Source organism: Peribacillus sp. NPDC096622 (assembly GCF_044762665.1).
GTDB classification, from domain to species: domain Bacteria; phylum Bacillota; class Bacilli; order Bacillales; family DSM-1321; genus Peribacillus; species Peribacillus frigoritolerans_B.
Genome location: NZ_JBIWES010000004.1, coordinates 346,030 through 444,600 on the forward strand (window position 1 = coordinate 346,030; position 98,571 = coordinate 444,600).

Below are 98,571 nucleotides of genomic sequence, written 5' to 3' on the forward strand. Positions count from 1 at the left end.
TAAAATTTTAAAGGATAAAACGTTTTCAGATGTTATATTAACATGTTTTTGTCGAAATATCCAAAGGTTAAACCACTTTATACAACCTTTTTTCAACTATATTTCTGCTTAATTCGTCAAAAATCGCTTTTAATTGTCTTTTTTGCTCATTTAAGTCTTTTTTTCGCTAAAAAAAGATTTTTGTATTTTTGTATAATGATTATTTTTCAGGTAAATTTAACTAGTTTGAAAACCCTTTCATCTTACTCAAACTTCCAAGCTGTTAAACTCAGATTGCCATATTGATAGCTCCTATGCAAAAGAGTCGCTTTTTTGTTGTCATCCCCTGACCCCATTGCGATGACCAATGGAATGAAATGCTCTTTGGAAGGCACAGCCTCTGTACTGTAAGGGGCAATATTTTCATAATTGAACAAAGGTTGCAAATCCCATTTCATGATTTTCTCTTCGACCCAATTCTCAAACTCGATTGCCCATCCTTCTGCAACATGCATGTCTTTCTGAATATGGGTGAAATTATGGACAATTCCACCGCTTCCTATGATCAGGACATTACTTTCCTTTAATTCCCTCAACGCTTTCCCAATTTCATACTGCTTGTACAATGGCAGCGCAAGACTTATGGACATGGATACGGTCGGGATATCTGCTTCGGGATACATGATATGCAAAAGCCCCCATGCTCCATGATCCAGGGGGCGCCTTTCATCAAGTTCCCCCAATACATCTATCCTGGACAATAAGGTTAAAATTCGATCTGACAGCTCAAGGCATCCCCTGGCAGGATAGGTTACCTGAAATATTTCTTCAGGAAATCCTGCAAAATCATAAATGACTTCATGCTTCCCCACTGCAGAAATCATTTGATCTTCATTTTCCCAATGCGCTGACAAAATAACGATGGCAGCAGGTTTCTTCATAGTTTGCATATAATCCTTCAAAAAAGAGGTATAGCTATTCTTTTCCAAAGCTAATAGCGGTGTTCCGTGTGATAAAAACAATGATGGCATCATAGAGACGATAAATCCTTTCGCATTGTAATCTCAATATCCTATACCTTAATTTACTATAGTTAAACTATGTGTTCATCAATTAAATTGCATTTTTGGCGTTGTCTCATCAATAGTATCAAAGGTATATCCTTCTTTTTTAAGGAATTCAATTATATCAGGCAATGCTTTCACTGTATTTTTCATACTATTGATATCATGCAATAAGATATTAACATGCTTTTGATTTTTCGTCCCTTTTTGTACAGCAGTAATGATTTGTTGTTCACTTATTGACGGACTGAAACCATCTGTCGAGTCAATGGACCAATCAATGTAAATATACCCCTTTTCCTTTAGTTGTTGAAGGATTCCATTGATGATTGGTTTCGTTGACGCCTGATGCCGCAGACGATTATTCGAGCCTCCGGGAAGGCGCACAATACGGCTTTTTATCCCATACTCCTCTTGCAGCATGGTTTCAAGCCTATTCAAATCTTGAAAGAAACTCTCAGTTGACCGATAAACGATGGAATAATCATGTGTATATGAATGAAGGGCAATCGAATGACCGCGGGATATCATTTCCTGATAACATTCCTTTGCGTATGGTTCCTCGTTACCTTTAACGAAAAATGTGGCCTTAACATGATAGCGGTCCAAAATATCCAATATCTCCATGGTATTCAAAGATGGTCCGTCATCGAAAGTCAAATAAGCGATTTTCTGATTCGCCTTACTTTTTAGGAGCGGTGTCATCTCTTCAGGAACCACTGCATGTACATGAATGTTCTGCACATCCACATCAAACAAAATAATAATGAAAGAACTCGCCATGAAAAGAATTAATTTTAGCATCTTCTTCATAGGTGTTGCATCCCCTTCCTTTTGACCATTAAGGTGTACCAGTTAAGGGGTTTCATGCGCAATAAGGCAGCGGTAAAAAATACCGCTGCCTTTATTAAATGAAGTTATCGATCGACATTAAAGTAACGTGCTTCAGGATGTGCAAAAACAATGGCTGAAACGGAAGCCTCAGGTTCCATCATGTATCCTTCAGTCAATTCCACACCAATATCTTGAGGTTGCAACAGGCGGAATAGCTTCTCCTGGTCTTCCAGATTAGGGCAAGCAGGATAACCAAATGAAAACCTTTGCCCGGTGTACTTAGCGGCAAACCGCTCTTTCATGGACATATCAATCGGATCGCTTATACCTAAATCATCCCGCATCAATTGATGAATTCTTTCCGCGAACCCTTCGGCTGTTTCGAGAGCAAGTGATTGAAGGGCGTGATTTTTTAAGAAATCACCTTCAAGCTTCAGTTTTTCTGCCCATTTCCTGATGCCTTTTCCGGCAGTGACCAGGAAGAAACCAACATAATCCATTTGCCCGGATGAGATCGGTTTAGCGAAGTCCGCTAAACAAAGATGCGGATTCGTATCTTGCCGGGGAAAGTCGAAAGTTTCCAAAACCTCATGATGATTGTCCGGGTTATATATAAATAGCTTATCTCCTTCGCTTTGAGCAGGGAAAAATTGATAAACCGCATTCAAACCATAATCCGGTTCCATCTTTAGGAATTCGATCAATTCATCAACGAGATCATTGAGCTGCACTGCTTTTTCATTCCCTTGCTTTAGCAACTCGGAAACTTTGCCTTTTAACCCCAAATGATGACCAATCAGCATTTGCCTATTTATATATGGCTGGACGACATCCAATGGATAGTTTTTCAGGACGTGACGTTTGATGTCACGCGGTTTTTGAACAGGAGCATCGCTTAAAGGAGCCGCTGTGGACTGCTTACGAACAGGTTTTTCCATCGTGGCAGCAATGGCGGCATTCGCTTTCGATCTTTCTCGTTTCTCGACCAACTCTTCCAAGTAGAGCCCTTTTTTGTCAGCGTCATGTAAAATATTCGTTACAGCCAAACCATCCATCGCATCTTTGGAATATAAAACCGGCCCTTCATATTCAGGTGATATTTTAAAATCGGTGAATTTACGGGATAATGCTGCCCCTCCAACTAAAATTGGGGTATCTATTCCCGCTTGCCTTAAATCCTGAGCGGTTAAAACCATTTGCTGTGCAGATTTGACAAGTAACCCAGATAGGCCAATGATGGTTGGCTCATGTTTTCGAACCTCTTCAATGATTTGTTGCGGTGCGACCTTTATTCCCAAATCAATGACTTCATAGCCATTATTGGATAGGATGATATCCACTAGGTTTTTCCCGATATCATGCACATCTCCCTTGACAGTCGCCAACAGGATTTTCCCTTTCTTAGCACTATCTTCAGAGTTTTCCATAAGTGGCTCAAGGTGAGCTACAGCCGCCTTCATCGCTTCAGCACTCTGAAGCACCTCCGCGACAATAAGTTGGTTGTCATTGAACAGCCGACCCACTTCACTCATCCCATCCATCAATGGTCCATTGATGATTTCCAGTGGTGTATCACCTCGCTCAATCGCTTCATTTAAATCATCAACCAATCCTTCTTTCGTTCCTTCGATAATATAGTTACCTAGACGTTCGTCCAATGGCAGGATTACACCATTATCCTTCTTCTCCGCTTTCTTTCCACGATAAAATTCGGTAAAAATCGCTAAAGTTTCAGTTGAAGTCTCAAACAGGAGTGCCTCAGCCAATTTCACTTCCTCTTCCGGTATCAAAGCGAAACGTTCAAGTTTTTCTGTATTAACGATAGCATAATCAAGACCCGCTTTTGTGCAATGGTAAAGGAAAACGGCATTTAATATTTCCCTTCCCCTCGCCGGCAGACCGAAAGAAACGTTAGAAATCCCAAGTATCGTTAGGCATTCCGGAAACTTTTCTTTAATCGCCTTTATTCCATTCACCGTCTCCAATGCAGATCCAATATATTGTTCATCCCCTGTGCCTACAGGAAATACCAGCGGATCAAAAATGATGTCACTTTTGTTTAGACCGTACTTATTAACGAGCAAATCCACAGACCGTGTAGCCACTTCCAATTTCCGTTCAGCATCGACGGCCATCCCAATTTCATCAATGGTTCCGACGACAACGGCAGCACCATATTGATGGACTAAGGGGACTATTTTTTCAAAGCGCTCTTCACCATCTTCAAGGTTTATGGAATTAATGATCGATTTTCCTTGTGAACGTTTTAATGCTTGTTCAAGTACCGCTTCATCCGTAGTATCGATGACCAATGGGACTTTCACTTTTTTGACGACCTCTTCTACAAATTCCTTCATGTCGCCAAGTTCATCCCCATCAGGATCAGCAAGACAGATATCAATGACATGGGCGCCTTTTTTTACTTGGTTACGTGCAATTTCGGCAGCTGGCTCATAATGCTTTCCACGTATCAGCTCCTTGAATTTTCGGGAACCGATAACATTCGTTCTCTCCCCTACGAATAAAGGACGCATTGAATCATCATAAATTAGCGGCTCTATGCCTGATACGGCATGGCCATGGGCCGTTTCCGTAATTGTACGGGGCTTCATGCCTTCGAGTACCCTGGAAAGTTCTTTAATATGTTCTGGTGTCGTACCACAACATCCGCCAATGATATTGACCCATCCCTTATCGGCAAATTGCTTCATTTTCTCTGCCAGGGAAGTAGGTGATTCGTGATAGTGACCTTCTTCATCAGGGAGCCCTGCATTCGGATAACAGCTGATGGCGCTATTTGATATATCTGCAAGTGTCCTGATATGGTCTATCATGAATTCCGGCCCTGTTGCACAATTTAGGCCGACAGCAACGGGATTCATATGTTCAACCGATAAATAAAAAGCTTCTATGGACTGGCCAGCAAGTGTCGTTCCCATCGGTTCGATCGTTCCTGATATGATGACAGGCACATCTCTTCCCGTTTTAGCGAATGCTGCCTTGATTCCAGAAAAGGCAGCCTTGACATTAAGCATATCCTGACAGGTTTCCACCAATAGCAAGTCTACACCGCCATCCAAGAGACCCAGTGCCTGTTCTTCATAAGAATCGGTTAAAATATCAAAAGTCGTTCCCCCCGTTACGGAAAGCGTTTTTGTAGTGGGGCCCATCGAGCCAGCCACATACCTTGGCCATTCATCATTTGAATACTTCTCACAAGCTTTAACGGCAAGCTCAGCTGAAATTTTATTTAGCTTGTAGGCGATCGTGCTTATTTGGTATTCCTCAAGAACGATGCTGGTCGCTCCGAAGGTGTTTGTTTCAATGATGTCTGCACCCGCTGCTAAATATTTTTCATGAATGGATTGGATGATTTCCGGTTGCGTCAGTGATAAATACTCATTGCAGCCCTCGAATTGTTCCCCGCCAAAATCCCCAGCCGTTAAATTCTCCGCTTGAAGCATCGTTCCCATCGCTCCGTCAAGAAGGAGAATCTTAGAATTTAACTGATCTTGAATCGCTTTTTTATTCATGTACTGCCACCTCTGATGTCTGTTTACTATCGACTTTTCTAATATATTTCGTTAGTTCCGCCGTCATTTCATAGCGAAGGAACGGAGTGATTAAATAAATCCCCTTGAATTTTTCCCTTGCCGCGTCCACAAGTTCCCGCGCAATATTCACCCCTTCAATCCTTGACTTTACAGGATCATCCCCCGCTAAAGCCATGGCCCTTCTAACATTATCAGGCAATTTGATGCCTGGGATCTCATTATGGATGAATTCGGCGTTCCGAGTGCTTGTCAAGGGCATGATACCGATGAAAATTGGGGTTTCTAAATGCTTTGTAGCTTCATATACTTCTTCGATCTGCTCCACGGAATAAATTGGCTGTGTCAAAAAGGATTGAGCACCGCAGGCAATCTTCTTTTCCATTCTCAGTACGGCTTTATCCAGATATTTCACATTGGGATTAAAAGCTGCCGCAATTTTAAAATTTGCCCGCTGGCCCAAACTTTGACCGGAATAGGAAAGGCCTTCATTAAATTGTTTGACCATACTTATCAGGTCAAAGGAAGATAAATCATAAACCGAAGTGGCACCCGGGAAGTCCCCAATTTTTGAAGGGTCTCCGGTGATGATCAATATTTCGTTCAGCCCCACTGTCTGCAGACCCATTAAATGTGACTGCAGGCCAATCAAATTTCGATCACGGCATGTTATATGCACCATCGGCTTTATATTCAATTGGTTCTTCAGTAAATTAGCCAGTGCATCATTCGATATCCTCGGGGAGGCTAGTGAATTATCCGCTAATGTAATGGAATCGACCCCTGCTTTTTTCAAAACCTCAGCACCAGTCATGAAGCTCTCTATTCCTAGCTTTTTCGGTGGATCAAGCTCAACAAGAATCGTCCTTTCTGTTTTGGCTTTTTCGTAAAGGGGAAGTTCCAATTCCCTATCGTTCACTTCAATTATTTCTATTTCGCGGGATTTCGTAAATTTCTCTTTCACGGGAGCCAAACTTCCAATTGCATTCTTTACAGCTTGAATATGCAGTGGAGTCGTTCCGCAGCACCCTCCTATGATCACGGCACCTTGCTCACGAAGTTCCAGGGCACTAGAACCGAAATATTCCGGCACAGCTTTATAAACGAGCCTTCCATCGACATAATCCGGCAGGCTTGCGTTAGGGTAAATGGCAATCGCTGCTTGCTTTGGCAAACTCACTTCTTCCAAGGCCCGAATCATATGATGTGGACCGAGACGGCAATTCACACCAACCACATCGGCACCTAATTGCTCGAGTTTTTGAAAGGCTTCATTTAAATGGATTCCATTTTGAAGATTACCCAGTTCATGCATCGAGACATTTGCGATGATCGGCAGTCCAGTTTCATTTTTAACGATTTGCAGGACGGTTTCCAGTTCTTCCAGGTCATAAAATGTTTCCAAGAGAATCCCATCAGGGTTTTCCATCAACAGACTGTATAGCTGTTCACGAAAACCGCGTTTTATCTCTTCCATGCTTAAATCCGATTTCCTGATACTCCGCTGTGCCCCTATGGTACCGAAGACGTATGCCTTTCCTTTTGCCGCTTTTTTAGCGAGAATGACTCCCTGGCGATTGATTCTGCTCACTTCGTCTTCAAGTCCATACCGTTTCAATTTATTGAAATTGGCTCCGTATGTATTCGATTGAAGGATATCTGCACCAGCTTCCAGATAGGCACGGTGGATGGACTCTATTTGATCTGGGTTCGTGCAGTTTAATTCCTCATAACATTGATCGATGCCATTAGAATAAAGCAAGGTCCCCATTGCCCCTTCCCCAACCAGCATTCTTTCTTTCAATTCTTTACGAAAATTCATCATTACACCCTCTCTCAAAAACATTCCTGTTTTTGTCGTAGTCTATGAGTATGAGAGAAAAAGAAAAAAAACCTTCTCAAAGAAGAAGGTTTTTTGAAACATTCTCCTCATCTATCAAGCTCTGCTTGCTGGATTTAGCACCTTTGCCTAAGCTGGTTGCTGAGGTTTCTTCGGGCCAGTCCCTCCACCTCTCTCGATAAGATCCATTTATATAATTTTCAAAAGATTTCAAAATTTGATTATACTTAATTTACATTAATAATCTGTCAATTTCAATACCTGATCGACATTTTTTTCACTTTTGCAAAAATCATTCAATCTTTTGCAGCTTGAACCCTCTTCAAGATCCTTTGTTTCCAGTCTTCCGCTAACGAGTCTAGTGTAAGTAAAGCCTTAGCGCCTTCCAGCCCATCTCGTTTATGAAGGATGACCTCTGATGCATAATGAACTGAAATTTTTTCTTGCAAACGGTCTATTAGCACAATCTCGTTTTGTTTATTTATCGTTCCTTCTTTAAGTACTCTTGCAAAATAACCAGTGAAACTCGTTTTCAGCACGAGTTCCAAAAACTTAGGTTCTTGATTGAAGTGGGAAATGGTCGAACAAGGTATCCTCCCCTGGTTAATTTGAACAATCACATCGCCTATTTGGTAAATATCGCCGATATACGTTGTTTCTTCCCTCATCCCCGCTATGGTTAAATTTTCACCGAATGCAGGGATATCCAGCTTTTTAGAGAATTTTTCATTCCATAATGAATAATGCTCAAATGGGTAAAAGCACAAAGCCCGATCAGGACCTCCATGGAACTTTACATTACCCACACCATCACCCATTATGCCTGCTTTAGTCACTGTCAGATTATCCTGTGCTTGTTTATCCATGGCTGAAAAGATATCGATATTCGAAAAAGTTTCATGTTTCGGCTTCCCCGCATGAAGTGATTTGATTTTTCCATTTTCCATTTTGCATCTTCCATTCATAATTAATTTATATCATCTTATATGTATAAATTATACTAAAAATCCATTTTATTCAGTAGCTTTTTTATGTATATGAAATGAAAAAGCCACATGGGCCGTTAAATGGGCGAAATATCATTGATTTCCAGAAAAATTCATAGGTTAGTTTCAGTAATTTTGTTGCTATTTCAGAATTAAATATGGTAGAATATGAACACAATATATAGTCGAAAACTACAACCGTTCGCCTATATGTTGATTTTCACGATTGAATTCCTCATTGTCGCTCTTTAGGGAGCGAATTTTTTTGCTTTCATTTACTTCCACTTTTTTCTTTTAATCCCATTCAATTTCTTGCGTCGTGATTGACTTAACAATTCGTACCTTCCTTCCTCCCTGTCAGGTCCCTATCATTTCCTTATTAGAAGCCTGATTCCTTGCTAAAACATGCAGAAAGCCGAGCGACATCATGCGTCTTCCGCTCAGCTTCCTGTTTAAGCTTGTTTCTTTTTTTTCGGTGCCGCTTTCTTTCGCGTCGTCTTTTTCTTTTCCGGTTCATCATGTTTCGTACGGTCTATGGATGCCTGTAATGCCTCCATTAAATCGGTTACATTGTTGGAAACTGGTTCTTTAGTTTTGGCTGTAATCGTCGTCTGTCCCGTTTTCTTTGATTCAATCAATTCTAGTAACGCGGTTCGATAGTCATCGGTGTATTTTGTCGGATCGAAAGTAGTCGTTAATTGATCTATCAATAATACGGCAGTATCGATTTCTTTTTTTACAATGGTATCATTGGCAGGGATATTCGGAACATCCGCTGTGGAGCGGACTTCATCCGGATAATGAATCGTTTCCATAACCAAGGTATTATCAACGACTCGGATTACCGCCATTTGCTCTTTAGAGCGAATGATGATTTTCGCCAAACCTACCTTATTCGATTCCTTGAGGGCCTGCCTCAAAAGGGAATAAGCTTTTATCCCCCCGTCATTTGGGGACATGTAATAACTTCGGTTAAAATAAATGGGATCTATTTCTTCAATTTTAACGAAATCCACGATTTCCACGGCTTTTTCTTCGTTTTGTTTTTTCAGTTGTTCTAGTTCATTGTCTTCCAATACAACAAACTTTCCCTTTGTATACTCAAAAGCGCGGACTATATCATCCTTCCCCACTTCTTTCTCGCATACCGGACAAACCTTTTCGTATTTAATCGGTGAATGGCATTCCTTATGCAACGTCCTCAAAGATATATCCTTATCCTCCGTTGCAGCATGAAGTTTGATCGGAATGTTCACCAAACCGAATGATATGCTCCCCTTCCACATCGTATGCATATTCGTCACCTCATAACTTATTTTTAATGAGAAGAACAATTTTATTATTCCCCTTTGCTCAAAAAAAACCGAAAAAACAATTGCCAACTCTAACACTACGTTTTTTTGGCAAAATAATGTTATCAATTATTTGCGGAGGTAAATACAAAAATGAAACCGATGCTGCCTACCTATTACCCTGAAGCCCCCAAATCCAACGATTGGCGTTATGAAGTCAAATATGACGGCTTTAGGGCTATTTTAACGATAGACACCGATACCATAAGCATTTCGAGTCGGAATGAAAAGGAGTTATCAACTCAATTCCCAGAAATCATTGCTTACATCAAAGATCTGGACCTGGAAGATTATCTCCCGCTCCAGTTAGATGGAGAATTGGTCTGGCTTACCAATCAGGCGAAAGCGGACTTTTTTCAAATACAGTGGAGAGGACGCCTAGGGAAACAATCCTTAATTTCAGAAAATGCCCGTTTTTCCCCATGTCGGTTTATAGCGTTTGACCTGCTTCGCATCAGCGGAAAAGACGTAGCGGCTAAACCAATGGTGGAACGAAGGGAATTGATGTTGAATATGGGGGAAAAACTCGGTCTTCCTATGCCTCCTGATCCCAACGATAAGGCATTGATACAATTAATTGAGAGTTTTGACGTTTTGGATAATGCTTTGAAGAAGGTCACCCTGTTAGATGGCGAAGGTGTTGTCGCCAAGGAAATTCGGGGTGTTTGGCAAGAAGGAAGACGTACAACATCTTGGATTAAGGTGAAAAATTGGAAGACCGTTTCTTGTTTCATTACAGCATTGCACAAAGAAAATGGTTATGTTTCCCTCGCAGTTTTCAAAGAAGGTGCCGTAACGAAAATCGGGAGTGTCAAAAATGGACTGAGTGCTCGAGATAAAAGTATATTGCATCAACTGATCAAGCAAAATGCATCAGACGAAGACGCACAATTTTTTTATATCCATCCATCCATTTGCATTGAAGTTCAATTCTTACACGTATATGAGGAAAATGAATTACGTGAACCCCAGTTTTCGCAATGGCTTTTACAAACGTCTCCCGACGAATGTACCTGGGAGAATTTCGTGCTAGGGCAATATACATTTCCAGATACTGTACAAATAACTTCCAGGGATAAACCGCTTTGGATAACAGGAGGTAAACAGGTGGTAAAAGTTGAATACCTTCATTATTTACGGGAGGTTTCAGCTTTCTTCTTACCCTTCTTGAAGGATAAGCTGCTTACCACGATCCGCTATCCTCATGGCACTTTGGATAAAGAAAGGTTTTTCCAAAAAAACAAACCTGATTATGCGCCGGACTTTATTAAAACGTTCATGGATGAGGATATCGAGTATATGCTGTGTAACGACATTGAAACCCTTCTTTGGTTTGGTAATCAACTTGCATTGGAATTTCATGCCCCATTTCAGAAAGCCGGTAAAACAAGACCCGACGAAATCGTCCTGGACTTGGATCCTCCTTCCATCGAATATTTCTCCTTTGCGGTAAAGGCTGCACAGGAAATAAAAAAGGTGATGGAATCATTAAGGATTAAAGCTTTTGTAAAAACTTCAGGTAACAAAGGACTGCAAATTCACATCCCTCTGCCTGAAGACAGATTTACTTATCAGGAGACACGCATATTCACTGACTTTCTGGGGGACTACTTGACAAGTTCCAATCCGAATGATTTTACAACAGAAAGAATGAAAATAAATCGGCATAATCGACTTTACTTGGACTTTGTGCAGCATAGTGAAGGAAAAACCATCATTTTGCCTTATTCCCCACGGGGAAATTCTTTCGCTGGTGTAGCTACACCTTTGTTTTGGGAGGAAGTGAACGAAAGTCTCCAGTTAAAGGATTTTACGATTGAAACCATACCAAACAGAATAAAAAGGAGCGGGTGTGCATTTATGGATTACCGACTGGTGGATAATGGACCAGCCTTTTTGGAAGTATTGTCGTTCCTTAAACAAAAAAAGACCCATAACTAATTGGTAAAATGGAAAGGTGCCTCCGGGGACTCTCTTTCCACTGGCAGGCTTTGATTTGATGCGGCTTGGCAGACAGTAGGGCGGTTAGGGAGCGGATTTCTGAAATAACCCGAACGTTTTTTTTTGAAGGTTAGTAATTCTGATCGTTGATTTCCACTCCAGGCACTCGCTTTCCGCGGGCGGTCCGGGAGCCTCCTCGGCGCTCGCTCGCCTGCGGGGTCTCCCTTGGCCACGCTTTTCCCGCAGGAGTCTCGTACCTTACGTTCCAATCAACTGGGACGTTTCTTTTTTTAAAAAAAATGTAGGCTAGTCTCATCCCGAATAATGTTTAAGACTAGGTTACCCTTCATATTTTTTTACTATAATCTTTAATGGACTGAAGAAATTTGCGACACTCCTGCCGAATAATTGGCTAGCCGGGACCCCACAGGCTCTTGATCCGAGGAGGCTTGGCAGACAGTCGGCGGAAAGGGAGCGGATTTCTGAAATCCACTGCAATTTATAAAAAACTGCAGGCAAACTCGCTTTTTTTCGAGTTCGCCTGCAGTTTAAAAATTTCTTTATAATTTTGTTTTCAAATAACCTTGCACTTCATCCTGCAGCTTGGCATATAAGCTTGTTTCCAACTCAAAATCTTCTTTTTCAAGCATTTCAAATTTTTCAGGCTGATCTAAGTCAATTTCAATCGATACCTTGAATTCATAGGTTGCATTCCCGATTAAATCAATTGAATACGTTTGGCTTTCTTCATCATGGTGGACCACGCATTTAACTTTTCCGCCGTTATTGTAGACAGATATTTCACTTTCCAACGCGTTTAACCCAACAGAGCATGTTACTAGGCTAGAAGCCGACATCGCCGTTCCACATGCATTCGTGAAGCCTACTCCACGTTCGAATGTCCGCACATAAATGCTCCCTGGTTCCAACTCTTTCACAAAGCTGACATTGACACCATCAGGGAAAAGCTCATTCGGTTGATTGACCTTTGTTGAAAGTTTTTCCTGCAAATCACTTTGTAAAACATCACTATCGACAAGTGAGATCAAATGTGGATTAGGAACCGCCAATGCCGAAAATAAAAGGGTATCATGCAGTTCCGGCAATGTTTCGTTTTGCAGCTGTTCTTTAGCCAATACAAGAGGTAGATCCCTCACATTAAAACTTACCGGGGAAATTTCCACCTTGAAAGTCGGAATCCCCTCATAAATATCTTCCGTTTTTTCCACGAGCAGATTTGCCTTCATGGTTTCCACGATCATTTTATCGAGCCCAAGAACGTCATTCGCGTAACGTGCCACACAGCGAAGTCCATTGCCGCACATCGAGGCTTCCGATCCATCCGCATTAAAGACACGCATCCGGCAATCAGCATGTTCACTTTTCATTACGAACAAAATACCATCCGCTCCAAGCCTTTCCCTATTGCATAGGGCCTTCGCGAAATTTTTCCGCTCTTCTTCAGTAAACGTCAGGGTCGTAGTCAATTCATCAATGATCAAGAAATCATTTCCTGAACCATGGCTTTTTAAACCTTCAATAATCATCCTGTCACATCCTCTAATATGCTGCTTGTCATTTATCATTTTTTTAATATTCTATATCATAGCATTTTCAAGATGGATGTGTCATCGCGTAAATCACAATTAATCCATTTTTTCGACGAAAAACCCAATAAGAAAAGCGGTTGGAATAAGAATTAACTCATACCAACCGCTCTTTTGAATTATTAACCGATCATACCGATGATGAAATAGACGATAAACATTCCGGCACTTACATACATCGGTGCTGACACTTCTCTCGCTTTTCCGGTTACAAGTTTCAAGAACGGGTACAGGATGAAACCGAATGCCATTCCATCGGCAATACTGTAAGTGAAAGGAATGATCGTAATGATCATGATTGCAGGTATGCTCTCGGTTAAATCGCTGAAATCCAGCTTTTTTATATTTCCGAGCATTAAAATGCCAATGATAATTAAGATGGGGGCAATGGCGCTATCAGGGATTACTTTAATCACCGGTATAAATAGCAGTGATAGAATGAATAGCACGCCCGTCACCACCGAAGTAAAACCTGTCCTGCCTCCTGATGCGATTCCTGCTGCCGTTTCAACTGTAGCGACGGTAGGACTCGAACCGAATATACCTGAAAACAGAACGGACACACTTGTCGCCTGCAGCGACTTTTTATAGGCATCCTGGCGGTTTATGCTGCCTACATGCCCGTGCACAAGACCAATGTTTTCAAAAACAAGAACCATCGTCATCGCAAATACACTTATCCAGAATTCAATCCGGTTCGCTTCCAAGAACGATAATGAAAAGAAGAGATCGCCGTAGGAAGCTGTGTTTACGCCTGAAAAATGGATTTCCGATAGTTGAACCGTACCGAACCAATAGGCAATGAGGCTGCCTGCCAGGATGGTAATCATGAAATTACCGGGGACATTCTTGATGAACAGCGTGATTGCCAGTAAAAAGGTCAACACCGTTGCACACACCGCTGGATCGCTTAAATCTCCCAGTGCGACGATTGATGATGAACCTCTTGTGATTATCCCGCCCTTTTCAAGTCCGATCAGCATCAAGAATAAGCCAAGACCAACAGATATGGCTTCTTTTATCGAACCTGGAATCGAATCACTGATTAACTTAGAGTATTTTGTAAAAGCGATGATTACAAAAATTACCCCCGAGATAAAAACAGCACCAAGAGCCGATTGCCAAGATAGACCCATTCCTTGAACCATGGTATAAGCAAATAAGGCATTAACGCCCATTCCTGGAACGAGAAGGATTGGGACATTCGCCCAAAGCCCTATCATGATACAGCTTAAAGCTGATAAAAGAATCGTGGCAATCACTGCACCATTAATCGGTATGCCCGCTTCCGATAAAATCAGGGAATTCACGATGAGGATATAGACTATCGTAAAATAGCCGACCACTCCAGCAAGGATTTCACGTTTTCCATTCGTTCCATAGTCGGAAAAATGAAAAAACGTTTCCAAGTTTAATTTCTTCATGTTGTATCCTTATTAAATTTATCCCTCGCCCACCCGTTTGTATTAGTGACAAACTACACTTGGCGATTTTAACAAAAAAAAGGATAAAAATAAATAGTAATGATAAAAATTTGAAAAAAACTGCCGGAAATGATCCCGACAGCCTCGATGAATATATTATTTTTGTACTTCCGAATACCCATCGACTACCAATTCCAGCTTCCCTGTATCAGGCGAAATGATTAGACCATGTACAGGAATGTTTTTAGGGATCAAAGGATGTCCTTTAATCACTTCCACGCTGTTCTTACAACTTTCATAAACATCATCAAATCCGCGAAGCCAACTGCGGATATCGATTCCTGCAGCCCCCAGTGTATCGATGGTGCTCTTTGGTATATCACGTTCTATCATCTTGTCCATTACAGAATCGGCATCGACTGATGCCATCCCGCAGTCATGGTGAGGTATGACCAATACTTCATCTGCCTTTAGCTCATAAATAGCAACAAGGATACTCCGCATGACACTTCCGAATGGGTGGGAGACGATTGCCCCGGCAGTCTTCAGGATTTTGACATCGCCATTTTTGACATTCAAGGATTTTGGCAATAGTTCAACGAGCCGAGTGTCCATACAGCTTATGATTACCATACGTTTCTCAGGAAACTTATCCGTTCTATACTTTACATATTCACCTTTTTCAACAAACTGTTCATTATAATCAAGAATCTCATTAAGTAAACTCATAATTACCACCTTTTTAATATGTATTATTAATCTATGTATCTCTCTAATATTATATCAAATATTTAAAAGATTTGCTAAAGGGTAATCATAGTCAATTTGAACGATGATTCAGTGTGGCTGCACAGAACCCAAATACGATGATTTTAGGAATTTCAGCAACATTTGATGAAAAAGATAGTATGGGTGTATTTGTCTTGAATCGTGTCCCCCACTCCAAAGGCATCCAGCCTTCTTGGTATGAAACGATCTTTTCCCCGTCTTTTGTGACAATCTCGAAAGAATTCACACTTCCCGGCGTTTCAATCGGCATCCATTCCGTACCGTCTTCCTTATAGATCATTCCATTGATCTTCACGAATGAGGGATTTTCTTGATACGATCCAATAATGCCGCCCCGATCATCCATGATCGTCATTTTATTGAAAAGCCCCCTTTTGATATGGTACTTAGCCAGCAAACGCCCCTCATGGTCCACCAGTTCATACCTCTTCACCAATAGCATCGACAAGAAATTGGGAATCATCCACATGAACCACTTCATATTCAAATCCCGTACCTCGCCCATTAGTGACCCATCCGGCGCAAAGAGAAGCAGTCGCAATGTCGGTGCCGGCATAAAAGTCAATAAAACATGTTCATTTTTTAATAACCCGGTATTCGTCCCGATGTGTTGATCAGGCAATTCCTTCATTCTATTTTCATATATACGATGGCTGACAAATTGGGCAATGCTAAAGAAAATAAAAGGAAACGTTATCAATAATATATTGCCCGGTATCATCGCAAAAATATGGCAAATGAAAAATACAACTGCCAAAAGAAGAGATATCCAAGAAGCATGAAAATTTGAATTGCTCGTTTTCTGATAATATTCACGTATATTCATATCCCGCTCTGCTGCTCACTCCTTACAAAAAAGATTACCGCCTTTAGGGCTGCCATTGATTAGCAGTACCAAAACCCGCCCGGCATCTGCTTCCTGAAAGTGCATGGAAGCAGTTATCATAATACTTTATTCGCTTTAATGTGATCTATTCCCTTTTTAATGAAAGGTAATTCCTAACACGGTTCATATAAAAAAGGACTCCGAATTGATCGGAATCCTAATGTAGACAAAATGGGGTTCTACCTAATTTTAGAACAAGACCAGATTATCCTTAATGTTTTTTACTGCATTCCTTATTGGATTAAGAAAAATTTGCGACACTCCTGCCGAATACTGGCTAGGCGAGGAGGATTGCAGGCTGTCGGCGGATAGGGAGCGGAATTCTGACATCCACTGGAACGTTTTCTAAATAAAAAAACTGCAGTCAAACTCGCTTCTCCTTGAGTTTGTCTACAGTCTGAAAGGATTTCGAATGGAACGGAATCCTATTGTGGACAAAATGGGGTTCTACTTAATTTTAAAACAAGACTAAATTATCCTTAATGTTTTTTTACTGCATTCCTTATTTGATTGAAGAAATTTGCGACACTCCTGCCGAATTACTGGCTAGCCGAGACACCGCAGCCGCTAGGCGAGGAGGCTTGGCAGGCTGTCGGCGGATAGGGAGCGGATTTCTGACATCCACTGGAACGTTTTCTAAATAAAAAAACTGCAGTCAAACTCGCTTCTCCTTGAGTTTGTCTACAGTCTGAAAGGATTTCGAATGGAACGGAATCCTATTGTGGACAAAATGGGGTTCTACTTAATTTTAAAACAAGACTAAATTATCCTTAATGTTTTTTTACTGCATTCCTTATTTGATTGAAGAAATTTGCGACACTCCTGCCGAATTACTGGCTAGCCGAGACACCGCAGCCGCTAGGCGAGGAGGCTTGGCAGGCTGTCGGCGGATAGGGAGCGGATTTCTGAAATCCACTGGAACGTTTTCTAAATAAAAAAACTGCAGTCAAACTCGCTTTTCCTCGAGTTTGTCTACAGTCTGAAAGGACTCCGAATTGATCGGAATCCTAATGTAGACAAAATGGGGTTCTACCTAATTTTAGAACAAGACTAGATTATCCTTAATGTTTTTTACTGCATTCCTTATTGGATTAAGAAAAATTTGCGACACTCCTGCCGAATACTGGCTAGGCGAGGAGGATTGCAGGCTGTCGGCGGATAGGGAGCGGAATTCTGACATCCACTGGAACGTTTTCTAAATAAAAAAACTGCAGTCAAACTCGCTTTTCCTCGAGTTTGTCTACAGTCTGAAAGGATTCCGAATGGAACGGAATCCTTTTACCTCATTCTATAATACCCTGAAGATCAATGGGAACCTATAATCCGTTCCTTCATAAGCCCTAACAGCAGCAATGATGGTGAATACGACTAAAGCTATCCCGATAACCGGCAATAGCAAGAAACCAACCAATACTATAGTGAGTATCCCTGCGATTATTGAATATACAGTGTAGGAAATGAAAAAATTCAAGTATTCCCTTCCGTGATAATCCACAAATTGTGACGAGTCCTTCTTCAATAACCAAATCACCAAAGGACCGATAAATGCTGTAAAAAAGCTGATCACATAAATAAGGGCAGCAAACACTCTTTCATCTTTAGTAGGCATAGTGTCTTCCCCTCCTTTCTCATATGAATAATTACGAATCAAATCAAAAATAGTTTCATTTTTCCTCTCATTATATTCGAAAGAAGGTAAATCTGGACTGCCTTATCTTGATATACCAATAAAATCCGGACATGTTCATCCGTCTTGTGCATACATTTTAAATAATGGATTGTCCTATACCTTCTAGAATGGAGTGATGTTTTTTTGCTGAATGAATTTCAAGCCTTCATCCTTGGGATCATTCAAGGCTTGACTGAGTTTTTACCTATTTCAAGCACTGGACATTTATATTTAGGACGGCATATTTTCCACCTTGACGAGGCCGGCATTTTTCTGGATACCATGCTCCACATCGGAACCTTGCTGGCGTTATTGGTCGTCTATAAGAATGACATAATGGCCATTTTGAAAAACCCTTTTTCCAAAATGACCCTGCTTCTCATTGCTGGGACGATACCTGCAGTTATTGCCGGCATTTTACTCGGTGATTGGTTTGATGGCCTTTCAAAAACAGGTGTGACCATAGGCTGGGAATTTTTAGCGACCGGACTGATCTTATGGGTAGCCGACGGAGTAAGAAAAGGCGGCAAATCCCTTAATGAAATTTCGATTAAAGATGCGCTGATCATCGGTACCTTCCAAGCTGCTGCCATCATGCCTGCTCTTTCGCGCTCCGGCTTAACGATAGCCGCAGGCCTCTTCTGCAGACTGGATAGGGCCACCGCAGCCTATTTTTCCTTTTTGCTTTCCATTCCTGCCATTACGGGTGGCATCGTTTTTCAGATGAAACCGATCTTTACAGGAGAAGTAGAACGGCTTCCACTCACTGCACTATTCGTCGGGACCCTATCAGCAGCAATCTTTGGTTATATAGCCGTAGTATGGATGATCGATTTCTTAAAAAAGCGTTCACTCAAAATATTCTCCATTTATGTATGGGCCCTCGGAGCAATCATTTTATTCATGCAATTTACAGGTGAATTTTAAAGAAAAAAGGGGGAGAAAAATCAGTTTTTCATGGAAGGATGCAGGCGTTTGCCTAAAGATTTCACCCTTCAAAAAAAAGTTGAAATTTGACGAAAAAAAAAGGCAAAAAACCTATTCCCAAACCGTTTTTTTTTTAGTATTATACCTTCGTAAGGTTCTTTAGATTTGCATATTTTCTGACAATAAAAATAGGGAAGGCAAATGGTGCGCCACCGGTTTCCGGTTCTAGTGGGTTCGATTCCCACCCCGAAATTTTTTGATGAACGACTTAAAAAATTTCGAGGGTGGGCAGCGACTACGCATAAGAACTGCCCTCAAACGGAGGGACGGAAATGTTAAAAAAGAGAGATTTCACAGATTGTTTTTCTCTTTATGAACAAATGACGCATCCAGATGTCTTCCCTTTCGTGCGCCATAAGGTAGATTCATATGAAGAATATGTTTTCATTACTAAGCAAACGATCGAAGCCGAAGATGCTGGGCAACTCATTTCACGAACAATCTTGGATGAATGGGAAAATCCCATCGGTTGTATTTCTTTATACGATATTGAAAATGGTGCAGGTTTCTTAGGCACATGGCTTGGCAAGCCTTATCATGGAAAAGGGTATAATGCCATCGCAAAAGACGCTTTCTTCAAAGAGCTTTTTTTCGAGCTCGGTTTGGAAACGGTCTTCATGCGTATTCGCAAAAAAAATATCCGCTCCATAAAAGCTGCTGAAAAGCTTCCCTATGCCGTCAATGCCAACGAAACAAGAAAATCCCTTTATGATCAGATCAATCATGAAGGAGATATCTACGATTTGTATGAAATCCCTAAAGATTTATACACCTTTCATATCCTTAGACAGCATGATGATGACGAACAGCAGTTACTTGAAGCATAGAGCGAAGAACATTTCAGCATGGCTTTGTTCATCTTTTCATATAATGGCCGGAGCTTCCAAACCTGGAAAGCTCTTTTTTCCAGTTTCACAGGATGTTTAACATAGATTGCTGCAAATCCCTATTCTTTTTAGGGATATTTTTTTATAATGAATACAATTGACCAATTCAATAATATATTCAAAGCGTCATTGAAAGGACTTAATCATGAAAAAAACATTTGCTTTTATCGTGCAGCTAATCTTCCTGCTCATCATTTGCAAGCTTGGCTATTATTTAGCCAATTTACTTCATTTACCTATACCAGGCAACGTCATCGGCATGATTCTGTTATTCGGTTTATTACAGACGAAGGTCATAAAAGTCGAATGGATTGAACTTACATCAGGATTTTTGGTAAAGCACCTAGCCTTTTTCTTCATTCCCATTTCAATCAGTTTAATGACCATGGGATGGCTTTTCATTGAATTCGGTTTGCCATTGGCACTTACATTGGGAATCAGCCTGATATTCGGATTCATCGTTTCAGCTTGGACTGTTCAGAAGCTATCCCATAGAGGAGAGGTTAAGCAGCATGACAGCGCTCATCACAACATATAGCATCTTGATAACCATCCTTGCCTATATCATTGGAAGGAAAATATATGCTAAACATCCATCACCTTTTACGACGCCCGTATTTTTCAGTACGGTTACAATTATTCTCGTACTGCTGATCAGCGGGTTGGACTTCGAGGATTATTCACCAGGAAAAGACATCATCACCTATTTCCTGGGACCAGCTACCGTTGCTTTGGCCGTACCACTTTATAAAAATAGAAAAATAATCGTTAAATATGCAATGCCGGCTATTAGCGGCATGATTTTTGGTCTTTTTGTCACTTTGATCCTTGCCTTCGCCATCGCTAAAGCATTTTCACTTCCGCAATTCATATTCCAAGGATTGGCGGTTAAATCCATTACAGTGCCCATCGCGGTTGAAATCACGGAACTTTATGGTGGAAATTCCAATATATCAGCTGCCTTCGTCATTTTAACAGGGGTGCTGGGTACGATGATCGCTCCAAAAATGATGGATAAACTAAACATTACGATGCCCTTCGCACGCGGTATCGCTTATGGTACGATCGCTCATGGTCTCGGAACGGCTCAAGCTGCCCAGGAAAGTGAGTTTACCGGGGCTGTCGCAGGTGCGGCAATGGCTATCGCAGGTATCCTTATTTCCTGTTTCTTTCCTTTTATAAGTAATTTCCTTTAAAAAGAACCGCAACGTTAACGACGTTGCGGTTCTTTTTATGATTTACCTTTTTTGCAGATCCTCGTATAAACGCCTTAGAATATAAGTTTTATACAGCTCCAGCTTTCTTTTTTCAATTGGATGATAGCTAATCCCTGCGGCTTTTAGCTGCTGAATGAACCATCCTTTGGAATATTCATAAGCCATACTACCCCCTCCTCTGTTCGAAAAGATATGCTGCATAGAGGGGAATGATACTTATTTTTTTGCTGCCATTACTTGAAGCAGTAATTCATACATTTCAGCTGCCGTTTTGAATGGGCGTTTTTGACGCATTTTCTCTTGATATTCATCCGATTGTTTCAATAAATCCGCTAATGTAGCATTAAAAATCCGATCATTCAGCTCTTCTTCTTGGATGACTTTACAAAAACCCTGTTTTTCAAAGCTTGATGCATTCAGGATTTGATCTCCTCGGGATGCATTGGCACTTAGAGGGATAAGCAACATCGGCTTTTGCAAACCAAGGAATTCAAAGATAGAATTTGAACCAGCCCTTGACACAACGACATCAGCAGCCGCCAAAAGATCGAATAATTCTTCGTGCACGAATTCAAAAGGAGCATATCCCCTTTGTTTCAATTCGGTTTTCACATTTCCCTTCCCGCAAATGTGAATAATCTGATAATCCTTTAATAAGGCATCAAGGTTATCTGTAATTAAATTATTGATTTTAACGGCCCCAAGGCTTCCGCCCATAACGAGTAATACCGGTTTATTATTCGTGAATCCACAAAATGCCTTTCCAGCAGAAGCGTTTCCAGTAAAAATCCCATCGCGCAATACAGCGCCAAGATACATGGCCTTCTCTTTCGGAAGATTTTTTTCCGTTTCCTGGAAGGTAGTGAAAATTTTCGATGCAAGTGGCATCGCGATCTTATTAGCCAGACCAGGCGTATAATCCGATTCATGTATCGCAATCGGAATCCTCAGCATCCTGCCTGCCAAAACGACTGGAACCGAAACGAAACCACCTTTAGAAAAAATGAAATCGGGCTTGGTCTTTTTTAATATTTTTCGTGCATCAAAAATCCCTTTTATGACACGGAAAGGGTCTTTCATATTTTCAACAGATAGATAACGTCGGAATTTCCCAACGGAAATCGTTTCATAACGGACCTCGGGAAATTCCGTTTCGATGATACTTTTTTCAATGCCTTTTTTTGAACCAATATAAGTAACATCCCAATCATGCTTTAAAAATTCCGGGATGATTGCTGCATTAACAGATACATGACCGGCAGAACCGCCTCCGGTAAATACTATTTTCTTAGTCAATATTTCCACCTTCCAAACTTAAAAAATCACTTTGCATCCATATTACCATATATCCTTGCCATTATAACTTGAAAAAGTATTCAGTGACCCGTAAAACCCCCATGATGTATGTAATCATCGATTATTTTTCCTTTTTCAGCATGAATATATTATAATCTTAGTATTCTACAATACTACAAGATACAATGGAGGAGTAATACATTGCAAGAAGTTTCTGAATCACTTAATCAATTTGATGGAATCGAAGCCTGGACCAAATTAGGAATTTCCATAGGCATTTTTCTAATCTTCCTTTTGCTTCGGAAAGTATTTACTACATATATATTCAAGTTCTTTCTACGGATTGCAGAAAAACGTAAAGTTGAATTTGCCGCCAACTTAATGCTCGCTTTAGAACAGCCGGTAAGATGGCTTATCGTTTTGATTGGTGTTATCATTTCACTGCACTACTTTCCGATCGACTCACCTTCGGTTGAACTCAGATCGAAAATATACAGATCGTTTTTTGTCTTCTTATTCTTTTGGACGATTTTTAATATCAGTTCGATCTTAACTATATTATTTCCGAAATTAGTAAGTAAATTCGGACTTGAAGTCGATCAAATCGTCATGCCGTTCTTTACGAAAATCATAAAATTGATCATCATTGCTTTTGGTGCCTCCATCATCGCGGAAGAATGGGGATTTAATGTCGATGGATTTGTTGCAGGGCTTGGTTTGGGTGGATTGGCTTTCGCACTTGCCGCTAAAGATACCGTCAGCAATTTCTTTGGGGGTATCGTCATCGTTACCGAAAAACCTTTTACCATAGGAGATTGGGTCAAAACTCCAAGTGTGGAGGGAACCATTGAAGACATCACATTCCGAAGCACCAAAGTCCGGACTTTTGCCCAAGCTTTAGTTACAGTCCCAAATGCGACCCTTTCGAATGAACCGATCATCAACTGGTCCAAGATGGGTAAAAGACAGATTGCCTTCCATTTGGGTGTTAATGTCACGACACCAAAAGAAAAATTGGAAAATGTCATTAAAGAAATTGAAAGAATGCTCATTGATCATCCTGAAGTACATCCGGAAACGATTTTGGTTAAGTTTGATGAGTTCAGTCATTCCGGTTTCAACCTTTACCTATATTTCTTCACGAAAGCAACGGACTTTGGAGGATATTTATCAATCAAAGAAGATGTAAACTTTAAAATAATGGAGATATTGGAACAGGAAGGTGTACAAATTGCCATTCCTTCACAGGCATTCATTCTTCAAAAAGACTCAGGTATGGAAGCCATGAATGATTTTGAATCCATGCGCGACTGACGACTCCTTCTGGAAGAGCGCGTCCAAGGGAGACCCCCACAGGCGGCAAAAGCGCCGAGGAGGCTCCCGGGACCGCCCGCGGAAAGCGAGTGCCTGCAGTGGAAAGCAACGTTCATATTTTACACTGCCTAAAAAAATGTAGGCAATCTTAATTACATATCGAGTTTGTCTATAATCTGAGACTTGCCCTAAACGGCAAGTCTTTTTTTAGCTTCAAATAAAAACTCTTAAAACATCACATGCATATGTGATATAATTCTTTCATTGTGTTGAAAATTCCAAATATTGATATTGAGGTACTTTGATGAATCAGACTTATACTAAATCACAAAAGATCCGCCTGTTATTTTATATATTGATACCTATCCTGATCACCCAAATCAGCATGTATGCCATGACTTTTTTTGATGTGATGATGTCGGGGCAATACAGCACTCAGGACGTTGCTGGCGTTTCCATCGGCAGTTCGCTATGGACACCCGTGTACACGGGGCTGAGCGGGATATTGATTGCCTTAACACCGGTAGTTTCACAGCTGGTGGGTTCCAGGCAGTCTAAATCCGTTTCCTATTCCGTGATGCAGGCCATTTATTTAGCTATAGCCTTAGCCTTGTTCATTTTAATCATTGGAGCGTTTTCTTTGAACCCCGTATTGAATGCCATGGACCTTGAAGATAGTGTCCACATGGTGGCCCATGATTATTTGATCGCCCTTTCACTCGGTATCATTCCTTTATTCATTTATAATGCGTTGAGGGCTTTCATCGATGCCTTGGGGCAAACTAGGATTTCCATGATCATCACCTTATGTGCGCTCCCGGTAAACGTCCTTTTTAATTACCTGTTAATATACGGGAAGTTTGGATTCCCTGAACTTGGCGGTGTCGGTTCCGGGTACGCCACTGCCATTACGTATTGGTTAATAGCCCTGGTGGCCATCCTGGTTGTAATAAAAATAAACCCATTTTCGACATATCAGGTTTTCACTGAATTTTTCCGGGTTTCCTGGAAAGAATGGAGGGCCTTATTATTGATTGGGGTACCCATCGGGCTGGCTATTTTCTTTGAAACAAGCATTTTTTCGGCAGTCACACTTTTGATGAGTAAGTATGATACCGTGACGATTGCATCGCATCAGATTGCCATGAATTTTGCGTCACTGCTTTATATGATACCGCTAAGTATCTCCATGGCATTGACGATCGTCATTGGATTTGAAATTGGGGCAGCCCGTTATAAAGATGCCAAAGAGTATAGCTGGATTGGCATTTCGATGGCCTTGACGATGTCACTCGTTTTGTCGACCATCCTCTTCCTCTTCCGTGAACCTGTGGCCTCTTTATACACTAAAGATCACGAAGTAATGATGCTGACATCACATTTTTTAATATATGCCATCTTCTTTCAGATATCGGACGCCCTCCAGGCACCTATTCAGGGTATTTTACGTGGATATAAAGATGTAAATGTCACATTTGCAATGTCACTGGTCTCCTACTGGATTCTCGGGCTTCCGATTGGCTATTTCTTTGCACAATATACGGATATGGGAGCCTTTGGGTATTGGATCGGCTTAATTTCCGGCTTGGCTCTCGGAGCTATAGGCTTGGCTGCTCGCTTACGGTTCATTCAGCAAGTAAAATATAAAAAAAAGGCGTAAAAAAAGTGGGGCTGGATTACACCGGCCTCACTTTTTTTCATTCTGAATTCAAATTCTAAACCACTAGGCTTTATATATTTTCCCAAGAACATCCTTACCGCCTGTTACCGGTATGATACTCCCGGTAATGAAATCTGATTTTTCATCACATAGGAACGTGATGACCCTCGCTATATCTTCCCCCGTACCCGGTCTTCCGACTGGAACCGTTTCATCCTTTGCTGCTCTCGCGACCCTAATTTCCTCCTCTTTCCAATCACCAATGATATCACCAGGACAAACCATATTCACGGTGATCCCATGTGTAGCTTCTTCGGCAGCTAAAGTTCTTGTCAAGGAAGTCAAGCCACTCTTTGCAGCAGCAAAAGCAGAACGATAGATCCAACCTGGTGCAGTTTCACACCGTTCAAATCCCAATGTAATGACCCTACCCCAGTTTCTGCTGCGCATTTGTGGAATAAGTTCCTTCGCAAAATAGAAAAAACCATTTAAATTTCCGTCCATGATGTACTTCCATTCATCGCTGCCATATTCAGTCATCGGTTTACGATCATGCATATATGGCCCTGCGTTATGAATGAAGACATCAACACGGCCAAATTCCTCCGAAATCTTTTGCAAATTATTCCGGCAATCTTCCTCACTTGACGAGTCACCTTGAATCGCAATTGCCTTAACATGGTACATTTCCTGTAATTCATCCACTAATGCTAAAGCTGCCTTTTTACTTTTTCGATAAGTAATGATAATGGACATTCCATTATCGGCGAGTGAAGACGCCATCCTTTTGCCGATACCCGTTGCTCCACCAGTAATAAAAGCTACTTTTTCATCCACAGGCTTACCCTCTTTATCTAATGGATTTTACTTAATTATACATAAGTTTATTCCATTTTCTATAATTTAGTAATTATAAAAAAGAACCTCTGGGCTTTAGCTGCATAAAATATAACAAATAAACCTGTCAGACCATAAGCAGGAGAGAGGAATTCAATATGTTTCCCTGGAATTCACTTTTTTCTTTTAAGAATAACCCGAACCAAAAGGAATTCATGAAAAATATGCAGCAAAGTGATGTTCAATCGTTCATTGAAAAGGTATTTTCACAAGTGATCCCTGACAATATGCAAGGTATGATGAACCAAAATGATGGCGGCTCACAAAAAGTAAATGCCAGATCTGAACATCCTTTACATGCCGAAGTATTTGAAACCCACTTATATGTCTTCGTAAGAATTCCAATAGAAGATGAATCCTGGCTAAAGAAAATGAAACTTTATCATACATCTAACCAATCCATCATCGAGGGAATTCCTGAAGAGTCAGATCGGCATGTCATAACACTCCCTGCACCTGTCAAGAAAAAGGGGGCATCAGCCCAATATAAAGAATCAACATTGGAAATACGTCTTCAAAAAAGTTTCAATACACAATATTCAGAAATCGATGTATCCGAAATTTAAGTGGCTTCACCGGGACCTCACTGATGTTATGGTGCGGTTCCAGTTATTTCTTGGTTCAATTCTTTTTAGATTTGGGTACATTATAGAGAACCAATCGATGTCACAATTGATTTTTTTTCATGGAATGGAATGATCCATTCTCGCAAAAAAAAGCGCACCCCATGTTAATGGGATGCACTTTTCTATTAATCTATTATTTTCCGATGAATTGTTGAGTCCAGTAGTTACCAGATTCTACGTAACCTACTCCGATATGAGTAAAGCTAGAATTCATGATGTTTTCACGGTGTCCTTGGCTATTCATCCAAGCTTGTACCACTTCTTCAGGTGTTTGTTGACCTTGTGCGATGTTTTCGCCAGCTGTTTTATAGCTGATTCCGAATTGTTTCATCATATCGAAAGGTGAACCGTAAGTTGGGCTATTGTGATCAAAGTAGTTTTTATCTTTCATGTCTTGAGACTTGATACGTGCAACTTTGCTCAACTCAGTGTCGATTTTAAGAGCTGCCAAACCTTGTTTTTCACGTTCTGCATTCGTTAATTTAACAACTTCTTGTTCAAACGCACTTAATTCAGAGCTTGTCTCTTGTTTTTCATCAGTTGATTTATTAGGTGTCACTTCTGGTGCTGCAGGTTTTGCTGCAGGTTTTGATTGGTTCGTTGTTCCAGCTTCTTGTTGAACTGGTTTTTGAACTGGTTTTTGAACTGGTTTTTGAACTGGTTTTTGAACTGGTTTTTGAACTGGTTTTTGAACTGGTTTTTGAACTGGTTTTTGTTGTGCCTGCGCTGCAGGTATAGTGATATTGTATTTAGCTAGGTATTGGTTAAGGACTTTTTGCATATCCTCTTTATTCGTAGTTTTATAAGTTACTTGTTTCACTGTATCACAGTTGGCTGCTTCAGCTTGGTTAGCTCCTACTCCTGTGAATATAATAGCTGCAGCCGCTGCTGCTGACATAATCATTTTCTTTTTCATTCGTATTTCCTCCTGTGATGTTCATTTTTTGTTGTGCTTTGCTTCTGGAATTATCATAACATGCATTTTTTGTAATAAAGGCACCATCAATTTCCATCAAATTCACAGGATGCGAATGAAAATATATTTATGATCCAAGTTTCAGAGAAAACAAGCAGAAATGCTTTAACTATCTATGTTTCTGCCAATAGTATAAATACTCATATTTTTCCAGTAATTATTTGTCAATGGTAGTTACATAGAACCATTTCCATGGAATACTAATAACTTTTAGTTGACATATCGCTTCCAACCGAAATATTATGACTTTCTTTACTTTTATGTTACAAATTTTTCGGTTTCACTTCGACATTTCGTCATTTTCCCCCTATCATCTTGAATATTTTTCCAAATAAAAAAACAATCCGGATTTAAGCCCGAATTGTTTTGATTTTGATGGTACATTCATCATTTCATTTCTTCATCATTCATCTCGTCCATTTCTTTTTTTCCGCCATTTTGTTCGGGAGTGCTTGGTTTACCTATGACGAATTCTTTCTTTGGCATGTTGTGCATGTCCCTTGCCGTGACGTGGGCATATACATAATAGGTTCCTTCTTCATCAAAAGCCTTTTCCAGTTCATATATACCGTTCCCTTTATGTTTTACTGCTATCTTGTCATGGTCATCGCTATTCGCAAGCCAAATTTCAAAACTGACATCATCCGCATCTGTCACGACTTCGTCCCCATATGTTACTTTTGCCTGAAATTTCACAGGCTCATTCACTTTACCCTGAGTTGGATCGACAGCTAAATCGACATTTAACATTTTCGGAATTTCCTCTTTCTTGCCGCATCCAGCCAAAAAAATTAACGCCATGCAAAATAACATAATTTTTTTCATTTGAACGTTTCCCCTTTTTATGAATTCCATTCTTCTTTTATATTCGGCAGGATGACCCTGACTGTTGTTCCCCTTTTTTCCTTGCTTTCTATTTCGATTTTACCATTTTGTAATTCCACCAATTTTTTGACAATGGATAGTCCAAGCCCTGAACCGCCATCAAAACGGCTGCGTGCCTTGTTCACACGGTAAAAACGATTCATGATATACGGCAGATCCGCTTCCGGAATCCCGTTGCCCGTGTCAGTTACCAGCAGTTCGCAATCATCTTTATGCTGAATTAGGGTAATATGGATTGCCCCTCCAGGATCCGTATACTGAATGGCATTATCAAAAATGTTATGTAGGATCTGTTCCATCCTTCCTTCATCCCCAAAAATAATCGGGTCTGGATCCAGGTCTAGCTTTAAGCCCAATTGTTTTTCCTTTATTATCGGTTCATATTTCACAAGTACGTCTTCAATGAATTGCGCATAGGCAATCGGGGTTTTATTTAACAAGAATGGAGCACTTTCCATTTTTGATAAGTCCATAAGATCTCCCACAAGCCGCTGCAGCCTAAGAGCCTCCCTTGAAATGAGTTGAAGGTATTTCCGTTGCTCTTCATCATTTTTCACGACACCATCCAATATGGCCTGCGTATAGCCCTTTACGTAACTAAGCGGGGTTCTGAGCTCATGTGCAACATTTTCTAGAAATTCTTTTTTTCTTTCTTCTTCCAAATGGATGGAATTGGCCATATCATTAAAGGCTATTGCCAGTTTACCTATCTCATCATGACTCCTTACCTCGACCTGTATGTCATAATCCCCCTCTGAGACACGATGGGCCGCAGTCTCTATTTCCTTAATCGGACTGACTAGCTTTTTCAACCATTTAGTAGTAAACAAAATCGCGACAATCAAAAATAATAGAACCGCTGCCAACCATCTTGCAGCAAATTCCTTAAATAAGACCGTAATGGAATCTACAGGAATATATGTATAGATGATGCCTTCGAGACGATTTTCGTCAATCAGGGGTATGATCGCCGCTACGATGTTCTTTTCAAACCTTTTCTCATATCCCTCTTTTTCAACGGCTTTCCCATCTAAAAGCATTTGCCGTTCTTCTTCAGAAATAAGGGTATCATAATTGATTTCAAAAGGCAGACATGCACTCAATTCCCTGGGATTATTGACGACAAAGACTTCGCTGTCGTTCTTACTGTTAAACCATTCAACTTTTTGCTTAAAGTCTTCGCTGATTTCACCGCCGGAATAATCCGCCCCTAGCAATGATGCTTCATTGACTAAATCCGTTTTAAGCTTCTCCACATATAGATTTTTATAATAATATTGGGAAAGGGAGTAAGCGAACAGCACGGAAAGGATGATGGCGGTGATAATGGTGAGCCATAATTTAAAAGAAAGGGTTCGCCATTTATAGATCATTTCTTTTCCTCTATCTTATAACCGATTCCCCAGACGGTTTGAATGTAATCGGCCGCTCTTAATTTCATTCGTAACGTTTTAATATGGGTATCCACAGTACGTAAAGATCCTCCATACTCACCGCTCCATACATTTTCAAGCAGTTGTTCACGGCTGAGTGCCTGGCTTTTATGACGCATGAGGAATAAAAGCAATTCGAATTCTTTCAAGGTTAAATTGATTGGCTTCCCTTCCACTAAAACCGTTCTGGATTGTAAGTTCAAGCTAATTTTACCGAATCGGACATGGTTTTGATTCTCTTCATTCAATGATAATTTCCCTGTCCTTCGCAATACCGCTTCGACCCTTGCGACCAATTCTCCTGGATTGAACGGTTTGACGATATAATCGTCGCCGCCAAGCTTCAGCCCTTTCACCTTATCCCATTCTTCACCTTTCGCACTGACAAATATCACAGGGATCTCCCCAATTTCACGAATTTCTTCACAAACGGAGAAACCGTCCATACCTGGCATCATGATATCCAATAGGATTAAATCCACTTCCTCTGTTTCAACCATGCTTATAGCTTCTTTTCCATTCGCAGCTTGAAGGCATCGATAACCTGAGTTCAGCAAATACATTTCAACTAGATTTCGCATATCTTCTTCATCATCCACGACTAAAATGGTGTAAACATGCATGTCATCTACTCCCTCAACATCAATTGGAATGGACCTTCGCCGACTTTGATCGTTTTTTTAACCTCGACTGTTTCAGCATCCATTACATACACTTCATCACTATCATACCCCGCCACGACCACATCTTCGTTAAAGTTCGCCATTTCAAAGGGGTTGACGCCGACCACTTTGCTTTTGACTTCCTCATATTGATCATTCAATTTATATAAGGAGCTAGTCCCATGACTAAGGACAAATATTCCTTCATCATTTTCCAGGAACTTTATCGGCATGGTTGGGGCCTTAAGCTTTTTCTTCAACTCTCCCGTTTTTGCCGAATAAATATATAGATCTTCTTCCACTTGATCCCCATCACCGTGTCCTCCAATCCATATTTCATCCTTTTCTTCCCTTAATAATGTGCCTGTGCTGGAACTATGTACGGGAAATTCGAAATCGACCTTTTTCGTTTCAAGATTTATCACCGAACATTTGGTATCACCAAAATTAATAACATACAATCGATTCGCTTGCTCTCCTTGAAGAACGGTCAAGGGGCTTTTACCAACCTTGACAATATCCTGTTCCTCCCCATCAGCATTCAAAAAATAAATGGAGTGATTCGATTGATTGACCGCCACGATGCTTTTTCCATCACGTAACAACTGCATATTGACGATCCCTTTCCCAATTTCCCAACTGTTTATCAGTTTTCCTGCGGATAAAGAATACACTTGGACTTTCTCCATCTCTTTTCCATAAAGCAGGATAGTATCATTGTCTGCCAGGAGCAGGGCCCCGGTAAATGGTTCTGAAATATCCCACTTTGCAAAAGGATGATAGTTTTCATCTATGAAAGTCAGTGAGGTATCCTTGATATTGACAGTCGCCAGGAAAGATTGACTTTTGTTGATTTTAGTAAATGCATTACCGCTATTACACCCCGTAAGCAGTACGATGGCAAGAAGAAGCCCAATGCCCCACTTCATATTTTTTAAGCTCCTTATTCATTAAATATCTATTTTTTAAAGATTTTAACAATGATTTGTGAAAAAAGTATGAAGCATAAAAGAATATTTGTTAACAAGCATCCATATCACACTCGGAAATCATAATCTTTCCAATTCAGTGATATAGGCCATGACAATCGCATTTTTCATTTCTTCCGAAAGCGAAGATTCCATCACGCGTTTAATAGACAGGTAAAATTTCTCCAATACTGGTTTTCGGGCACGTGGATGGGAATTTTCATCCAAAAGCTCTCTGCGGATGAGTTCCGACAACACTTCCCTTCCACCTCCATCGGCCACCTTACGATTGTTCCATATGCTTAAATAAGCCACCAGTAATTCTTCTTGCCTGACATTTTCTTTCATAGTATCCCTTCCATCCGTTACTAATTTATACATATTAATGTTCAAGTTTGTAAAGACTATCTTAATAATAAGATATCACGCTTTTTATAATCCAAAAAAGGAGTGAGTATAATGTCTCAAGTATACCGCTGTCCGAATTGCCGGACAAATAAATCTCGCTTCAATCTCATTCAGCAAGTGGCAACCCCCATTAAAAAGGATCCCCAATCCGGTGAGATTGTTGAACAATATTCGAACGATTCCCTTCAGCCATTCCATCTAGCATATAATGGTCCTGAAGTTCGGGTTCAATGTGCCGCTTGCGGATTGATAGAAGACGAAAAGACATTTGCCGCCTTTGGAATGCAACAATAAAAATGGTCAGACCCATTTAGGGGTCTGACCATTTTCTCAATCTTTTCCTACTGACATCTTAGCCCGGTCTATGGCAATTGGAATGGCTTTTCCATCCTCATATCCTTCATCCAATAGTGCATTCGCGATTTCTATAGCCTTTTCCCTTACATCTTTATCTAGATTCTTCATCGAGTTTGGGTAATCGTTCTTATTCCATGGCACTAATACCGCCTCCTTGATAAGAAAGTCTTCTTTTAATGTTTCCCTTCTTTAATGGGCGGTAAACGTTTATCGGGCCGCTTTCGCTTCCAAAGCTTTCAACTGAGCGATCAACATTTCCTTATCCAACTTTTCCCCGATGATGACGATATTCAATGGCATTTTCATCATTTCATTCATATACATCGGCATTCCGTAGGAGTATTGGAATAAATGGGGGTATTGTGAATGTGTAAAGGAAATATATCCTTTCATTCGATAGACCGTTTCCGGTAGGGCCCTAAGCCACTGTTCAAAGTCGGTTTGTGCCACAGCACCTTCAAATGTATGAACGATTGCAGTTAAATGCAAATGGTCATGTACATCAAGCTTTTGATGGCCATTATGCCTTTTTCTTTGCATTTGCTGCAATGATGCCAAGGAAACGGCTGCATACTCCGTCAATAAGCATACCGCATCCGTATTCAGCGCCTGTATCGTATATATCAGCTGTGCGGCCTCCATCTCACTTACTAAATCCGCTTTATTCAATAGTATGAAATCAGCATGGTGGATTTGCTCTGCAAGCAACTGTCGAAGCTGAGGAGACAGTTCCTCCCGATCGCGCCACCTTAATAAATCGACGACCGTGATGATCCCTTTATACTCCAGCCTTTTGGCGAAAATCGGCGACATGATGCCATCCAATACTTCAACTGGATGAGCTGCGCCCGTCGTTTCAATATAAACCGCATCCAGTTCATTTTCGGTTAGCAACTCATGAAGCTGAACCTCCAGTTTATCTTGAATTGTGCAGCAGATGCACCCGTCAAACAACTCCTTCAGAGGCACTCCATCACCAATGAGTCCGCTGTCTACCGATACACTGCCGAGCTCATTTAAAAGCACTGCCACTTTTCTGCCCGCTTCACTTTCCTGTTTTAAAATATTTCGAAGAAGCGTCGTTTTCCCGCTGCCGAGAAAGCCGCCCAATATGTACACTTCGGTCGTTTTCATTCTTATCTGCTCCTATAATCCGGTTAAATTCGATTCCGTTAAATTTTATCATACTTACCTTACTAAATCACTTGCCGTATCCACATAAAAAAACCAGCCCTTAAGCTGGTTTTTCGAAATTGATTCATGCTTGAACTTCGTCTTTTTCGTAAATCGGCACCCATCCTGCAGCTGTTACGAAAATCCGGACAGCAACAGTTTTCCTATCTTCCGCGAGCGTGAAATAATGTCTTGTTGATTCTGGTACACTAATAAGATCTCCTGGATTAAGACGTACATCAAACCACTGTTTATCATTGCCTTCAATGGCAAAGATACTCGTTCCGCCTGCTATGAAACGCACTTCATCATCTTCGTGGTGGTGTTCCTGCTTAAAGTTTTCAAGCATTTGGTCCAAGTTCGGATTTGCATCGGATAATGTTATGATATCATGGGCTTTATAGCCTCTTCTTTCAGAGATTTCCGCTATCTCCGATTGGAATGTTACAAGGATTTCCTCCTTGTCAGCATCTGTTAGATCGTATTTTTCCACAAGGTGGTCAGGTAATTTAGAAATGTCCCATTGCTCATAAATAACCCCTTGAGTTTCTAAAAACCCTTTTACCTGTTCACCGTTTTCAATAACCTCGTTTGTTTCATGGAATCTAATCGTCGCCATCATTCATTCCTCCTCTATGAGTGTTTATCTTAAAGAACCTGCAAACGCCTTTTGTTGATTAAGTAACAGTTGATATTGAAATAAAAATTCGCAAGCTTCAAGTATTCTTTTTGCTTCGAGTCCGCTTTTGCCCCAAACCGTAATACCATGATTGCGTATCAGCACAGCGCCAGAGTCTTCTTCGACATGTGGCTTGAACTTATCGGATAACAGCGGAATGTCAGCGTGATTATATATGATTGGAATCCGAAGCTCCGAATCTTCATCCCACCGCCCGGTCGCTTTAATGATTTCATGATTACGAAAGGAAACTTGGCCTTCATCTCCGTATAATTCCGATATCACATTATTTTCAACTGTATGGACATGAAGTACACAGTTCGCATTTGTTTTCCGGTAAATGACTGTATGAAGTAAAGTTTCGGCCGATGGTCTTAGATTCGTTTCTTCAACTGGTTTTCCTTTTAAATCCACCAGTAAAAAGTCCGAATCCGATTGCTTCCTTTTATCCTTACCGCTTGCGGTAATATAAAAGAAAGAGCTTTTGGGCTCGCGGATTGACAAATTCCCGCTAGTTCCCATAAACCAATCCCTTGCGGCCAGTTCAGCTTTAATATCCGCCAACTCCTGCCATTCTTTAGAATGAGTGTTCACGCTTTAACCGCCTCCTGCTGCTTTAAAATGTCAATTACATCAAAAAATGTTTCAAATCCTTGATGTGGAATTCCTTCCCTATCACATTTTTCAAGCAGAATGTCACGGGCTATGACAAAATCAGCCTGTTTTGCCGCCTCAAAATCCGTTACTGAATCTCCAATAACGAGTTTAAAATCTTCCGCACCCGCAATTTCCCTCATAATGGATGGCTTGCAGCAACCGCAATCATTATTACATTGATCATCACAAGTATGCGGCCACTCAATATAAATCTTATCCTTATCAAAAAATGCATGGTTGCAATAAACGGACTCTGTTGGCAAGATATCATTTAATAGGGGGGCAATGAAAAAATCCATGCCCCCGCTTACAATATATAAAGGGATATTGACTTGTTTCGTATACTCAACGAATTCATAAAACCCTGGGCGAATGCCGGCCGTTCTTCTTACATATTGGATGATGTCATCCTTCAAGCCGCTATCAAGCAGGGAGAACATATCCCCAACTCCTGAAGATATACTGATTTTTTGCTGAAGGACACCGTCTTTCAACGCTTCCCATTCCGGAGGCGCAAATTTCTTCATGATGGAAATGATATTATCTGTGTTGGTGATCGTTCCGTCAAAATCACAAAAGATGATCGGTCTCATTATTTCTTATAGGCCTCCCCATAACACAAGAGCTTTTTTTAGTGTTTCTTCCTCAGCCGCCGCTTCAGAAAGTTCCTTTCCTGCTAGAACGGCTTCCACAGCAGAACGGAAAGCCTTGGCACCGCCCTCTGCTCCGTCAGGGTGCCCGTGAATTCCGCCTCCGGCATTAATCACACTATCGAGCCCAAAATCCTTGATGAGGTCCGGAACCATGCCCGGATGAATGCCTGCAGAAGGAACAGGAAAGGCTTTTTTCCATGAAAGTTCATTTTTTGTCAGAGCTTCAGCAATCGCCAAGGTCTCCGTTTTTTCAAGTGCGACATTTCCATAAGGAGAAGGGAACAAGGATAAATCCGCACCTGATAACCTTACTAATTTACCAAGCAATAATGGATAGCCGATACCATAAAATGATGAAGATGCCAATGCCCCGCTATATGCGGGGTGCGCCATGATCGGCAGCTTGATACGATCATGTTCACTCAAGGCCTGCATTACATCCAAACCATATGTATGAACGTTGAACAATAAAGCATCTGCCCCCGCTTCAGCCGCTTGCTCTGCCTTATCCAATAATTCAAATGTTTTCCCTGATAGATTGACAGCATATAATGTTCGGTGGCCAGTGGTTTCATAGACTTCATTCAATATTCTTTTTCCCGTTTTTATTCTATCGAAAAATGGAGTCAGTTCCTGGTCGAAGAGGATCTCATCATCTTTAACTAGGTCGACACCTCCCAATGCTTGTTGCCTCAGTTGCTCATTATGAAATGTTAGGTCTCTTCCTAATACACCTTTAAAGATGCTCATCACCAAGGGCCGGTTAAAAACGCCAACCTTTTCCCTTATGCCCTCAATGCCAAATTGCGGCCCTGGAAAAGCTTTTTGAATATCACCGACAAAATCCAAGTCGATCAGTTTTATTTCACCATCCAATGAAAGTTTGCCGAAGACCGTCGTGAGGATTGCAGGTAAATCATTGGAGAAATTCCCTGCCGGATAGGCAATTTTGATCAGCGAACGGTATACTTTCCGATTAAAGTAGCTGTTTGCCCTCTCTTCTTCAGATAGTGGTGTCACCGATACGACGCGTCCCTTATGTTTTTCCAGTTGTTTCTGAACCAAATGCGGCAGGTCCGTCCATGTCCCGACAGTCAAACCCAAGGCAATGCTTTCTGCTTTTTTCTCATGATTTCCATTAAAGTCATGAATTAAATAAGTAGCGACTATCTCGCTCATCTGATCACTCCTATAACACGTTAGTAAACCCTCGATGTCATTAACCTGAAATGGTCTCAAAATGGCAAAAGCCCCTTCATAAAGAAGAGGCTTTAAAAAGCCATCTTCTTATCTCCCAGCCCATTGGCTGCAAGAATTAGCACCGTGCCTTGTGGATTTCAAGAAAATCCGGCGGAAGGATTCCGCCCCATTTTACAATGGAATTACGGTCGGTTGCTGGGCTTCATAGGGCTAGTCCCTCCACCTGCTCAAAATAAGAAAACGCTGATATATAAGTTGCATTCAAGTATCGAAAGATTAAGAATTTATTTTGTATTCTGACAGGTAATCCCTACTTTGTCAATAAGTTTAACTATTTAAATGTGTATAAATCGGATATCTTATTGCATTAAAATAAGTTTAATGTTCGTATCCGTTCCACAGCCTCTTGCAGCCGTTCTTCCGAAGTCAGTAGCCCTACCCTGACGTAACCTTCGCCAAATTCACCGAAACCATTCCCTGCGGCAACAGCTACATGGGCATGCGTTAATAAATAGTCCGCAAAACTCTCGGACGTAAAACCTCCAGGTACTTTGAGCCAGGCAAAAAACGATGCCGCAGGCGCTTTGACATCCCAGCCGATTGCCCTCAATCCCTCAATGAAAACATTCCTTCGCCCCTCGTACATCTTCACTAACTGCTCTACACTGCTCTGTGAATCAAGTAAAGCGCTTGCCGCAGCTTCCTGTATCGCCGGGAAGAGACTCACATAAAGATGGTCTTGTAATAGTTCAAGAGCTTCTATTACACTTTTATTGCCCACTGCGAAGCCGACTCTCCACCCTGCCATATTGTATGTTTTCGATAGAGTGTATATTTCAACTCCTACATCCTTCGCTCCCTCCGCCTGGAGAAAGCTTTTCGGTTTTTTTCCGTCGAATCCTATTGCCCCATAGGCGAAATCATGGACCACACAAATTGAATGTTCTTTTGCAAAGGAGACGGTTTCATCAAAGAAACTTTCAGTGGCAGAAGCGCCTGTGGGATTATTCGGATAATTCAAGAACATCATTTTGGCTTTATCAAGAACTTCTTTATGTATGTCATCGTATTTCGGAAGAAAATCATTTTCTTCTGTCAAGGGCATCAGTTCGGTCTTTGCCTGGGCTAAAACAACACCGGAAAGATAATCCGGATAGCCGGGATCTGGAACAAGGATCGTATCACCTGGATTCAATAAACACTGCGGCAGTTCGACAAGACCCGCCTTTCCCCCGAAGAGAATCGCCACTTCACTATTCGGATCCAGCTTGACACCGTATTCTCGTTCATAAAAGACGGCAGCAGCCTCTTTTAAATATTGATGTCCCCGGAATGGCGAATATTTATGATTAGTCGTTTTTTCAGCTGCAGACTGCAAACTTTTGACGATATGTTCCGGCGTCGGCTGATCAGGGTTTCCCTGGCCTAAATTAATGACATCATGTCCTTGCTCCGTGATCGCATTGACTTTTGCGACTAGTGAAGCAAAAAACTGCTTGGGCAGGTCCTGAAGCAGTCCGGATTTTTCGAATTGCACCATTTATACACCTTCTCTGAAATTTCTTGAAATTCTAGTCACAAATGATATATGTTTATCGTAGTCTTGTAAAGCATTTTTTACATGTGGGGGTTTTAAACGATGAAGTGGAAAATAGCTTGTATTCAAATGGATATAGCCTTCGGTCAACCAGATATCAATTTTCAGGTTGCAGAACAATGGATGGAAAAAGCAGCTCGGTCCGAACCCGATATCGTCATATTACCAGAGCTTTGGACAACCGGATACGATTTGACCAGGCTGAATGAGATTGCAGATCAAGAGGCAGAAAAAACGATTGAATTTCTTAAAACACAGGCACAGAAACACCGGATTCACATCATCGGCGGTTCCATTGCGAAAAAAACAAGCAAGGGAATCTATAACACCATGCTCATCATCGATAAATATGGAAAGCTCATTAAAGAATATGATAAGCTTCACTTATTTCAATTAATGGATGAACATCATTTCCTGCAGCCAGGTGAAAAAGATGGTTTATTTACTCTTGATGAAAAAATATGTGCCGGGTTCGTTTGTTATGACATTCGTTTCCCTGAATGGCAGCGAGCCCATACCGTTCAAGGCGCGGAAGTTCTATTCGTTACGGCTGAATGGCCAAAGCCGAGACTCGATCACTGGAGAGCCTTATTGATAAGCCGTGCTATCGAGAACCAAGCCTATGTTGTAGCCGTTAATCGTACAGGTTCGGATATCAATAATATATTTGCGGGTCATTCCTTGATTATTGATCCATGGGGGAATATCGTAAGTGAAGCCGGAGAAGGAGACGAACTCTTGACAGGCACCTTGGACTTCAACAAAGTTACGGAAGCACGCAACAAAATACCTGTATTCGAAGATCGCCGTCCTGATTTTTATTAATTTACCCATTGACAAACTATTTAAAAAGTTGATATTATTTTCCCGAAGATTAAAATTTCAGAAAACATTTACTCTTATCAAGAGCAGGCTGAGGGATAAAGGCCCTATGAAGCCCAGCAACCGACTGTAATACCATTGTGAAATGGGGCGGATCCTCCGCCGGATTATTAAATCCACAGAGCACGGTGCTAATTCCACCAGAATTCATTTTCTGGAAGATAAGAGGTCCGAAGCCAAAACTTCTGCCTCTTTCTATATGAAAGAGGCTTTTTTATTCTTATTTTGAATCTGGAGGGGAAAAGAATGACTCAAAACCATTCAAATTTTAAGAGATTGACAAACGAAACAGCTATAACCCTTGCAAAAAAACTTGGGTTGGTCAATGCGGATGCAAGTTTGAAATGTAATGAAATCGGCGATGGAAACTTAAATTATGTTTTTCATATTACAGACACGGTCACAAACAAAGGACTAATAATCAAACAAGCGGTCCCTTATGCCAAGGTACTTGGTGAAAGCTGGCCGCTGACACTGAAAAGGGCAGCCATTGAAGCGAATGCGCTGATTCATTTCAGAAGTTATTGCCCCGAATTCGTACCGCAAGTCTATTATTCGGATGAACAGCTTGCCATCACAGTAATGGAGGATTTATCGTACTTGAAAATCGTTAGAACAGGATTGATCGATGGCGATTCATATCCATTGCTTTCACAGCATATTGGTGAGTATGTTGCGAAGACGGCATTTTATACATCCGATTATCATTTAGAACCCTCTGCGAAAAAGGAGGTGGCCCGACATTTCACGAATCCCGAACTCTGTAAAATCACTGAGGTCTTTATTTTCACGGATCCATTTTTTGAGGAACTCCCGGGAGATTTCGAGGTGGAATTGACAGATGCCGCCCAAAAAATATGGAATGATCAAGAAGTGATACTTGAGGTCGCCAAACTGAAACAAAGCTTTGAAACCGAGCAGGAAGCCTTGCTTCATGGAGATTTACATACTGGAAGTATATTTGCAAGTGAAACCGAAACAAAGGTTATTGATCCGGAATTCGCTTTTTATGGGCCAGTTGGTTTTGACCTTGGTCAATACACCGCCAACCTTCTCTTTCAGGCAGTAACACGCAATGGCGCCGGAAAGGAAGAGATTTTCACGCTCCTTTATGAATTTTGGAATGCCTTTGAAGAAACTTACACCGAATTATGGGAAGGCCAAAATAAAAGCCCATTTCGCCATGTGAAAGGTTATCTGCCTTATTTACTGACAAAATTCAAAAAAGATGCATTCGGTTTTGCAGGCTGCGAACTGATTCGGCGAACCATTGGCCTTTCCCATGTAGCCGATTTAAACGTCATTGAAGATAAAGAAACAAGGATCGCTGCCAAAACGGCAACATTGGAAATTGGTTCTTTTTTAATTAAAAAACGGGAGGAATTGGATGTTCCAACTATAATTGAAGCGTTGAAGCAACGTACACTGCCATCTTACTCAACCATTTAAAAGGAGACCTGCACATGACTACACTAGCACCCTTACCATATTCGGTACAATGGGATGATACCCATATTACATTATTAAATCAACAAGCCCTTCCTTCCATAACTGAATTTATTGAACTTCATTCTGTTGATGATGTATATGACAGCATTTTGACATTAAAAGTTCGCGGTGCCCCAGCAATTGGACTGACGGCAGCATTTGGTGTTGCACTTGGCGCCAAAATGGAAACAACCGCTGAATTAGGGGAATTCAAGAAAAACGTAACGAGGCATATTGAAAAACTCGCATCTTCCCGGCCAACTGCAGTCAACCTTTTTTGGGCGTTAAGGAGGATGGAGAACACCTTGCAGGCTGCGCAAAGCATTTCAACTGCCAAGGAAGCACTTGTATCGGAGGCTAAAGCCATCTTTGCTGAAGATGAAGAAATGTGCAGGAAAATCGGGGAACATGGTTTATCCCTATTCACTAGAGGAGATTCCATTCTAACGCATTGCAATGCTGGGGGAATCGCCACAGCTCGGTATGGCACAGCCTTGGCTCCCTTCCACCTGGCTAAAGAAAGGGACTTTCCGCTAAAAGTGTATGCATGTGAAACCAGGCCTGTCCTGCAAGGGGCGCGTTTGACGGCTTGGGAATTGATGCAAGCGGGGGTTGATGTCACCTTAATTTCTGATAATATGGCTGCCCATACAATTCACCAGAAACGAATAAATGGAATTATCGTCGGGGCCGACAGGATTGCGGCCAATGGAGATACAGCAAATAAAATCGGGACATTGGGATTGGCCATATTAGCCAAGCACTTTGGTATCCCCTTTTATGTAGCCGCACCATCAAGCACATTCGACCTTTCTATCGAATCCGGCACATCCATCCCGATCGAAGAGCGGAATGAAGCTGAAATCACCTTCATTCAAGGTATAAGGATCGCTCCGGAAAACGTGAAGACTTTCAATCCAGCCTTTGATGTTACACCGAATCACCTAATTACAAGCATCATTACCGAAAACGGAATCATAACACCTGATTTCTTCAAAAACATTCCGCATTTTGTTAATTGATCCAGGTTCCTTTATTGGTGATAAAAAACGAGAAGGATTTCGTATCCCTCTCGTTTCTTAAAGGTGATCGATAATGATTATTCTTGCGAGGTCTATAATACAATAATTAAATCCGAACACTTTCGATAATAAAATGGACTTCCAAAATTCTCATTATTTTGCAAAGAACTCCTGAAGTGCTTTTTTATTTTTAGTGTAGTCCATTTCCAAAACGGCTCCGGACTGGGGATATATTTCATCTTTAAAGCTTCCTTCCACTGGAACCCTTAAGGTTTCGACGGTGTCCGGGGTATGGAAGACGGCTTTTGGACCCATTTCCATTATTGTTTTCAGACCAATATCTGTATCCAAGTACGAGAGCCCTTGTTCTATGATACCAGGAAGGGCTGCCATCCCTTCGAAGGATGTGATTTGATTTATAAACGCTGTTTTTAATTGAACCATAACTTCTTGTTGACGCTCTACCCTTCCAAAATCACTTTCATCGTCATGTCTAAAACGGACATATTTCAATAATTCCTCACCGTGTAGAATATTTTTACCGACGCTTGCTTGGATGCTCATATCATCAATGATTTCCTGATCCACATTCACCGCCACCCCCTCAGGGGCAAGTAAATCGACCATCTTCACAAATCCCTGGAAGTCGATTACCGCTACATGATCGACCTTGACATCAAAGTTTTCCCGTATGGTTTTCTTGAGTAATTCCCGTCCACCATAATAATAAGCAGCATTTATTTTGTTATATCCTGATTTATTCCCGGGGATTTTCACATAACTATCACGCATAATGGAAGCCAGCTTCAGTTTCTCCTGCTCAGGAAAGTATTTTGCCAGGATAATCGCATCTGACCGAGATTTTTGCTCTCCCCTTGTGTCAACACCTATTAACAGAAATGTTTTCTCGCTTTCCTGGTTCTCTTCATTGTTTAGTTTTTTTTCCGTACCTTCATTTCCATTTTGTTTGGGTAAAGGGGCATAGGTGCAGCCTGCCAGAATCAAGATCAAGAGATATATGAACAATACCTTTTCTTTCATTACCTCACCTCATTGGAAAATTACCCCTATTCTCTGCCTAATGTTGGAATCCTATGCATGAAAACGACAAAAAAGCCTGCCAACGATAATCGTTGGCAGGCTTTTCGGGCAATATCATTTATTTTATTTCTTTCTTTAATACTTCTACCGCTTTTTTCACTTGTGTGTCGTTCTTAAGGATTTTCTCGCGGATGACCTGCATCAATTTAACGGTAGTATCATCCTTAATGGTGCCGGTTTCTTTAATTTTTTGTTCCCTTTGGAATGCTATGACAGCATTCGTGGTTGCTTCATCAAAGAATCCATCTACCTTACCTGGATCATGGCCTGCTTCCTTCAGCATCTCTTCAGCCGCTTTCACTTCACTCGAAGAATCGGATGCTTTCAATTCCTTATCGGGCGAAATGTACGGAAGGCTCGCATAATCAGGAAGCTTCACAGTAATATCCGGCTTGATCCCTTTTTTATGAATCCAATTGCCTTCAGGAGTCAACCATTTAGCTGCCGTATATTTGAAGTTAGATCCATCTTTGAAGTCTTGGGCAGTCTGCACTGTCCCTTTCCCAAATGACTTGACACCGATCAATGGAATGTCCGCAGATTCACTGACAGCCGCTGCAACGATTTCGGAAGCACTGGCACTTCCATCATCAATCAACACGACTACCGGGATTTTCAGTTCTCCATCATTCTCCGATTTATATACTTCTTTTTTCCCGCTGCGATCCTCAACTTGAAGGACCACTTTCCCATTAGGTATGAACAGGCTTGCCATTTCTATTGCTTGTTCAAGCAGTCCCCCCGGGTTTCCCCGCAAATCCAATACGAGACCCTTCATGTCCTTCTTGGACATTTCCTCAAGCGCCGTTTTCAGCTCTTGGACTGTATGTTCGGAAAAACTGGTCACTTGGATTTTTGCAACTCCATCATCAAGCATTTCCGCATAAACCGTCTCAATCGGAATTGTGTCCCGTTTAATGGTCAGCTCAATCGGTTCCGATTCACCAGCTCTTGAAATGGATAGATCAACTTTCGTACCCTTCTCGCCCCTGATTTTCAGGACAGCTTCAGAAGAGCTCAGTCCTTCAACACTTTTACCGTCCACACTTAATATAATGTCATTCGGTTTTACTCCAGCTTTTTCTGCCGGGGACCCTTTTATTGGTGAGACCACCATTATTTGTCCATCCTGCTCCTGAATCTCAGCACCGATTCCTTCAAAAGATGAAGAGATGCTCTCATGGAAACTCGACGCTTCCTTTTTATCCATATAAGCAGAGTATGGATCATCCAATGATTCGATCATTCCATTAATTGCCCCGTCAACCAGCTTTTCTTCATCAATCTCTTCATAATAGTTATCTTTTATCGTATCGTATGTAGAATACAGCTTTTCAAATTCCGCATGCTTATCCGGTGCTAATGACTCTACTTTTTCATCTCCAAAGGTCAAGGCTATTGTAGTAATCCCTGCAGTTAGAAATATGACTAAGAAAATCCCCATAATGAACGTAAACTTCTTTATTTTAATGAATTTCCCTGCCTCTTTTGGCTGTTTTTGATTTTCTTCTTCCACTGAAGCCTCACCACTTTCATTCTTCATGACGATATAAACGATTTCATTCCTATTTTATCAGCTTTCAAGCCAATCGAAAAATAATAGTTATCAAAAATAACAACTTATGACCATATGTATTTTTTTAGCAAACTTCAAATCAGGGAAAATGGTCCAAGGAAAACAGGCATCTCCTGATATTACAAAAATGCGGATACCATGGAACAAATGAGCCTGTATCCAACTGCCATTATACAGCATCACTTATTCCTGGTCACCCGCCTGTCATTTACATCCAATTATCAGTCCTGGATAGCTGCTTCCAATGCCACTTCAACCATTTCGTTGAAAGTTGACTGGCGCTCATCCGACGACGTCTCCTCACCGGTTAAAATGTGATCGGAAATGGTCAATACAGATAAAGCTTGGCGGCCAAATTTAGCAGCAAGCGTGTAAAGGGCAGCTGATTCCATTTCTATCGCAAGGATTTGGTATTTTGCCCATTTTTCCAATTCACTATTATCGTTATAAAACTGATCGGCCGTAAATACATTACCGACCTTCAATTGCAAGCCCTTAGCCGTGCCGACGTCATAAGCTTTTCTAAGTAATTCGAAATCCGCGGTCGGGGCAAAGTCCACCCCGCCGAAAGTCATGCGGTTCATTTGGGAATCGGTGGAAGCACTCATTGCAAGGATCACATCCCTGACTTTTACATCTTTTTGAATCGCTCCTGCAGTTCCAACACGAATCAGCTTCTGGACATTATAGCTATTCATCAATTCATTTACGTAAATCGAAATGGATGGGACACCCATGCCTGTACCTTGTACAGAAATTCGTTTTCCTTTATATGTCCCTGTATATCCAAACATGTTACGAACTTCATTATAAAGTTTAGCATCCTCTAAAAATGTTTCAGCAATATATTTTGCACGCAACGGGTCCCCAGGAAGTAAGACCGTTTCCGCAATTTCATTCTCTTTTGCACCAATATGTACGCTCATACGACTATGTCCTCCTTAACTTGTGGTTGAAATGATATTCAAAAACTACTATACCATATCAACCACAAGTTAGGAAAATCGAACCTTATCTGGAACTTGAAAAAATGGAAATCAGGAAAAAGACTTTTGGCACCCTTCCTAAATCGCAAACAAAACGGCGGTGGTCCGCCGTCTTTTTTTAAATGGTTAATGAAATTAAGGGAAAGGAAGCTGCTAACCGTCTTATGACAGGTTACTCTTCGACTTCTTCATCAATTATGCATTTTTCAAGAAGATATTCGAATGTGATGTCAGCAAGATCTTCAACTTCAGCTTCTGTTGGAAGATAGCCCCGTCTTATCAATTCTTGAAAAAAGAATTCCGCTATCTCTTCTGTATCAATAAAAACCTCAATTTCTCGCAAATCATCGCCCCCTTATTTAAAGGTCTATGAATGTGTAGAGACAAATATACCACTAAGGCATCCCATAATGGAAAAACATATGAATGGCCTATAGTTATCAAGTTCCATTCGTGTTCTATTTGTATGGATACTTCTATAGGGAATTTGGAAATTGCCCTTTAAAAGTTTGGGATACCTTTCACTTCGTTTGCTTCTTTTTATGATCTGGATAAATTTCCTCTGCAGCTTTTTCAATTTTAGCAAGGGCGATTTTCATGATGTGACGATATTCATCATCGCCAAAATGTTCGTAGAGCTTACAATAATCATTATATAAATCCAACAGTCCATCAATCATTTCCTTTTTTTCATCTTTTGTCATTGTCATTTCTCGCTCACCTTTACCAGGGTTGTTTTGTTTAGCAATGATAGCAAGCTCATTTTTCTTTTGAGGAAGGAGCAGACCCAATTTTTTAATGATTCCATCTGCCCGTTTGGCATCGGCAATCAAAGTCAGTTCTTCTTCATGAGCTTCAAGCCATTCACCATCAGAGATTCTTGATAACTCATAGATTACATCCTCCCAGGCATTTTCCTTATAGCGCCAAATTTCCGTTCGATAGCCGATAATCTTGAAATAATCCTGTTCATATCCATCCACTTGGACCAAGTCACCTAATAAATATTTATATTCAATATCGATTTGTTCTTTCGGATAAAGGATTTCTCCTTCATATTCATTTATCGATTGCAATGTTTTTTCGATATAAAGACCTTCACTATAGTTCACTTCATACACATAAGCACCATCGAGAAATTTCACATCGGTTATATTCCCGACTGTCCCATACATTGTTATTACGACTGTATCGCCTAATTTAAATTTCGGCTGTTTTTTTTTGCCCATAAGAGACATCCCCCAATATGGTCCTTATCGTTTGATTAGTAAATTATATGCACAAACAAACATGGAGGTTAATGGAAATAAGAGGGCATTTTGCTCATTTAGCTAATTAACCGGCCCATTTATTAAAGGGCACTACAAACAAAAAAAACCGCCTCATTTAATGAGACGATTCGTAGTGGGGATTGTGAGCGTCACTTTCGTTCCTTCGTCACGGGCGCTCTCAATTTGGAATTTCCCTTTTAATTCCTCCATTATTTGTATGCATGTCGCTACACCTAATCCGTTTCCATCCGGTTTGGTGGTATAAAAGGGCATACCGATATTTTTTAAATTCTCGGGACTGATGCCTTTTCCATCATCGCTGATCACTAACCTTATATATTGGGACACGGAATTGTGATGTAGTTCAATCCGCCCCCTTTCTTCAATGGCTTCACAAGCATTATTCAAGACATTCAAGAGAACCTGCCTTAACCGGTTCCTGTCTGAATAAACAATGACGGATTGTGTCACCCTATTAATTATTCTTACATGAGAACTCGGAATTGAGGAAGTATAAGTATCTATAATTTCATCAAGGAAATCCTTTAAATCGATTTTCTCCCATTCCAGTTGATGCGGTTTTGCCAAATCAAGAAGTTGTGTCACAAATACATTGACCCTATCCACTTCATGAAGCATGACATCGCTATATTTTTCTATCAATGATTTATCATGATCCTGGCTCTTCAATAATTGGAAAAAGCCCTTTATTGTCGTCAACGGGTTCCTGATTTCATGGGCGACACCGGCAGCAAGCTGGCCAACATATTTCAATTTTTCCGTACGGACGATTTCCCTCTCACGATCTTCAATCGTTTCCATCATTCTTAGAAAAGCAAGGTTCAATTTTTCCATTTCCTCGAAGCTTCTATTGTCGGAAATGATGAATTCCTTTCCTCCTATGAATTCCTCTGTCGCTCCGACAAGTTCTTGAACTGGCCGTACGAGGGTCTTTGTTAGTAAATAGACAGCCAGAATGATAGAAACAAAAACGATGCTGTAGATTGTCAGGTACCGTGTTAATAGGTCATTCAAGGGTTGAAATACCTGTTTCTTATCAGCACCCACAACAACAAACCATTTATTCTCTGTTTGTGCTATCGTATGGACAGGCTGGATGGAATATATTTTTTCCCCATTCTCTTCACTGTACAATTCATCCGATAACGACGCTCCCATCAGCTTATCTTTCGTTAATCCCATTTCTTTCAAGGCAGAATCCTGCATAATGCCATGTGGGTCTTTTTTCGAAATCATGATGCCTTCTTGATTGATCATGAAAAAGTTCACTGGGTATTTATCGCTAATTTCATTAGCCTTTTTCTCCATCATCTCCCAAAGCCCTTCCAACCGGAAAGCTGTGGATACGACTCCGATCATTTTCCCTGAATTATCATATACCGGCGCACTCAAAGCTATTATAGGTTCTGCGAAGGCCCGGGTTTTATAAACATCAGAAAGGAATTCATGACCTTCTATGGCCTCTTTGAACCATATTCTCTTCGCAAGGTTATCCCCGATCATTTTATTGGATGTATCTGCAATGACATTGCCTTCCATATCCAAATGCAAGACACCGTAATAATTTCCTTTTGCATCGATAAACTTTTTAAGTTCATCAGCCTTCTCTTCTTTTGAATAGCCAGGATTGATGATTGCCGAATTTACACTCATTAACTTCACATCACTGATCCGTTCGTTCAAATAGCTGTATGTTTCATTTACAATATTCAGTGAACCTGCATTCAGAGCATTTTTTGCTTCCTTCTCAAGCAGGGACCGTTGTGATCCATAGGATATGATTCCCAGTACCAGAAGAGGAACACTTGCAATAAGTAAAGAATAAAGCAAAATTCGGGTTTGAAGGCTTTTAAACATCCTTCCGATTCCTCCCTATTCCTGATCTCCCAATAGGAGCCCTTCTTCTATTTGGACATACTGTTCCCACGCTTGATCGAAAACTGACATACTTTCGAGATAGTCTGCATTCAATTCTAAATAACTGCTCAATTCATTATAATCAGTCGATTGTTTTGGGAAGCCATGATCCTCATAGGCATGATTGGCAAATTTAGTGATTGCATCAATTTCCTTTGGTTGTCGAAATTTCATTAAATATAAATAAAATGGTCTCATGATGTCGAACCCCCCTAAAATAACTATGATTTCTGCTTTAATATATCGGAAACTTTCGCTTCCGTCCACTTTTTTAAAAAACAATTTGGTTTTTTCTTCCTCATCTTATGAAATCCACGACTTTTCAACACAAATGCATTCGTTAAATTACGAACTACACTTAAATATCGTACTCATTCCATATTGATTACATCCTTTTAAGAATTTTTTTTCATGATTCGATAAAGGAAACGAAGTGCTTCAATATTATTATTTAATCTACCTCTTCACTCAAAACCAATTCCCATAATAAAAAACGCGGAGCATGTTCAAACATGCAGGTTGAAGGAAAGCGGAATTTCTTCAAAAACTTGTTAGCCCATTTACCCGCATGCCATCATTTTCTGAAATGGAAAAACCCCTTCATTTAAGATAGAAATAGTGGTTTACACTGTACTATCTAAAATGAAGAGGATTTATTCATTTATGGAAAAGTAACCTAAAAGTCAAAGTAATTACGTTTCAACAGCCTTTTCATGTTCATTAGCTCACTGTACTTCGTTTGTTTTTCAAGCTTTTTCGAATCAATTAAAAATAGTTGATTTTCAATTTCCTTCACTATTTCATCACTTTGAAAAAAAGCATCGCAACTCTCACAATGAGATGAAGGGGTTTCCGTAATTTCAACCGCCCTCGTACCATCCGGCAGTTCCCAATATACAGTCCCCATTACTGATGCAAGCTTCCCTTTCTCACACCATGGACACGTCTCCATTTTATTCATCCCCCTTAGGAGTGCTCTTTTTTTGCTGTGCCTGGAATTTCTTTTCTTTTAACAGATCTCGCTTTTCACGTTTGTTTTTCAATGAAGCATGCTCTGGGTTGGTCACGTACTTTTCCCGTCGGTTCATTCGCTTCAGCCCTTCAGGCACTAAATTGAATTGCTTGTCGTTCATTAAACCAGATACACCTATATCTGACTGTTTTTCTTCCATATCGGGATATACCCCTTTGAAATAATCATCTGCAAGTCCTGGTGTATATTGCTCAGGTTCAGGATATGTGGTTATCACACCTTCAAAATTGCGCAGCACCGTTTTTGTTGGGGATTGTGAAAGGATATAATTCGGCTGCAGTGTGATTTTCCCTCCCCCTCCTGGCGCGTCGACGACGAAGGTAGGTACTGCATACCCGGATGTATGGCCTCGGAGCCCCTCGATGATTTCAATCCCTTTTGAAATGGGAGCCCTGAAATGACCGATCCCTTCCGAGAGATCGCACTGATAGATATAGTAAGGGCGGACACGGATTTTAACAAGATCATGCATCAGCTTTTTCATGATGGCGACACTGTCATTTATCCCCGCTAAAATAACTGCCTGGTTGCCCACAGGTACACCTGCATCGGCAAGCATCTCACATGCTTTCTTTGACTCCTCGGTAATTTCTATCGAGGTATTGAAATGAGTATTCAGCCAAACCGGGTGATATTTTTTTAAAATGGTACATAAATTTTCAGTGATTCTTTGAGGAAAAACAACCGGTGCCCGGGTACCTATCCTGATTATTTCAACATGAGGAATTTCCCTTAAGTTTTTGAGGATATATTCAAGGATTGTGTCATTGATCAGTAATCCATCCCCGCCGGAAATAAGGACATCACGAACTGCCGGTGTGTCACGTATATATCCGATTGCAGCGTCCAATTGTTTTTTTGGGACGCCCATGCCAATTTGGCCTGAAAAACGTCTTCGCGTACAATAACGGCAGTACATGGAACATTGATTCGTCACCAAAAAAAGAACGCGATCCGGATATCTATGGGTCAGTCCCGGTACAGGGGAGTCCTCATCCTCATGTAGGGGGTCTTCCATGTCATATTTGGTTTTATGCATTTCTTCCGAGATTGGGACCGATTGCATTCTGATAGGACACCTTGGGTCATCTTTATTCATTAACGAAGCATAGTATGGGGTGATATTCAATGGTATGGTTTTGGTGGAAATCCTCACACCTTCCTCTTCATCCGGAGTCAGGTTTATCACTTTTTTCAAATCATCAACTGTTCGGATCGTATTCGTAAGCTGCCACAGCCAGTTGTTCCATTGTTCTTCGGTTACATCTTTCCATAGCTCTATATCTTTCCAATTGCGATCTGGCTTATATAAGTCAAATAACATGGTTATACCTCCTGAGTTATGATAGTAGTATTAAATGCAAGAAGGGTGCCAAAATGACCCCAAAATCCGAATGCCCATAAAAAAAACCGGACTGCAGGCTGCATCCGGATTTTTCCATCAAATATGTTTCTTTATTTTATATTGCAAGGTCTGTCTTGGAATTTGCAATAGCTTCGATGCCTGGAGAACGTTACCATCCGTTTGAAGAAGGGCCTCGGTAATCAATTTTGTTTCCATCTCAATCATGGCCTCACGTAGCGGAAGGATCTTTTCTGATGGGGTGCGCTTCTTTAAAAACTGGGGCAAATCCTCAAGATTCAAAACATCATTCTCCGTATGGTTCATCATGAATTCTATCGTATGTTTAAGCTCCCTTACATTTCCTGGCCAGTGATATTTCCGAAAAAAAACCTTCGTCTCCTCATCCATGCCTTTTATCGACAGTCCTAATTTACTGTTAAATATTGATATGAAATGTTCAGAAAGAAGCTCTATATCATCAATCCGCTCCCTTAACGGAGGCAGCTCGTAGCTCAATACGTTCAATCGGTAAAATAAATCCGGCCTTAGCCTGTTTTCCGATACGGCCTTTTTCGGATCAATATTCATCGCTGCCATGATCCTGACATTCACCTGTACACTCTTTGTGCCACCTATCCTCCTGATGAACCCATCTTCAAGCACACGCAGAAGCTTTGCCTGCAAGTCAATCGGCATCGACTGCAATTCATCCAAAAACAAGGTTCCGCCGTTGGCTAATTCAAACAATCCCTGTCGTTCCACAGCACCAGTGTAGCTTCCTTTTGCCGTACCGAATAAAAGCGATTCCAGTAAACTTTCTGGAAGGGCCGCACAATTTTGCGCGATGAAAGGTTCTTTACTGCGGTTCGAATCTTGGTGGATGCTTTGAACAAAAAGCTCTTTTCCTACACCGCTTTCCCCATAAACCAATACCGATGAGGAGGAACGGGCAGCCTTTTTACCTTGTGATATCAAACCTTTAAACCCAGGATCACTTGTCAGGATTTCAGCGAAAGAATACAATCCGCCGTTCCCAGGCGTTTTCCTTTCAGGACTTTTGATCGTCTTGAGCGAGCTTTCCAGATCAGCTAACCTTTCGGATAATTGCTTCAAGCTTGAATAATCCTTTGCAATTTCTATTGCACCTATCATAAACCCATCGACATATATGGGGAGCGTAGTATTTAGCGTCTCAATGATACGCCCATGGGCATTTACATATGATTGACTATAGTTATAGATTGGTTTTTCAGATTTAATGACCCGGAGTAAGGTCGATGATTTGTGATTCAACGAAGGGAACGCTTCAAGCAACGGTTTCCCAAGCACCTCACTTCTTTTCATCCCATCATGATTGGCCGCCACTCCGTTATAAAAGATGGTCTGTCCTTTTGGATCTATTACATGAATGCCTTCATCAATGGTTTCTAATATCGCTTCCAACACTTCACTTGTATTAAAAAATTCACTTGGCAAGATATCCCTCCTCAAGACCTTCTTGCTAGATGTATATGAGGAAATGCCAAAAACTAGTCATGAACCCGCCTAAAAATGAGCATTCAACAAAAATTTTTCACCCAAAGGTTCATATCTTCGAGTTTATCAAAGATATAACAATTATTAGCCAAACGTCCGCGGTACGAGTATCCATGCTGATGCAATGCAGCATTCATGCCGAATGAGAGCGACCGGGCAATCGAATAGACACAATAAATGCCATGTGAAATAAGATATTCTTCAAGCGCGGAAATCAAGTGTTTCATCAAGCCGAATTGCCGATGTTCCGGCAATGTTGCACAATCAGTGATTTCTGCATTATGGTAAAAGGAATTAATTTCTGCAGAAGCAGCACTGACGATCCTCTCTTCATGGACATAAATATAAAAAACCGTTCCCATTTCCATGCACTTTTTCACATATATCGGATCATTCATCGGTGTGGGATACACTTCGAAAACCTTCCCATACAATTGTGCCAGCTGAAGTGCATCTGTAACTTCAGCTTTACGGCCTTGGTAGGCTGACGGCGGATCATCCAGTCCAGATTTAATCGGTAGCCTCTGAACATCGGTAAGGATTTGATCTTCCTTTTCCCATTCAGCACTGTTGCGCCTTTCATTACGGTTATATTTAACAAGGAAGAAACAATCGCTTCCCAAAAAGAATTTATCGATGCTTCCTTCATAGAGAAATCCCTGAGCAAGCAATGCCATAACGTTTTCCTTACGGGACTTGAAGATGATTTTTTCTGCTGATATGCTTTTAGCCACTTCCAAAGATTCCTCCACGCATTCTTGAAAATGCCCTAGATAATCATCAACCCTGATTCGCTTATTAAAATGGTCGATCGAAATATGTATGGTGCACCTTGGCTTTTGAATTCTTTTTTCGATGATTCCAGCCTCCATTTGTCCCGCTCCTTTCACATCTTCGAAAATTGTTGCGAAAGGCCTGATCCTTCCTGGGATCAGACCTTGGGAAAATGATTATTCCTGGTCCACCCCACACCATTCAATAATGGTCAATGCGATGATTTCCGCAACCTCCATCATTTTATCCACCTCTATATATTCGTTCGAATCATGGGCCATCTTCGTTTCCCCTGGTCCAAACACAACAACGGGGGTAGAACCAACCGATGAAAGATAACCTCCATCCGTCGCCCAAGGGGACGCTTCGACAAGCGGTTCTTCCCCGACCACTTTTTCATAGTATGTGCCAATTGTCTTCATGAGCGGGTGATTTATTTCGAGATTGCCAGGCAGCCATCTGGCCCCAAACCATTCTAATTCAATAGGTCTTTCTTTGAACCATGCATCACTCTCGTTTAAAGCATCTATTCGCTCCTTCAGCGATTTTTGTGCCTCTTCCATGGTTTCTGTCGGCGCGATGCCGAATCTACCTTCCAGGACGGCTGTATCAGGCACGGAGGACGGCCAATTCCCGCTTTGAATGCTACCAATGTTGATCGGAATGGGGATAGGGACATTTTTATAGAGTGAATGACAGAGTGACTCATTCCGTTCTTGTTCAAGTATCTTGATTTCTTTCATTACACCAACCGCTTTATCTATTGCACTGACTCCTTCATACCTAGTGCCTCCATGTGCAGACTTTCCTTTTATTCTCAGTCGAAACCACATCGAACCTTGCTGTAATGGGAATAGTTTCATGTTTGTAGGTTCCGGAATGATTGCACCATCAGCTTTATACCCGCGTATGACTGCCGCAAGTGTGCCGGCACCACCGCTTTCCTCTTCAATCACACTCTGAAATATCAAATCTCCCTTCAATTGGATTCCAGATTCGACGATCGCTTCAATGGCCAGCAATAAAGATACATTGCCGCCTTTCATATCCGTCGTTCCCCGCCCGAAAACTTTCCCGTCAATCAACTTGCCGCTATAGGGTTCATCGTGCCATGCTGCATGATCTCCTTCAGGAACTACATCAATATGTCCGTTTAAAATAAGGGATTTCCCCTTGCCTGTTCCTCTTTTAATAGCCACAAGGTTCGGATTTCCTTTAAAATCCCTGCGGTCGCAATAAAAATGGGGATGTTTTCTTAATTGTTCATCCCCGATTTCCCAAAGATCTATTTCCAGACCAAGTTGTCTGCACTTCTCGACCACTATTGCTTGTGCACTTCCTTCTTGGCCCCTTTTGCTCGGTTCCTGAACCAGTTTTTGCAAAAGCTGAACCCCATTCATCCGATGTTCATTCAACCATGTTCTTATTTTTTCCTCATACATATCCATTCTCCTCTCTCATTCTTTTAAATTGTGGATGTTTTCAGAGACGGTAAACGAGGCTTCTGTCCGATCCCTGATTTCCTGAATGCTGGACGTATCAAATACATCAGTTAATTGGAGGCCCTCCGAAGTTACGGAAAACACGCCTAATTCGGTGATGATCATATGTACGCATTTTTTGGCAGTTAACGGCAATGTACATGTTTTGACTAATTTAGACATGCCCGCTTTATCGTTATGTTCCATCAAGACAATGACCTTTTTTGCCTTTGCAGCCAGTTCCATTGCACCGCCCATGCCTGGCACCCGCTTTCCCGGAACAATCCAATTAGCGAGATCCCCTTCTTGACTTACTTGAAGGGCTCCTAGAATCGTGATATCCACCCTGCCACGACGTATCATTCCAAATGCAACAGTACTGTCGCAGTAAGAAGCCCCGGCCCTAATGGTGATCGGCAATCCCCCAGCATTGCAAAGATGCGCATCTTCCTTCCCCGTTTCAGGAGTACTGCCAATTCCCACAAGACCATTTTCTGCATGAAACATAACTTTATGATCATTCAAAAGATGATTCGGTACAAGTGATGGAATGCCAATTCCCAAATTGACCAGCATCCCATCGCTTATTTCTGCGGCTGCCCGTTTCGCTATTCTGTTTCTATCTCCGGTTCCCAAACCCATTTCCAATCGACTCCTTTTGATGGGATGATATAATCCACAAAGGCACCCGGTACAATGATGTTTTCTGGATCCAAAGTGCCAAGCGGAACGATTTGCATGACTTCGACTATGGTGATTTGTCCGGCCGCAGCAACGATTGGATTCGTATTCCTGGCACTTTTATCGAATATAAGATTTCCATAAGGATCTGCCATTTCTGCGTAAACAATGGCGATATCTGCAGTTAATGCCGATTCCACAAGATAATTTTTCTTACCTAGCTTTACGGTTTGCTTGCCGTCCCGGACGATATCAGCCTCAATTCCAATATCGGTCAATATCCCGCCGAGTCCCATCCCTCCGGCCCGGATGCGTTCGACAAGTGTCCCTTGCGGAGAGAACTCCACTTCAAGTTCTCCATTGTTCATTAATAGTCCGGCATTTGGATTGGAACCGATATGGGAAACGATGACTTTTTTCGCCCGGCGCTGGGTTACCAGTTTTCCGATTCCGATATCGGGGAAACCTGTATCGTTTCCTATCAAGGTTAAATCCTTAATACCTGATTCCAAAATCAGATTGATCAATCCCGGAGGTGTCCCTATGCCACCGAAGCCCCCAAACAGGATGGACTGTTTATCTTTAAAATGATGACGGACATCTTCCAAACGACAAATCTTCTTGAATGTATTTTCCACCACTATGACTCACTTCCTTGTGGTGATGATCGTTTACCTATCGATTCATTAAATTGACCAAAGGTTATATCGACCCTCATTAACAATTCAGCACACTCCTCTTCCGATATCGTTAGCGGCGGGGAGATGATGATCGCTGCCCCGGTTACACCGTCAAGGCCAGCAGCTGCGGGATAAAGAAGTATTCCATTCCTCATTCCCAAATCAATGATTTCATTGGTCACGTCTTCCTCCTTCGGAAATGGGGCCTTCGTTACTTTATCCAGGACAAATTCGATTCCAATCAATAGACCTCTCCCGCGTATATCACCAATAAAGGAATACTTCCCTGCCAACTTTTTCAGGCCCCTGATCAAGTAATTCCCTCTGTCGGCTGATTTTTCAACAAGTTCATACCTTTCGACATATTCTAGAACGGCCAAAGATACCGCACAAGATAACGGATTTGCACTTAAGGTATGGCCTCCTATAATGGACTTCGAGCCTTTCATTATGGGTTCCATCACGTTTTTGGTCATTACTGATGCCGCTATTGGGGTATATCCCCCACTCATACCTTTACCTAATGTTACGATATCAGGTTCCACATCCCAATATTCGGAAGCAAGCATCTTACCGGTACGTCCAAATCCGGTCATTACTTCATCAGCAATGAACAAAATATCATTCTCTTCGCAGATTTTCTTGAGTTTTTTAAAATAACCGTCAGGAGGAACAATGGCCCCTCCGGCTGCACCGATTACAGGTTCTGCAATGAAAGCCGCTATATTTTCACTGCCAATGCGCCGGATTGATGCTTCCAATTCCGAAGCACAGGCCATTCCGCACGTATGTTGGTAAAGTTGAAGTGGACATCGGTAACAATATGGAGGAGAAACAGAAGGATATGATTCAAGCAAAGGAGTAAATCGTTCCCGGCGAATCGGATGTCCAGACATCGAAAGAGCTCCCATCGTGATGCCATGGTAGCTCATCCATCTCGAAATGATTTTCTGTTTCTTTGGCTTCCCTTTTTCCTGCCAATGCTGAATGGCAATTTTCAATGCCGTTTCAGTAGCCTCGGAGCCGCTATTTACAAAAAAGCAGTATGTCAGTTCCCCTTTGGTCAATTCTGCAATTTTTCCGGCAAGTTTCTCTGCAGCATCGCTGGTAAATTGGGAACGATACACAAATGAAACCTGTTTAGCCTGTTTTACCATCGCCTCAATGATTTCCTTGACTCCATGGCCAATATTGGCCGTAACAGCACCAGAAGAAGCATCAAGGTAATCCTTTCCATTTTTATCGTATAAAAACACTCCCTGACCATGACTGATAGTCGGGTAGGCTCCTCCCAGGACCGGTTTGATCAATGAAGACTGCTCCATAAGCCCACACACTCCTTCTCTTTAAAAACAAATGCAATATAGTAAAGTGTATGTCCAGATGAAGGCAATCTTGCTAAGGAAATTGGCCTAAGCATGTATACGGATAAATTTCTCAGGTTCCATGGGTGACCTTCCAAAAATGGCGACAAAAAAAGTGTATCCGCGAGAGATACACTTTTTTCTTACAATGCGCTATTTAGTTTTTCTTCACGAATGGATTCCAAAAAACTTTCATCCTTTAAAACAGCCAACACATTTTTATAAAAAGCAGTTTTATCGATAATTGAAGTATGTACATATTCATACTCTTTTAAAGACGGATGACGCAAAACATTTTTCATGCAGGAATGACAAACTTTTTTAGTTCCTAACTTATAGTAGTTCAAGTTACTTGCATCCCCATTAGAAGTGTCTTCGTTGCAAACGGAACATGTATGGCTCACACGGCCTTTTTTATTATACTCGGCCAAAGCCCCTTCTAATCGAATGGATGCTGGAATTGTTAATAACACATAATCACCTTTTCTATTTTAAATCTCTTAGTATTATATCAGAAAAATAAAGAATTTGAACTATTAGACTCATATTCCCTAATAATGCTTGTAAAATAGGACCATTTTCAGGGCTGACAAGAGGAAAGACCCCTAAATATACACCATAATGCAAAGCATAATCATACATATCCCTAACAGATTAAAACACCGTCCATTTTTTGAACGGCGTCTTCAAACTGTTCATGGATGGATCTGGATCGTCGCTTTTCCGTTCTTCACCTTCATTATTGCTTTTGAACCAACCGGCACAGTTACAAATGGATGAACATGACCAAAGTTGGCATTGGCGATCACTGGTATGCCATTTATCTCCTTTTTGGCGGCGATGATTTCCTCCAAAGCATAGTCAGTCATTCCTGAATCCTTTTGGAAACGGCCAATGACGATTCCTTTAATCCCACTTGCACCAGGCTGATGGAGCAAGGATTGTAAATCCCGGTCAAAACTGAATGGATGGCTTTCTTCGTCATCTTCTATGAAAAGGATACTGTCCTTTAAAGATGGCATGTACTCTGTACCTTGTAATAGATTGAGTGTACAAAGATTTCCCCCAATGATTGTCCCGGCAGCTTCACCTTCCTGAATGTCCATGTATCCAGCATTCGGGTGGAAAGTTCGGTCATCCTGTTCCAAATGCCAAGAATCATCACTCCACGTTTCACTTGGATCAAGATAAAAGCCTTCACTTTCAATTACAGCCTTTTTAAAATATTCCATCGTATATTCCAGACCAGCCTTCATCCCAAACGTCGAGAAATGAGGACCTGAATATGTAGTTAAGCCTGTTTTATTATATATGGCCAATAAAATTGCGGTTATATCACTATACCCCATCAACACTTTTGGATTTTCCTTAATCAAATCATAGTCGATATACCGTAACAATTGGTTAGCGTTATACCCCCCGATGGCTGTAAAAATCCCCTTAACATTCGGATCCCTGAACGCATCATGCAAATCCTCGATCCGGTCTTCGATCGAATTCGAGAAAAAGTCATCATGGAACAGGACCGTTTTACCATATGTCACTTTAAAACCAAGCTCAGTCAATCTTTCTTCTGCCAATCTGCGTTGTTCCCCTTTGACAATCGCCAAGCTTCTTGAAGGAGCAATTACTCGAATTTCATCCCCTGCTTGTAAACGGGAAGGTTTCATATCTTTATCCCCCTAAATTAATTACATTCTGTCGTTATTTTAGCAGAAATGGTTAACAAAGAAAACCAAATGCCTTGCCGTATGTCATTCACCCAGCTTGTTTTCCTCATCATTGGAATTCCCCCGTCATTCCCAATGAACTGATAACAGGATTGGAAAAAGGAATGGCTGTGTATCGCCTAATCCCATGATTACATGGACTTATCCATGACTATTCAGTCAACAACCATGGAACCAGAGAGGTCCACTGTAAAACCACCAATTTCCTTACATAAAGAAAAGACCAGCTTTTTCAACTGGTCTTTGGGTTATTGTATTAGCAGCAGAATGAAGCACCGATGATAATCAATAGAATGAACAAGACAACGATTAAAGCGAAGCCTGATCCAAAGCCGCAGCAACCGCCGCCGCCGTATCCACCGCCACCATATCCGTACCCTGGTCCTGCAACATTTCCACCATATCCGTACATTAAGTTTCACTCCTTTTAGAATTCTGTTTTCTCTTTACACCTTACCATATGTCGATACGCCCGCCTTGGTCTGTGCATTTGCCTATTTTTCTGGATTTAAGAAAAAACTTCAATCAACACCATCTTCAGCGGTAGTCATTTCAATGGCTGAAATACCTCGAGTAGCCATGAAAAATGTCAAAAGTTTATTGTGTTACTTTAAAATTGGGATATAATAAGGAAAAAACAATTCTTAGCCTCTTTAAGCTATCTCATACCTACATGGATACATAAAAGGCAATACGGGGGAACATAATTGAAAACGAACGCAAAATCCTTCATCCCTTTCGCTGCAATCGCCACGATCCTTCTTATCAGCTATATCCTTCAAAAAGTTCCTAAAACATATGGATCAGATGATTCGATAAATGTTTATCAAAAATTCCAGTCAGGCCAGCCCATTCAGTATCTCGTCATTGGTGACAGCATCGGAAGAGGATCAGGAGCTGAAAAGCCTAATCAAACATGGTTCAAACAGTTAGAAAAAAGAATGAATGATGTTAATGATATTCCTTTACACGGTGACTACGTGGTCCAAAGCGGTTCAACTGCTTTTGAAGGCTTATTCAAGCTTTCCCAAAGAAGGGAGCATGATCATAAAGATCTGATTTTCTTCGTTTTTGGTGAAAATGACCGCAAATATATGAATGTCGATGATTTTACCATGACATATGAGGCGTTAATGAGAAAGGCAAAACGGCTCCACCCTAATGCTGAGTTATTCACAATAACAGAGAGTTCCTTGAAATATGAGGAATTTGCGTCAGCCATCGGCCTTTTATCCAAACATTACGGTGCAACAAATGTGGATATGCGACCCATATTCAAAGATTCAGGATATACGGAAAAACAACTGACCAGAGATTTGGTACATCCAAATGGGCTGGGGTATAAATTATATGCAAATGCCATATATGAACGGTTCCTGGATAACATCAAACAAAAGAAGGTTGTTGCAGGCCTTCCAACTAAGCTGCATACCCGTTCTGGATTTGAATTATCGGAAATTGACCGCTATGAAAAAATGAGCGGTTTCCGTCCAATGGGTGGCTATTACACTAGTAGTGAAAAGGGCAGTGTGATTGAATATACCTTCAAAGGAAGTATGCTTGGAGTGAAACTGCTTAGAAGTCCCGATGGCGGGGAAGTGAATGTTTGGATCGATGGAAATGAAATCACGACTTTGAATACATGGTGGCCATTTGCCCGTGAAAGATATTTATTTGTCACAAATGGCCTTCGTCCCGGATCACATACTGTCCGTTTTGAGGTGACTGGCAGGACTAAAGCAATGGACCTTACCGACATTCCATATGTCCGGATCGCGTCCATCATCACAGATTGAATATTACCCAATAAATTACCCCCTATCATTATTTGATAGGGGGTTTTCCAATCAATCAAAAAGCTTTTTGTATTCTCCGTATCCCTCTTTTTCAAGATCTTGGAGCGGGATGAACCTTAATGATGCAGAATTGATGCAATAGCGTAATCCTGTAGGTCCCGGCCCATCATTGAAAACATGTCCCAGATGTGAATCGGCAGTTTTTGAGCGAACCTCGATTCTTCTCATACCATAACTCGTATCGAGGTTTTCCACCACTTCCTCTTCTTTAAGCGGTTTAGTGAAGCTTGGCCAACCGCAGCCTGAATCGAACTTTTCCTTTGAAGTGAAAAGAGGATTACCTGAAACGATATCCACATATAATCCTTCTTCCTTCAAATTCCAATATTCATTGTTAAAGGCTGGTTCCGTTCCATTATTTTGCGTTACTTCATATTGAATTGGAGTGAGTTCCTTTTTTAATTCTTCTTTACTTTTCATTTTTTTCCCCCCAGTGATGTTGTATAAATGCTTTACGTCCTGAGCCAATCGAATATCTTTCATAATGCTCTGGTTGCTTTTTATAATAATGCTGGTGGTATGTCTCGGCTGGATAAAACGTTTTAGCCGGTATAATCGGAGTTACGATCGGTCCGGAAAATTTCCCGCTTGCCTGCAGCTTTGCTTTGGATGCTTCAGCAATTTCACGTTGGTTTTCGTCATGATAAAAAATGGCCGTTTGATAAGAACTTCCCCGGTCATAAAATTGCCCGCCAGCATCTGTCGGGTCAATTTGCTGCCAGAATAACTCGATTATCTTCCCATATGGAAATACGTTTGGATCAAAGGTGATCTGAACAGCTTCATAATGTCCCGTGGTTTCCGAACAAACTTCTTTGTACGTGGGATTTTCCGTAGTCCCGCCTGTATAGCCAGAGATAACGGATTCGATGCCAGGCTGTTCATCGAATGGTTCCACCATGCACCAGAAACATCCACCTGCGAATGTTGCTTTCTCTAATTGCTTTGTCAAATGAAAATCCTCCTTTTTACAAACAATCCATTGAATGCATTTTAACGTTTTTATTTATCCCTGTAAAATAATATGCCGATCAAGCCTTTTCACGGAAATGTTCCCTTCCTTTTTAAAAGGAGGCACACGCCCAAGCATAATTACATATGTTAAAAACATAATGGAAAAATGAGAGGTGCTGGAAATGAGCGATAAACAATCATATCCACAAAAATCGGGAACATATGATTTACTATCGTCTTATAATAAAAACGGCGATCCGCAATTGCATGCTTATTATTACCATAAACATTTGAAAAGTCCCGAAAAATCAACACAACAATTGAGATATGAACAAATGAATGTCCTACTGCCTGCACAAGTTCGCTTTTTACATGCTGCCCCAACAGCTCACTCATTTGATGTTTATGTAAATGAAATGCGTTTCCTCAAAAATTTCTCATATAAAGAGAGCAATGGTTATTTACCGCTTCCCCCTGGCAAGTACCAATTGGATATATACCGCAGCGGGCAAAACACCTCGCCTCTATTAAGCTGTAAAGTGGCTCTCGAAATCGGGGCTTCCTATACCATTGCTCTAGCACCTACCGTGGCTAATGAATCGTTGAAACTGTTACCTTTCGAGGATAATCCATCTGTTCCCCCAAATGAAGCAAAGGTCCGATTCATCCAGCTTTCACATGATTTACTCTCGGTGGACATTGCCGTCAAAGGTGGAGATGTCGTTTTTGATCAACTCCATTTCAGGAAAGCAAGCGCATACCTTAATATTCATCCTATGATCGTAGACTTCGAAGTGAGGATAGCTGGAACAAAAGAGATTGCACTTCCTTTGCCAAACAAGGCCTTCCAAGAAAATACTCCCTCAACCATTTATATAATCGGATCGAATCGGGAATCATCCTCACTAGAAGCCCTAACGCTCTCCCCATAAATGGATAAAAAACCAGGATGCACCGATCCTGGTTTTTTATCCATTTATTCACTATCACTGTAATGATGATGGGATGGTCAATAAAAATGAAATGTCATCATTTTCTAGATCGAATTCTTTCGCCTTCACCCTAATATCGCTTTTCAGTTCCATATCCTGTAATGACACATAAATACTTTCGTCATTGGGGCTTATACTAACCCAATCCGGCATATTATAACGCTCATTAATTAAATTCATTACATATGAAACAGGAAGGTTCATTTTACCGACAGCAATTGATTTTTGCTTAAGGATCAAATCCCCATTCTTTTGGGCAATTGGTTCAAAAGTCAATTTCATTTCCACTTCACGGTTGAAAAATGGCATTGTTCCGTATAGCTCCACCTCATCCGTTAAATACACTTCGTAGTGAATGGATCCAGTCAACCCTTCTTTATCCAGATACTGGTTGATTAATCTTGTCAAATCTTCCCGATTCGTGTGAATTTGAAATTGGATATCTTCTTCGTGGCTTACTTTGGGTATCAGCTCTTTATCTTTAGTCGGCAGATTAACTAAAATCGTTACAAACAAGATGACCAGGATGTTTAAGGCTAATAGGGAAATAAACAAAGTCTTCCATTTGACATTTGTCATTCTTGGTCATCATCTCCTTTGGCACTCGCTTCCAATGTGTCCTTTCCGATAGTGGTAATATCCATATCATTATAGATTCTTGTCGCGATTAATTCATATCCGCGGTCATTTGGGTGAAAATAATCCTCGGCATACAGCAAATCTTCTTCGGAATTCTCGAAAATGTCTGCTATTTCAATAAAATAGGCTGAATCATATTCTTCAATGATCTCTTTTCCACTTTCATTCCATTCATTCATGATCATATCAAGTTCATAAAAATCCCCGAACCATTTGGAAAATGGATTATAGACGCCTACAAGGTAAATTTGTGCAGAATCATTTTCGGAACGAACCTTATCGAGTATCTGCCTTAATCTTTTTTCATACCCTATTTTTGCAGATTCAAACTGATTCAGCTCCAAGTTGGAGAAATTCTGTTTAAAGACCTTCATGATATCATTTCCACCGATTGTGACGACAATCGAGTCAGCTTGCTTTATGTCTTCTTTAATCCTAGTCTTATCCAGTCTTTTCAATAGTTGGTCGGTCCTATTTCCACGTATGCCATGATTAATCATCTCAACGGAAGTAATCGATGGTTCTTTTTCCAGCTTATTTTGTAAATAAGGCAGATACCCGCCATTATCTTTACTATCACCGACACCTTGAGTCAAGGAGTCGCCAATTGAAACGATTTTCACAGGGTCCGGAAAAAAGCTGGCAGGAATGGTTTCCTTTTTACTCAGCTCAACTATGCTTTTCTGCTGAACAGATGGCTGATTTGAGGCTGTTTCACTTTGGCTGCAGCCTGAAATCCAAACTAGGCATATGAAAAGACAGGTGATTTTGTACCTCATGACCCTCACCTTCCTACCCATATATTATATCATGCAGGAAACGAAAGATTGCAAACAATATACCTTCATTGTACTTCCAGAATTGAGCATTCCTTACTATACAATATGAAAAATGCAGGGAATTAAAGCTAGTCCTATAAAAATTAGCATGTACTGAGCATGTAAAATCATTCTTCACTACCGCTGTTTCTTCAAAAACTTATTGCTCATTTTCACATCGTTAAAGCCTTATAATAAAGGATGGAAAAACAGAAAGAACAGGTCATTAAACCTGTTCAATAATTCTGTAAAATTTTAATATGCTTAATGATTTCATCAAAGGGAATATCCTGCAGACCTGTATAATCCATGATGATCTTTCCTTCTTGATCAATCAGAAAAAAGCTGGTCCCATGGATCACCTGATCCTCTGCTTCTGGTTTTTTGACGATCGTTTTAAAGTTATCCAATGCAAACTGCTCGATTTCTTCCTGTCCATAACCGGTCAGAAAGTGCCAGTTGCCGTAATCCACATTAAATTGGTCACCAAACTTTTTTAAAACATCAGGTTTGTCAATTTCCGGGTCCACGGAAAATGAAACGAACTCTACATCCTTAATACCTTCATCCTTCAATTGCTGCTGCAGCTTCGTCATATTCGAAGTCATGGGGAGACAGACCGTCTCACAGCTTGTGAATATAAAATCCGCTACCCAAACCTTTCCTTTTAGATCGCTTTTTGAGAAAGGTTTCCCCTCCTGATCGATATAACTGAAATCTTCAAGGTCCCAATTTTTAGCATCAGGTACACCATTGGAACCGCATGCTGTCAACAGCAATAAAATTGATGCTCCCATAGCTGCCATAAGCAATTGCAGCTTTCTCATCCCTACCCCGTCCTTTATGTATAAAATATTCTGTTACTTCATTTATTCTAACAGACCAATCGGAATGAGAACAGCAACTATTACTACGGATTAAAGACAAATGTAAAAGTGACAAAACCGCCGCAAACGCAGTTTCATTTGGTATATCCTTATCAGTCCCAATAATACATGATCGCCATGGCGCCTTCACCTGTATGGGTACTGACAACGGCAGTCGTTGCTTCTATCTTTATGTCTTGATATCCTGTTAAGTCTGCAATGGCTTGGCGGACCTTATCCGCTATTTCAAGGCCATTCGCATGTACAAATCCGATTCCTCTAATTTTTTTGCCTTGAGTATCTTCTTTGAATTTCTTGATGATGAACTTCACGACCTGTGACTGGCTCCTAGCTTTGGATACAGGATTCAGTACACCCTCTTCAAGAAGTGCAATCGGCTTTATGTGAAGCAATGAACCGATAAAAGCAGAAACTTTGCCAATCCTTCCACCCTTAACGAGGTTATCAAGTGTTTCTATGACAATGATTAAACTTGACTGCTTTTTAATATGATCCAATCTTTCAATTATCTCAGCTACGGATTTCCCTTCCTTCGCCATCTTCGCTGCCTCGATCACCTGAAATGACATCGCTTTTGAAATGAATTTCGAGTCAAGAACGGTAACCTTCGTTTCAGACATACTAGCGGCGCTTTCCGCTGAGCGAACTGTGCCGCTCATTCCACCTGTCATATGTATGGAAATAATCTCGCTGCCGTCTTTTCCGAGTTCATCATATACCTCCACAAAGGTACCTACGGCTGGTTGTGAGCTTTTTGGCAGTTCTTTTGACTGGTTCATCCTTTTCAAGAATTCTTCTTGTTCGATTTCAACCTTATCCAAAAAAGTCTCCCCATCTATATAGATCGATAAAGGGACCATTGTAATATCATAAAATTCCAGTTCCTCTGGTGTCATATCCACGGTCGAGTCTGTTACTATCTTTACTTTATTCATCATTACACATCCCTAAATTAACATATCTATTGTATTATACCTATTCAAGGTAAGCATTCAAACCAAAGGTATTCTTTTTTCTACTGAAGTGATACTTATCTTTTGAAATGAGTGCACAAAAAAAGACCGTTCCATGAGCTAACTTGAACACCCCTGCCGTTTCATTCGATACTGCTTGGCATTCGTGTCCTCCCTTTTAACGGAGAAGTTAGCTTTGGAACAGTACGCATTAAGCATTATTGAGTAAACTTCCAAAAAAAAGCTTGTTATAAACGGGCCATTTGAGTACGGATGCTAAATAATGCTTAAATGAGTAATTTTCTTTATGATCTTTATTGGCAAAAACCTTCTTAACAAATATTTCCAAACGCACGGTCAACATAAAAAAATTCGGATCACTAGGCAGTAAGACAGGTATTTCTGAAATTGTGACCTTATGTCCAAAACAATCTTTGAATTCCAAGCATTTGAACATCAAAATATCAATCCTCATTTTTAACCGATTGCTTATATTATACACAAAAAATTCAAAAGTATAAATATTCAAATGTGTAAAAAAACAGAGAAATCTGAATGATCTTCATAAAAAAAAGACCCATAAGGGCAAAATGCCATTATGGGCTTCTTCTTATAAACCTTCCTCGTAGGTGTCTTCCCGCAAGCTTTCACGTTTCACCCTTCGTTTATAGACGACTTTTGATAAAGAAATGCTGATTTCGTATAATAACAGCAATGGAACCATCACCATAAAGTCTGACATAAAGTCAGGCGGCGTAATCGATATCGCTATGACAACCAGTACAAAGTATGCATACTTCCTTAATTTTTGAAGCACATAAGGATTTATGATGCCAAGGGAGGTCAAAAACATGGTAACGACTGGAAGCTCGAATAAAACAGCAAAAGGTATCGTCATATTAAATACGAATGAAAAGTACTTATCAGCTGTAAAACTGGTTATGAACATCCCATGACCCAATTCAATCAAAAATTGAAGAATGGTCGGGAAGATGACAAAATAACCGAAAGCAAGCCCTCCGATAAAAAGCAGGAAAAGTGCTGGAATATAGGCAAGGGTCGCCCTCACTTCATTTGGCATCAAAGCGGGTTTAACGAATAACCAGATTTGCAGGGCAATTACCGGTATCGTTGCCGCAATGGCTACGACACCTGCAAGCATGAAGTAAATCCAAATAATATCACTCGGTCCCAATACCATCAGGTCAAAATCGAGATCTTTCACGAACCAATTATAAATCTCCTCAACATAAATAAAACTGGCGATAAAAAAGATGACAAAAACAACAGCTGTAATGATGAGCCGTTTTCTCAATTCATCGAGATGATCGATGATATGTAATTCTTTATCTTCCAAAGTTGATCACGCCTTCATCTGAAAATCCGTATCTTTGTTACAGCATAAAGGCGCAAGACGATTGCATCTTACGCCCAGCATTCAATCATTCATGATTTTTTTGTTGTAGCTTCTTATCTTCTTCATAATCACCTTTTGTTAAATCACTCGTGGATTTTTTAAACTCACGAAGCGTTTGTCCAAAAGCACGGCCAATTTCTGGAAGTTTCTTCGGACCAAAGATAATTAAAGCCAATATTAAGATGAGAATTAGACCAGGTACTCCAATGTTCGACATGGATACATCCCCTTTGGTGTTGTAATTAGACCTACTTCGATTATAATACCATTTCCAACCAATTGAAAGGGAACTGGCAATTCGTCATAGAATGGTAACAATTATCGACAGTATGCCCATATACGACTTGGCCGGCAGAAAAAAATGTAAAAACATAGGTATTATTCTATCCTAATTTAACATTTTGTCCATGATTAAATCAATAAGTGAAATAAATTACTGTCTTTATTGACCTCTACGAAAGAGAATCCTTTCTTGTTCATCCTTTGAATGAGCCCTTCATAATCATTTTTATCTTTTAGCTCAATACCAACCAGGGCCGGCCCGCTTTCTTTATTATTTTTCTTCGTATATTCAAAGCGGCTTATATCATCATTCGGTCCTAACACCTCATCAAGGAATTCCCTTAACGCGCCAGCACGTTGTGGAAAATTCACGATGAAATAATAAAGCAGCCCTTCATATAATAAGGATTTCTCCTTAATTTCCTGCATACGCCCAATGTCGTTATTCCCTCCGCTGACCATGCAAACAACCGTTTTGCCTTTGATTTGTTCTTTATATAAATCCAACGCGGCTACAGATATAGCCCCTGCCGGTTCAGCGACAATCGCATGCTGATTATATAAATCGAGAATCGTCGTACAGATTTGGCCTGAAGGTACGACAACGATATCTTCCAGGTTTTCCTTACAAAGCTGATATGTCAACTGTCCCACACACTTGACAGCTGCTCCGTCAACGAATGTATCTATGTTTTCGAGTTCAGAAACTTTTCCTTCCTTGAAAGAGTATTCCATCGAAGCAGCACCTTGCGGCTCAACTCCAATGCATTTCGTATTTGGTGAAACCGATTTGAAATAGCTCGAAACTCCGGCCATTAAACCGCCCCCCCCCATAGCGGCGAATACATAGTCGATTCCATCTTCACAATCATTCAGGATTTCTACAGCCGTTGTACCCTGCCCGGCGATCACTTTTTCATCGTCAAATGGATGGATAAAAGAACGCTCTTCTTTTTCACAACATTCCATCGCCATGGCAAATGCATCATCGAATGTATCCCCGATAAGGATAATCTCCACATTATCCCTGCCGAATAGCTGAACTTGATCGACTTTTTGCCTTGGAGTTGTAGCAGGCATATAAATTTTCCCGTGAATACCCAATTGGCTGCAAGAAAAAGCAACACCTTGTGCATGGTTTCCTGCACTGGCACAAACGACTCCGTTCTTCGTCTCTTCCTCGGTCAGGCTTTTCATTTTATAGTAAGCCCCTCTTAATTTAAAGGAACGTACGTGTTGTAAGTCCTCGCGTTTTAAATAAACATTACAATCATATTTTTCAGAGAGCCTCTGATTTTTTTGTAAAGGAGTATGTAAAACGATTTCTTTCAGTTCTCTATAGGCAATTAGAATATCTTCCAATTGAATCCCCCTATTCTTAGATGCAGTCTGATTCATAACAATCCCTCATTTCCTTTCTGATGAATTCAATCATTATAGCACTTTACTGTAATTAATGTAATTGATTTTTCTAAAAATTCTTTCTTTTGTTTGTCCCATACCAAAAAAAAACCGATTATGGACATTTCCCCATAATCGGATTAGCACTTTATTTTTTTTGTAGAATAATAAAATCATGTGCATATCGATTTTTTTCATCGATGCTGCCTGGGTTTGAGGAGATTTCATCCCATTCATTTTCATCAATCACGGGAAAGAAAGTATCACCTTCAAAGGTTTCATGGATTTCCGTTATATATAGGCGGTCGGTAAAAGGAAGGATTTCCTTGAAGATTTCGGCTCCGCCAATCACGAAGACTTCCTCATCATGGTTGTCAGCGAACATTTTGATTTGTGCAATATCATGTAATACTACGCAGCCTTCCGCTTTAAATTCCTGATTGCGGGTGACGATGACATTTTCGCGGCCAGGCAGGACCCTGCCGATCGATTCAAATGTTTTTCGGCCCATGACGATCGGATGGCCCATCGTCACTTTTTTAAAGTACTGCAAATCTGCCGGTAAATGCCATGGAAGTTTATTGTTATTACCAATCACACGGTTTTGATCCATAGCCACTATCAACGATATCATATGCTAACCTCACCTTTTATATGGGGATGGGCTTCATAATTTTCCAAAACGAAGTCCTCGAAGCTAAAATCAAAGATATTTTTCACTTCTGGATTGATTTTCATGATTGGCAATGGTTTCGGGTCACGAGTCAACTGCAGTTCCACTTGTTCAAGGTGGTTAGAGTAGATGTGGACATCCCCGAAAGTATGTACAAATTCGCCAACTTCCAAATCACACACCTGGGCGATCATCATCGTTAAAAGCGCATACGAAGCTATATTAAAAGGAACACCTAAAAAGACGTCCGCCGAACGTTGGTATAGCTGGCATGAAAGCTTGCCATCAGCGACATAGAATTGAAAGAAAGCATGGCAAGGCGGTAAGGCCATTTCATCCAGTTCCCCAACATTCCAAGCACTGACTATCAATCTTCTTGAATTTGGATTCGTCTTGATTTGTTCGATCAATTCACTGATTTGGTCGATTTGCCTTCCATCCGCCGTTCCCCAAGAACGCCATTGATGTCCATAAATCGGACCTAATTCCCCCTTTTCATCCGCCCATTCATTCCATATGCGCACACTGTTTTCCTGAAGATACCCAACGTTTGTATCACCCTTCAAAAACCATAATAGTTCATGGATAATCGCTTTTAAACTAACCTTTTTCGTTGTAAGTACAGGGAATCCTTCTTTTAAATTGAATCTCATTTGATATCCAAAGGTACTGATCGTCCCTGTTCCCGTACGATCACCTTTTTGCGTTCCATTTTCGAGTACATGCTTACATAAATCTAAATATTGCTTCATGATAAACCACCTTTTCTACTTTCATTCACCTTATTTTAACGTATTATTGCCCAATGTTTAATCTAATTGTTTAATAAAATTATAAGTCTCGGGTGCTTTTTGTCTAAGCAATTGATTTTGTTCATTGTTCACATAAAACATGGCAAACGTTTCTGCAAAGTATTCCTCAGGGTAATTGGAAAAATACGTAATCCCAGGAAACAGCCCGTCCACTTCCTTACCCCAAATCTTCAAATAATCCATGTCTTCACGGATTCCATCAAATACTATATTATCAATTGAATGCCCCAGCTCATGCAGTTCCAAATTAACGGAGCCATGCCCGTTTCCCTTGTCACTCGCTCCGATTTTAACCAATACCGTATGTGATCCGCCCATACCAGGCACATCATCCCAAGTTGTTTCTTTATTCAAATAACCACGCGGAGTTTTCCCCTTTAATTTGGCCGCGGATTGATTTTCTGTTATATCACCATCGAATAGTTTGATCCTCACACCACTTTCCGCTGTTTTCACCAAAAGTGAATGAGGCAGTTCATTAATGGTTCCCGCAATTTTAAGTGCTTCCCTTTCATCGTACTCCTCTTCTGGAAATAAAAATATTCTTTGCAATTCTTTATTCCCCTTAAAAAGTTCAGCTTGTCTTAATAGGTTATCTTTGGGTAAATTCCGCCATTTTATCCCATCATCCTTCGCTAATGAATAGGAGAGCATGGAGAGTAAAAAAACAAACAATGCAAATATGGATAACCACCATTTCTTCCTTTTCACACTCTTCTCCCCTTTCTTCACTCCTCATTTATCGTTAAGAAAATATATGTTATTTAATATCTCTAAACCTTTTATACTATTATATTAGTATAACATATTGCCCTAATGTAAAAACTCTATGTTTTTTTGGTAATTTGGGTTTCAATTCATGATGAGAAGAACCATTGATCCGCGTTTTTCATATATCAACAATATATAATTGTAAAAGGTTTAAGGTGATCGCATGGAAACCAATAATAAAAAAGTCATCTTGAATGAGGAACGTGAACTTGCTGAAGAAGTCCTTGATATTTACAGTTTAAAAGTGTTTATCATTCTCGACCTTTTTCTTTTCTCCATTTTATTGGGCATACTGCTGCATCCGCTCCTGTCGTCTCCCTGGCTTAACTTTTTATTTCCTTTGCTTTTTTTCACTACATTTACCGCCCTCCTTCAAATATTTGATATTTTCCAAAAATAAAGCTGACATCATTTTTGATGTCAGCTTTATTTTTGGGCTTGTACAAATTTTGACGTTGATTTCCACTTCAGGCACTCGCTTTCCGCGGGCGGTCCGGGAGCCTCCTCGGCGCACTTGCGCCTGTGGGGTCTCCCTTGGACTCGCTATTCCCGCAGGAGTCTCGCACCTTCAGCTTCCATCAACTTTGTTTTACCTTTTAGATAGAACCACTTTTGTCTACAAACTGAAGCACAGTTCTTTAAACTGTGTTCTTCCTCATTTTCTTTATTAATTTATTGTACTAAAGTTCACCGTTAATTATATGAACTTCCTTTAATTTTCCAAACGGGTTTCAGTAAAAAATGTAGTTGAAATGGTGTTGAAGGAGAAAATGCATTTCACCTTCAATTTTTACTTTATATTATAATTATGAGTTGATTTCCGAAATCCGCTCCCTTTCCGCCGACTGTCTGCCAAGCCTCATCAAAGCAAGCGTCTGTGGGATCTCGGCTAGCCAGTTTTTCGGCAGGAGTGTCGCGAATTTCTTCCCTTCAATGAGGGTTTCATCCATATAAAAAAGTAATACAAGTTTGTTTAATCGCCAGTCTGTATACAGACAATTTAGAAGAAAAGCGAGTTAGCCCAACAAAAAGCTGGCATCATATTGATGCCAGCTTTTTAAATAGTCTCAGCCATGTTCCTTGGCCTTTTTCCTTTTCTTCAAATGAAACACGATTGTAGTGCCGAAAATCAGTAAAATAAAGGTAAAAAAGATTGCAGGGGGGATTTCGATCCCTGCAACTGCGATCAACATTTTAATAGCAATGAATCCGATAAGGACATATGCGGCGGTTTCCAATTCTGGAACCTTATCTATCAATTTTAGAAATACCCCGGCCACTCCCCGCATCATCAAGACTCCAATCATTCCGCCTGTCAAAAGGACCCAGACTTTTTCACTCACCCCGAATGCGGCCAAGACACTATCGACGGAAAATGCTATATCCATCAATTCCACAGCCGCAACCGTTCCCCATAATGTACCAAACATACGGATCAAGATGCTATTTTTACTCATTCCTTGAATATCTTCATCAGCTTGTTTTTTTCTTTTATCCCTAAAGTATTTAAATGAGAGCCAACCAAGGTAGGCTGCTCCAATCACCTTCACCCACCAAAGCTTAATGAGGAAAACACCAATTCCAATCGCTATAAATCGAAAAGCATAAGCACCTAATAAACCGTAAAACAGTGCTTTTTTCCGTTGTTTTTCAGGAAGATGCCTTACCATTACAGCCAATACCAGTGCGTTGTCCGCTGATAGCAATCCTTCCATTAATACGAGCGTCCCGATCAAACCCCAGCTCACCGGGTCGGATAAAACCTCCACCCACATATGCCAGTCAAAAAATTGAGCATACGTTTGCATGATGTTATTTAACAACTCTGACATGATAAAGACTCCTCTGCTACTATAACAGCAAAATTAGAAAACCTTTTAAAATTACATTGTTCCCAGTTATGATATAAACTTACTTTAATTTTAAACACAAAATAAATACGTTGCATGACAACGTATCATTCGATGCTTATTAGAGTATCATTCCATTTCATCTTACTCTTACACTTAAATAAAATCAACGAAACCAACCGCTATGAGAGCCTTTGTTTACTCGTCCACTCTGGCGGCGTATTTTTATCCCAATAAATTTTCCCGATATTATAATGGGTGGCAAATGAATCATGATAGGTATGATAGTGAAAATCGAACCAATACCCTTCCTGCGGGGGATTTTCCTGCCTGACATGGAATCTGATGATATCCTTGCCGCTGTTTGAATCATAAATATGAAATATTTTCTCGGCCCTGCCCGCACTCGGCTGTTCAGTGATGGTTAATTGCTGTAATTTTTCATCTGGAAATTGTGCAGCCATTTCTGCAATGGCTTCTTCCATTTTTGGTAATATAGCCATTTTGAATTCATCGCCAATTTTAGGATTGATCTTTTCGCCAAATTTCATAAATGCATTTTCCTCTGCCTTATTCAGGATATCCGATAAAAACTCTTCCCGGTTGAATTCCTCTTCAAGTTCATTCGAATTCTGAGAAGGAAGATAAGCTAATCCCTCTTCTTCCACTAACCCTTTTTTAGTATCCTTTAGCGAATCGGCTTCCGCTAACCACGCCAGATCTGTAGGAGTAACAAGACCAAACGTTAAAACGGATACTAAAATGACGAGACTTTTCCTGAACCAAACCGCTGCTTTCAACTCACACTCCCCCTCCTTTTTTGTATTGTCTTTATATTTAGTATACTTTTATTTTTTGGTAATTACGAATATATAGTTACCCATGTTTTAAAAATCAAAAAAAGGATAAATACCTATATAAACTTTTATCAAGCCTAACTTTGTAAATAAAAATCAACAATTTTACATTTTAATGAAGGATTTTGACGATATTTGGAGAAATTAATTAGATTCAAGTCTTTTTAAGGAGGGGTCTTATATGGCTTCGACTGCCATGGTGGCTTTATGTCTTGTAACATTAGCATTTTTCGTATATTTATCATTTGCTGATTAAGAATAAATGAATACCTACGAAAAATCTCCTTGTCATTTTTCTACAATGACAAGGTTTTCTTTTCACTAAAAACATAAGCCTTCCTTTTGGCAGATAAAAGGACTGAATAATGGAGGAATCATTTTGGAAAACAACAAGGAAAACATAAAAGATAATGATTACAAAAGGGAAACTGCGAAAGGGAACGCCGGAATGGTCGTTACCGCTCATCCCGTAGCTACTTCCATAGGGGAAAAAATATTACGTGAAGGTGGAAATGCTGTCGATGCGGCCGTCGCGATCCAATTTGCCCTAAATGTTGTTGAACCAATGATGACTGGTATCGGCGGCAGTGGTTTTCTTATGGTATATAACGCAAAAGATAAGGAAACGAAAATATACGACGGCCATGTAAGGGCACCTAAAGCCGCTCATCGAGACATGTTTCTTGATGAAAAAGGGGAAGTCATCCCATTTAAAGAAAGATCTATCAAAGCAACAGCGGTTGGCATTCCTGGAATACTGAAAGCTATGGATGAAGCACTCGCCGAAAATGGCAGCAAGCCCTTAGCTGAACTTATCGAACCATCCATTGAATTTGCAGAAAAAGGAGTTCCCGTCAATTGGGTTCTATGCGATGCTCTTAAAAATTTTGAATACCGATTGGGCGATGAAGCGCGTAAGTTTTTCATCCCTAACGGAAAACCCTATCAGGATGGCGATTTGCTGATTAAAGAAAATTTGGCTAATACCTATCGGATTTTACAACGTGAAGGAATTTCCGCTTTTTATGAAGGTGAAATCGGAGAGGGCATCATTTCCTGTATACAGGAACTTGGAGGGTTCATGGAGCTTTCTGATTTAAAGGACTATAAAGCTACTATCGATGTACCAATGTATGGGACTTATAAGGATTATTTAATAGCTTCATCAAATGCCCCAAGTGCTGGCGGATTCACTGTCATCCAAATCCTGAAAATATTGGAAAGCTTCCATATAGAACAATATGACGTCCGTTCTTGGGAAAAATATTATTTAATAGCAGAAGCGATGCGTCTGGCATTTACAGATAAAAAAGCATTTCTCGCTGATCCAGAATTTGCCGAATTGCCATTAGCGGGTCTCATGCATGATGAGTATATAGCTAAACGCCGCTCATTCATTAATTTCAAAACAAGAAATAATGCCATTGACTTCGGAAACCCTTGGATTTATGATTCCGTGCAACAAAGGGAAGTCATTCCGCAACCTAATGAAGAAGATATCAGTGAAACGACACACTTCACTGTCCGTGACAGATGGGGCAATATCGCAGCATGCACTTCTACAGTGGAACATCCATTCGGATCAGGCATCATGGTTTCCGACTATGGTTTCATGTTGAATAACGAACTGACTGATTTCGATTCCATTCCAGGCGGCATGAATGAAGTGCAGCCCAATAAACGCCCAGTCAGCTGTAAAAGCCCGACCATCATCTTTAAAGACGGTGAGCCGATCTTGACGTTAGGTTCACCAGGAGGACCAACCATCATCAGTTCAGTCTTACAAACGATCATAAATGTACTCGATATGAAAATGGATTTGAAAGCAGCCATCGAAGAACCTAGAATTTTCACTCCGATGGGCCCTCATATTGAATGGGAGCCTGGAATGGATATGACTAGCAAAGGCCACTTGGAAGCAATGGGCTTCGCCTTTAATGAAGTTCCCCATTCCATAGGGAATGTCCAAGCGATTCAAATAAACCCCGATGGCTCGAACTATGGTGCTGCCGATTCAAGCCGAGAAGGCTGTGCCATGGGTCTGGACGAAACAGATTATAAATCGTGATCACTGGATGGAGATAAAGCCAAAATGGAATTTGGATGTTTTTCTTTTTATTACCTCAAATCCAAATTCCTCAAAGCGGGAGCTGCGGAAATGGTCTTTCAACACGACTCTCTTGCGCGCAACCCGCTTGGCTTCTTTCATTATTTCCACAGATAAATCCTTACCTTCCGCAAAATGAGTCAATCCCCTGATTCCATTCGATTCCTTAATCGTTTCTTCAAACATGGGATCGAAATATACGACATCAAAATGATTTTCCGGCAATGTTTTCAAAATTTCGTAATGATCACCTTGCCTGACCTCTATTCTTCTCATCGCAGAAATCATTTTTTCTTCTGCATCCTCCCATGTCTTCAATCCATGGTCCACGAGCAAGGCTAAATATTGATTTCCTTCCAACCCTACAACCTGCCCATATTCACCCACTGCGAAACTTGCGACAATCGCATCAGAGCCCAATCCCAAGGTACAATCAAGCACAGCGTTCCCTTCATTTATATCTCCGGCAATGAGAAATGGATCACTCTCTCCGCGCATTATTCTTTTTATACGGATCATCGCTAGGTTCGGGTGGAAAAAGAATGGTTCTTTTTCCTGGTATCTGTATAACTCCATCCGCTTTTTACCAAAAACAAGGCAATCTTCTTCATTCTGTTCCGTTTGGATCTCTACCACCGATCGTTTTCTTCTGGCTATAAAGGGGATTTGCAATTCTTCAGCTAACCTTTTGGCTAATATCATCGTTTCTTTATCGGCTCTTCCAACTGTTGTGACAAACATGATTCCTACCCCTTCATACTCTCTTAAATTTGAAAAGAATGCCCTGTTTCCAGGACATTCCGCTTCATTACTTATTTACTTGACTGAACGCTGCCAATAAATTTTCCATGATAGCTTCCATTGGCTGTCCTTCTATATCATGGCGTGGAATGAAATGTACGACCTCTTTGTCCTTTAAAAGAGCCATCGATGGTGAAGAGGGTTCTATTCCATCGAAGTATTCGCGCATTTTAGCTGTCGCTTCCTTATCTTGGCCGGCGAATACAGTTACCAAATGATCTGGCTTATTGTCTGCTTGCAGTACGGCTTGAGTAGCAGCTGGACGGGCTAACCCGGCAGCACATCCGCAAACTGAATTCACGACCACAAGTGTCGTACCTTCTACCGATTCCATGAAGTTTTCAACCGCTTCAGCGGATTCCAACTCATCAAAACCTGCCTGCACCAGTTCCGCGCGCATTGGTTTCACCATTTGTTTCATATATTCATCATATGCCATCGACATAAAAAAACCTCCTTGGTTACAATTCTTCAATTAGTATAATGATACTATATTCTTGAGTGTATATGCAAAAATGACGCTTAAAGATTTGTAAAATTTCATTGTTCTTCACAAAGAAACATGGTGACAGAATCCACTTTCATTCTGCCACCATGTTTTAGTCTTCCTTTTAACTTAAACTTTCATAACTCCGCCTGAGCTGGCATTCGTCACAAGTTTGGAATAACGTGCTAAATAGCCTGTCCTGACCTTTGACTCGAAGCCTTTCCAATTGGCTTTGCGCTTTTCGAATTCTTCATCGGAAATTTCCAATTGGATTTTACGATTATTCAAATCCAATTCGATGATATCTCCATCTTCAACAAAGGCAATCGGGCCTCCCTCAGCTGCTTCGGGGGATATATGTCCAATGCTGATGCCTCGAGATGCGCCTGAAAAGCGGCCATCAGTGATCAAACCGACTTTCGCTCCAAGTCCCCTCCCGACGATTTGGGAAGTGGGTGCCAACATTTCCGGCATACCCGGACCGCCTTTAGGTCCTTCGTAACGAATGACCACTACATCTCCTTCTTTAACCTTTCCAGTGATGATTCCGGAAAGTGCATCTTCCTGGGAATCGAAACAAATGGCAGGACCCCTGTGGTAGCCACCAACTGATGCGTCAACGGCCCCCACTTTTACGATGGAACCTTGAGGAGCAAGGTTTCCAAACAATACCGCAAGCCCGCCACGCTCAGAATGCGGATTATCTAACGGATGGATTACATCCTTGTCCAATATTTCACAACCGGCAACATTTTCGCGGAGCGTTTTACCTGAGACAGAAAGGCAATCTCCATTAAAAGCACCTGGTTTTTTGAGTAACTCATTAATGACGGCACTTACACCACCGGCATTATGTACATCTTCAATATGATAATCGGATGCCGGTGCAATTTTCGCTAGATGCGGTACGCGGTTAGCTATTTCATTTATGCGTTCCATCGGATATTCAAAACCTGCTTCGTGTGCCAATGCAAGTGTATGAAGAACGGTGTTTGTTGAACCGCCCATCGCCATATCCAAAGCAAATGCGTTATCAATTGCATCAATCGTCACGATATCACGGGGCTTGATATCCTGTTTGATTATCTCCATCAACTGTTTAGCGGATTTCTTAACGAATTCCTTACGTTCTTCGGCTACCGCCAAAATCGTTCCATTTCCCGGAAGCGCAAGCCCTAAGCCTTCAGCCAGGCAGTTCATGGAGTTTGCAGTGAACATTCCGGAACAAGAACCGCAAGTAGGACAGGCAACTTGCTCGATTTCCTGCAAATCTTCTTCATTGATATTACCTGCTTGATAAGCTCCCACCCCTTCAAAAACGGATGTTAATGAAAGAGATTTACCGTTTTTGTCTTTACCTGCTTTCATGGGTCCGCCGCTTACGAATATTGTTGGAATGTTGACACGAAGTGCTCCCATCATCATTCCCGGAGTTATCTTGTCACAGTTTGGGATGCAAACCATACCGTCAAACCAATGTGCCGATACAACAGTTTCCACGGAATCTGCGATGATTTCTCGGCTTGGCAAAGAATAGCGCATACCAATATGACCCATCGCAATTCCATCGTCTACCCCGATCGTATTAAATTCGAAAGGAACACCGCCTGCTTCGCGAATCGCTTCCTTCACTATTTTTCCAAATTCCTGAAGGTGGACATGACCTGGAACGATATCGATGTATGAATTACAAACCGCGATGAACGGTTTACCGAAATCTTCTTCTTTAACCCCTGCAGCCCGCAACAGACTTCTATGTGGAGCTCGATCGACCCCTTTTGTAATCATGTCACTTCTCATATTTGATGTAGACATTTGTTGTACCCCCAATTTCCACTAAATGTTTAATGATTCAGAATAATATAATTTTTAGTATACTCTAAAAATTCTAACATATTTATCTACAAATGCAACCATTCTACACTAAATATCTACAAAAATCATTTTACTAAAATAATAGAGATCAAATTTATATCCTAATATCTTCTGTATATGGAAAGTTAGCCATTTTGAATGGTTTGTAATTCGACCTAGAGGAACCAATGTCAGATGACTTGAAGATTCGCTTCAAAAATAAAAAGGCATGCGGATGATATAATCCGCATGCCTTTTGCCTTGGTCATTTCAAATCACTTGTCATTCGCTTGTCTTGATTCTGTCATTTGCTTCCAAACCGAACCTTTTGCTTCTTCCCCATTTTCTATACGGTCTATGGCCATCTTGACCTGAAGGGCCACTTCGAATTCAGGGTCCTGTTCCGCTTGCTTAAGATAAGGGAGGGTCGTTTCATTTCCCAGTTCGTATAAAAACATCGCCGCCCGCCATCTAACCAATTTATTTTTATCCGAAAGTGATCGAGACATTTCTCCCATCGCTTCTTCAAAGCCAAGATCTGATAAACAATCACCAGCCGTCCGTCTTACCGCTGCACTTTTATCTTTCAATGCTTTATACAAGCTCGGAAGCACTTTTCTATCTTCGATCATACCCAAGTAAACTACCGCGAGCCTTCGAATGGAGACCTTACTGTCGGAGAGTGCCATATCCAATACTGGAATATCATCAACCGTTGGATCTTCCATTTGTTCTAAAGCCTGATAACGCTTTTCCCAGCTTTCGTCATTCAGCATTTCTGCAGTCAATTTAATTTTTGGACGTTTCAAAATTGCTTCCTTCGTATCCACCGTTTCTTTTGCAGCTGCTACTAGCCGATTAATTCGATCTTCCGGATAAGCTGCAATCAGCTCATCCGATACTTCCCTCACGATATCTTCCATATCACCATATCTTACGCCATAATCCTTCCATTTTCGAAGCAGGACTACATTGTCATCTTCTTTTTGGGCAGCGGCAATGCCCTTTATGAAATAATCCGGTAAGGCAAAACGTTTTTCGTGCTGACTATCACTTGCTTTAATTTGCATCGGAATGCCCTTGAATTGTTGAATGGCAACAGTTACTTCACCGTAATGTTCATTTAATGCCGTTTGTTGATTTTGTTCCTCCGTTTTTTCCCCAAAGACCTGACGGATTTGGACCAGGATATCTTTCCAATCATATTTCGCATTTCGCTCAACGGCTAAGAAGTCCGCAACATGATAGACCCCTTTCACTCCCTCGATCGTAAATAAATCCCTTATCAGCTTGGGTGCTTGGTCAGCTTGATCTTTCTTATAATTATTGCTTTTACCAGCCAATAGCTCTTCAGTTAAATTGATTTTCATTGTATTCGGACTGGGTGTTGGTTCTATCGATTTAATTTTCAATGCATTTCTCTCCTTTTACAAGACGTTTCCATGTACTAGATATTATCACATCGGCAACAGATTCTCATGCAATTGAGATTGGCACAAAAAAGACTGATCCAAGTTTGCTCCCTTGGACCAGTCACCTCGCTCATTCTTCTTCCAATTTTTCCGCTAAATACGTCCATCTTTCCATCAAATGGTCTAATTTATCCGTTAGTTCCTTTTCTTCTTCAAGAAGCAGGCGGACTTTTTCAAAATCGCTTCCCGCTGCTGACATTTCTGATGTTATGTCTTTAAGGCGCAGCTCGGCCCGTTCCATGTTCCCTTCTATCTCTTCCCATTCCTTACTTTCCGCATAGGTCAGTTTTTTCTTTTTCTTTTCGGTCCGGTTCATCTGAGGTTCCGGTGCTTTTACTGGCTCGGCCTCTTCCGTCTTTTCTTCCAAGAATTCTGAATAAGAGCCATAATAGAAGTCAATGTCACCTTTATTCTTGAAAACAAGAAGCTGATGGCACGTTTTATCCAAGAAATACCTATCATGTGAAACAGTAATGACTACACCTGAAAACGTTTCTAAATAATCCTCCAGAACGGTCAAGGTTTGCGTGTCCAAATCATTCGTCGGTTCATCCAAAAGCAGGACATTAGGTGCCGACATCAATATGTTTAGGAGATATAATCGCCTTTTCTCCCCACCGGACAGCTTGCGAATTGGCGTCCCATGCGATCCCATTGGAAACAAGAACCTTTCAAGCATCTGTGCAGCCGATATGAAACTACCATCTTTAAGGGCGATTGAATCCGCCGTTTCCCGAATATACTCTATCATGCGCAAATTCTCATCCATATCGACGCTTTCTTGCGTATAGTACCCTATTTTCACGGTTTGCCCTTTTTCCAGGTTTCCTTCATCTATGGATTCCCGTCCTGCCAGGATATTTAACAAGGTTGACTTTCCACTGCCATTATTACCGACGATTCCAATTCGATCACCTGGTTTGAATAGGAAGGAAAAATGGTTGATGATGGTTCGATCACCGAAGGATTTAGAAACACCCTGCATTTCAAGTACCTTTTTCCCAAGACGGGCACCGCTTAATTCCATTTCCAGGTTCTCGGTTTTCTGCTTATCCTTTACACCTGATTCCAATGTTTCGAAGCGTTGGATCCTCGCCTTTTGTTTCGTTGTACGGGCCTTTGCACCTTTACGGATCCAGGCCAGTTCTTTTTTGAATAGACTTTCCTTTTTCGTTCTTTCAGCCGATTCATTCTCTTCACGAATGGCCTTTGATTCTAAATAATCCGCATAGTTTCCTTTGTATTCGAAAAGCTGCTTCTGGGCAATTTCCCAAATCTTATTGGACACACGATCAAGGAAATATCGATCATGGGTTACAAATAAAACGGACTTTTGATATTTCCCTAAATATTCTTCAAGCCAAGTGATGCTTTCAAAATCGAGATGGTTCGTAGGCTCGTCCAAAATAAGTAAATCAGGGGTCTCAATCAAGGTTTTTGCCAGGGCCGCACGTTTTTTTTGGCCGCCTGACAGTTCCCCCAATTTCCTTGAATGATCAGGAAGACCAAGCTTGGTCAATATCGTTCTGGCATTGGCACTTGTATCCCAGGCGCCAAGCGTGTCCATATCCTGTTGCTGTTTTAACAAACGGTCCTGTATCGCGCTATTCTGCGGATCTACCTGGAGTTGAACGAGCGTCTTTTCATACTCTTTAATCAACGAAAATACAGGAGTTGAACTTTCATACATATATTCCATGATCGTCAATTTCTCATCAAAATGCGGATCTTGGGATAGATAGGAAATCGTATAATCATTCGGATGATCCTTCGTTCCTAAATCACTGTCTTCCAACCCTGCGATGATATTCAATAATGTCGATTTGCCCGTGCCGTTTATCCCAACGATCCCGATTTTTTCCCCTTCGGTAATGGAAAAAGAGACATCTTTAAAAAGCAGCTTTTCCCCTTGGGTTTTCATTACATGTTCCATGCTAAAAACTTTCATAATCGTACATCCCATTCCTTATTAAATTCCTTTAAAAAGCCTACCATATATTCATGCCTTTCACTTGCAATCTTCTTTGCTGTACAAGTATTAAGCATATCTTGCAAGCGCAATAATTTTTCATGAAAGTGATGAATGGAAGAGCTTTTGCCATTCCTGTATTCCTTCTTGGTCATGTTTTCCCTTATTGGCAATGAAGGATCATACATAAGCTGTCCCTTTTTTCCGCCAAATGCAAATGTCCTGGCTATGCCAATGGCACCAATTGCATCCAAGCGGTCCGCATCCTGAACAATTTCAGCCTCGGTCGAAGGAAGCTCCAACTGCCCTGAACTATACGAAATTGTATTAATGATCTGTTTGATGGCCTCAACACTATCTATATCCAACTTTATTTCATCAAACCAAGCATCAAGCTTTTTCCAACCTCCATCGGCTTCCTGGTTTAATTTATCATCAGGGATATCATGAAGCAGAGCCGCCAATTCAATGATGAACTCATTTCCTTTTCGTTCTTCTTTTGCAATATGTAAAGCCAGCTTACGAACACGATCGATATGGAACCAATCATGGCCGCTGGCATCAGAATTCAATTGGTCATAAACATACTTCTCCGTTAACTCAATTATCGTTTGTTTCATCTCACCACTCCATGTCCTTTCTATTTTACCATGGTTCTCAATAATGGTGTGCTTTAATCTTCATTGAACCAACTGATACCAATCGTCTGTTCACCGGTATGCACCCCGATGGCACTCCCAAGTGGGGATACATGGGTCAACACATGAGGAAATTCTTCGGAAATCATCTTTTTCCATCTTTGTGCCTGCTCCGACACTGCGCCATATAATATGGTGCACTCTTTTACTTTTCCCGCTTCGACTGATCTGCGAAAATCAGTGAAGATCTGTTTTTCCGCTTTTTTAAGGTTCCGGGGTTTAGATTTAGTATGGAGCAAACCATTTTCGATTGAAATGATGGGTTTAAAGCTCAATAGGCTTCCTAGAATATACTGTGCGTTTGTTAACCTGCCGCTTCGATGCAGCTGATCTAAAGACCCTATTAATACATAGGTTTCATGGTTATCCGCATACATTCTCGTTTTGACGAAAGCCTCATTGATGGAATCGCCATTATCAATATAATGCATGAGCCGTTTCAAGATTAATAGCATTGGAAAGGAAATAAGTAAAGTATCAAAAACGTCAACAGGGATCGTAACCATTTGTGCAGCTTGCCTGCTCGCAGATACGGTCCCGCTCAATTCACTTGAAAGATGTACGGCTATGATTCGATCATAGCGTTTTTCAAGCTCCTTATATAACTCCTGGAATCTGCCGACCGAGGGCTGTGACGTTGTGGCGGTGATTTTTTCCTCACTCATTCGCCGGTATAATTCCTCCGGTAAAAGGTCGACACCATCTTCATATTCCTTCCCATCCATGATGACGACCATTGGAACGACATATACATGTTCATTCAATGATAATTCTTCATCTAAAGTTCCCGTACTATCTGTTACCCATGCAATTCGTTCCATGGTTTCCCCCCTCATTTGTTTTTTCTATTATATTCAATATCCCAACCATCTGTCCCCTTTTAAAAACGGATGCATTCAATAAATATCTTACCTCAAAAAAAGAGCCCAACAGAATCTTCCGTTGGACTCGATATCATACTTCATAATAATTTTTTTATATCTTCTTCCATTTCCAGAGGTTTTGTTTTAGGCGCAAACCGGCTGACGATATTTCCATTACGATCAATCAAGAACTTTGTAAAATTCCATTTTATCGATTTGGACCCCATCACTCCAGGCGCATTTTCAGTCAGATAGCTGAATAAGGGATGGGCTTCCTTTCCTTTGACATTCACTTTTGCAAACATCGGGAATGTTACACCATGATTCAATTTGCAGTATGAATCGATTTCAAGGTCATCACCAGGCTCCTGATTCAAAAACTGATTACACGGAAACCCAAGAACGACTACCCCATCCTCTTTATACTGCACATACAGACTTTGCAAATCATCATACTGTGGCGAAAAACCGCATTTGCTTGCGGTATTTACTATAATCATCACTTTCCCTTTATATTCCTCAAGCGAGATGGATTCGCCATTGATTTTTTTGACTTCAAATTCGTAAATGGACATGTATGATCTCTCCCTTTAGTATGATGATTCATTTTAACGTATTTAAAGGTAGGTTTACCAACTTTTATCCCTTTCCTATCATCCCGGAATCTTCACTGCTTGAATGGATTGAATCAAATACTCTACCATGTCTTCCAAATCATCCATTTGCTCTTCTCTTACAAGCCTTCCAAATGAAATTTTATATAAAGATGAAGTAATGGGTTGCATTTTTTTACTGATCGTTTCGCTGGTCGTCACTGATATGATTCTCTGATCTCCCCAAATTTTTTCCAGGTCGCTCAACAATTGTTCAACATTCACTTCATCAAGCTTTTTGGGAAAAGAAATGAATATATCGACCGTGCAGCCCGAATGCGTATCATCAATAGCTGCATCGAGTAACTCCGAACTTAGGTTCTGTAGGGAAGCGTGTAACTCGATGGCACCGCTAATCGAAATAGGCGCCATTGTTTTTTTCAATTCCATCTCGATCTTATATGATCTGGACATGGTTGAGAGATTCACGATATCATCACGGTTTATGACCAATATATCTCCAATGAAGTCACGATCGTAAACCGCTCCTTCCAAAACCACTTTCATGTTTTCAAATGCTGTAGGATCAAACAATCTCCAAACCCCTCTCCAACTTAAAAGTTCATGTATTCATGATCTTCCCATTTTACCATTCCCAGGCCACTTCCTTCGGGAATTACAAGAATTTATTAAAATAGCTTTTCTATTCAATAATTTTCTATATAATTAAAATATTATGATTTTTGAAGAAGGAGGCTAATCATGCCAATCAGAATTCCGGAACAACTGCCAGCAAGGGAAATTTTAGAACAGGAAAATATCTTCGTAATGGATGAGGAAAGAGCGACCAATCAGGAAATCCGTCCATTGAATATATTAATTTTAAACCTAATGCCAGAGAAAGAAAAAACGGAGGCACAGCTACTGCGTTTTCTTGGCAATACTCCCATTCAAGTAAATATATCATTCCTGCGCTTGAGCACGCATGAATCAAAAAACACAAGTAAATTTCATTTGGATCAATTTTACAAATCATTCAATGAAATTCGCACGAAGAAATATGACGGCATGATCATTACAGGTGCTCCAGTAGAAAAGCTGGAATTTTCAGACGTTAATTATTGGGAAGAACTGCAGAATATCATGAACTGGTCAAGCGAAAATGTCACATCCACCCTACATATCTGTTGGGGGGCACAAGCTGCCCTGTACCATCATTATGGAATAGGCAAATACGAACTTCCAGAGAAATGCTTCGGCGTATACACCCATGAGGTCCTTGAACCGAATGAAAATCTAGTCCGCGGATTCGATGATTATTTTATGGCCCCACATTCACGCTACACGGATATTGACTATCAAAAATTAGTTAACCATCCTGAATTGAAGGTTCTTGCACAGTCCGATCAAGCTGGGGTATTGATCGCTGCTTCGGTTGATGGAAAAAGAATTATGGTTACCGGCCATTTCGAGTATGATGCAGATACCCTAGGGGAAGAATACAGGCGCGATAGGGAGCGTGGGATCAATACGCAACTCCCTGAAAATTACTTTCCTGATGACGATCCTTCCATGATGCCTCTTCACCGCTGGAAAAGCCATTGCAGCCTGATGTTCTCGAATTGGCTGAACTATTATGTCTACCAATCAACCCCTTATGAGTGGGATTGAAAGGGTAAGAAAAAGAAGCTTTCACTTTGAAGTGAATCGCTTTTTATCGCAGACACATCCGAGTATCATAGGAAACAACCTGAGTTCTGACTCAGGTTGTTTGTTTCATGATTCCTTATTACCGAAATATACCTCTTCAAAAGGCTGGACGACCACAAATCCATGACCTTCGAATTTCATTTGAACGGATTCGCCGCTTCCCCTTCCAAAAAACGACTTCAATGAAACATCCGTTACGAATTCAGGCTGCAATTCCCCTGACCAAGCTACTGTGGCATTCGGGTCCGTATAGACCGGATTCCCCGGTTCCACCATTAAAGTAAGCGGCTCATAATGGGAAGTGAATGCGACCATGCCTCTCCCCTCAAGCCTTACGTTGAACAATCCCCCCGCCAATAACCCGGCAATGCGCCGCATCATTTTTATATCCCATTGAATCCCCGGCTCAAATGCGAGTAAGTCATTACCGTTAACACAGATCGATTCACCATTTAATTGCAAAATTGAAATCTTCTTCCCTTGATCCGCGACGTATAACTTGCCGCTTCCGGTGGCTTTCATCAAGGATGCACCCTCACCGGTTAAGGCTTTTTTAAAGAGTTTACCAAGACCATGCTCCAATATACCTTCCCGCTCGAATTTAATGTCGCCGCGATAAGATACCATCGTCCCCATTTTCGCCCAGATCTGCTTTTCCAAATTAATTTCCAGAATTCGTTCCGTTTCAAGTTCGAATAAACCTTGCCCTTTATCCTGCTGTTTCGTCTTTTCAACGAATTGATCGATTTGATACTTCTCCATCACTGCCCCACCTCTTTTTGAAGGAGGAAGAGCCACATGAACGATACAGCTTGCTTTAATTCCTTTGAAAAATGTTCCAGCTTTGTATAGTCCACCCCTCTTTTTGCAACGCCGGTATCAGCCACTGCCTTCCATCCCGTTTCTAAAGCCATTTTTTCAAATTCCCACGGCTGCATGGTATTCATGATGACTTCATCTCCTAATAACCGATGGAAACTGAATTTTTTTCGCGGCTCAGCTGTTGGACCGAGTATTCCAAAACAGACATAACCTCCTGGCTTTATTACGCGTTGAATTTCCTTCATCACCGTTAATGGTTCACCCGTATATTCCAAAGAATTTATGACCATTGCCGCATCCATTTCTTCATCTTCGAATGGAAGATTATAAAAATCCCCTTGAAGGAAAGAAAGTCCTGGTTGTTGAGCGGTTTTCCCCTTTGCAAATTCAATCATCACATTGGATAAATCAACTCCGGTTACTTCAAATCCCGCTTCGGCCAATTTCAAAGAACCAACTCCATCTCCACAGCCTATGTCAGCCACCTTCACTCCCGAAGGCACATATTCAGAAAAGAAAGGAATGATGTTTTTCCGGCTCCCCGTTTCCCACATTTCTTGTGAATTCTTCACCCACATTGGTGCAAAAACATCCCATTCCTTTTTCGACTCTTTATGCCATGTATGTAAATTCATCAGGAATTCCCCCTCCCCTTTTAACCCCTAACTAAATAATAACCTGAGAAAATTTCTCCCGAATCATAATACCAGGGCTTCTTTATAGCTATTCTGCTCATAATCAAAAAATCCTCTTTTAAAACGTCGCTCCCTTTTAACCTTATTTGTAAAACGAACAATGACCGGTTCAAGAAAACGGATGTTTTTCAAAAACATAAAAAAAACTGCCAGCGGCAGCTTATTTTGAATTTTCTTCATTTCTTTTTTGTATCTTTCGTAAATCCTCGACACGGTCAGGAGATTCTTCAAAGAATTCAACCAGGTCTCCAATCCTATCGATGGCATTCCAACTAAGGTGGTGTTCAATCCCCTCTACATCCTGGTAAATATTTTCTTCCTTGACCCCAATCAACCTTAGCATCTGCTCTAAAAGTTCATGACGGTATACGAGCCTTTTACCAACTTTTTTCCCATTTGCAGTTAAAACGAGACCCCGGTACTTTTCATATATCAAATATTTTTCCTGATCAAGTTTTTGAACCATTTTTGTAACAGAAGATGGGTGGACGGAAAGATTTTCGGCAATATCGGAAACTCTTGCATATCCTTTTTCTTCAATAAGTAAATAAATTTGTTCTATGTAATCCTCCATGCTCGGTGTAGGCATTCGGAATCCTCCCATTCAAACGCATATCTAAAAATTTTACTATATAAACGACCCCGAAACAAGAAGATATAAGTCTCAGGGCGCCTTTAATGACGTTTCTTCTCAAGTTTGCTTGACGTTTTGTTCTGTTGGGAATGTAAAACTGATCTTTTTTTCAGCATCGGACCAAGATAAAATGGCATCAAAGGTCTTTTCCCCTTTCTTAAAACCGCTTATCAAATCCGTTTCGCCGCTTGCCAACAGCTTTTTTATATTTGCTTGACTAATTTTCTTATTAAGGATTTTTTTGGAGATAGTGAAGTTACACTTTGTTTTTTGATAACTTACACATCCATAGAATTCCCCTTTATCGACAATCTTTGAACCGCATAGTTTACAGCTGCCCACAGATGCGGAACTTCTCTTTTTAGAGCCGCTCCGTTGAATCGACTCGGTGTCCAGCCCTTGAAAATCCCAGCTTTCCGATGATTCCACTGCATCGCTGATGATTTTTGCTGACATCCTTTTAACAGCTTCCATAAAGCCTCCAGCTGAAGCCTTACCTTCACCGATTTCCCTTAAGCGCTGTTCCCATTTGGCTGTCATCTCGGGTGAAGCAAGGATTTTCTCCCCAATCGCAGTAATCAGCACTTTCCCTTTGTCTGTCGCAAACACCTGGTTCTTTTTGACATTGATGTATTTACGGTCTTTGAGCATGGTAATGATGCCAGCCCGAGTTGCTTCGGTTCCGAGACCCTCGGTTTTCATCAGCACTTTTTCTAACTCTTCATTATCCAGATGCTTTCCGGCAGTTTTCATCAAAGTGATCAGCTGACCTTCTGTATAACGCTTAGGAGGCTGGGTTTTTCCTTCTTTCACCTTTATGTTTGCGACCTTTCCAGTATCCCCTTTGGAAACGGACGGCAAAATGATATCATCATCATCCTTTTCATTATTTTGGAAAATCACTTTGCGCCATCCCTCTTGAATCTGCTGCTTACCTTTAGAAATGAATTCTGCCCGCTTATCGACAAGCGTTTTAATGGTGGTGTAATCGAAAATGGCTTTCTCATAATGGGCCGCAATCAACCGGCGGACCACCAAGTCATATATATTCCGTTCTTCAGCAGAAAGCCGCTTTGGGTCGGTTACCTGCTCCGTCGGAATAATGGCATAGTGATCAGTCACCTTCTTTTCATTTACAAACCGTTTATTATTCATGATGTTAGGTTGTGGCAAAGGAAACAGTGATTCATATTCTGAAAATCCGCTTAGTTTTTGCAAAATATCTGGAAATGTTTCGGCTTCCCCTTCCGTCACATAATTGGAATCTGAACGCGGGTAAGAAACGATCCCTTTTTGATATAAACTTTGAACTATATCAAGCGTCTGTTTCGGTGAATATTTATAAATCTTGTTAACTGTCGCTTGCAATGACGATAGATTAAATAACAAAGGCGGCTGAAATTCTTTCCTTTCAGTATCCATTTCAGCTATTTCAGCTTCCTTCCCCTTGCAAAAGGCGGCAATTTTATCAGCCATTTCTTTTGTCTTGATTCTCGGGTCATTGTTCTGCTGCCATTTTCCCTGATATTTCTTTCCATCCATCTTGAAGTCAGCGAACACTTCCCAGAACGGTTCAGACTTGAATTGCTCAATTTCCATTTCCCGCTTCACAATCAAGGCGAGAGTCGGTGTCTGAACCCGTCCAGCTGAAAACACATCCGAAACGCCCCTTTGTTTCAATAAAATACTATACGCCCTCGACGCATTCATACCCACAACCCAGTCCGCGCAAGCTCTCGTATACGCTTCATAATAAAGCGGCCTGGTTTTTTCCTCGCTCTTCAGATTTTGGAATCCCTCATAAATCGCCTTTGGGGTCAAAGAGGAAATCCATAACCGTTTCATCGGTTTATTGACATTGCATAAGTTAACGATGTTGCGTACAATCAATTCTCCTTCACGCCCGGCATCACCTGCATGAATGATTTCATCGACTTCCGGTTTCCTAAGCAAAGTCTTCACAACATTGAATTGCTTTGCCTTTTGTCTGGTCACTTCATATTGAAATTTCTCAGGAATCATCGGCAACGTTTCCATCGACCATTTTTTCCATTTTGAATGATAAGTTTCTGGCGAAACGAGTTGACATAAATGCCCGACGGCCCAAGTTACATAAGCTCCATCGGGAAAAAGTTCATTCGGCATGATTTCTATATAGCCTTGCTGTTTCTTCGTTTTAAATTGAGCCGCTAGCGTTGAACCTTGATCTGGTTTCTCCGCAATGATTAGCTTCATGATCATCTTCACCTAATCCGTTACAAAATATCTTTCCCCTATCATTATACCTTAATTATCACAATCGGCTAGATATGACTTCGTTTTTACTGGAAACATGAAATGATTGCTTATTTCAGGCTGATGATGAAACCTGTCTTAAAGATTAATAGGCAAAAAGAGATTGGCTAATGGTTCGTCAGCATAGATTAGAAGGAATTGAGCTATATACAAAAACAACAAGTACAATGTTGAATGTTCCTTTTCTTGCCTTCCTTTTGTAAGACGAAAATGAAGAAATTAAATTTTTTGATATTATTAATACAAAAGCTAAAGGAATTGGATCATCATTAAAGAAATTTGAAAAGAAACAACGATAACCTTAACTGGATTGCAACACAGCTAATTATTGAACCTAACAGCCCCTTGTATAATAAAGGAACGTTAATTGTCAAAAGAACTAAAGAAAAGCATATTAAAATGTATATAACTTTCTTTTGTTATTAATTAAAAATACAAAGATTAGCCGAATTACCTAAGGAAAAAATACTTAATATAACTCTTACTTATTTTAATTGTATAAAAGAGTTGTTACCTGTTGAATGTAGTGATTATAAGCAATATAGACTAACTCATATAGTCTGTTTAAATGCTTTTGCTATAGCCGTCCTATTAAGATATTTGATTGGTCTAGTGAAGGAACATTGAAATATCTAAAAGGTGCTAGTGGTTCTGAAACTCTTAGCTGAAGACATCATGTCATCTGTAGAAAAATGATTCTTGAATTCCCCAGTTTCAAATATTAAAATGGCCGAAAAATCAAATTGATTTTCGGCCATTCTTATACCTTATTATTTGGAGGGAACTTTCCAGCTCAGTTCATGTATGTATTGTGTTAAAGTCATCTGTTAAAAAAAGCATCAACTGTAGCTTTGAAAAAAAAGATTGTTCAAAAGGTCCTCCTGACCCCTCATATTAGCGTAAATAAATACAATCCATTTTGAAAAGAGATTGATCAATAAGGGTTCATTTCTAGTGATTTAGTATACAGTTTTTATAAAATAGTTAGTGTCATTATAGAACTAAACCAGCTAATAGGATGTCAATATCTTTCTTTTATATTAAAGAATTAAAAATAGTCGGTTCAAGCGATTGTTATGATTATAGAAAACACTCAGAATGGTATTTAAACAGCGTAAAAGAGACTGGCTCCCTTTTAAAAAAGATATTCGAAAGTAAAATAACCAAACAAGAAATATGCCGATGTTTTGAGGAATTGAGTGAAGGGAGAATTAATCCCTTGAAAATCTTGATTGAATATTAATAGACTTACAACATAGTTCGACTACACAACGCTAATTGAAATAAACTGTCCCTTTAGTTAAGAAAAAAAGCCACCAAATGGCAGCTCCGACACTCCACTAACGCACCCGTTAGCCATCCATGAATCGCCAAAATCGGCATTTCACCACAAAGAATGAAAATGGTTAGGAAGTGTCAATACTGATACTTAATCCAGTCATCCCTAATCTATAGACTAATTAATTAACGTTCTCCTCTTTTTTAAAACGATTGAGCAGGGTCTTCTTAAGTATTGTCATTTTTCATTTTTAAAGAAATTTATTTTCTTGGTATTTTAAGTGCAACCCTTCACATTCTAATTTTTTTGTTATCACAAAGAAAAAAATTGACACATTACTGTTTATGAAAGCATACTGTTATTAACAGTAACTTGTTACCGAAAAAATTTTTCACATTAAAATTAGGAGGTTATATATTTCATGAAACATACAGGGAGACATACAGGTGCATTTCTATTGCTGTTTTTAACAGAGGGAGATAACTATGGAGGGAAACTTCTGAAAAAATGTGAGGAAGAGCTTCCCATCAATCCAATTGATAGTGCCATATTATATCGCACACTAAAAAAATTAGAGGAAGAAGGCGCTGTTGAGTCTTATCTGGATACATCTGATCGAGATAAACCGATAAGGATGTACAAAATCACTACAGTTGGAAGAAGAAAATTAGAAGATTTTCAAATAGATATTGAAGAAAAAATTAAAAATTTAGAGTTTTTTCAAGAGAAATATAAAGAATGGAAGGCTCAAAATAATGATTAATGGAATTATTCTATATACTATAGCCATTATTTATTTAGGTATTTCTTTTACAAAAGATAAATATAAAACAAAGGCGGCCTTATTAAGTTCATGGAAAATGTTTCACAATGTTTTACCGGATTTATTAGCTATTATGCTTTTTGTTGGGCTCGCATTATCTTTATTGACGCCGTCCCTTATTTCTTCAATTATTGGCGAAAATTCTGGCTTACTAGGCATCATTTATTCAACACTCATTGGCTCAATTGCTTTAGTTCCAAGCTTTATCGTCTTTCCTCTCGGACATACATTAGTTCAAAATGGTGCTGCTCTTCCACAAGTAGCGGTATTAATGTCGACATTAATGTCTGTAGGACTTACAACTTTATCTATGGAACAAAAAACTTTTGGACGAAGTTTTGCTTATGCACGAAATATTTCTGCCATAATAATGTCTCTTCTATTTGCTTTGATTATTTGGGTGGTGATGACATGAAAAAACTAAAAAGATATCGGTTCTTTTTCATTTTATTATTAGGGCTTCTTCTTATTGCATTTATGAATCAAGCTATCGCTATGACAACAGTTCAATTAACTGGTAAAAGTATTTTGGATATGTTATTCCTACTTCCTCCTATATTTATATTAGTGGGATTATTGGATCAATGGGTAAAGAAAGAGTCACTCATTCGATATATGGGTGAAAAATCAGGTATATACGGTGTCTTCTTCACCTTATTATTAGCAACAGTAGCTGCGGGCCCTCTTTATATAGCCTTTCCAATTGCAGTACTTTTATTGAAAAAAGGAGCCAGTGTCCGCTATATAGTGTTTTTCTTAGGAGCTTGGTCAACAGTGAAATTGCCAGTTCTAGTATATGAATTCACTTCATTTGGTCCTAAATTTACACTTATTCACATTTGTTTTGGCCTCGTGTTTTACTATTTAACAGGAATTCTTTTTGAAAAAATTTATGGTCAACAAAAGTTGTTAAAGGCTGATATAACTAAGGAGATATAGATTCTAATCAATAAGTCTTTGAGCCCCTCAATCCCAGATTCTTATGTAGCTGTAGCTTTTTTAATTTATAATATTCCATTAGGAGCCGGACTTTTTATTGAAAAACACTAGGGAAATAAGTTGAAAATATCTCGAGATTATTCACTTGTCGCTGCTGGACTTGGTTCTAGAATTGTTCATGAATACCATCATTTTTTGTTAACCCTTCACTTACAACGGACTACTTTATGAAGCAAAAGATTAGAGGATGCAGTATGTACTGTATCCCCTTTTTAATTCCCTTATTAAATTAACCTGCCCCTTTAGTTCCATAAAAGGCTGCCTCAGCAACCTGCCTTATTGTAGAGTTGACGCAAACTGTGCAACAGCATAAAGGATAAAATAAAAAAATGACCTTATCGTGGTCCCAAAGATTGGTTTAAGAATTCTTTAATTTCAAAAATAGATATACCAGATTCTTTAGCTAAAAGAATTAAATGTAGCCACTCAATATTTAAATCAATATTTGATTCAACCTCATTAATTAAATTGATAATTTTATACCTCCTTAATAAACTGAGAATGATATATCTAATTATACATTTTTCTAACGATGTTTTAACGACAATTCTCTGCGCGTTTCTTTCAGTTTACAACTAATTACCTGCAACAACTTACAATTTGTTATTGATATCTACAATGCCGAACTCGGCTGTATAGAACCTCCACCAACAGCGATTCAAATCGTTTATGTAAATAAAGCTGGTAATGATGCGACTGCTGACGGTAGTGAATGTTTTCCATTCTTGACAGTTACTGCAGCAATGGCATCTTCTCAGATGCTTCTCCAATTAAACGCTATGCTATTTCTATTGGACCTGGTAATTATACAGAACCATTAATTCATCTAAAGGCAAACGTTCAATTGGTTGGAACGAGTACTTTGTTAACTCGCTTAAATATCCCATTTGATTTTAATGATCCTTCATGGTTTGGCGATCTTAACGTTGAAAACGTTCAGGATTTGCAGATCTGTCTTTATTGACCGGACCACTTAATTTTGACTTTTCGGTAAATCCTGTCACCCCTGTCATTTTAGCTATCTCATTTACACTTAATCCATTAGAGTCTCTTTCCTGATACAGCTTCAAAGCCTTTTTAACGTCCTTCTCGTCATGCCCTTTCCACCCTTATGTTTTCCCTGTGCCTTAGCACATTCCCTGCCTTCTGCCGTTCTATCCTTAATTAGATCACGTTCAAACTCAGAAATAGTCCCAAGCATGGTAAACATTAGCTTTCCTGATGGTACACTACCGTTTTATGGATAATTTTCACCACTCAAATTCAGGATTTCCCGACCACAAAAACCCTTAGCTTTATCCTCTTTATGGAGGAAGCTAAGGGTATACTTTATATAACAACTATTTTAAAACTGAGATGGAATCAACATTTACCTCCGTAGAAGTTTTACGGGCAACAGGATCTGCCTGACCAGTCCATTCAATAGATAATACGTGCTTACCTGCAGTTAGTCCTGTTTTACTGAAGATTTCTTCTTTATACTTAGGAGTAGCAGCATGCAAGCTATAATTTGCTGATTTTCCGTCCAATGTCACTTTTACAATTCCTTGTTTGTCATTTTTTATAGCTTTATAGGATATTCCTGTACCATTAAACACAATTTTCACAGTTGTACCGGTTTGGTTTGTACTTGTGTATGAGCTTGCCGACGCACTTCCATCGGATATTTTATTCCATGTTCCTTCATATCCAAAATATTTACTCGTATTTTCATATGTTCCTGCTCCAATGCCTTCTGTAACAGAAAGAGTGTATTTTCCAGCTCCACTAAAAGCGTGGGCATTCAAATAATATGTGCCTGTTTTAGGAGCTGTAAAAGTAAAGGACTCCTTGGATGAATTTGTAATTTCTGAATGTGCTACAATGCCGTTGCTCGAATTTACAGTCTTTGTAGTGTCGTTATATAAATATAAATCAAAATCCGTCCCGGAATCACCAGTTAGTGTAGCCTTCACCTTTTCCCCTTTTAATAGTTTAATAGAATATACATCATTTTTATCTTTACTTGCATCAAGTGAAGTACTGATACTTCCTCCTTTCCAAGTAATACCTGGAATATCAGAATCCACCTCGAAATTAACTGCTTTCCCTGCATTCACAAGTCCTCCCGTAACAACTTTTCCTGTTAATGAAGACAGCTTCGTAGTGGTTCTCAAGATAGCATCCTTGATTTGAACGGGAGTATATGATGAATGTGCGCTTTTTACTAACGCTGCTACTCCTGTAACATGCGGGGTAGCCATGGATGTTCCATCAAGATATTCATAAGCCTTAGAATAGTCGCCTTCCACACTTGGGGTTGTACTTAAAATACCTTCACCAGGAGCAGCGACATCTACGCTTTTTGCACCGTAGTTAGAAAAATATGAAAGATTTCCTGTATTGTTAATAGAAGCTACAGAAAGAATATTAGGCAAATCATAAGCAGCAGGATACGCTGGACTTGTATCCGAGTTCTCTGCAGAGTTACCTGCCGCAGCTATAAATAAGGTACCTGAGTTTTTAATAGCATCCTTTAATGCTTGTGAATGTTCTCCTCCACCCCATGAGTTATTCAAAATCTTTACACCTTTTGCCTTAGCATATTCAATGGCAACAATCGCATCAGATTCGTACCCTCCATATGGTCCTAGAAACTTGAGAGGCATAATTTTCACATTTGGAGCAATACCGGTAACTCCAATTTTATTTGCTTTTGCAGCTATTGTTCCTGCAACATGAGTTCCGTGGAAGTCTTCCTCTCCTCGAATGAACAATTTATTATTTTTATCATAAAAATTCCAGCCGTTTACATCGTCTATATATCCATTTTTATCATTATCGATTCCATCGTTAGGAATTTCTTCAGTGTTTACCCAAATTTTATCTTTTAATTCTGGGTGATTAATTTCGATTCCTGTATCAATCACTCCAATAACAAGAGAGGAACTGCCCTTTGTATTAGCCCATGCTGCTTCCGCACTTATATCAATACCTTTTTTACCAACTTGCCCTAATATTTCCTGTCCAGTATTTTTAAGTCCCCATAGTTCGTTATATAGGGGATCTGTAACTGCTGTCGGTTGATATACATAGTTTGGCTCTACATACTCAACATTAGAAGAAGCGTTAAGTTCTTTTAACACATCTGCCATCTTTTTATTTTTGGAAAATTTCATTACATGTGTTCCTTCTTTATTCAATTCTTTTGCATTTGTTAAACCTAAAGTAGTGCTCAGGGATCCTAGACTTTTTATGGAGTAATTCTTTTTAAATTTTACGATAACCTCATTTTCTTTATACTTCTTTGGTTTGTTATTATTAAAATAAGTAAGGATTTCCCTTTTTTTAACTTCGCTACTATCTACTTTTATAATCTCCTCTTGTATGTTTCCTTCTACCTTTTTCTCATGTTTAACAACTTGAGGAGTATTCGGAGAAGTGGCAGCAAATGTTGTTGTCCCCCCAAATAATAATCCTACAGCTCCGCATATACCTATTATCTTTTTTGGTATTCTCATTCTCTAATCTCCCTCAGTTTTTTTTTTTGCATGATAATAATTTGTTAAGAACAAAAACCTCCAATATCCATTTATTAGATATTTAATTCTCTCGCCAAAAAAGGATCAAATTCAGTGTTTTTCAAATAGAGAACAACTATTTTTTTCCTTTTCTGATGTTTTTTAACAACTACCCACTAGTTTAATAGATGTGAATTAAATATTCAAGTGTTCATTTAGAAAAAAATGTATATTAATAAGGTGAATGAATAAATAGAAAGGGCATGTTTTGAAAAAAGATGAATCAAAACATGCCCTTATAATATTAAATTGGATTATTCTTATAAAAAAATCATTTTTTTGTGTTCCTTAATCAACTAACGCACCCGATACTTGAATTAGAAATTTAATTAGCTTTTCTTGGTCTTCTTAAAAAATAAATAACCTAAAACACCTAAAATTAATGCTATACCTCCGAAAACAATAA

General features: G+C 40.3%; 94 protein-coding genes, 3 pseudogenes and 3 riboswitches. Of the genes and pseudogenes, 21 read left to right on the forward strand and 76 right to left on the reverse strand.

All coding sequences use genetic code 11. From position 1 onward, the window contains the following. Window positions 1–242: 242 nt before the first annotated feature. The 6 genes from ACIQYG_RS10550 to ku form a co-directional block, all read right to left on the reverse strand. On the reverse strand, window positions 243–1,013 hold the full coding sequence (locus ACIQYG_RS10550; protein WP_402837736.1) for a dioxygenase family protein: 771 nt from the start codon (window positions 1,011–1,013) through the stop codon (window positions 243–245). A 75-nt stretch (window positions 1,014–1,088) separates the two neighbouring features. Continuing rightward, entirely contained in the window at window positions 1,089–1,856 is a 768-nt protein-coding gene (locus ACIQYG_RS10555; RefSeq protein ID WP_402837738.1) for a polysaccharide deacetylase family protein, read from the reverse strand. A 104-nt stretch (window positions 1,857–1,960) separates the two neighbouring features. After that, window positions 1,961–5,410, reverse strand: a complete 3,450-nt coding sequence (metH, locus tag ACIQYG_RS10560) for a methionine synthase (protein WP_402837740.1) — start codon at window positions 5,408–5,410, stop codon at window positions 1,961–1,963. Continuing rightward, window positions 5,403–7,250, reverse strand: coding sequence for a bifunctional homocysteine S-methyltransferase/methylenetetrahydrofolate reductase (locus ACIQYG_RS10565; RefSeq protein WP_402837923.1), 1,848 nt, complete (start codon window positions 7,248–7,250; stop codon window positions 5,403–5,405). Before ACIQYG_RS10565 ends, metH begins: the two co-directional genes overlap by 8 nt. A 104-nt stretch (window positions 7,251–7,354) precedes the next feature. Continuing rightward, window positions 7,355–7,453, reverse strand: a riboswitch (SAM riboswitch). A 111-nt stretch (window positions 7,454–7,564) separates the two neighbouring features. Then, on the reverse strand, window positions 7,565–8,215 hold the full coding sequence (locus tag ACIQYG_RS10570; protein WP_402837742.1) for an MOSC domain-containing protein: 651 nt from the start codon (window positions 8,213–8,215) through the stop codon (window positions 7,565–7,567). A gap of 491 nt (window positions 8,216–8,706) precedes the next feature. Then, entirely contained in the window at window positions 8,707–9,549 is an 843-nt protein-coding gene (gene ku / locus ACIQYG_RS10575; protein ID WP_309077882.1) for a non-homologous end joining protein Ku, read from the reverse strand. Between the two features lie 150 nt (window positions 9,550–9,699). Here ku and ligD point away from each other — a divergent pair, with 150 nt between their 5' ends. Further along, the gene (gene ligD / locus ACIQYG_RS10580; RefSeq protein WP_402837745.1) at window positions 9,700–11,547 is read left to right on the forward strand and encodes a DNA ligase D; all 1,848 of its coding nucleotides are present in this window, start codon (window positions 9,700–9,702) and stop codon (window positions 11,545–11,547) included. A gap of 560 nt (window positions 11,548–12,107) precedes the next feature. On the opposite strand, the gene dapF is transcribed toward ligD, so the two are convergent. The 5 genes from dapF to ACIQYG_RS10605 form a co-directional block, all read right to left on the reverse strand. After that, window positions 12,108–13,094, reverse strand: coding sequence for a diaminopimelate epimerase (dapF, locus tag ACIQYG_RS10585; protein WP_402837747.1), 987 nt, complete (start codon window positions 13,092–13,094; stop codon window positions 12,108–12,110). Window positions 13,095–13,276: 182 nt separating this feature from the next. Next, entirely contained in the window at window positions 13,277–14,578 is a 1,302-nt protein-coding gene (locus ACIQYG_RS10590) for an NCS2 family permease (RefSeq protein WP_402837749.1), read from the reverse strand. Window positions 14,579–14,734: 156 nt separating this feature from the next. Then, the gene (locus ACIQYG_RS10595) at window positions 14,735–15,307 is read right to left on the reverse strand and encodes a beta-class carbonic anhydrase (protein ID WP_402837751.1); all 573 of its coding nucleotides are present in this window, start codon (window positions 15,305–15,307) and stop codon (window positions 14,735–14,737) included. 91 nt (window positions 15,308–15,398) lie between these two features. After that, window positions 15,399–16,193: a hypothetical protein gene (locus ACIQYG_RS10600; protein ID WP_402837753.1), complete on the reverse strand. Its 795-nt coding sequence runs from the start codon at window positions 16,191–16,193 to the stop codon at window positions 15,399–15,401. Window positions 16,194–17,541: 1,348 nt separating this feature from the next. Further along, the gene (locus tag ACIQYG_RS10605) at window positions 17,542–17,862 is read right to left on the reverse strand and encodes a DUF4870 domain-containing protein (RefSeq protein ID WP_402837755.1); all 321 of its coding nucleotides are present in this window, start codon (window positions 17,860–17,862) and stop codon (window positions 17,542–17,544) included. A 207-nt stretch (window positions 17,863–18,069) separates the two neighbouring features. On the opposite strand from ACIQYG_RS10605, the gene ACIQYG_RS10610 reads away from it, so the two are divergent. The 4 genes from ACIQYG_RS10610 (at window position 18,070) to ACIQYG_RS10625 (ending at window position 20,992) form a co-directional block, all read left to right on the forward strand. Next, window positions 18,070–18,849, forward strand: a complete 780-nt coding sequence (locus tag ACIQYG_RS10610) for an undecaprenyl-diphosphate phosphatase (RefSeq protein ID WP_402837925.1) — start codon at window positions 18,070–18,072, stop codon at window positions 18,847–18,849. A gap of 332 nt (window positions 18,850–19,181) precedes the next feature. Continuing rightward, on the forward strand, window positions 19,182–19,736 hold the full coding sequence (locus tag ACIQYG_RS10615) for a GNAT family N-acetyltransferase (protein WP_034307447.1): 555 nt from the start codon (window positions 19,182–19,184) through the stop codon (window positions 19,734–19,736). A gap of 205 nt (window positions 19,737–19,941) precedes the next feature. Beyond that, a complete protein-coding gene (locus ACIQYG_RS10620; protein ID WP_053535350.1) occupies window positions 19,942–20,334 on the forward strand; it encodes a CidA/LrgA family protein in 393 nt (130 codons plus the stop codon). Continuing rightward, a complete protein-coding gene (locus ACIQYG_RS10625; RefSeq protein ID WP_402837759.1) occupies window positions 20,309–20,992 on the forward strand; it encodes an LrgB family protein in 684 nt (227 codons plus the stop codon). Before ACIQYG_RS10620 ends, ACIQYG_RS10625 begins: the two co-directional genes overlap by 26 nt. 42 nt (window positions 20,993–21,034) lie before the next feature. Here ACIQYG_RS10625 and ACIQYG_RS10630 read toward each other — a convergent pair whose 3' ends face one another. Together ACIQYG_RS10630 and ACIQYG_RS10635 are read right to left on the reverse strand one after the other, a co-directional pair. Further along, window positions 21,035–21,178 carry a DUF2639 domain-containing protein gene (locus ACIQYG_RS10630; RefSeq protein ID WP_072273150.1) on the reverse strand — a complete coding sequence of 48 codons (144 nt, stop codon included), beginning with the start codon at window positions 21,176–21,178 and terminating at the stop codon, window positions 21,035–21,037. Between the two features lie 51 nt (window positions 21,179–21,229). Continuing rightward, window positions 21,230–22,318 (reverse strand): undecaprenyldiphospho-muramoylpentapeptide beta-N-acetylglucosaminyltransferase, encoded by a 1,089-nt coding sequence (locus ACIQYG_RS10635; protein WP_402837760.1) that lies wholly within the window; start codon window positions 22,316–22,318, stop codon window positions 21,230–21,232. 192 nt (window positions 22,319–22,510) lie between these two features. Here ACIQYG_RS10635 and ACIQYG_RS10640 point away from each other — a divergent pair, with 192 nt between their 5' ends. Next, the gene (locus ACIQYG_RS10640) at window positions 22,511–23,623 is read left to right on the forward strand and encodes a mechanosensitive ion channel family protein (protein ID WP_402837762.1); all 1,113 of its coding nucleotides are present in this window, start codon (window positions 22,511–22,513) and stop codon (window positions 23,621–23,623) included. 304 nt (window positions 23,624–23,927) lie between these two features. Beyond that, the gene (locus ACIQYG_RS10645; RefSeq protein WP_402837764.1) at window positions 23,928–25,283 is read left to right on the forward strand and encodes an MATE family efflux transporter; all 1,356 of its coding nucleotides are present in this window, start codon (window positions 23,928–23,930) and stop codon (window positions 25,281–25,283) included. Between the two features lie 63 nt (window positions 25,284–25,346). Here ACIQYG_RS10645 and ACIQYG_RS10650 read toward each other — a convergent pair whose 3' ends face one another. Continuing rightward, on the reverse strand, window positions 25,347–26,120 hold the full coding sequence (locus tag ACIQYG_RS10650; protein ID WP_402837765.1) for an SDR family oxidoreductase: 774 nt from the start codon (window positions 26,118–26,120) through the stop codon (window positions 25,347–25,349). 158 nt (window positions 26,121–26,278) lie between these two features. On the opposite strand from ACIQYG_RS10650, the gene ACIQYG_RS10655 reads away from it, so the two are divergent. Beyond that, a complete protein-coding gene (locus ACIQYG_RS10655; protein WP_402837767.1) occupies window positions 26,279–26,746 on the forward strand; it encodes an Hsp20/alpha crystallin family protein in 468 nt (155 codons plus the stop codon). 193 nt (window positions 26,747–26,939) lie between these two features. On the opposite strand, the gene ACIQYG_RS10660 is transcribed toward ACIQYG_RS10655, so the two are convergent. From ACIQYG_RS10660 to ACIQYG_RS10685, 6 genes are all read right to left on the reverse strand, one after another. Beyond that, window positions 26,940–27,722: a CAP domain-containing protein gene (locus ACIQYG_RS10660; RefSeq protein WP_402837769.1), complete on the reverse strand. Its 783-nt coding sequence runs from the start codon at window positions 27,720–27,722 to the stop codon at window positions 26,940–26,942. Window positions 27,723–28,169: 447 nt separating this feature from the next. Beyond that, window positions 28,170–28,607 (reverse strand): FixH family protein, encoded by a 438-nt coding sequence (locus ACIQYG_RS10665; RefSeq protein WP_063575895.1) that lies wholly within the window; start codon window positions 28,605–28,607, stop codon window positions 28,170–28,172. Between the two features lie 17 nt (window positions 28,608–28,624). Continuing rightward, the gene (locus ACIQYG_RS10670; protein ID WP_402837770.1) at window positions 28,625–30,040 is read right to left on the reverse strand and encodes a sensor histidine kinase; all 1,416 of its coding nucleotides are present in this window, start codon (window positions 30,038–30,040) and stop codon (window positions 28,625–28,627) included. Next, entirely contained in the window at window positions 30,037–30,723 is a 687-nt protein-coding gene (locus ACIQYG_RS10675) for a response regulator transcription factor (protein WP_034307471.1), read from the reverse strand. Before ACIQYG_RS10675 ends, ACIQYG_RS10670 begins: the two co-directional genes overlap by 4 nt. A gap of 5 nt (window positions 30,724–30,728) precedes the next feature. Beyond that, entirely contained in the window at window positions 30,729–31,691 is a 963-nt protein-coding gene (locus ACIQYG_RS10680; RefSeq protein ID WP_402837773.1) for a YncE family protein, read from the reverse strand. A gap of 120 nt (window positions 31,692–31,811) precedes the next feature. Further along, window positions 31,812–32,078: a hypothetical protein gene (locus tag ACIQYG_RS10685; RefSeq protein ID WP_402837775.1), complete on the reverse strand. Its 267-nt coding sequence runs from the start codon at window positions 32,076–32,078 to the stop codon at window positions 31,812–31,814. Window positions 32,079–32,189: 111 nt separating this feature from the next. On the opposite strand from ACIQYG_RS10685, the gene ACIQYG_RS10690 reads away from it, so the two are divergent. After that, window positions 32,190–32,432 (forward strand): hypothetical protein, encoded by a 243-nt coding sequence (locus tag ACIQYG_RS10690; RefSeq protein WP_048688669.1) that lies wholly within the window; start codon window positions 32,190–32,192, stop codon window positions 32,430–32,432. A gap of 57 nt (window positions 32,433–32,489) precedes the next feature. Here the strand turns inward: ACIQYG_RS10690 and ACIQYG_RS10695 are convergent. From ACIQYG_RS10695 to ACIQYG_RS10725, 7 genes and pseudogenes are all read right to left on the reverse strand, one after another. Next, a pseudogene (locus ACIQYG_RS10695) lies at window positions 32,490–32,636 on the reverse strand (DUF2188 domain-containing protein); the annotation flags it as partial. A gap of 66 nt (window positions 32,637–32,702) precedes the next feature. After that, window positions 32,703–33,629: a CobW family GTP-binding protein gene (locus tag ACIQYG_RS10700; protein WP_402837778.1), complete on the reverse strand. Its 927-nt coding sequence runs from the start codon at window positions 33,627–33,629 to the stop codon at window positions 32,703–32,705. Between the two features lie 124 nt (window positions 33,630–33,753). Continuing rightward, complete coding sequence (locus ACIQYG_RS10705; protein WP_402837927.1) at window positions 33,754–34,287, reverse strand: cupin domain-containing protein; 534 nt, start codon at window positions 34,285–34,287, stop codon at window positions 33,754–33,756. Window positions 34,288–34,311: 24 nt separating this feature from the next. Next, on the reverse strand, window positions 34,312–34,941 hold the full coding sequence (locus ACIQYG_RS10710; RefSeq protein ID WP_402837780.1) for a methylthioribulose 1-phosphate dehydratase: 630 nt from the start codon (window positions 34,939–34,941) through the stop codon (window positions 34,312–34,314). Then, window positions 34,938–35,597 (reverse strand): 2-hydroxy-3-keto-5-methylthiopentenyl-1-phosphate phosphatase, encoded by a 660-nt coding sequence (locus ACIQYG_RS10715; RefSeq protein ID WP_402837782.1) that lies wholly within the window; start codon window positions 35,595–35,597, stop codon window positions 34,938–34,940. The genes ACIQYG_RS10710 and ACIQYG_RS10715 overlap by 4 nt, the downstream gene beginning before the upstream one ends. Before the next feature lie 6 nt (window positions 35,598–35,603). Next, window positions 35,604–36,836, reverse strand: coding sequence for a 2,3-diketo-5-methylthiopentyl-1-phosphate enolase (gene mtnW / locus ACIQYG_RS10720; RefSeq protein ID WP_402837784.1), 1,233 nt, complete (start codon window positions 36,834–36,836; stop codon window positions 35,604–35,606). 105 nt (window positions 36,837–36,941) lie between these two features. Then, a riboswitch (SAM riboswitch) is annotated at window positions 36,942–37,096 on the reverse strand. A 128-nt stretch (window positions 37,097–37,224) separates the two neighbouring features. Further along, the gene (locus ACIQYG_RS10725) at window positions 37,225–38,397 is read right to left on the reverse strand and encodes a pyridoxal phosphate-dependent aminotransferase (protein WP_402837786.1); all 1,173 of its coding nucleotides are present in this window, start codon (window positions 38,395–38,397) and stop codon (window positions 37,225–37,227) included. A gap of 99 nt (window positions 38,398–38,496) precedes the next feature. Here ACIQYG_RS10725 and ACIQYG_RS10730 point away from each other — a divergent pair, with 99 nt between their 5' ends. The 3 genes from ACIQYG_RS10730 to mtnA all read left to right on the forward strand — a co-directional run bounded on the left by ACIQYG_RS10730 (window position 38,497) and on the right by mtnA (window position 41,846). Next, a complete protein-coding gene (locus ACIQYG_RS10730) occupies window positions 38,497–39,279 on the forward strand; it encodes a carbon-nitrogen family hydrolase (protein ID WP_402837787.1) in 783 nt (260 codons plus the stop codon). A gap of 71 nt (window positions 39,280–39,350) precedes the next feature. Further along, window positions 39,351–39,504: riboswitch (SAM riboswitch) on the forward strand. Window positions 39,505–39,582: 78 nt separating this feature from the next. Continuing rightward, a complete protein-coding gene (gene mtnK, locus ACIQYG_RS10735; protein WP_402837789.1) occupies window positions 39,583–40,785 on the forward strand; it encodes an S-methyl-5-thioribose kinase in 1,203 nt (400 codons plus the stop codon). 14 nt (window positions 40,786–40,799) lie between these two features. Next, window positions 40,800–41,846 carry an S-methyl-5-thioribose-1-phosphate isomerase gene (mtnA, locus tag ACIQYG_RS10740; RefSeq protein WP_402837791.1) on the forward strand — a complete coding sequence of 349 codons (1,047 nt, stop codon included), beginning with the start codon at window positions 40,800–40,802 and terminating at the stop codon, window positions 41,844–41,846. 153 nt (window positions 41,847–41,999) lie between these two features. On the opposite strand, the gene ACIQYG_RS10745 is transcribed toward mtnA, so the two are convergent. The 18 genes from ACIQYG_RS10745 to ACIQYG_RS10830 form a co-directional block, all read right to left on the reverse strand. Then, a complete protein-coding gene (locus tag ACIQYG_RS10745; protein ID WP_402837793.1) occupies window positions 42,000–42,887 on the reverse strand; it encodes an LCP family protein in 888 nt (295 codons plus the stop codon). Between the two features lie 118 nt (window positions 42,888–43,005). Then, a complete protein-coding gene (locus tag ACIQYG_RS10750) occupies window positions 43,006–44,463 on the reverse strand; it encodes a lmo1851 family serine protease (RefSeq protein ID WP_402837794.1) in 1,458 nt (485 codons plus the stop codon). A gap of 281 nt (window positions 44,464–44,744) precedes the next feature. Next, window positions 44,745–45,449: a purine-nucleoside phosphorylase gene (gene deoD, locus ACIQYG_RS10755; RefSeq protein WP_402837796.1), complete on the reverse strand. Its 705-nt coding sequence runs from the start codon at window positions 45,447–45,449 to the stop codon at window positions 44,745–44,747. A 232-nt stretch (window positions 45,450–45,681) separates the two neighbouring features. Further along, window positions 45,682–45,852: a YozD family protein gene (locus tag ACIQYG_RS10760; RefSeq protein WP_402837798.1), complete on the reverse strand. Its 171-nt coding sequence runs from the start codon at window positions 45,850–45,852 to the stop codon at window positions 45,682–45,684. Window positions 45,853–46,030: 178 nt separating this feature from the next. Continuing rightward, window positions 46,031–46,738 carry a hypothetical protein gene (locus tag ACIQYG_RS10765; protein ID WP_402837799.1) on the reverse strand — a complete coding sequence of 236 codons (708 nt, stop codon included), beginning with the start codon at window positions 46,736–46,738 and terminating at the stop codon, window positions 46,031–46,033. A 153-nt stretch (window positions 46,739–46,891) separates the two neighbouring features. Further along, window positions 46,892–48,658, reverse strand: a complete 1,767-nt coding sequence (locus ACIQYG_RS10770; RefSeq protein WP_402837801.1) for an ATP-binding protein — start codon at window positions 48,656–48,658, stop codon at window positions 46,892–46,894. 15 nt (window positions 48,659–48,673) lie between these two features. Continuing rightward, a complete protein-coding gene (locus tag ACIQYG_RS10775) occupies window positions 48,674–48,916 on the reverse strand; it encodes a YozE family protein (RefSeq protein ID WP_192205163.1) in 243 nt (80 codons plus the stop codon). Between the two features lie 478 nt (window positions 48,917–49,394). Beyond that, window positions 49,395–49,670: a YokU family protein gene (locus tag ACIQYG_RS10780; RefSeq protein WP_402837803.1), complete on the reverse strand. Its 276-nt coding sequence runs from the start codon at window positions 49,668–49,670 to the stop codon at window positions 49,395–49,397. Window position 49,671: 1 nt separating this feature from the next. Beyond that, complete coding sequence (gene kamA, locus ACIQYG_RS10785) at window positions 49,672–51,075, reverse strand: lysine 2,3-aminomutase (RefSeq protein WP_402837805.1); 1,404 nt, start codon at window positions 51,073–51,075, stop codon at window positions 49,672–49,674. A gap of 117 nt (window positions 51,076–51,192) precedes the next feature. After that, window positions 51,193–52,572 carry a sigma-54 interaction domain-containing protein gene (locus ACIQYG_RS10790; protein WP_402837806.1) on the reverse strand — a complete coding sequence of 460 codons (1,380 nt, stop codon included), beginning with the start codon at window positions 52,570–52,572 and terminating at the stop codon, window positions 51,193–51,195. Between the two features lie 83 nt (window positions 52,573–52,655). Further along, window positions 52,656–53,504, reverse strand: coding sequence for a putative beta-lysine N-acetyltransferase (gene ablB, locus ACIQYG_RS10795; RefSeq protein WP_402837807.1), 849 nt, complete (start codon window positions 53,502–53,504; stop codon window positions 52,656–52,658). A 78-nt stretch (window positions 53,505–53,582) separates the two neighbouring features. After that, entirely contained in the window at window positions 53,583–54,854 is a 1,272-nt protein-coding gene (locus tag ACIQYG_RS10800) for a peptidase (RefSeq protein ID WP_402837809.1), read from the reverse strand. 9 nt (window positions 54,855–54,863) lie between these two features. Beyond that, on the reverse strand, window positions 54,864–55,529 hold the full coding sequence (locus ACIQYG_RS10805) for a 3-oxoacid CoA-transferase subunit B (protein WP_402837811.1): 666 nt from the start codon (window positions 55,527–55,529) through the stop codon (window positions 54,864–54,866). Beyond that, window positions 55,496–56,206, reverse strand: a complete 711-nt coding sequence (locus ACIQYG_RS10810; protein WP_402837929.1) for a 3-oxoacid CoA-transferase subunit A — start codon at window positions 56,204–56,206, stop codon at window positions 55,496–55,498. Before ACIQYG_RS10810 ends, ACIQYG_RS10805 begins: the two co-directional genes overlap by 34 nt. 2 nt (window positions 56,207–56,208) lie before the next feature. After that, entirely contained in the window at window positions 56,209–57,573 is a 1,365-nt protein-coding gene (locus ACIQYG_RS10815; RefSeq protein WP_402837813.1) for an aspartate aminotransferase family protein, read from the reverse strand. A 182-nt stretch (window positions 57,574–57,755) separates the two neighbouring features. After that, the gene (locus ACIQYG_RS10820) at window positions 57,756–58,085 is read right to left on the reverse strand and encodes a hypothetical protein (protein ID WP_402837815.1); all 330 of its coding nucleotides are present in this window, start codon (window positions 58,083–58,085) and stop codon (window positions 57,756–57,758) included. A gap of 222 nt (window positions 58,086–58,307) precedes the next feature. Further along, window positions 58,308–59,282 carry a S66 peptidase family protein gene (locus ACIQYG_RS10825; protein ID WP_402837817.1) on the reverse strand — a complete coding sequence of 325 codons (975 nt, stop codon included), beginning with the start codon at window positions 59,280–59,282 and terminating at the stop codon, window positions 58,308–58,310. 316 nt (window positions 59,283–59,598) lie between these two features. Then, entirely contained in the window at window positions 59,599–59,754 is a 156-nt protein-coding gene (locus ACIQYG_RS10830; RefSeq protein WP_133347152.1) for a YjcZ family sporulation protein, read from the reverse strand. Window positions 59,755–60,049: 295 nt separating this feature from the next. On the opposite strand from ACIQYG_RS10830, the gene ACIQYG_RS10835 reads away from it, so the two are divergent. Then, entirely contained in the window at window positions 60,050–61,138 is a 1,089-nt protein-coding gene (locus tag ACIQYG_RS10835) for an SGNH/GDSL hydrolase family protein (protein WP_402837820.1), read from the forward strand. A 51-nt stretch (window positions 61,139–61,189) separates the two neighbouring features. On the opposite strand, the gene msrB is transcribed toward ACIQYG_RS10835, so the two are convergent. Together msrB and msrA are read right to left on the reverse strand one after the other, a co-directional pair. Beyond that, window positions 61,190–61,618 carry a peptide-methionine (R)-S-oxide reductase MsrB gene (gene msrB, locus ACIQYG_RS10840; RefSeq protein ID WP_402837822.1) on the reverse strand — a complete coding sequence of 143 codons (429 nt, stop codon included), beginning with the start codon at window positions 61,616–61,618 and terminating at the stop codon, window positions 61,190–61,192. Beyond that, window positions 61,608–62,150, reverse strand: a complete 543-nt coding sequence (gene msrA / locus ACIQYG_RS10845) for a peptide-methionine (S)-S-oxide reductase MsrA (protein WP_402837824.1) — start codon at window positions 62,148–62,150, stop codon at window positions 61,608–61,610. Before msrA ends, msrB begins: the two co-directional genes overlap by 11 nt. 184 nt (window positions 62,151–62,334) lie before the next feature. Between msrA and ACIQYG_RS10850 the strand changes: the two genes are divergently transcribed. Then, the gene (locus ACIQYG_RS10850) at window positions 62,335–63,084 is read left to right on the forward strand and encodes a DUF4397 domain-containing protein (RefSeq protein ID WP_402837826.1); all 750 of its coding nucleotides are present in this window, start codon (window positions 62,335–62,337) and stop codon (window positions 63,082–63,084) included. 54 nt (window positions 63,085–63,138) lie between these two features. On the opposite strand, the gene ACIQYG_RS10855 is transcribed toward ACIQYG_RS10850, so the two are convergent. The 11 genes from ACIQYG_RS10855 to ACIQYG_RS10905 all read right to left on the reverse strand — a co-directional run bounded on the left by ACIQYG_RS10855 (window position 63,139) and on the right by ACIQYG_RS10905 (window position 71,737). Then, entirely contained in the window at window positions 63,139–63,723 is a 585-nt protein-coding gene (locus ACIQYG_RS10855) for a YpmS family protein (RefSeq protein WP_305162880.1), read from the reverse strand. Next, window positions 63,720–64,562: an SGNH/GDSL hydrolase family protein gene (locus tag ACIQYG_RS10860; RefSeq protein WP_402837828.1), complete on the reverse strand. Its 843-nt coding sequence runs from the start codon at window positions 64,560–64,562 to the stop codon at window positions 63,720–63,722. Before ACIQYG_RS10860 ends, ACIQYG_RS10855 begins: the two co-directional genes overlap by 4 nt. A gap of 275 nt (window positions 64,563–64,837) precedes the next feature. Further along, window positions 64,838–65,428 (reverse strand): SCO family protein, encoded by a 591-nt coding sequence (locus tag ACIQYG_RS10865; protein WP_048686762.1) that lies wholly within the window; start codon window positions 65,426–65,428, stop codon window positions 64,838–64,840. 152 nt (window positions 65,429–65,580) lie between these two features. Beyond that, window positions 65,581–66,423 (reverse strand): DegV family protein, encoded by an 843-nt coding sequence (locus tag ACIQYG_RS10870; protein ID WP_402837931.1) that lies wholly within the window; start codon window positions 66,421–66,423, stop codon window positions 65,581–65,583. Window positions 66,424–66,652: 229 nt separating this feature from the next. Then, window positions 66,653–66,916, reverse strand: a complete 264-nt coding sequence (locus tag ACIQYG_RS10875; RefSeq protein WP_306668291.1) for a DUF2535 family protein — start codon at window positions 66,914–66,916, stop codon at window positions 66,653–66,655. A 135-nt stretch (window positions 66,917–67,051) separates the two neighbouring features. Next, window positions 67,052–67,798, reverse strand: coding sequence for a twin-arginine translocase subunit TatC (gene tatC / locus ACIQYG_RS10880; protein WP_402837831.1), 747 nt, complete (start codon window positions 67,796–67,798; stop codon window positions 67,052–67,054). Between the two features lie 85 nt (window positions 67,799–67,883). After that, complete coding sequence (gene tatA / locus ACIQYG_RS10885) at window positions 67,884–68,075, reverse strand: twin-arginine translocase TatA/TatE family subunit (RefSeq protein ID WP_034307557.1); 192 nt, start codon at window positions 68,073–68,075, stop codon at window positions 67,884–67,886. 194 nt (window positions 68,076–68,269) lie between these two features. Next, window positions 68,270–69,538: a threonine ammonia-lyase IlvA gene (gene ilvA, locus ACIQYG_RS10890; RefSeq protein ID WP_402837833.1), complete on the reverse strand. Its 1,269-nt coding sequence runs from the start codon at window positions 69,536–69,538 to the stop codon at window positions 68,270–68,272. A 151-nt stretch (window positions 69,539–69,689) separates the two neighbouring features. After that, window positions 69,690–70,175 (reverse strand): dihydrofolate reductase, encoded by a 486-nt coding sequence (locus ACIQYG_RS10895; protein ID WP_402837835.1) that lies wholly within the window; start codon window positions 70,173–70,175, stop codon window positions 69,690–69,692. Then, entirely contained in the window at window positions 70,172–70,966 is a 795-nt protein-coding gene (locus ACIQYG_RS10900; RefSeq protein WP_402837837.1) for a thymidylate synthase, read from the reverse strand. Before ACIQYG_RS10900 ends, ACIQYG_RS10895 begins: the two co-directional genes overlap by 4 nt. A 57-nt stretch (window positions 70,967–71,023) precedes the next feature. Beyond that, entirely contained in the window at window positions 71,024–71,737 is a 714-nt protein-coding gene (locus ACIQYG_RS10905; protein WP_402837839.1) for an anthrax toxin lethal factor-related metalloendopeptidase, read from the reverse strand. 223 nt (window positions 71,738–71,960) lie between these two features. Here ACIQYG_RS10905 and ACIQYG_RS10910 point away from each other — a divergent pair, with 223 nt between their 5' ends. Beyond that, a complete protein-coding gene (locus ACIQYG_RS10910; RefSeq protein WP_402837841.1) occupies window positions 71,961–72,197 on the forward strand; it encodes a hypothetical protein in 237 nt (78 codons plus the stop codon). Window positions 72,198–72,864: 667 nt separating this feature from the next. Here the strand turns inward: ACIQYG_RS10910 and ACIQYG_RS10915 are convergent. Both ACIQYG_RS10915 and ACIQYG_RS10920 read right to left on the reverse strand, forming a co-directional pair. Continuing rightward, window positions 72,865–73,629 carry a TerC family protein gene (locus ACIQYG_RS10915; RefSeq protein ID WP_402837843.1) on the reverse strand — a complete coding sequence of 255 codons (765 nt, stop codon included), beginning with the start codon at window positions 73,627–73,629 and terminating at the stop codon, window positions 72,865–72,867. Between the two features lie 200 nt (window positions 73,630–73,829). Further along, the gene (locus tag ACIQYG_RS10920) at window positions 73,830–74,447 is read right to left on the reverse strand and encodes a YpjP family protein (RefSeq protein ID WP_402837845.1); all 618 of its coding nucleotides are present in this window, start codon (window positions 74,445–74,447) and stop codon (window positions 73,830–73,832) included. A gap of 436 nt (window positions 74,448–74,883) precedes the next feature. Here ACIQYG_RS10920 and ggt point away from each other — a divergent pair, with 436 nt between their 5' ends. After that, window positions 74,884–76,572 (forward strand): gamma-glutamyltransferase, encoded by a 1,689-nt coding sequence (ggt, locus tag ACIQYG_RS10925; protein WP_402837847.1) that lies wholly within the window; start codon window positions 74,884–74,886, stop codon window positions 76,570–76,572. On the opposite strand, the gene ACIQYG_RS10930 is transcribed toward ggt, so the two are convergent. From ACIQYG_RS10930 to ACIQYG_RS10970, 9 genes are all read right to left on the reverse strand, one after another. Next, on the reverse strand, window positions 76,573–77,352 hold the full coding sequence (locus tag ACIQYG_RS10930) for a class I SAM-dependent methyltransferase (RefSeq protein WP_402837849.1): 780 nt from the start codon (window positions 77,350–77,352) through the stop codon (window positions 76,573–76,575). It abuts the gene before it with no gap. A 67-nt stretch (window positions 77,353–77,419) separates the two neighbouring features. After that, window positions 77,420–77,857 (reverse strand): BrxA/BrxB family bacilliredoxin, encoded by a 438-nt coding sequence (locus ACIQYG_RS10935; RefSeq protein WP_402837851.1) that lies wholly within the window; start codon window positions 77,855–77,857, stop codon window positions 77,420–77,422. Between the two features lie 171 nt (window positions 77,858–78,028). Next, window positions 78,029–79,699: a dihydroxy-acid dehydratase gene (gene ilvD, locus ACIQYG_RS10940; RefSeq protein ID WP_034311212.1), complete on the reverse strand. Its 1,671-nt coding sequence runs from the start codon at window positions 79,697–79,699 to the stop codon at window positions 78,029–78,031. A gap of 329 nt (window positions 79,700–80,028) precedes the next feature. Then, on the reverse strand, window positions 80,029–81,165 hold the full coding sequence (locus ACIQYG_RS10945; protein WP_402837852.1) for a conserved virulence factor C family protein: 1,137 nt from the start codon (window positions 81,163–81,165) through the stop codon (window positions 80,029–80,031). Window positions 81,166–81,295: 130 nt separating this feature from the next. Beyond that, window positions 81,296–83,173: an ABC-F family ATP-binding cassette domain-containing protein gene (locus tag ACIQYG_RS10950; RefSeq protein ID WP_402837854.1), complete on the reverse strand. Its 1,878-nt coding sequence runs from the start codon at window positions 83,171–83,173 to the stop codon at window positions 81,296–81,298. Then, window positions 83,170–83,814, reverse strand: a complete 645-nt coding sequence (locus ACIQYG_RS10955) for an HD domain-containing protein (RefSeq protein WP_402837856.1) — start codon at window positions 83,812–83,814, stop codon at window positions 83,170–83,172. The genes ACIQYG_RS10950 and ACIQYG_RS10955 overlap by 4 nt, the downstream gene beginning before the upstream one ends. A 53-nt stretch (window positions 83,815–83,867) precedes the next feature. After that, window positions 83,868–84,713: a DegV family protein gene (locus ACIQYG_RS10960; protein ID WP_402837858.1), complete on the reverse strand. Its 846-nt coding sequence runs from the start codon at window positions 84,711–84,713 to the stop codon at window positions 83,868–83,870. A 140-nt stretch (window positions 84,714–84,853) separates the two neighbouring features. Continuing rightward, window positions 84,854–85,330: a glutathione peroxidase gene (locus ACIQYG_RS10965; protein WP_402837860.1), complete on the reverse strand. Its 477-nt coding sequence runs from the start codon at window positions 85,328–85,330 to the stop codon at window positions 84,854–84,856. Window positions 85,331–85,408: 78 nt separating this feature from the next. Further along, window positions 85,409–85,942 (reverse strand): hypothetical protein, encoded by a 534-nt coding sequence (locus ACIQYG_RS10970; RefSeq protein ID WP_402837862.1) that lies wholly within the window; start codon window positions 85,940–85,942, stop codon window positions 85,409–85,411. A 168-nt stretch (window positions 85,943–86,110) separates the two neighbouring features. Here ACIQYG_RS10970 and metA point away from each other — a divergent pair, with 168 nt between their 5' ends. Continuing rightward, a complete protein-coding gene (gene metA, locus ACIQYG_RS10975) occupies window positions 86,111–87,019 on the forward strand; it encodes a homoserine O-acetyltransferase MetA (protein WP_402837864.1) in 909 nt (302 codons plus the stop codon). Between the two features lie 105 nt (window positions 87,020–87,124). On the opposite strand, the gene ACIQYG_RS10980 is transcribed toward metA, so the two are convergent. The 4 genes from ACIQYG_RS10980 to ACIQYG_RS10995 all read right to left on the reverse strand — a co-directional run bounded on the left by ACIQYG_RS10980 (window position 87,125) and on the right by ACIQYG_RS10995 (window position 91,444). Next, window positions 87,125–87,820, reverse strand: coding sequence for an AIM24 family protein (locus tag ACIQYG_RS10980; protein ID WP_402837866.1), 696 nt, complete (start codon window positions 87,818–87,820; stop codon window positions 87,125–87,127). Beyond that, complete coding sequence (locus tag ACIQYG_RS10985) at window positions 87,820–88,515, reverse strand: class I SAM-dependent methyltransferase (protein ID WP_402837868.1); 696 nt, start codon at window positions 88,513–88,515, stop codon at window positions 87,820–87,822. Before ACIQYG_RS10985 ends, ACIQYG_RS10980 begins: the two co-directional genes overlap by 1 nt. A gap of 220 nt (window positions 88,516–88,735) precedes the next feature. Next, window positions 88,736–89,164, reverse strand: a complete 429-nt coding sequence (gene mntR / locus ACIQYG_RS10990) for a transcriptional regulator MntR (protein ID WP_048687667.1) — start codon at window positions 89,162–89,164, stop codon at window positions 88,736–88,738. 102 nt (window positions 89,165–89,266) lie between these two features. After that, window positions 89,267–91,444 carry a DNA topoisomerase III gene (locus ACIQYG_RS10995; RefSeq protein ID WP_402837870.1) on the reverse strand — a complete coding sequence of 726 codons (2,178 nt, stop codon included), beginning with the start codon at window positions 91,442–91,444 and terminating at the stop codon, window positions 89,267–89,269. Between the two features lie 1,760 nt (window positions 91,445–93,204). Here ACIQYG_RS10995 and ACIQYG_RS11000 point away from each other — a divergent pair. Genes ACIQYG_RS11000 through ACIQYG_RS11010 form a run of 3 tightly spaced genes read left to right on the forward strand, consistent with a single transcriptional unit; the run spans window position 93,205 to window position 94,545 of the window. Next, window positions 93,205–93,546 carry a PadR family transcriptional regulator gene (locus ACIQYG_RS11000; protein ID WP_402837872.1) on the forward strand — a complete coding sequence of 114 codons (342 nt, stop codon included), beginning with the start codon at window positions 93,205–93,207 and terminating at the stop codon, window positions 93,544–93,546. Then, window positions 93,539–94,021, forward strand: coding sequence for a hypothetical protein (locus ACIQYG_RS11005; protein ID WP_402837874.1), 483 nt, complete (start codon window positions 93,539–93,541; stop codon window positions 94,019–94,021). Before ACIQYG_RS11000 ends, ACIQYG_RS11005 begins: the two co-directional genes overlap by 8 nt. Then, entirely contained in the window at window positions 94,018–94,545 is a 528-nt protein-coding gene (locus ACIQYG_RS11010; protein ID WP_402837876.1) for a permease, read from the forward strand. Before ACIQYG_RS11005 ends, ACIQYG_RS11010 begins: the two co-directional genes overlap by 4 nt. Window positions 94,546–94,940: 395 nt before the next feature. On the opposite strand, the gene ACIQYG_RS11015 is transcribed toward ACIQYG_RS11010, so the two are convergent. Then, window positions 94,941–95,153, reverse strand: a complete 213-nt coding sequence (locus ACIQYG_RS11015) for an anti-repressor SinI family protein (protein WP_402837934.1) — start codon at window positions 95,151–95,153, stop codon at window positions 94,941–94,943. Window positions 95,154–95,234: 81 nt separating this feature from the next. On the opposite strand from ACIQYG_RS11015, the pseudogene ACIQYG_RS11020 reads away from it, so the two are divergent. Further along, a pseudogene (locus ACIQYG_RS11020) lies at window positions 95,235–95,643 on the forward strand (hypothetical protein); the annotation flags it as partial. Here ACIQYG_RS11020 and ACIQYG_RS11025 read toward each other — a convergent pair. Together ACIQYG_RS11025 and ACIQYG_RS11030 are read right to left on the reverse strand one after the other, a co-directional pair. Continuing rightward, a pseudogene (locus tag ACIQYG_RS11025) lies at window positions 95,583–95,836 on the reverse strand (recombinase family protein); the annotation flags it as partial. The pseudogenes ACIQYG_RS11020 and ACIQYG_RS11025 sit on opposite strands and share 61 nt — an antisense overlap. 109 nt (window positions 95,837–95,945) lie before the next feature. After that, entirely contained in the window at window positions 95,946–98,105 is a 2,160-nt protein-coding gene (locus ACIQYG_RS11030) for a S8 family serine peptidase (RefSeq protein WP_402837877.1), read from the reverse strand. Window positions 98,106–98,571 lie beyond the last annotated feature (466 nt).

What these genes read in the sequence shown, in the direction of transcription:
- ACIQYG_RS10630 (WP_072273150.1), bottom strand. Translation starts at nt 21,178, where the DNA reads ATGGCTTATGAATATTCCAAAGGATGGTTCATTCAGCAGCTAAAAGCC.
- ACIQYG_RS10900 (WP_402837837.1), bottom strand. Translation starts at nt 70,966, where the DNA reads ATGAAGCAATATTTAGATTTATGTAAGCATGTACTCGAAAATGGAACG.
- ACIQYG_RS10870 (WP_402837931.1), bottom strand. Translation starts at nt 66,423, where the DNA reads ATGAATAAAGTAAAGATAGTAACAGACTCGACCGTGGATATGACACCA.
- ACIQYG_RS10655 (WP_402837767.1), top strand. Translation starts at nt 26,279, where the DNA reads ATGTTTCCCTGGAATTCACTTTTTTCTTTTAAGAATAACCCGAACCAA.
- mntR (WP_048687667.1), bottom strand. Translation starts at nt 89,164, where the DNA reads ATGCCTACACCGAGCATGGAGGATTACATAGAACAAATTTATTTACTT.
- kamA (WP_402837805.1), bottom strand. Translation starts at nt 51,075, where the DNA reads ATGTTATTTGACTTATATAAGCCAGATCGCAATTGGAAAGATATAGAG.
- ACIQYG_RS10980 (WP_402837866.1), bottom strand. Translation starts at nt 87,820, where the DNA reads ATGGAGAAGTATCAAATCGATCAATTCGTTGAAAAGACGAAACAGCAG.
- mtnW (WP_402837784.1), bottom strand. Translation starts at nt 36,836, where the DNA reads ATGAGCGAGATAGTCGCTACTTATTTAATTCATGACTTTAATGGAAAT.
- metA (WP_402837864.1), top strand. Translation starts at nt 86,111, where the DNA reads ATGCCAATCAGAATTCCGGAACAACTGCCAGCAAGGGAAATTTTAGAA.
- ACIQYG_RS10860 (WP_402837828.1), bottom strand. Translation starts at nt 64,562, where the DNA reads ATGAGGTACAAAATCACCTGTCTTTTCATATGCCTAGTTTGGATTTCA.
- ligD (WP_402837745.1), top strand. Translation starts at nt 9,700, where the DNA reads ATGAAACCGATGCTGCCTACCTATTACCCTGAAGCCCCCAAATCCAAC.
- ACIQYG_RS10705 (WP_402837927.1), bottom strand. Translation starts at nt 34,287, where the DNA reads ATGGCGACGATTAGATTCCATGAAACAAACGAGGTTATTGAAAACGGT.
- ACIQYG_RS10615 (WP_034307447.1), top strand. Translation starts at nt 19,182, where the DNA reads ATGTTAAAAAAGAGAGATTTCACAGATTGTTTTTCTCTTTATGAACAA.
- ACIQYG_RS10595 (WP_402837751.1), bottom strand. Translation starts at nt 15,307, where the DNA reads ATGAGTTTACTTAATGAGATTCTTGATTATAATGAACAGTTTGTTGAA.
- ACIQYG_RS10715 (WP_402837782.1), bottom strand. Translation starts at nt 35,597, where the DNA reads ATGAGACCGATCATCTTTTGTGATTTTGACGGAACGATCACCAACACA.
- ACIQYG_RS10665 (WP_063575895.1), bottom strand. Translation starts at nt 28,607, where the DNA reads ATGAAAAAAATTATGTTATTTTGCATGGCGTTAATTTTTTTGGCTGGA.
- ACIQYG_RS10590 (WP_402837749.1), bottom strand. Translation starts at nt 14,578, where the DNA reads ATGAAGAAATTAAACTTGGAAACGTTTTTTCATTTTTCCGACTATGGA.
- ACIQYG_RS10805 (WP_402837811.1), bottom strand. Translation starts at nt 55,529, where the DNA reads ATGGGTTTGGGAACCGGAGATAGAAACAGAATAGCGAAACGGGCAGCC.
- ACIQYG_RS10625 (WP_402837759.1), top strand. Translation starts at nt 20,309, where the DNA reads ATGACAGCGCTCATCACAACATATAGCATCTTGATAACCATCCTTGCC.
- ACIQYG_RS10555 (WP_402837738.1), bottom strand. Translation starts at nt 1,856, where the DNA reads ATGAAGAAGATGCTAAAATTAATTCTTTTCATGGCGAGTTCTTTCATT.
- ACIQYG_RS10700 (WP_402837778.1), bottom strand. Translation starts at nt 33,629, where the DNA reads ATGAAAACGACCGAAGTGTACATATTGGGCGGCTTTCTCGGCAGCGGG.
- ACIQYG_RS10565 (WP_402837923.1), bottom strand. Translation starts at nt 7,250, where the DNA reads ATGAATTTTCGTAAAGAATTGAAAGAAAGAATGCTGGTTGGGGAAGGG.
- ilvD (WP_034311212.1), bottom strand. Translation starts at nt 79,699, where the DNA reads ATGAGAAGTGACATGATTACAAAAGGGGTCGATCGAGCTCCACATAGA.
- ilvA (WP_402837833.1), bottom strand. Translation starts at nt 69,538, where the DNA reads ATGAATCAGACTGCATCTAAGAATAGGGGGATTCAATTGGAAGATATT.
- deoD (WP_402837796.1), bottom strand. Translation starts at nt 45,449, where the DNA reads ATGAGCGTACATATTGGTGCAAAAGAGAATGAAATTGCGGAAACGGTC.
- ACIQYG_RS10815 (WP_402837813.1), bottom strand. Translation starts at nt 57,573, where the DNA reads ATGGAGCAGTCTTCATTGATCAAACCGGTCCTGGGAGGAGCCTACCCG.
- ACIQYG_RS11000 (WP_402837872.1), top strand. Translation starts at nt 93,205, where the DNA reads ATGAAACATACAGGGAGACATACAGGTGCATTTCTATTGCTGTTTTTA.
- ku (WP_309077882.1), bottom strand. Translation starts at nt 9,549, where the DNA reads ATGCATACGATGTGGAAGGGGAGCATATCATTCGGTTTGGTGAACATT.
- ACIQYG_RS10915 (WP_402837843.1), bottom strand. Translation starts at nt 73,629, where the DNA reads ATGTCAGAGTTGTTAAATAACATCATGCAAACGTATGCTCAATTTTTT.
- ACIQYG_RS10930 (WP_402837849.1), bottom strand. Translation starts at nt 77,352, where the DNA reads ATGTTTGTCACAACAGTTGGAAGAGCCGATAAAGAAACGATGATATTA.
- ACIQYG_RS10645 (WP_402837764.1), top strand. Translation starts at nt 23,928, where the DNA reads ATGAATCAGACTTATACTAAATCACAAAAGATCCGCCTGTTATTTTAT.
- ACIQYG_RS10680 (WP_402837773.1), bottom strand. Translation starts at nt 31,691, where the DNA reads ATGAAGTGGGGCATTGGGCTTCTTCTTGCCATCGTACTGCTTACGGGG.
- ACIQYG_RS10675 (WP_034307471.1), bottom strand. Translation starts at nt 30,723, where the DNA reads ATGCATGTTTACACCATTTTAGTCGTGGATGATGAAGAAGATATGCGA.
- ACIQYG_RS10660 (WP_402837769.1), bottom strand. Translation starts at nt 27,722, where the DNA reads ATGAAAAAGAAAATGATTATGTCAGCAGCAGCGGCTGCAGCTATTATA.
- ACIQYG_RS10830 (WP_133347152.1), bottom strand. Translation starts at nt 59,754, where the DNA reads ATGTACGGATATGGTGGAAATGTTGCAGGACCAGGGTACGGATATGGT.
- ACIQYG_RS10865 (WP_048686762.1), bottom strand. Translation starts at nt 65,428, where the DNA reads ATGAGAAAGCTGCAATTGCTTATGGCAGCTATGGGAGCATCAATTTTA.
- ACIQYG_RS10690 (WP_048688669.1), top strand. Translation starts at nt 32,190, where the DNA reads ATGTCTCAAGTATACCGCTGTCCGAATTGCCGGACAAATAAATCTCGC.
- ACIQYG_RS10955 (WP_402837856.1), bottom strand. Translation starts at nt 83,814, where the DNA reads ATGAAACAAACGATAATTGAGTTAACGGAGAAGTATGTTTATGACCAA.
- ACIQYG_RS10875 (WP_306668291.1), bottom strand. Translation starts at nt 66,916, where the DNA reads ATGAGGATTGATATTTTGATGTTCAAATGCTTGGAATTCAAAGATTGT.
- ACIQYG_RS10895 (WP_402837835.1), bottom strand. Translation starts at nt 70,175, where the DNA reads ATGATATCGTTGATAGTGGCTATGGATCAAAACCGTGTGATTGGTAAT.
- ACIQYG_RS10770 (WP_402837801.1), bottom strand. Translation starts at nt 48,658, where the DNA reads ATGTTTAAAAGCCTTCAAACCCGAATTTTGCTTTATTCTTTACTTATT.
- ACIQYG_RS11005 (WP_402837874.1), top strand. Translation starts at nt 93,539, where the DNA reads ATGATTAATGGAATTATTCTATATACTATAGCCATTATTTATTTAGGT.
- ACIQYG_RS10605 (WP_402837755.1), bottom strand. Translation starts at nt 17,862, where the DNA reads ATGCCTACTAAAGATGAAAGAGTGTTTGCTGCCCTTATTTATGTGATC.
- ACIQYG_RS10825 (WP_402837817.1), bottom strand. Translation starts at nt 59,282, where the DNA reads ATGAAACCTTCCCGTTTACAAGCAGGGGATGAAATTCGAGTAATTGCT.
- ACIQYG_RS10855 (WP_305162880.1), bottom strand. Translation starts at nt 63,723, where the DNA reads ATGACAAATGTCAAATGGAAGACTTTGTTTATTTCCCTATTAGCCTTA.
- ACIQYG_RS10950 (WP_402837854.1), bottom strand. Translation starts at nt 83,173, where the DNA reads ATGAAAGTTTTTAGCATGGAACATGTAATGAAAACCCAAGGGGAAAAG.
- ACIQYG_RS10850 (WP_402837826.1), top strand. Translation starts at nt 62,335, where the DNA reads ATGAGCGATAAACAATCATATCCACAAAAATCGGGAACATATGATTTA.
- ACIQYG_RS10960 (WP_402837858.1), bottom strand. Translation starts at nt 84,713, where the DNA reads ATGGAACGAATTGCATGGGTAACAGATAGTACGGGAACTTTAGATGAA.
- ACIQYG_RS10550 (WP_402837736.1), bottom strand. Translation starts at nt 1,013, where the DNA reads ATGATGCCATCATTGTTTTTATCACACGGAACACCGCTATTAGCTTTG.
- ACIQYG_RS10800 (WP_402837809.1), bottom strand. Translation starts at nt 54,854, where the DNA reads ATGGATATGTATGAGGAAAAAATAAGAACATGGTTGAATGAACATCGG.
- metH (WP_402837740.1), bottom strand. Translation starts at nt 5,410, where the DNA reads ATGAATAAAAAAGCGATTCAAGATCAGTTAAATTCTAAGATTCTCCTT.
- ablB (WP_402837807.1), bottom strand. Translation starts at nt 53,504, where the DNA reads ATGGAGGCTGGAATCATCGAAAAAAGAATTCAAAAGCCAAGGTGCACC.
- ACIQYG_RS10570 (WP_402837742.1), bottom strand. Translation starts at nt 8,215, where the DNA reads ATGGAAAATGGAAAAATCAAATCACTTCATGCGGGGAAGCCGAAACAT.
- ACIQYG_RS10965 (WP_402837860.1), bottom strand. Translation starts at nt 85,330, where the DNA reads ATGTCCATTTACGAATTTGAAGTCAAAAAAATCAATGGCGAATCCATC.
- ACIQYG_RS10620 (WP_053535350.1), top strand. Translation starts at nt 19,942, where the DNA reads ATGAAAAAAACATTTGCTTTTATCGTGCAGCTAATCTTCCTGCTCATC.
- ACIQYG_RS10765 (WP_402837799.1), bottom strand. Translation starts at nt 46,738, where the DNA reads ATGGGCAAAAAAAAACAGCCGAAATTTAAATTAGGCGATACAGTCGTA.
- mtnK (WP_402837789.1), top strand. Translation starts at nt 39,583, where the DNA reads ATGACTCAAAACCATTCAAATTTTAAGAGATTGACAAACGAAACAGCT.
- ACIQYG_RS10775 (WP_192205163.1), bottom strand. Translation starts at nt 48,916, where the DNA reads ATGAGACCATTTTATTTATATTTAATGAAATTTCGACAACCAAAGGAA.
- ACIQYG_RS11010 (WP_402837876.1), top strand. Translation starts at nt 94,018, where the DNA reads ATGAAAAAACTAAAAAGATATCGGTTCTTTTTCATTTTATTATTAGGG.
- ACIQYG_RS10910 (WP_402837841.1), top strand. Translation starts at nt 71,961, where the DNA reads ATGGAAACCAATAATAAAAAAGTCATCTTGAATGAGGAACGTGAACTT.
- ACIQYG_RS10935 (WP_402837851.1), bottom strand. Translation starts at nt 77,857, where the DNA reads ATGTCGATGGCATATGATGAATATATGAAACAAATGGTGAAACCAATG.
- msrB (WP_402837822.1), bottom strand. Translation starts at nt 61,618, where the DNA reads ATGAAAAGTAAAGAAGAATTAAAAAAGGAACTCACTCCAATTCAATAT.
- ACIQYG_RS10995 (WP_402837870.1), bottom strand. Translation starts at nt 91,444, where the DNA reads ATGAAGCTAATCATTGCGGAGAAACCAGATCAAGGTTCAACGCTAGCG.
- ACIQYG_RS10685 (WP_402837775.1), bottom strand. Translation starts at nt 32,078, where the DNA reads ATGAAAGAAAATGTCAGGCAAGAAGAATTACTGGTGGCTTATTTAAGC.
- ACIQYG_RS10730 (WP_402837787.1), top strand. Translation starts at nt 38,497, where the DNA reads ATGAAGTGGAAAATAGCTTGTATTCAAATGGATATAGCCTTCGGTCAA.
- ACIQYG_RS10600 (WP_402837753.1), bottom strand. Translation starts at nt 16,193, where the DNA reads ATGAATATACGTGAATATTATCAGAAAACGAGCAATTCAAATTTTCAT.
- dapF (WP_402837747.1), bottom strand. Translation starts at nt 13,094, where the DNA reads ATGATTATTGAAGGTTTAAAAAGCCATGGTTCAGGAAATGATTTCTTG.
- ACIQYG_RS11030 (WP_402837877.1), bottom strand. Translation starts at nt 98,105, where the DNA reads ATGAGAATACCAAAAAAGATAATAGGTATATGCGGAGCTGTAGGATTA.
- tatA (WP_034307557.1), bottom strand. Translation starts at nt 68,075, where the DNA reads ATGTCGAACATTGGAGTACCTGGTCTAATTCTCATCTTAATATTGGCT.
- ACIQYG_RS10670 (WP_402837770.1), bottom strand. Translation starts at nt 30,040, where the DNA reads ATGATCTATAAATGGCGAACCCTTTCTTTTAAATTATGGCTCACCATT.
- mtnA (WP_402837791.1), top strand. Translation starts at nt 40,800, where the DNA reads ATGACTACACTAGCACCCTTACCATATTCGGTACAATGGGATGATACC.
- ACIQYG_RS10745 (WP_402837793.1), bottom strand. Translation starts at nt 42,887, where the DNA reads ATGAAAGAAAAGGTATTGTTCATATATCTCTTGATCTTGATTCTGGCA.
- ACIQYG_RS10725 (WP_402837786.1), bottom strand. Translation starts at nt 38,397, where the DNA reads ATGGTGCAATTCGAAAAATCCGGACTGCTTCAGGACCTGCCCAAGCAG.
- ACIQYG_RS10985 (WP_402837868.1), bottom strand. Translation starts at nt 88,515, where the DNA reads ATGAATTTACATACATGGCATAAAGAGTCGAAAAAGGAATGGGATGTT.
- ACIQYG_RS10780 (WP_402837803.1), bottom strand. Translation starts at nt 49,670, where the DNA reads ATGGAGACGTGTCCATGGTGTGAGAAAGGGAAGCTTGCATCAGTAATG.